The 115,343-nt window shown below is 67.4% G+C and carries 92 protein-coding genes (2 of these 92 cut by a window edge); 32 read left to right on the forward strand and 60 right to left on the reverse strand.

What is annotated here, in order from left to right; translation table 11 throughout:
- The 6 genes from ACJMKX_RS13220 to ACJMKX_RS13245 all read right to left on the reverse strand — a co-directional run.
- Window positions 1–911: the 5' portion of a glycosyl hydrolase family 17 protein gene (locus ACJMKX_RS13220; protein ID WP_405226165.1), read on the reverse strand. 91 nt of this gene lie to the left of the window's left edge; the window shows 911 of its 1,002 coding nt (coding positions 1–911); the start codon lies at window positions 909–911; its stop codon lies beyond the left edge, outside the window.
- Complete coding sequence (locus ACJMKX_RS13225) at window positions 904–1,791, reverse strand: glycoside hydrolase family 17 protein (RefSeq protein ID WP_405226168.1); 888 nt, start codon at window positions 1,789–1,791, stop codon at window positions 904–906. The genes ACJMKX_RS13220 and ACJMKX_RS13225 overlap by 8 nt, the downstream gene beginning before the upstream one ends.
- Window positions 1,792–1,808: 17 nt before the next feature.
- The gene (locus ACJMKX_RS13230; protein WP_405226171.1) at window positions 1,809–5,270 is read right to left on the reverse strand and encodes a hypothetical protein; all 3,462 of its coding nucleotides are present in this window, start codon (window positions 5,268–5,270) and stop codon (window positions 1,809–1,811) included.
- A 14-nt stretch (window positions 5,271–5,284) separates the two neighbouring features.
- The gene (locus tag ACJMKX_RS13235; protein ID WP_405226174.1) at window positions 5,285–6,043 is read right to left on the reverse strand and encodes a CBM9 family sugar-binding protein; all 759 of its coding nucleotides are present in this window, start codon (window positions 6,041–6,043) and stop codon (window positions 5,285–5,287) included.
- Window positions 6,044–6,292: 249 nt separating this feature from the next.
- A complete protein-coding gene (locus tag ACJMKX_RS13240; protein ID WP_405226177.1) occupies window positions 6,293–6,736 on the reverse strand; it encodes an SHOCT domain-containing protein in 444 nt (147 codons plus the stop codon).
- 73 nt (window positions 6,737–6,809) lie between these two features.
- On the reverse strand, window positions 6,810–7,718 hold the full coding sequence (locus ACJMKX_RS13245; protein WP_405226180.1) for a pirin family protein: 909 nt from the start codon (window positions 7,716–7,718) through the stop codon (window positions 6,810–6,812).
- 166 nt (window positions 7,719–7,884) lie between these two features.
- Here ACJMKX_RS13245 and ACJMKX_RS13250 point away from each other — a divergent pair, with 166 nt between their 5' ends.
- Together ACJMKX_RS13250 and ACJMKX_RS13255 are read left to right on the forward strand one after the other, a co-directional pair.
- Entirely contained in the window at window positions 7,885–8,241 is a 357-nt protein-coding gene (locus ACJMKX_RS13250; RefSeq protein ID WP_405226182.1) for a hypothetical protein, read from the forward strand.
- 126 nt (window positions 8,242–8,367) lie between these two features.
- A complete protein-coding gene (locus tag ACJMKX_RS13255; protein ID WP_405226185.1) occupies window positions 8,368–8,658 on the forward strand; it encodes a hypothetical protein in 291 nt (96 codons plus the stop codon).
- A 51-nt stretch (window positions 8,659–8,709) separates the two neighbouring features.
- On the opposite strand, the gene ACJMKX_RS13260 is transcribed toward ACJMKX_RS13255, so the two are convergent.
- The 3 genes from ACJMKX_RS13260 to ACJMKX_RS13270 form a co-directional block, all read right to left on the reverse strand.
- Complete coding sequence (locus tag ACJMKX_RS13260; RefSeq protein ID WP_405226188.1) at window positions 8,710–10,566, reverse strand: hypothetical protein; 1,857 nt, start codon at window positions 10,564–10,566, stop codon at window positions 8,710–8,712.
- 73 nt (window positions 10,567–10,639) lie between these two features.
- Entirely contained in the window at window positions 10,640–11,224 is a 585-nt protein-coding gene (locus tag ACJMKX_RS13265) for an ECF-type sigma factor (protein ID WP_405226189.1), read from the reverse strand.
- 18 nt (window positions 11,225–11,242) lie between these two features.
- A complete protein-coding gene (locus ACJMKX_RS13270) occupies window positions 11,243–12,250 on the reverse strand; it encodes a Vgb family protein (protein WP_405226191.1) in 1,008 nt (335 codons plus the stop codon).
- A gap of 52 nt (window positions 12,251–12,302) precedes the next feature.
- Between ACJMKX_RS13270 and mrtJ the strand changes: the two genes are divergently transcribed.
- Window positions 12,303–12,752, forward strand: coding sequence for a JDVT-CTERM system glutamic-type intramembrane protease MrtJ (gene mrtJ / locus ACJMKX_RS13275; RefSeq protein WP_405226192.1), 450 nt, complete (start codon window positions 12,303–12,305; stop codon window positions 12,750–12,752).
- Window positions 12,753–12,833: 81 nt separating this feature from the next.
- Here mrtJ and ACJMKX_RS13280 read toward each other — a convergent pair whose 3' ends face one another.
- The 3 genes from ACJMKX_RS13280 to hemG form a co-directional block, all read right to left on the reverse strand.
- Window positions 12,834–15,479, reverse strand: coding sequence for a choice-of-anchor O protein (locus tag ACJMKX_RS13280; RefSeq protein WP_405226194.1), 2,646 nt, complete (start codon window positions 15,477–15,479; stop codon window positions 12,834–12,836).
- Between the two features lie 164 nt (window positions 15,480–15,643).
- Window positions 15,644–16,360, reverse strand: coding sequence for a Crp/Fnr family transcriptional regulator (locus ACJMKX_RS13285; protein ID WP_405226197.1), 717 nt, complete (start codon window positions 16,358–16,360; stop codon window positions 15,644–15,646).
- 102 nt (window positions 16,361–16,462) lie between these two features.
- Window positions 16,463–17,011 (reverse strand): menaquinone-dependent protoporphyrinogen IX dehydrogenase, encoded by a 549-nt coding sequence (hemG, locus tag ACJMKX_RS13290; RefSeq protein WP_405226200.1) that lies wholly within the window; start codon window positions 17,009–17,011, stop codon window positions 16,463–16,465.
- Between the two features lie 208 nt (window positions 17,012–17,219).
- Here hemG and msrB point away from each other — a divergent pair, with 208 nt between their 5' ends.
- Entirely contained in the window at window positions 17,220–17,762 is a 543-nt protein-coding gene (gene msrB, locus ACJMKX_RS13295; RefSeq protein ID WP_405226203.1) for a peptide-methionine (R)-S-oxide reductase MsrB, read from the forward strand.
- The gene (msrA, locus tag ACJMKX_RS13300; RefSeq protein WP_405226206.1) at window positions 17,759–18,358 is read left to right on the forward strand and encodes a peptide-methionine (S)-S-oxide reductase MsrA; all 600 of its coding nucleotides are present in this window, start codon (window positions 17,759–17,761) and stop codon (window positions 18,356–18,358) included. The genes msrB and msrA overlap by 4 nt, the downstream gene beginning before the upstream one ends.
- Window positions 18,359–18,370: 12 nt before the next feature.
- Here msrA and ACJMKX_RS13305 read toward each other — a convergent pair whose 3' ends face one another.
- Both ACJMKX_RS13305 and ACJMKX_RS13310 read right to left on the reverse strand, forming a co-directional pair.
- On the reverse strand, window positions 18,371–19,045 hold the full coding sequence (locus ACJMKX_RS13305) for a hypothetical protein (RefSeq protein ID WP_405226208.1): 675 nt from the start codon (window positions 19,043–19,045) through the stop codon (window positions 18,371–18,373).
- A gap of 21 nt (window positions 19,046–19,066) precedes the next feature.
- Window positions 19,067–24,556: a VWA domain-containing protein gene (locus ACJMKX_RS13310; RefSeq protein ID WP_405226211.1), complete on the reverse strand. Its 5,490-nt coding sequence runs from the start codon at window positions 24,554–24,556 to the stop codon at window positions 19,067–19,069.
- Here ACJMKX_RS13310 and ACJMKX_RS13315 point away from each other — a divergent pair.
- Window positions 24,497–26,791, forward strand: a complete 2,295-nt coding sequence (locus ACJMKX_RS13315; RefSeq protein ID WP_405226214.1) for a hypothetical protein — start codon at window positions 24,497–24,499, stop codon at window positions 26,789–26,791. The two genes, ACJMKX_RS13310 and ACJMKX_RS13315, sit on opposite strands and share 60 nt — an antisense overlap.
- Window positions 26,792–26,842: 51 nt before the next feature.
- Here the strand turns inward: ACJMKX_RS13315 and ACJMKX_RS13320 are convergent, their stop codons facing one another.
- The 12 genes from ACJMKX_RS13320 to ACJMKX_RS13375 all read right to left on the reverse strand — a co-directional run bounded on the left by ACJMKX_RS13320 (window position 26,843) and on the right by ACJMKX_RS13375 (window position 39,305).
- Complete coding sequence (locus tag ACJMKX_RS13320; RefSeq protein WP_405226216.1) at window positions 26,843–28,057, reverse strand: iron-containing alcohol dehydrogenase; 1,215 nt, start codon at window positions 28,055–28,057, stop codon at window positions 26,843–26,845.
- 78 nt (window positions 28,058–28,135) lie between these two features.
- Window positions 28,136–29,872 (reverse strand): complex I subunit 5 family protein, encoded by a 1,737-nt coding sequence (locus ACJMKX_RS13325; RefSeq protein ID WP_405226219.1) that lies wholly within the window; start codon window positions 29,870–29,872, stop codon window positions 28,136–28,138.
- Entirely contained in the window at window positions 29,869–31,488 is a 1,620-nt protein-coding gene (locus tag ACJMKX_RS13330) for a proton-conducting transporter transmembrane domain-containing protein (protein ID WP_405226221.1), read from the reverse strand. Before ACJMKX_RS13330 ends, ACJMKX_RS13325 begins: the two co-directional genes overlap by 4 nt.
- The gene (locus ACJMKX_RS13335) at window positions 31,485–32,978 is read right to left on the reverse strand and encodes a complex I subunit 5 family protein (RefSeq protein WP_405226224.1); all 1,494 of its coding nucleotides are present in this window, start codon (window positions 32,976–32,978) and stop codon (window positions 31,485–31,487) included. Before ACJMKX_RS13335 ends, ACJMKX_RS13330 begins: the two co-directional genes overlap by 4 nt.
- On the reverse strand, window positions 32,975–34,414 hold the full coding sequence (locus tag ACJMKX_RS13340; RefSeq protein ID WP_405226227.1) for a complex I subunit 5 family protein: 1,440 nt from the start codon (window positions 34,412–34,414) through the stop codon (window positions 32,975–32,977). Before ACJMKX_RS13340 ends, ACJMKX_RS13335 begins: the two co-directional genes overlap by 4 nt.
- 6 nt (window positions 34,415–34,420) lie before the next feature.
- Window positions 34,421–34,750: a sodium:proton antiporter gene (locus tag ACJMKX_RS13345; protein WP_405226230.1), complete on the reverse strand. Its 330-nt coding sequence runs from the start codon at window positions 34,748–34,750 to the stop codon at window positions 34,421–34,423.
- Window positions 34,743–35,420 carry a hydrogen gas-evolving membrane-bound hydrogenase subunit E gene (gene mbhE, locus ACJMKX_RS13350; RefSeq protein ID WP_405226233.1) on the reverse strand — a complete coding sequence of 226 codons (678 nt, stop codon included), beginning with the start codon at window positions 35,418–35,420 and terminating at the stop codon, window positions 34,743–34,745. The genes ACJMKX_RS13345 and mbhE overlap by 8 nt, the downstream gene beginning before the upstream one ends.
- A complete protein-coding gene (locus tag ACJMKX_RS13355) occupies window positions 35,410–35,739 on the reverse strand; it encodes a Na(+)/H(+) antiporter subunit B (RefSeq protein ID WP_405226236.1) in 330 nt (109 codons plus the stop codon). The genes mbhE and ACJMKX_RS13355 overlap by 11 nt, the downstream gene beginning before the upstream one ends.
- A complete protein-coding gene (gene mnhG, locus ACJMKX_RS13360) occupies window positions 35,736–36,062 on the reverse strand; it encodes a monovalent cation/H(+) antiporter subunit G (RefSeq protein ID WP_405226239.1) in 327 nt (108 codons plus the stop codon). The genes ACJMKX_RS13355 and mnhG overlap by 4 nt, the downstream gene beginning before the upstream one ends.
- Complete coding sequence (locus tag ACJMKX_RS13365; RefSeq protein WP_405226242.1) at window positions 36,049–36,321, reverse strand: monovalent cation/H+ antiporter complex subunit F; 273 nt, start codon at window positions 36,319–36,321, stop codon at window positions 36,049–36,051. The genes mnhG and ACJMKX_RS13365 overlap by 14 nt, the downstream gene beginning before the upstream one ends.
- The gene (locus tag ACJMKX_RS13370) at window positions 36,318–36,839 is read right to left on the reverse strand and encodes a Na+/H+ antiporter subunit E (RefSeq protein WP_405226245.1); all 522 of its coding nucleotides are present in this window, start codon (window positions 36,837–36,839) and stop codon (window positions 36,318–36,320) included. The genes ACJMKX_RS13365 and ACJMKX_RS13370 overlap by 4 nt, the downstream gene beginning before the upstream one ends.
- Window positions 36,840–36,944: 105 nt before the next feature.
- Window positions 36,945–39,305, reverse strand: a complete 2,361-nt coding sequence (locus ACJMKX_RS13375; RefSeq protein WP_405226247.1) for a patatin-like phospholipase family protein — start codon at window positions 39,303–39,305, stop codon at window positions 36,945–36,947.
- Between the two features lie 142 nt (window positions 39,306–39,447).
- Between ACJMKX_RS13375 and ACJMKX_RS13380 the strand changes: the two genes are divergently transcribed.
- Window positions 39,448–40,530, forward strand: a complete 1,083-nt coding sequence (locus ACJMKX_RS13380) for an NAD/NADP-dependent octopine/nopaline dehydrogenase family protein (RefSeq protein ID WP_405226250.1) — start codon at window positions 39,448–39,450, stop codon at window positions 40,528–40,530.
- 64 nt (window positions 40,531–40,594) lie between these two features.
- On the opposite strand, the gene ACJMKX_RS13385 is transcribed toward ACJMKX_RS13380, so the two are convergent.
- Together ACJMKX_RS13385 and ACJMKX_RS13390 are read right to left on the reverse strand one after the other, a co-directional pair.
- Window positions 40,595–43,882: a WD40/YVTN/BNR-like repeat-containing protein gene (locus ACJMKX_RS13385; protein WP_405226253.1), complete on the reverse strand. Its 3,288-nt coding sequence runs from the start codon at window positions 43,880–43,882 to the stop codon at window positions 40,595–40,597.
- Between the two features lie 87 nt (window positions 43,883–43,969).
- A complete protein-coding gene (locus tag ACJMKX_RS13390) occupies window positions 43,970–44,398 on the reverse strand; it encodes a nitrous oxide-stimulated promoter family protein (RefSeq protein WP_405226256.1) in 429 nt (142 codons plus the stop codon).
- Between the two features lie 226 nt (window positions 44,399–44,624).
- On the opposite strand from ACJMKX_RS13390, the gene ACJMKX_RS13395 reads away from it, so the two are divergent.
- Window positions 44,625–45,362, forward strand: coding sequence for a DUF748 domain-containing protein (locus ACJMKX_RS13395; RefSeq protein ID WP_405226259.1), 738 nt, complete (start codon window positions 44,625–44,627; stop codon window positions 45,360–45,362).
- A gap of 39 nt (window positions 45,363–45,401) precedes the next feature.
- Here the strand turns inward: ACJMKX_RS13395 and trhA are convergent, their stop codons facing one another.
- Both trhA and ACJMKX_RS13405 read right to left on the reverse strand, forming a co-directional pair.
- Window positions 45,402–46,049: a PAQR family membrane homeostasis protein TrhA gene (gene trhA, locus ACJMKX_RS13400; RefSeq protein WP_405226262.1), complete on the reverse strand. Its 648-nt coding sequence runs from the start codon at window positions 46,047–46,049 to the stop codon at window positions 45,402–45,404.
- A 93-nt stretch (window positions 46,050–46,142) separates the two neighbouring features.
- Window positions 46,143–47,426, reverse strand: a complete 1,284-nt coding sequence (locus ACJMKX_RS13405; RefSeq protein WP_405226265.1) for a thioredoxin family protein — start codon at window positions 47,424–47,426, stop codon at window positions 46,143–46,145.
- 147 nt (window positions 47,427–47,573) lie between these two features.
- Between ACJMKX_RS13405 and ACJMKX_RS13410 the strand changes: the two genes are divergently transcribed.
- Entirely contained in the window at window positions 47,574–49,034 is a 1,461-nt protein-coding gene (locus ACJMKX_RS13410) for a protein adenylyltransferase SelO (RefSeq protein ID WP_405226268.1), read from the forward strand.
- A 38-nt stretch (window positions 49,035–49,072) separates the two neighbouring features.
- Complete coding sequence (locus ACJMKX_RS13415) at window positions 49,073–50,293, forward strand: mechanosensitive ion channel family protein (protein WP_405226271.1); 1,221 nt, start codon at window positions 49,073–49,075, stop codon at window positions 50,291–50,293.
- Between the two features lie 30 nt (window positions 50,294–50,323).
- On the opposite strand, the gene ACJMKX_RS13420 is transcribed toward ACJMKX_RS13415, so the two are convergent.
- The 3 genes from ACJMKX_RS13420 to ACJMKX_RS13430 form a co-directional block, all read right to left on the reverse strand.
- Entirely contained in the window at window positions 50,324–50,821 is a 498-nt protein-coding gene (locus ACJMKX_RS13420) for a DUF4920 domain-containing protein (RefSeq protein ID WP_405226274.1), read from the reverse strand.
- A gap of 26 nt (window positions 50,822–50,847) precedes the next feature.
- Complete coding sequence (locus tag ACJMKX_RS13425) at window positions 50,848–51,993, reverse strand: META domain-containing protein (protein WP_405226277.1); 1,146 nt, start codon at window positions 51,991–51,993, stop codon at window positions 50,848–50,850.
- Window positions 51,994–52,081: 88 nt separating this feature from the next.
- On the reverse strand, window positions 52,082–52,492 hold the full coding sequence (locus ACJMKX_RS13430; RefSeq protein WP_405226280.1) for an ectoine synthase: 411 nt from the start codon (window positions 52,490–52,492) through the stop codon (window positions 52,082–52,084).
- Window positions 52,493–52,689: 197 nt separating this feature from the next.
- Here ACJMKX_RS13430 and ACJMKX_RS13435 point away from each other — a divergent pair, with 197 nt between their 5' ends.
- The gene (locus ACJMKX_RS13435; protein WP_405226282.1) at window positions 52,690–53,913 is read left to right on the forward strand and encodes an ATP-grasp domain-containing protein; all 1,224 of its coding nucleotides are present in this window, start codon (window positions 52,690–52,692) and stop codon (window positions 53,911–53,913) included.
- A gap of 9 nt (window positions 53,914–53,922) precedes the next feature.
- Here ACJMKX_RS13435 and ACJMKX_RS13440 read toward each other — a convergent pair whose 3' ends face one another.
- A complete protein-coding gene (locus tag ACJMKX_RS13440; protein ID WP_405226285.1) occupies window positions 53,923–55,047 on the reverse strand; it encodes a histone deacetylase family protein in 1,125 nt (374 codons plus the stop codon).
- Window positions 55,034–57,046, reverse strand: coding sequence for a hypothetical protein (locus tag ACJMKX_RS13445; protein ID WP_405226288.1), 2,013 nt, complete (start codon window positions 57,044–57,046; stop codon window positions 55,034–55,036). The genes ACJMKX_RS13440 and ACJMKX_RS13445 overlap by 14 nt, the downstream gene beginning before the upstream one ends.
- 153 nt (window positions 57,047–57,199) lie before the next feature.
- Here ACJMKX_RS13445 and ACJMKX_RS13450 point away from each other — a divergent pair, with 153 nt between their 5' ends.
- Window positions 57,200–57,958 carry a hypothetical protein gene (locus ACJMKX_RS13450; protein ID WP_405226290.1) on the forward strand — a complete coding sequence of 253 codons (759 nt, stop codon included), beginning with the start codon at window positions 57,200–57,202 and terminating at the stop codon, window positions 57,956–57,958.
- Window positions 57,959–58,033: 75 nt separating this feature from the next.
- Here the strand turns inward: ACJMKX_RS13450 and ACJMKX_RS13455 are convergent, their stop codons facing one another.
- Complete coding sequence (locus ACJMKX_RS13455) at window positions 58,034–59,560, reverse strand: mechanosensitive ion channel family protein (protein WP_405226293.1); 1,527 nt, start codon at window positions 59,558–59,560, stop codon at window positions 58,034–58,036.
- A gap of 440 nt (window positions 59,561–60,000) precedes the next feature.
- Between ACJMKX_RS13455 and ACJMKX_RS13460 the strand changes: the two genes are divergently transcribed.
- Together ACJMKX_RS13460 and ACJMKX_RS13465 are read left to right on the forward strand one after the other, a co-directional pair.
- On the forward strand, window positions 60,001–61,635 hold the full coding sequence (locus ACJMKX_RS13460) for a tetrathionate reductase family octaheme c-type cytochrome (RefSeq protein WP_405226296.1): 1,635 nt from the start codon (window positions 60,001–60,003) through the stop codon (window positions 61,633–61,635).
- Window positions 61,636–61,851: 216 nt separating this feature from the next.
- On the forward strand, window positions 61,852–63,135 hold the full coding sequence (locus ACJMKX_RS13465; protein WP_405226299.1) for an alkaline phosphatase family protein: 1,284 nt from the start codon (window positions 61,852–61,854) through the stop codon (window positions 63,133–63,135).
- Window positions 63,136–63,159: 24 nt separating this feature from the next.
- On the opposite strand, the gene ACJMKX_RS13470 is transcribed toward ACJMKX_RS13465, so the two are convergent.
- Window positions 63,160–64,464 (reverse strand): hypothetical protein, encoded by a 1,305-nt coding sequence (locus ACJMKX_RS13470; protein WP_405226302.1) that lies wholly within the window; start codon window positions 64,462–64,464, stop codon window positions 63,160–63,162.
- Between the two features lie 177 nt (window positions 64,465–64,641).
- Between ACJMKX_RS13470 and ACJMKX_RS13475 the strand changes: the two genes are divergently transcribed.
- Together ACJMKX_RS13475 and ACJMKX_RS13480 are read left to right on the forward strand one after the other, a co-directional pair.
- Window positions 64,642–65,445: a DUF4412 domain-containing protein gene (locus ACJMKX_RS13475; protein WP_405226305.1), complete on the forward strand. Its 804-nt coding sequence runs from the start codon at window positions 64,642–64,644 to the stop codon at window positions 65,443–65,445.
- Window positions 65,446–65,698: 253 nt separating this feature from the next.
- On the forward strand, window positions 65,699–67,933 hold the full coding sequence (locus ACJMKX_RS13480) for a cyclic nucleotide-binding domain-containing protein (RefSeq protein WP_405226308.1): 2,235 nt from the start codon (window positions 65,699–65,701) through the stop codon (window positions 67,931–67,933).
- An 87-nt stretch (window positions 67,934–68,020) separates the two neighbouring features.
- On the opposite strand, the gene ACJMKX_RS13485 is transcribed toward ACJMKX_RS13480, so the two are convergent.
- From ACJMKX_RS13485 to ACJMKX_RS13500, 4 genes are read right to left on the reverse strand one after another with little or no spacing between them, the layout of a single operon-like run.
- Window positions 68,021–69,262, reverse strand: coding sequence for an NAD(P)/FAD-dependent oxidoreductase (locus ACJMKX_RS13485; protein WP_405226311.1), 1,242 nt, complete (start codon window positions 69,260–69,262; stop codon window positions 68,021–68,023).
- The gene (locus ACJMKX_RS13490; RefSeq protein ID WP_405226314.1) at window positions 69,250–70,200 is read right to left on the reverse strand and encodes an ATP-binding protein; all 951 of its coding nucleotides are present in this window, start codon (window positions 70,198–70,200) and stop codon (window positions 69,250–69,252) included. The genes ACJMKX_RS13485 and ACJMKX_RS13490 overlap by 13 nt, the downstream gene beginning before the upstream one ends.
- Window positions 70,201–70,210: 10 nt before the next feature.
- Window positions 70,211–72,124, reverse strand: coding sequence for an anaerobic carbon-monoxide dehydrogenase catalytic subunit (cooS, locus tag ACJMKX_RS13495; RefSeq protein ID WP_405226317.1), 1,914 nt, complete (start codon window positions 72,122–72,124; stop codon window positions 70,211–70,213).
- Window positions 72,111–72,740, reverse strand: a complete 630-nt coding sequence (locus ACJMKX_RS13500) for a 4Fe-4S dicluster domain-containing protein (protein WP_405226320.1) — start codon at window positions 72,738–72,740, stop codon at window positions 72,111–72,113. The genes cooS and ACJMKX_RS13500 overlap by 14 nt, the downstream gene beginning before the upstream one ends.
- 198 nt (window positions 72,741–72,938) lie before the next feature.
- On the opposite strand from ACJMKX_RS13500, the gene nqrA reads away from it, so the two are divergent.
- From nqrA to ACJMKX_RS13535, 7 genes are read left to right on the forward strand one after another with little or no spacing between them, the layout of a single operon-like run.
- Complete coding sequence (gene nqrA, locus ACJMKX_RS13505; protein ID WP_405226323.1) at window positions 72,939–74,285, forward strand: NADH:ubiquinone reductase (Na(+)-transporting) subunit A; 1,347 nt, start codon at window positions 72,939–72,941, stop codon at window positions 74,283–74,285.
- Complete coding sequence (locus tag ACJMKX_RS13510; protein WP_405226326.1) at window positions 74,285–75,430, forward strand: RnfABCDGE type electron transport complex subunit D; 1,146 nt, start codon at window positions 74,285–74,287, stop codon at window positions 75,428–75,430. Before nqrA ends, ACJMKX_RS13510 begins: the two co-directional genes overlap by 1 nt.
- Window positions 75,427–76,218, forward strand: coding sequence for a Na(+)-translocating NADH-quinone reductase subunit C (locus ACJMKX_RS13515; RefSeq protein ID WP_405226329.1), 792 nt, complete (start codon window positions 75,427–75,429; stop codon window positions 76,216–76,218). The genes ACJMKX_RS13510 and ACJMKX_RS13515 overlap by 4 nt, the downstream gene beginning before the upstream one ends.
- The gene (locus ACJMKX_RS13520) at window positions 76,215–76,871 is read left to right on the forward strand and encodes an NADH:ubiquinone reductase (Na(+)-transporting) subunit D (RefSeq protein ID WP_405226332.1); all 657 of its coding nucleotides are present in this window, start codon (window positions 76,215–76,217) and stop codon (window positions 76,869–76,871) included. The genes ACJMKX_RS13515 and ACJMKX_RS13520 overlap by 4 nt, the downstream gene beginning before the upstream one ends.
- The gene (gene nqrE, locus ACJMKX_RS13525) at window positions 76,871–77,479 is read left to right on the forward strand and encodes an NADH:ubiquinone reductase (Na(+)-transporting) subunit E (protein ID WP_405226334.1); all 609 of its coding nucleotides are present in this window, start codon (window positions 76,871–76,873) and stop codon (window positions 77,477–77,479) included. Before ACJMKX_RS13520 ends, nqrE begins: the two co-directional genes overlap by 1 nt.
- A complete protein-coding gene (gene nqrF / locus ACJMKX_RS13530; protein WP_405226337.1) occupies window positions 77,479–78,708 on the forward strand; it encodes an NADH:ubiquinone reductase (Na(+)-transporting) subunit F in 1,230 nt (409 codons plus the stop codon). The genes nqrE and nqrF overlap by 1 nt, the downstream gene beginning before the upstream one ends.
- A 14-nt stretch (window positions 78,709–78,722) precedes the next feature.
- A complete protein-coding gene (locus tag ACJMKX_RS13535) occupies window positions 78,723–79,127 on the forward strand; it encodes a CBS domain-containing protein (protein ID WP_405226340.1) in 405 nt (134 codons plus the stop codon).
- A gap of 19 nt (window positions 79,128–79,146) precedes the next feature.
- On the opposite strand, the gene ACJMKX_RS13540 is transcribed toward ACJMKX_RS13535, so the two are convergent.
- Both ACJMKX_RS13540 and ACJMKX_RS13545 read right to left on the reverse strand, forming a co-directional pair.
- Entirely contained in the window at window positions 79,147–79,704 is a 558-nt protein-coding gene (locus tag ACJMKX_RS13540; protein WP_405226343.1) for a glutathione peroxidase, read from the reverse strand.
- 43 nt (window positions 79,705–79,747) lie between these two features.
- Entirely contained in the window at window positions 79,748–80,185 is a 438-nt protein-coding gene (locus ACJMKX_RS13545) for a DUF4149 domain-containing protein (protein ID WP_405226346.1), read from the reverse strand.
- Window positions 80,186–80,366: 181 nt separating this feature from the next.
- Between ACJMKX_RS13545 and ACJMKX_RS13550 the strand changes: the two genes are divergently transcribed.
- From ACJMKX_RS13550 to ACJMKX_RS13560, 3 genes are all read left to right on the forward strand, one after another.
- Window positions 80,367–82,586 (forward strand): phospholipase D-like domain-containing protein, encoded by a 2,220-nt coding sequence (locus ACJMKX_RS13550; protein ID WP_405226349.1) that lies wholly within the window; start codon window positions 80,367–80,369, stop codon window positions 82,584–82,586.
- On the forward strand, window positions 82,583–83,287 hold the full coding sequence (locus tag ACJMKX_RS13555; RefSeq protein ID WP_405226352.1) for an endonuclease/exonuclease/phosphatase family protein: 705 nt from the start codon (window positions 82,583–82,585) through the stop codon (window positions 83,285–83,287). Before ACJMKX_RS13550 ends, ACJMKX_RS13555 begins: the two co-directional genes overlap by 4 nt.
- A gap of 79 nt (window positions 83,288–83,366) precedes the next feature.
- Complete coding sequence (locus ACJMKX_RS13560) at window positions 83,367–83,561, forward strand: twin transmembrane helix small protein (RefSeq protein ID WP_405226354.1); 195 nt, start codon at window positions 83,367–83,369, stop codon at window positions 83,559–83,561.
- A gap of 15 nt (window positions 83,562–83,576) precedes the next feature.
- Here the strand turns inward: ACJMKX_RS13560 and ACJMKX_RS13565 are convergent, their stop codons facing one another.
- Genes ACJMKX_RS13565 through acsA form a run of 6 tightly spaced genes read right to left on the reverse strand, consistent with a single transcriptional unit; the run spans window position 83,577 to window position 89,225 of the window.
- The gene (locus ACJMKX_RS13565) at window positions 83,577–84,014 is read right to left on the reverse strand and encodes a CBS domain-containing protein (RefSeq protein WP_405226357.1); all 438 of its coding nucleotides are present in this window, start codon (window positions 84,012–84,014) and stop codon (window positions 83,577–83,579) included.
- A 44-nt stretch (window positions 84,015–84,058) separates the two neighbouring features.
- Window positions 84,059–84,307 (reverse strand): acyl carrier protein, encoded by a 249-nt coding sequence (locus tag ACJMKX_RS13570; protein WP_405226360.1) that lies wholly within the window; start codon window positions 84,305–84,307, stop codon window positions 84,059–84,061.
- Complete coding sequence (locus ACJMKX_RS13575) at window positions 84,304–85,479, reverse strand: dihydrolipoamide acetyltransferase family protein (RefSeq protein WP_405226363.1); 1,176 nt, start codon at window positions 85,477–85,479, stop codon at window positions 84,304–84,306. The genes ACJMKX_RS13570 and ACJMKX_RS13575 overlap by 4 nt, the downstream gene beginning before the upstream one ends.
- Entirely contained in the window at window positions 85,472–86,461 is a 990-nt protein-coding gene (locus tag ACJMKX_RS13580; RefSeq protein ID WP_405226366.1) for an alpha-ketoacid dehydrogenase subunit beta, read from the reverse strand. The genes ACJMKX_RS13575 and ACJMKX_RS13580 overlap by 8 nt, the downstream gene beginning before the upstream one ends.
- A gap of 24 nt (window positions 86,462–86,485) precedes the next feature.
- Complete coding sequence (gene pdhA, locus ACJMKX_RS13585) at window positions 86,486–87,475, reverse strand: pyruvate dehydrogenase (acetyl-transferring) E1 component subunit alpha (RefSeq protein WP_405226369.1); 990 nt, start codon at window positions 87,473–87,475, stop codon at window positions 86,486–86,488.
- Window positions 87,468–89,225, reverse strand: coding sequence for an acetate--CoA ligase (acsA, locus tag ACJMKX_RS13590; protein WP_405226372.1), 1,758 nt, complete (start codon window positions 89,223–89,225; stop codon window positions 87,468–87,470). The genes pdhA and acsA overlap by 8 nt, the downstream gene beginning before the upstream one ends.
- Window positions 89,226–89,370: 145 nt before the next feature.
- Between acsA and ACJMKX_RS13595 the strand changes: the two genes are divergently transcribed.
- Window positions 89,371–92,049, forward strand: coding sequence for a bifunctional acetate--CoA ligase family protein/GNAT family N-acetyltransferase (locus ACJMKX_RS13595; RefSeq protein ID WP_405226375.1), 2,679 nt, complete (start codon window positions 89,371–89,373; stop codon window positions 92,047–92,049).
- A 72-nt stretch (window positions 92,050–92,121) separates the two neighbouring features.
- Here ACJMKX_RS13595 and bchE read toward each other — a convergent pair whose 3' ends face one another.
- The 5 genes from bchE to ACJMKX_RS13620 all read right to left on the reverse strand — a co-directional run bounded on the left by bchE (window position 92,122) and on the right by ACJMKX_RS13620 (window position 97,960).
- On the reverse strand, window positions 92,122–93,876 hold the full coding sequence (bchE, locus tag ACJMKX_RS13600; RefSeq protein WP_405226378.1) for a magnesium-protoporphyrin IX monomethyl ester anaerobic oxidative cyclase: 1,755 nt from the start codon (window positions 93,874–93,876) through the stop codon (window positions 92,122–92,124).
- Window positions 93,877–93,878: 2 nt separating this feature from the next.
- Window positions 93,879–94,463, reverse strand: coding sequence for a bacteriochlorophyll 4-vinyl reductase (bchJ, locus tag ACJMKX_RS13605; protein WP_405226381.1), 585 nt, complete (start codon window positions 94,461–94,463; stop codon window positions 93,879–93,881).
- A 227-nt stretch (window positions 94,464–94,690) separates the two neighbouring features.
- Window positions 94,691–95,557 carry a transposase gene (locus ACJMKX_RS13610; protein WP_405226384.1) on the reverse strand — a complete coding sequence of 289 codons (867 nt, stop codon included), beginning with the start codon at window positions 95,555–95,557 and terminating at the stop codon, window positions 94,691–94,693.
- Between the two features lie 126 nt (window positions 95,558–95,683).
- Window positions 95,684–97,189: a BCCT family transporter gene (locus ACJMKX_RS13615; protein WP_405226387.1), complete on the reverse strand. Its 1,506-nt coding sequence runs from the start codon at window positions 97,187–97,189 to the stop codon at window positions 95,684–95,686.
- Between the two features lie 75 nt (window positions 97,190–97,264).
- Complete coding sequence (locus ACJMKX_RS13620) at window positions 97,265–97,960, reverse strand: hypothetical protein (protein WP_405226389.1); 696 nt, start codon at window positions 97,958–97,960, stop codon at window positions 97,265–97,267.
- A gap of 143 nt (window positions 97,961–98,103) precedes the next feature.
- On the opposite strand from ACJMKX_RS13620, the gene ACJMKX_RS13625 reads away from it, so the two are divergent.
- From ACJMKX_RS13625 to ACJMKX_RS13635, 3 genes are all read left to right on the forward strand, one after another.
- Window positions 98,104–99,681, forward strand: coding sequence for a long-chain-fatty-acid--CoA ligase (locus ACJMKX_RS13625; RefSeq protein ID WP_405226392.1), 1,578 nt, complete (start codon window positions 98,104–98,106; stop codon window positions 99,679–99,681).
- A 204-nt stretch (window positions 99,682–99,885) separates the two neighbouring features.
- Entirely contained in the window at window positions 99,886–103,272 is a 3,387-nt protein-coding gene (locus tag ACJMKX_RS13630; protein ID WP_405226394.1) for an outer membrane beta-barrel protein, read from the forward strand.
- Window positions 103,273–103,417: 145 nt separating this feature from the next.
- Window positions 103,418–104,068 carry a class I SAM-dependent methyltransferase gene (locus ACJMKX_RS13635; protein ID WP_405226397.1) on the forward strand — a complete coding sequence of 217 codons (651 nt, stop codon included), beginning with the start codon at window positions 103,418–103,420 and terminating at the stop codon, window positions 104,066–104,068.
- A gap of 59 nt (window positions 104,069–104,127) precedes the next feature.
- On the opposite strand, the gene ACJMKX_RS13640 is transcribed toward ACJMKX_RS13635, so the two are convergent.
- From ACJMKX_RS13640 to ACJMKX_RS13650, 3 genes are all read right to left on the reverse strand, one after another.
- On the reverse strand, window positions 104,128–104,808 hold the full coding sequence (locus ACJMKX_RS13640) for a superoxide dismutase family protein (RefSeq protein ID WP_405226399.1): 681 nt from the start codon (window positions 104,806–104,808) through the stop codon (window positions 104,128–104,130).
- 307 nt (window positions 104,809–105,115) lie between these two features.
- Window positions 105,116–106,192, reverse strand: a complete 1,077-nt coding sequence (locus ACJMKX_RS13645; protein ID WP_405226402.1) for an SMP-30/gluconolactonase/LRE family protein — start codon at window positions 106,190–106,192, stop codon at window positions 105,116–105,118.
- A gap of 101 nt (window positions 106,193–106,293) precedes the next feature.
- Window positions 106,294–108,294, reverse strand: a complete 2,001-nt coding sequence (locus tag ACJMKX_RS13650; protein WP_405226404.1) for a tetratricopeptide repeat protein — start codon at window positions 108,292–108,294, stop codon at window positions 106,294–106,296.
- Window positions 108,295–108,434: 140 nt separating this feature from the next.
- Here ACJMKX_RS13650 and ACJMKX_RS13655 point away from each other — a divergent pair, with 140 nt between their 5' ends.
- Together ACJMKX_RS13655 and ACJMKX_RS13660 are read left to right on the forward strand one after the other, a co-directional pair.
- A complete protein-coding gene (locus tag ACJMKX_RS13655; protein ID WP_405226407.1) occupies window positions 108,435–108,725 on the forward strand; it encodes a DUF5640 domain-containing protein in 291 nt (96 codons plus the stop codon).
- A gap of 22 nt (window positions 108,726–108,747) precedes the next feature.
- A complete protein-coding gene (locus ACJMKX_RS13660; RefSeq protein ID WP_405226410.1) occupies window positions 108,748–109,383 on the forward strand; it encodes a hypothetical protein in 636 nt (211 codons plus the stop codon).
- 68 nt (window positions 109,384–109,451) lie between these two features.
- Here the strand turns inward: ACJMKX_RS13660 and ACJMKX_RS13665 are convergent, their stop codons facing one another.
- The 3 genes from ACJMKX_RS13665 to ACJMKX_RS13675 all read right to left on the reverse strand — a co-directional run.
- Window positions 109,452–111,341: a hypothetical protein gene (locus ACJMKX_RS13665; protein WP_405226412.1), complete on the reverse strand. Its 1,890-nt coding sequence runs from the start codon at window positions 111,339–111,341 to the stop codon at window positions 109,452–109,454.
- Between the two features lie 193 nt (window positions 111,342–111,534).
- On the reverse strand, window positions 111,535–113,118 hold the full coding sequence (locus ACJMKX_RS13670; RefSeq protein ID WP_405226414.1) for a hypothetical protein: 1,584 nt from the start codon (window positions 113,116–113,118) through the stop codon (window positions 111,535–111,537).
- 255 nt (window positions 113,119–113,373) lie between these two features.
- A protein-coding gene (locus ACJMKX_RS13675; RefSeq protein ID WP_405226417.1) for an ATP-binding protein crosses the window boundary here: on the reverse strand, window positions 113,374–115,343 show its 3' portion. The gene runs 205 nt beyond the window's last position; 1,970 of the gene's 2,175 nt are visible here — the last part of the coding sequence; its start codon lies beyond the right edge, outside the window; its stop codon occupies window positions 113,374–113,376.

Raw genomic sequence — 115,343 nt, forward strand, 5'->3', positions numbered from 1 at the left:
ACGGTGAACAGACCCCAGTGCTTCTCCGGCTCCAGCGGATCCGGCGAGCCTTTCCACGGTTCGTCGAAAGCCTCGAAGACGAAGGCGAGGATCTCCTCTTCGGTCGTCCACTCGATCAGCTGCTCGTAGTAGCTGGCCTGGAGTTCCTCGGAGGCGTTGTGCGGATCGATCCCCCGCCCGTTGGCCGCCGTCGGCCAGCCCGCCTCGGTGATCACCACCGGCTTGCCCGGGTAATGGTCGGCTACGGAGTAGTAGTTCTGCTTCGTGTATTCCAGAGCATCGTGGATGGACCGGTACTCCCAGGCGGGGTAGGTGTGCACGGCGATGAAGTCCAGGGCCTCCGCCAGTGGCTCGAGCTTGTAGGTCCACGGCACGTAGTTCTCGCAGAACGTCACCGGCTGCTCGATGCGGCTGCCCACCGCCGTGGCGTACTCGACGAGGCGGTCGACCGGCACCATGTGATCCGTCCACTCCACGCTGGCCTCGTTGCCGACGGAGACCGCGAGGACGCTGTCGCGATACTCTCTGGAAAGTGCGACCAGCCGCTCCAGTTCCTGCTCGTTGGCGCTGCAGTTTGCTGCGAGCGTCTCGTCGTCGAATTCCGCTCCCCAGGGGCAATGGGGGTTACTCATCTCCGCGGCCATGTCCAGCCCGAGCATGACGTGGAAGTCGAGGCCTTCGTCACGGATGACCTGCAGCACGGTCTCCGCGTGGGGGCTGCAGTCGTAGAGGCGGAGGAATCTCCAGTTGCGCTGCAGTATCAGCAGGTCCTCGCGGATCTGCTCGCAGGACGGATAGATCCGCTCGATGGGGCTCTGACCTTCCCGGTAGCCGGAATAGCAGATCGCATTGCCATGGGCCAGCCGATGTCCCGAGGGATCGGCCATGAGCGTCTTCAGTCTGTCAAACATACTTGGGATTCCCGTCCTTGTCCCACAGGCCCCAGTAGGCGCCGACGTCGCCTTCCGAGTCCACTTTCCAGGCCTCGTCGAAACTGGAGAACCAGAAGACTTCGATGCCTTCTTCCTCCGCCCAGCGGCAGGTATCGATGAAGTATTTGATGGCGTTCTCCCGGGAGGGCACGGAGCCGCCGGTCGCCGTGCCGATGTTGGGCCAGCCGGTCTCGCTGACGATCACCCGCTTGCCGCCGCCCGCGTGCATCGCACGCCGGTACATTTCCTTCATGTACAGCAGCGCGTATTCGGCCGGGCAGCCTTCCCAGAACGGGTAGCAGTTCGCCAGTATCACGTCGCAGGCGGCTGCCAGCCGGGGATGATCCTCGAACTCGAAGTAGGCGTCGACATAGCCCACGTCGATCTCCGGCACCGCGGCCTTCACCCGCTCGAGATAGGCGATGAGCTGGTCCTCGGTCAGTTCGCCCCGCAGCAGCACCTCGTTGCCTATCCCGAGGATGTCGGCATGGCCTGCGCCGGCGATGCCGATCGCATTGGCCAGCTCGACCTCGTTCTTCTCGAGGTCACCGTCGAGCCACGCGCCCACCATGGTGCGCAGGCCGAACTCCCGCGCGATCTCCGGTATCCGTTCGTTGCCGTCGGTGCAGGAGAACGTCCGGATCCATTTCGTATACGGTGCAATGATCGCGAGCCGCTCGCGGATCTGATCTTCGCCGACCTTCGTGCCGGGGCCCTGCCCTTCGACATAGGGGCTGAACGACAGGCCGTGGATCTTCTGCGCGAGGATGCCGCGCACGAGCTCCTGCAGTTCGGCCTCTGACCAGTTCGCTACGTTGATTCCGGCCAGAGACAGTTTTCTCTGATACAGGTTCGACATCGGGTGACCTCTTGGCGCTACAGAGCGAGCAGGGTGTTCGGATTCACGGTAACCGTCAGCCGGCGGATCCGGCCGTCGCGACGGAACAGGGATGCACTGTCCTCGGCAGACAGGCCGTTGGTCTCGCGCGACTGCTCGGTGCCGTCCCGGTAGGTAACGGTCAGGAGCGAAGCCGGCCCGTCCGCCAGGCGGTAGACCACCGGCACCTGGCACCAGGTGTAAGCCAGGCCGGCCTCGGGTATCGGCACGCTCGACCATGTGCCGTCGACGTCCAGGTAGCGAAGCGCGGGCAACGAGTCGGCGAACTCGCGCCGGCGCAGCAGTCGCGGCTCGAATCGGGCGCAGCCCTCGGCGACACGAACGCCCAGTTCACCGAAGCGCGCCAGTATCCCTTCCTTGACCTGCCCGGTCATACCCGGCTGGCGTGCACCGCCGTAACGCGGCGTGTGCGAGTAGGGGTCGGCCGGGAACGCACCGTAGGCCGCCGGCGTCTTGTTGAAGCCGAGCCCCGCCCGCACGCGATAGTACTCGCTGCCCAGGCGCAGCAGAGCCGCCTCTTCCGCGTCGCCGTCAAGGGCGGAGAAGAAACTCTCCTGCACAGCCAGGAGCAGCTTGGACACCATGTGCCAGTAGATGCAGCCGAGACCTTCGAAACCGAACATCGTGCCGGAGCGCCCGGTGAAGAACTGATGGCCGAAGGTCCTTTCGAACAGCGCCCGCAGTGGCTCACGGGCATCCTGCACGTCGCCGCCCCGCGTGCGGGCCAGTTCGTCCAGCTCCGCGAGCAGGTCGCCCTCGTTCGCGAACTCGGCGCTGAAGCGGTAGCAGCCGTCGGCATCCTTCAGGACGATGCGCCGGTTGCCCTCGGCCAGCAGCCGGCCGAGCAGCGGGATGCGCTCGATCTCCTGCGCCGGTATGCGGTTCTTCTCGAGGAAACCGGGCAGCGGACGGTCCGGATACAGCATGAAGCTGTCCTGGTCCGGCCGATAGACGTCGCTGGCGAACAGCGACTCCAGTATGTGGCAGGCCTCGTCGGGCCCTATCGCCCCCGAACTCAGGGCGGCGACCTGTCCTTCGAGCATCGGATAGAGGGTTTCGATACGGATCCCGTCCGTATCCTGCTCGAGAAGGTTGTAGGCGTGGTAGAGGCCGTCCTCGCGACGGTTGTTGCCGATGCTGTGATCGGCCACGGCGAGCACGTCGGCCAGCAATTGCTCCACCTGGCTCATGGGCCGCGTGGCGCTGCCGGACAGGCCGTCCTTCGCGTAGACGGCCTCACGATAGCGGCTGGCCGCCTGTCCGAGTTCGGTCAGGGCCTCGAGGCGCGCTCCGGCGTCGATGGCGCCATCGCGCAGTGCCTGGCGCAGCCGGCCGAGCGCGGCCGCAGTCTCGTCCAGCCAGGTGCAGACCTCTGCAGACAGTTCGCAGCCGCCGTCCTCGTCGCCGAGAAATTCCTGCAGGAAACGGACGTAGCGGCGCAGGTAATACAGCGTCACCATGGAGAGCCCCTGGCCCACCAGCGCGTTGTTGGCGTCGTTCCATTCCGGCCGCTGGGTGTTCATCCAGATGCCACCGTCCACGACCAGGTTGCCGAGTTTGGCCAGCAGCGGCACGATGAGTTTCTCGAGCAGCGTGACCAGTCTGACTTCGCCGTCCGGGTCGAACACGAGCCGCGCGTCCGCCCCGATCTCCGCCTCGAGCCGCTCGATCTCCGCGGCGAGGCGCTCGTCATAGTCGATGGTGTTCTTGGGGTCCTGCAGCAGCGCCTCGAACGGCCGGATTCGGTAGGGCACATTGGCATAGGCGAATACGGGCTCGTGCAGCAGCCGCGCCAGGCGCGCCGGATGGAAGCGGCTGGAGATCTCCAGAAGCTTCAGCAGGTAGATGATCTGGTGGTCGCCCCAGTAGCCGATGTAGCTCCAGGGGTCGTCGGGATCTTCCACCTCCCAGTCGATGCCGCCTTTGGTGATGCGGTACGGGTTGTACCCGTCCATGGTGGAGGCGTTCACGAACTTCGCGATCATGTTCTCCACGAATTCCGGATAACTGACCGCGAGCGCCTCCCAGTTCTGGAAGATGTCCCGCCAGTTCCCTTCGTACCACAGCACCGGATAACCGTGCCGGTCCTTCAGGCGGATGGAGAAGTGGTTCCACGGCCGGCTGGGATCGCCGTGGCGACGGCCGAAAGTGATCGGGAGGTACTCGTGGCACAGCCGCTCGAGCTGACGGTCGTCCCGGTCTCGCACGGCGTCCAGCAGCTCGTGGAACGGCAGCTTGTCGGACAGTCCGTCCAGCAGCGCGGCATTGCGCTCGTACACGCGGATATTGAAACTCCGTACCGTCTCCCGGAAGTCGCGGCCCACCACCTGGTACTGATGCGGGAAGTAGCCGCCGCGCAGCACATTGAACAGGACGTTGGCGTAGTGATACTCGGTGACGGTCTCTTCCGCGGTCGCCTGGAAGCCGTCGCAGCTGGACATGATGCGGGCCAGCTCGTCCGAACCGCGCCGCACCGAGGCGTCGATCGAGGCGGCGAGCCCGGGCCTGTGACCCAGCTGCCGCGAGAGTTCGACCACCTCAGCCTGGCTCTTCTCGACGTCGGCGACGATCTGCCAGGAGCGCGTCGCCCCGGGAGCCAGCTCCAGGGTCTGGTTGACGAGAAACGCCCCGCGTATCCCGCGCCTGTGTTCCTCCGGACGTACCGCGCCTCCGTGGCGGAAGGTCTCCACCTGTTCGGAGGAGACGAGGATGGTCGGGTCGTCCAGGCCGAGACAGAAGGCGACGTTGGCCTTCAGTGACTCGCAGGGTTCCGCCCGGTCGGTGATGCCGGAGTACAGGGTAAACAGCCCGAGGCCGGTCTCCCTGTCGAGTTCCGTCCACTTGTACGCGTCGACGAGGTTGCTGGAGTTCGTCTGCGCAAAGCGGGGAGTGCCTGCCGGGAGGAGGTTCTGCAGACCGTCCAGCAGTTCCACGGAGAGTTCGCGGCGGCCCCGGTTCGCGAGTTCGCAGCGGCGGACGAAGCCGTGGGTGTCGCTCGTCTCCCAGGTGTAGCGGAAGGCAAGCTCCAGGTCGTGGTTGATCTCCTCGAAGCACAGCCGGTTGCCGAGCACGTTCTTGTACAGGTTGCGGCTGACGGCGAACTTCTCGTCCTGCTCGCGGTTGAAGGGCTCCCACTGGTGCAGCCGCCCCTCGGTCTCCATGCGCAGAAAGGTCCTGGGGCCCGTGTGCAGCGTGCTCTCGTGGATCTTGTCCACGGTGACATAGGGGAACAGCGCCGTGTCCGGCGATACCCGGCCCGCGGTGACGCCGCCCGTGGAGGAGGCGAACAGCCAGTGATCCACGTTCGAGACGACGGTGATGAAAAACGGCGGCATCCGGTCGACGTTGCGGATGGCGTAATGGCGCTCATTGTCGAAGTCGACGAATTCGCCCTCGGCTTCGAGGCAATCGGTCGGCTCCATCTGCCAGGCGGTACTCAACAGTCTCTCTCCCCTCATTCCACGAGCAGCAGCGATCCGAACAGCCCGGCGTCGATCCAGCCGCGGTCCTTCGGTCCGGTGGGCACCGACTCGGAGCCGATGAAGTTCTCCCGGAGTTCGCTGCCGTCGTTGTCGCAATAAGCCAGCATCAGGCCCATCTGCTTGCCTGTCTCCAGCTCCACTGCGCGGTTGTCGTCGGCCCCGTCCACGTAGTCGTCGCCGTAGATGCGGATGGCGACCTCCCAGACGACACCCTCGGCCGTCTGTCTCCAGCGGCTCTCGACGTGGTGGGAATAGTCGCGCGGCTTGCGGTCCGTGCCGATGTCGATGGCCCGGTTATCCAGCGACAGGTGATAGGCGAACGCGTTGTGGTTGTACTGATGCTCGCCGCCGGAGTAGTCCTCGTCGATGAAGATCTCCAGGCAGTCGTCGTCCCAGTACTGCTCGAGCGGGTCACGGTGCGCGTCGAACAGCACGTCGTCGACGATCTCGGCGAGGATGTACAGGTGATCCGCCGTCCACACCACCTTGTATCGCCCGCGGAAGTCCTCGGGCGTGTACTCGTCTCCCAGCCACCGGTATTTCAGCTCCTGCCACCGCGCGCGATCCCAGATCGCCTCGTCCCCGACGCCATCGATAGCCGGAGCCACCGCCGCGCGGGGCGCCCGGTACTCGGTCCTGTCCGCGTAATGGGATGCCTCGGCGGCCGCCGTCGTGGCCGCGAGGCATGCGACGGCGATTGTCATGCCACGCATGATTAGCGTGTTGATCATCTCGATCTCCGCGCGCTTGCGAGCGATCCGGCGTCGGTACGCTATTCTGTCGTTCTTTCCGGTGCTGCTCGTTCTGCCCGGCCCGTTGGGCCTGACACTCCCCCGGAGACCCGGGCGCTGCCCGGATTTACCCCGCTGGAGCGCAGTATAGTCGATTTTGACAGCGCTGTCAGTACTGTCGGTGCCATGGCTGCCACGTCCGGCAGGTGCGGATACGGGTCAGTCGGGGGTCGGTCGGGAGGAGAGGCGCTAGAACCGGCTGTCGAGGATCCGGGTTTTGATCCGTTCGAATTCCTCGTCGGTGACGTAGCCGGCGTCACGGAGCTCGCCGAGTTCTCTCAGTTGCTCGAGGGTGCGGGATATCCGGTCGTCGTCAGCCGGCGGCGGAGGGGTCGCCGACGGCGCCGTCGCGTTTTTGCTGGCGGGCGACGCAGCACGGGGCCGGGGCTGCTGATCCGCCCGGGCTGGCGCCGGCTGGGCGCCCTGCATCGGCGTCTCCGACTCGGCGGCCTCACGCTCCTGGCGTCGGCGTTCCTCCTCGGCCCGGCGCTGCGCCTCCAGCTGAATCCGCTCGTTCGCCAAGCGCGCTCTCTCGGCTGCCGTGTCGGTGGTCTGGGCGTAGGCCGGCAGCGCAGCCAGCATGGTCACCAGCGCGCTCGCCAGGGCCAGTGTGTATATCCGCGAGATTCTCATGCCCGAATCCTACTCCGAGACGCCCGTTCCTGACCACCGGGCGCCATACCGGGTCGGCTGGCTGTACCGCTCGCTAGGACGAGTCCGGCAGCGGAATGAACTCGTCGTCGCCCTCGATCCGGTCGAAACGGCCTTCGCGCCAGTCGCGTTTGGCCTGCTCGATACGCTCCTTCGAACTCGAGACGAAGTTCCACCAGATGGTGCGCTCGCCCACCGGTTCACCGCCGATCAGCATCAGCCGGGTATCGGCCGCCGCCACGAGCTCGACGGGCGCCCCCGTCCGGAACACGGCCATGAGGCCGGTCCCGTATTCCTCGCCGTCGACGGTGACGCTGCCGGAGACCACGTAGACGGCGCGGTCGGTGATCTCCAGCGGCAGCTCCAGCCGCTCGCCGGCGGGTATCAGGGCCTCGACGTAGAGCGTCTTCGAATACGTGTGCACCGGCGATACCGCGCCGAAGGCTTCGCCCAGTATCAGCCGCAGTGTCACGCCGCCCGCGGCGACTTCCGGCAGCTGGTCCGCCGGAATGTGGGCGAAGGCGGGGGCGATCTCCTCCATCCCGTCCGGCAGGGCAATCCAGGACTGGATACCGTGCATCGAGGCCTCGACGTCCCGGTCGGAGCCGGCACGCTCGGAATGCACGATGCCCCGGCCGGCGGTCATGAGATTGACGGCGCCGGGCCGGATCGGTTGCGCATAGCCCAGGCTGTCCCGGTGCATGATCTCGCCGTCGAACAGATAGGTGATGGTGGCGATGCCGATGTGCGGATGAGGCCGGACGTCGATGCCCTCGCCGGCCGGGAAGACCGCTGGGCCCATCTCGTCGAAGAAGATGAACGGGCCCACCATGTGCCGCTCCGGGGCCGGCAGGACACGCCGGACGCTGAAGCCGCCCAGATCCCGGGGGCGCGGTGCGATGACGACCTCGACCCGGCCTCGGGTCTCGGTGCAGACGGGCTCGAAACAGGGCTGAGTACTCATGTCGGCGTCCCGGTGGCAGAGGCTCCGCGTATGGTGCCACGGTCGGAGCGAAGGGGGTGATAGTCTGCCTCCGTTTCGACGTGACGGGTCGGGATTTTCGAAGCCTCGGGACAGGCCTTTCCGCTAGACTGCCGAACGATTCCGTGGTTTCCGTGAAGGACAAGCAATGAAGAATACTACCCGTCTGCTCCCGTCTCCCCTGGCCGCCGTCGCGATCGTGGCCTGTGGCCTGTTCGCGTTTTCCGGTCCTGCCTGGACGGCGGCCGGCGCCGAGGACGACAAGGCCTTCCACGATCATCATCACGGCGAGGATGGCCACTCGGGCGAGCATGAACACCACCACGGCGACGACGGCCACGCCGACGAGCACGCGCACCACCACGGCGACGACGGCCACGCCGATGAGCACGAGCACCACCACGGCGACGACGGCCACGCCGATGAGCACGAGCATCACCACGGCGATGCGGCAGACGGCGGTGCGGAGCACCACCACGCCGACGAGCATCATCCGGCCGACTGACCCCGGCCGACTGGCTCAGGCCGACCAAGCCCGGCCGCCAGGCGGCCGGGCCGTCCGCAAAGGCCCGTATTAGCGCGGGCCGTGCCCCGTGCTACGGTCCGTGAAAAGCGAGACGGAGGGCACGCCGTGACAGAACCCAAACTGCCGGAAGCGCTGCAGGCCATCAAGGACCGGGGCTACGTTGTCTGGAAGACAGACCCGCCGGCGGCGCTCGCCGCCAAGTTCATGAACAGCCCCATCGAGGTGGCCGAGATCCGCCATGTGCGCGTCTGGGGCCTGCAGGTGGACGACGAGCGGGAGCTGCCCGGCCACGAACGAACGTCCATACCGGACGAGGAACTGTGGCAGGTGGAGCTGGTCGCCGACGACGGCTCCAAATACGAGGTGAGCGCGGCCACGGTGGAACCCGCGCCGTGAATAGCAGACGGTCGACCCGCGTGTAGAGCGCGTCGACCGTCTGCGGAATACTTAGTAGACGTTCGTCACCGCCTGGTTGTAGTTCACGGTATCGATGCCGATACCCCCGCTCGCCGAGAACGTCAGGCCCGTGAAGCCGAGCGGGTAGTAGCTGAACCAGGCGCCGTAGCCGACGTCGCCGACGCCGACAGGGAAGGACACGCTGGCCCCGCGGGCGTAGCCGCCGATACCGCCCGCCGGCGCGTTCCACACACCGAGGGTGCCCGTGAATCCGACCGACACCGAGGCGCCGGTGGAGACGACGGTCGACATGTAGAAGCGATAGTCGCCGTCCCAGTCCATGGCCAGTCCGGCCTCCTGCGCTGCGCCCGCGATCGCCTTGACCTCCGGGGCGCCGCCGAAGGTCAGGGTCTCGAAGCCGGACGCCCGGGACTGGTCGCGCAGGCGGACGAAGCCCGGCGTCTGCATGATGATTCTGACGGCCCTCGGCCCGTCCTGGTCGAGGATCGCCCGCCGCAGGTCCCGGTTGCCGGCGAGTTCCAGCAGGAACTGACCGGCGACGATCTGCAGTGCCTGGTGCGCCTCCCTGCGCTCGCTCGAGAGCCGCATGACGTCGTCCTTGCCGGCGCCCGCCCCGCACACTCTGTCGTACGGCGGTCCCACCTGCTGCAGCGCCTTCGGCGGCGCGGGCTGCAGACTCAGGCCCGCGTCGCAGTAGAACTCCGTCTTGCAGCTCTGACCCGGGTTGAACGCGCCGAGGAAGGCGATCTTGTTAGAGCCCTCGGGGCAGGCGTAGCACTTGCCCTTGCTCTCGAAGGTGTCGGCCGGGCAGCCATAGGCCGAACGGACGAAGGTGGCGCTCACCTCCCGCTTGTCGAAGCCGAGCCCGCGCTCCTTGCAGGCCTTCGGCTTGTGGATCGGCGTCAGGGTGCGCTTGTAGCCGTTCGGGCAGCGCCAGCACTCGCCGCCATTGTGGGGCGTGAAGTACAGCTGCTTGCCCTTGCAGCCCCAGTTCTCGGCGTCCTCGACGAAGACGGCGTCGACCTTCTTCTCCTCGCCGCAGGGCTCCGCGCCGTCTTCACCGCACATGAGGTCCGGCGGCCCGAAGGAGTCGTTCATCGTGCTGTTGCGGCTGCGGGCCCAGGCGTGAGTGCTCGCCGTCTGTGCGGTGCCGGCAGGCGCGGGAGGCGGTTGATAGGGTTGCCCCTGCAGTTGATACGGCTGCTGTTGCTGAGCAGGCGGGGGCTGGTAGGCGGGTGGCTGCTGGGCCGGCGGCTGATAAGCCTGCTGGGGAGGGGCAGGCTGGTAGGCAGGGGGCGCCGGCTGGTACGCGGGGGGCGCGGGCTGATAGGCGCCGGGGGCGGGACTCTGCGGAGCCGCGATGCCCGCCGCGGTCATCTCCTGGGCATACCACTGCGGGTTGTCGAGCTGCAGCGGGATCAGCTTGTACTGGACCGGCATCAGCGCCGTCTGCACGGACACAGCGAGGCTCCGGTCCGGCTGCACGGTCGCCGTCAGCTGTCCCATCAACGGCAAATCGCTGCCCGTGTACCTGCCTGGCGCGGCCGGCGCGATGTCGCGCAGCACCACCATGCCCGGCTCCACTTTCAGCACGAACATGTGCAGCCACGGGTCGACGGCGTAGGCGCGGCCGCCCTCGATGCGGATCTTCTTGCGGATGGTATTCACCAGCCAGGTGCCGTCCAGCGGCATGGGCTGCGTGGCCGGTACCTGATCCGCGCTGGGCAGGAACGCCGGTATCTGCGGGATCTGGGGCGTCTGCGCCAGCGCCGGCGCCGCCAGGACGGCGAACAGCACGGCGGCGCACAGGCCGGAACTGCGAGCCATCCGGGGCGGGCGGCGGAGCGTCCGGTCTCCGCGAGGCGGCAGGAACGCCATTGTTGCCATGGTCTCTCTCCGTTTCATGGATCTCATGCCCCTAAGCAGGGGATGGTCGGAGAAACGATAAAGAGACCGGCTGTCAGTCGGGTTTTTTCTTTTCGCTCATGTACTTGCGCAGCCAGGCCCGAGCCAGACGCAGGTCCCGCCGGCTAGTCGGCTCGGAGACCCCCACCACCCGGGCGGCCTGCTCGTGGGTCAGGCCGCCGAAGTAGTGGAGTTCGAGTATGCGGGCCATGCGTTCGTCGAAGCCGGCGAGCTTCGACAGGGCTTCGTCCAGGTCCAGCAGATCCTCGTCCGCGTCGCTGCCCACCGCGGACTCGTCCAGGGTCACCCGCAACGCATCGCCGCCGCGCTTCGCGGCCTTGCGGGCATTCGCGTGATTGACCAGCAGGCGGCGCATCATGCGTGCCGCCAGCGCGTAGAAGTGCGTCCGGTCCTGCCAGTCGGTATCCACGCCGATCAGCTTCTCATAGGCCTCGTGCACGAGGGCCGTCGGCTGCAGCGTGTGTCCCGGCGATTCGCTGCCGAACAGGCGCTGGGCTATCCGCCGCAGTTCCCCGTAGACCAGCGGCGTCAGCGACTCCAGGGCGGCCGCGTCACCGTCGGCCCAGTCACGCAGCAGTCGCGTGATCTCTCCGGCATCGGGTGGCGAAGGCTCGGACACGACGCGATCCGGGCTGCGTCAGGGCGAGAGGACGACGCCGAGGGCGTCGGGTTCGCGGTCGGTGGACCAGCGTCCCAGGATCTCCCACGACGCCGTATCGATGACCGCGACCTCGTCGCCGCCGCTCACTGCCACCCAGGCGCGATCGCCATCCGGATGGATCTCCACGCCGATCGGCAGCGCCGCCTTTCCGAGCAGTGTCTCCTTATACTCCGCATCGTCCTCGGCCACCGGGATCGTGTGTACGAGTTGCCGCTCTGTCACGTCGAAAACGGATACGGTCGCCGCGCGGGCATTCGTTACCAGCGCGTGCGTGCCGTCCGGGGTGAAGGCGATGCGGATGGGCACGCCCGCCGAATCCAGTGTCGCCAGGACCTCCAGCGTGCCCGTATCGATAACGCTGACGGTATCCGCGGCCCGGTTCGTGACCCAGACCTCGCCGCCGTCTCTGGTGACGCCCACCCCTTCGGCACCGTCACCGGTGGCGAGCGAACCCGTCACCTCGCCGGCGCGGACGTCCACCCGCTCCAGCGTACCGGCGGCGATGTTCGTGACCCAGGCGTGGGCGCCATCCGGCGATGCGGCCACCATGTGCGCCGTCCCGGACCCGACCGGGATGCGTGAAACGACCTCTCCAGCGCCGATATCCACGATCAGCAGGCTGTCGATGCCCTCGGCGGTAACGGCCAGCCGCCCGTCCGGCAGGAAGGCCATGCCGTGGGGGCGGGCGTTCTCGCCGAGATCGATGACCCGCGCGACCTCACCCGCCGCCCAGTCGATCACCGTCAGGCTGCCGCCCGGAGCGTCGCGCCTGCCGTAATTGCTGACCACGGTGTGACGCCCGTCCGGCGAGACCTCGATCTCGTGGGGCCCGGCGCCGGTATCGAACCAGGCGCGTCTTTCTCCGGTCGCGGCATCCAGTGCCCAGACTGTGTCGGCGCTTTTGTTGCCGACCAGCAGCACGTCGGCATCGGCGACAGCGGCCAGCAGGGGGATCGCGGCGAGGAATGTGAAGGCTGCTCTCATCGGTCGTCTTCCCGCAGGTGCACGGAGGAGGTGCCGAGATTATGCTTGCCCCGTGCCCGATGCAAAGTCCGTCCTGCCCTTCCTCCGCGATCCGGCCTTCCTGCTCGCGGTCGCCGCCGGCCCCGCGGGCTGGCTGGCGCTTGCTTTCATCCTGCCCGCGGCGGCCGAGCTGGGCTGGCCGCTGGCCGAGCCGGCGAAGTTCATCATCGTTGCTGTCGTGTATCCGCTCGTGGAAGAAGTGGTCTTCCGCGGCCTGCTCCAGGGCAGCCTGCTGCGCACCGGCTGGGGCGCGAAACGATTCGGGGTGCTGACTGCCGCGAACGTCCTCGCGGCGATCGCCTTCGCCGCTGCCCACCTGGTACGAACGACGCCGCCCTGGGCGGCAGCGGTACTTCTCCCGGGCCTCGTCTTCGGCTTCTTCCGCGAGCGTCATGGCCTGCATGCGGCCATTCTGCTGCACGTCGTCTACAACGCCGGCTTCGTGTGGCTGTACTGGGGCTGAGCCGTTCGGTGCCGCGCAATAAGGAAGGGGCGCTCCTTCCGGGAGCGCCCCTTCGGGCCGCTCGGCATCATGCCGAGTGGGTCACGCCTTCTTCAACTCCCTGTGCCGCATGACGTAGATCAGGCTGAGTGCGATCAGCAGCATCAGCGTCGGGTCCGGTTCGCCGCCGCCGATGGTGCATCCGCCGCCCGATCCGCCGCCATCCGTGGCAGGCGTGGTCACAGGCGCCGGCGAGTAGACCGCGGGAGCCGCCGGGTCGACGATCGTGCCGTTGACCAGCAGGTCGTTGTCGCCGTTCTCGCCGTCTGTGACGCTGTAGGTGATGGTGTTGCCTTCGATCGTCGCCGGCACGGAGTACCAGTGGTCGGTCGGGTCTTCATGGGTCGGCCCGAACTTCCAGTAGCTCGTGCCCGCCGGCAGCGGCTCTTCGAAGGTCAGCGTCACCTGGATGGTTCCGCCGAGGTAGACGTCGGTGACGGTGAAGTCCAGCACGCCGTGCGGGAAGTCGTAGTCCGCGGGCACGTCGGGATAACCGTCCAGCGTGTGCCAGGTCGTCGCGGCGAGGGTCGCTTCAGACTGCTCGTCCGGAACCACCGTCACGCGGGACTTCGTACCGTGCGCCGTGTCGACTTCGCGGGTGTCTCCGCGCACGAATCCGTGGCGGTACATCGCGTGCTTGGCGATCCCGTCATCTCCGGACCAGACCGTGTAGCTCTCACGCCCGTCCGGACGGATCTTGATCTGGGTCTCGAAGTCGCCGAAGTCGTCCGGCATGCCGAACAGCGCATCGCCGGCGGTGATCGCCTGCGGTGCGGAGAAGCTCAGCCCTGCGTCGAGGGTAACCTGCATGTAGATGTCGACGTCGCCGGCATCCTCATAGTGGTCGTAGACGTTCTCCTGGAGACCGTAGGCGACGTAGATCACGTTCGAGTCCTGGCAGTCGGTCGGGTCGGTGGCGCACTTCGGCCCGCTGCCGGGCGTCGGCACGATCCGCGGTTCCTTCACGGTGTAGCCGGATTCCGCCGTGACCAGCGGCGTGAGGTTGCGGGCGTCCGTCCAGGTGGCTCCGCCGTCGCTGGAGCGGCGCACCATGAAGTTATAGGGCGCCTCGCTGTCGAGGTCGAGGAACTGGACCAGGTCCGGCACATAGCTGTAGCCCAGCAGCACGGTGCTGCCGCGCATCACACCGCGGTGTGCCAGCGCGTTCTCCAACGGGTTGGCGCCGGTGGCGATCGCCTCGCCCATCTGTCCGGTACCCGGCTCACCGCCGACTGTCCGCGACCCGCTGAAGTTCATCGCGGCTTCGTGGACTTCTTCGCGGATCGCATAGAGCGGATCCTCGTCGTCCATGATGCTCACGCGGCAGTTCTCGACGTCCACCGCCGGTTGCAGGTTCTCGGGCAGGAAGCCGCCGACGGTGCGGCGGAGCATGATGTCCGAGGGTCCGCCCTGGGTGTAGTCGCCCTGCTTGTAGATGAACAGCAGGGGTACTTCCTGGCTGGCGGACTGCACGAGGGAGCGGACGCGCCGTGCGTTCTCCCACGGGTTGCTGATGATGCAGCCGTGCTCGCCCCCGACCGGCGGAGCGTCGAAGCGAAACGCGTGGTAGCGGACATACTTGCCCTCTTCCCAGCCTTCCGTGCCCTTGGTCTCCTCGTAAGCGATGATCGTGTTGTCGTCGACCAGGCCGATATTCGAACGGGAGGATCCCACTTTGCCCCGGTCGTACTCGCCCGGCGGATGGGTGTCTATCTCACGGCCCTCCAGCGGACCCTGCATGAACACGTTGCGCGTGATCCGCACGGGCTCGCTCCAGGATTCGTTGACGAAGCGGGCCGGGTCCGGGCCGGTGCCAGCCGCATTGAGCATGGGCAGGTAGGTGTACCAGATGTCGGTGCCGTGGTTTACGTTGGCGCCGGAGGCGCCAGCCCCGGGACCCTCGGCCTCACCCAGTTTCAGACCCATCGGGTCTTCCTGCCAGTTGATGACGTAGGCGAACTTGTTACCCCGAGTCGCATCCTGTTTGGCATCCCGTATGCCGCTCGTCAGCTGGTCGGTCTTGTAGGGCAGACCGCCCCATGCCTCGTAGGTATTGAACGACTTGGACTGCGGATTCCAGACCAGCCGCGATACGTACTGACAGCTGTAGGGCACCGCGATACCGAACAGTTCCGGGTACACGACGAAGCGCTGTTCGCCGCCGGGGCAGTACTTGCTGTTGAAGCTGACGAGGAGCAGGTTGCCGACGTTGCGGTGATTCGGCTTATCGGAATCGCCCGGGTAGTCCACCGCGCGGGGGTCATTGATGAGATCCGGCGTCCCCGTCAGCGGATCGATCATCGGCATGCCGTCCTGCACCAGGATGCCCCGTGCGGAGGAAAGGGCTGCGGTGTTGTCGATGTTCAGCGCCTCGCTCCAGCTGGCGCCCTCGTCCGTGGAGTACTTGATGACGATGTCATTCGGTTTCTGCGTCTTGGCGCCCTTGGCGTTCCAGGCCAGGCTATTGCCGTTGATGTCCACGTCCTGGGCCTCTCCGTAGATGGCGAATAGCGTGCCATCCGGCGTGCGGAGTATCTTCACCTTGTTGGTGGATGCGCCGTCGGAGACCATGCTGGGACCTTCGGCCGGCTCGAATTCCAGGATGTCGCCTCCCGCGACGTCAGCGACCGCCTGGATGCTGAACACGGCCGATGCAACCGTCAGCGCGGTGAGTATCGAACGTTTCATGATTGCACCTCTCGGGGCGCTCCGGAGCCGACAGACCTGTCGGCTTTTTCGGGTCCAAACCGGAGCGTCTGGAGATCACGTTAGTCGCGCGGACCGCGGACGCGAACTCGAGACTGACGGTCGTCAGTGCCAACCGTGGGGCCGGACGAAAAATGTGACGCAGTTCACACTTTTCGGGCGAGGTCGGAGAGGGTCTCGGGGTCGAAGTAGAGGTGCTCGGCCGTCTCGTCGAGCAGGGAGGACTCCTTCAGGTCGGCCATCACCCGGGCTGCGGTCTCGCTGGCCACGCCGGTCATGGCCGCCATGTCGGCCCGGTTCATGCGCGGGCACGAGTCGCCGTCGCCGAACTCGCCCAGGTGGCGCAACAGCTTGATTATTCGGGATCTCGCCGGGCCGCTGGCGATATCGAACAGCAGGTTCTCGGTGTGCACCATCTGCCGGTACATGCGGCTTTCCAGTTCGCCGTAGAGGGCGGACTCCCGGGTCTTCAGCTGGTCCATCACGCTGACCGGAATGCGGCACAGGCTGGCGGCGGTCACGGAGGTCGCCGTGTTGTCGTAGCGCGGCTGGAACATCGCATCCATGCCCACCAGGTCACCGGGACCGAGCAATCTGAGTATGCGCGCGCGGCCCTCGCCATCCGGGTGCCAGACTTTCACAAAGCCCTCGCGGAGGGTGAACAGAGCGTCGGCCTCCTCGCCGGCGGTGACGAGGTCGACGCCGGGGTCCACGTGGTAACCCTGTATCCGGAAGAGCGTCCCCGCATAGCGGCGGGACTCGAGCCGTCCGAACGGCACGGGTGCACGGGACTGGCAATGCCGGCAATCCGCACGTCCGACCCGGAACTGATCGAGGCAGGATGCGACTTTCTGGCCAGGCATGGTTGCTCCGGTGGACGGCCCGCGAGACTGGTATTTGCATGCTACCGTGCTGCCGTCGCCGCGTACGGGTCTGGATCACAGACGCGGTTGTGATGTCGGGCGCTACGTCGGCCCGCCGGCGAGTCCCAGCAGGTGCCGCCCGTAAGCCGCCACGTCGTCCCAGTCGGTGTAGTCGATGACCGCCGTCCGGTCGGTGGGGCCGCCGGTGAACTTCATGATCATCTGGATGGCGATGGTGTCCAGCGCGCCCCAGGAGGGGTAGTCCACCTTGCCGGCCAGCACCTTCAGGTCCCGCGGCTGCCACGGCGAGCGCTCGAGGAACTTCTGCATGTAGCGATTACCCTCGATCGTCGCCTTCTCCGGCGTACGGGCCGTGACCGAGACGTTGAAGAAGCTGTGGGGCTTAGCCTCGAGCTTGCCTCTGTGCGTGGCGATGAACTCGAATACCTCGTCGTCGTAGGTGCCGTAGTAGACGGGGGCTCCCAGCGCCAGCACGTCGGGTGAGTCCAGATCGACGCCCTCGTAGATCGCTTCGACCACGTCCATCATTTCGCTCTCGCCGCCCGCCTCATCGATCGTCTCGCAGAGCCGCCGGGCGATGCGCGCGGTATGGCCGCTGCGACTGCGGTAAAGCACCAGTACTGACGTCATGGGTCCACTCGCTGCAGTGATACTCCACATGCTGCAACAGCCGTAACGGCGCGGACAATAGGTATTTGGCGCCCGCTGGCTGCTGCATCGGCCGGGGCAGGGCCCGCGAATAAGACCACAGTAACGGCTACCTCGAAATATACCGCGGTGCCGGCCGGTCCTATTTAACGTAGGAGACGAATCCGGCTCGCTGCCGGCAAGAGGACCCATGAACCGACGCACGCTGTTGACACGCCTGCTGGCTGCTGCCGGCGCCCTCGCCATGGGACCGATGCTCGCTGGCCGGGAAGCCCGTGCCGCGGACGACGACGGGCAGGGCGCTCACGAGTTTCCGCCCGTGAACATCACCCGCGAGCAGTGGCAGGAGATACTGCCGGCGGACCGCTACCGCATCCTCTTCCGCGAGGGCACGGAGCCGGCGGGTTCGAGCCCGCTGGACAAGATCTACGCTCCCGGCATCTACATATGCGCGGCGTGCCATCTGCCGCTGTTCGCGAGCGAGGACAAGTTCGACAGCGGCACGGGCTGGCCCAGCTTCACCCAGCCCATCGAGGGCCGGGTCGGCACCAAACTGGACTTCAAGCTGATCCTGCCGCGTACCGAGTACCACTGCATACGCTGCGGTGGGCACCAGGGCCACGTCTTCGACGACGGTCCGCCGCCTACCGGTCAGCGCTGGTGCAACAATGGGCTGGCACTCCGCTTCGTGCCTGAAGGCGAGGAACTGCCCGAGTTGAGGACATCCGCATGAGGAATCGCATCGCCGCATTCGCGCTGGCGCTGGCGCTCGGCTCGATGCCGGCCGGGCCGCTGGCCGCGGCAGAGGCCGTCGCCACTTTCGCCGGCGGCTGTTTCTGGTGCATGGAGCCGCCCTACGACAAGCTGGAGGGCGTGAAATCGACCGTGTCCGGTTTCATGGGCGGCCACGTGAAGGACCCGAGTTACGAACAGGTGGTGCGTGGCGGCACCGGCCACGCCGAGGTGGTGCAGGTCACCTACGATCCCGGGGTGGTGAGCTACGAGACGCTGCTCGCGGTGTACTGGCGCAACGTCGATCCGTTCGACGGTGGCGGGCAGTTCTGTGACCGCGGCGCGTCCTACCGGCCGGAGATCTTCTGGCACACGGCGGCGCAGAGAGAGGCGGCGGCAGCATCGAAGTCCGATCTGCAGGAGCGCTTCGACCAGGACATCGCCGTCGCGGTGACCGAGGCCGGAGCATTCTACCCGGCCGAGGACTACCATCAGGACTACTACGAGAAGAATCCCGTCCGCTACAAGTTCTACCGCTGGAACTGCGGCCGCGACGCGCGGCTGCAGGAAGTCTGGGGAGAGGAGGCCGGAGCCTAGCTCCGGACACGGCTACCGCGTGCCGTAGACCCACACGGTGTCCTCCGGCAGTGCCTCGATCGTCCGGTAGCGAGTGAGTGTGGCGATGGTCCGGTCCATGGAGACCGGCTTCGCGACCTCCGCGATCTCGACAGCCATGAGATTCCAGCCGGCATCGAATTCGGCGTCGTAGACGACCCGGCGGGAGATGGAGGCTCCGCTCTCCGTCTCGTAGGTCGTTGCGGTCACGCATTCTCCGTCCAGTGCCGCCGGCGCTGAAAAATACATCCACTGATAGAGAGTGCCGGTCGGTGTGTCACCCGTGAACATGTCCGGCGCGGCACGCGCTGTCTCTTCACTGTCGGCCGGCGTAAGCGGAGCGAGCATTTTCTTGGCCGCGAGATCGGCGATGACCAGGGAATTCGGAGTCGCAACGTAGGTCGCTTCCGGATTCGTGATCTGTACGGTGCCGGCGCTGCAGGAGAAGATCTGCCCGAAGGGCTGCGTGGGCGTGAACTTCGCGGGCAGGGCGAGCTCGATCGTGCCGTCCTCGCTGATGCTGCCGATCGCCACCGGTTCGCGCTGAATGATGATGATATCCGCGGCACCCTGATCCCAGTCGTCCATCGAGCCCACCACCTCACCTTGTGCCGACGGCGTGGCGGTCAGAAGAAGCGTTATCGAAATCAGAGTCGAACGGGCAATCATGTTGTTCTCCTTGTGGCTGATTTATCGTTCCGAGAGATTCAGAACTCTGGCTGCGCTACCGGCAATCGTCACGTCCTCGTAGACGGTCGGCGGCGAGGTGTTGACGACGATGCGATAATTGCCCGCAGGGACCTGGCTTGCCGGGTCGTCGACAACGCCCTCGTGAACCAGCGTTCCGGACTCGTCGTAGACCCGATAGCCGGTTCGAAGTCCGTTGCTCACCGACCGTCTGAGTTCCGCGCTGTCCGTCGCGGCAAAATAGGCGCCGCCGCCGAGCTCGGCCCACTGGCGGAACATTTGTGCGGTCCCGGTATCCTGGATGGCCAAGCCGACAATGTTGAGCGTGAACTCGATTCCCTGCTCCTCGAGTTTAGCAATGACGGCAGCCGGGTCGCCATCGCAGGTTTCTTCGCCATCGGTGATCAGCACCACAACCCTGCGTCCCGTCACGCCGGAGAGATCCGAACGGACCTTGCTCAGTGAATCCGCGATTGGCGTCCGGGCGAGATTTTTCGCGGTGATGCCGGCCAGCGTATCGCGGACGGCCTCCGGATCCAGTGGCTGCAGCGGCATCACCAGATCGGTGCGGCAGGTACCCGGTTCCCTGTGGCCGAAAACGCGCAGGGCCACGGGCATGCCGGCCGGGAGTGTATCGGCGACTGCTTCCGTGAGGACGTCACGGGCCACATCGATGCGCCGGCGACCCTCGAGACGCTGCAGCATGGAGCCCGACGCGTCGAGTATCAGGAGTGCGGCGTTGTCGGGGGAAGTCGAGGCGCTCTCCCCGGTGATCACCCGTATCTCTCCCGGGCCAGTCCGCGGTTCGTTGCGTATGTCCACCCTGAGGCTGAACAGCGCCGGACGGCGCAGCAGCGAGCTGGCGCGTCTCCAGGCCACTTCCACTTCCCGTGCGGAGGCCCCGTACGCGTAGTAGCCGCCGTTGACGAGTGACCAGTCCTGCATGAGATCTTCCTCGCTGGCGGTAAAGGTCGCGCCGCTCTCCTCGCCGACACGGATCGTGAATATCCGCGGCCTCACGGTATCCATCCAGGACCACATCTCCGGGTGGCGGCTGGTCGCCGCATCGGTGAGGAGTACGATCGCCCGGACCCCATCCCGCGGCTCCAGGGCGCGGGCGGCCGTTGCGAGTGTCCACTCTGCGGCGCTAGATGACTCCGCGCGCGGGTACTCGTTGAGCACGGTCTCCAGGATGTACGGCTCGCTGTACCAGTCGCGCAGCAGTGGCTGGGAACCGAATGGCAGCAGATTGGCTGCATCGCGTCCGGGTTCGATTCCCGCAGCGTAGCGACCGAGGGCGCTGTAGATGAGCGGCAGCTGAGCGGCCACGCTGCCGCTGGTATCCCAGGCGAAGACAACGTTGCGCTGCGGTTCGGTGACACGCAACCAGTAGCTGCTATCGGGCGCCACCGTGGCCTCCTGGAAGATTTCCGTCGGCGAGCGCTCCACGGTCTCCAGGTCCACGGGTTTTCCATCGGCGTCTTCCAGCTGCGCCACGACGCGCAGCGCGGGTTCGCCCCGGAGCGTCAGCGAGAGGCGATTCTCGTTTGGCCCGGTCTGCAGCCGGAACCAGGATTCCGAGGCTCCGAGCTGGGCAGAATCCGTAACCCATTCCCGCCGTCCGGGTTCATGGGCCGTCGCGCGCCTGGAATTGTCCGGCACCGTCTGCATCGGGCCGCGGCTGCCGGCCTGCGTTTCGAACGATGCACGCATTTCGTCCGCGCCCCATTCGGCGAGGATGGACCGATAGTCCGCCGAATGGGGCCGCTCGTAGATACGAAGAGTCTCGGGTGGCCAGACCTCACTTGCGGACGCGGGCGCGCGGCCGGTAATCCGCAGGAATCTGGCCCACACCGGTTTATCGAGAGCAAGCTTCGGCATCACCGCCGGGTCCCACTTGGCGAGTGGCTGCCACGGCCCGAGTGGGCTGTCGGTGCTGTAGCTCACGCGCACGCCCTGCAACGTCTCATCGCCGGCCGCCCTCTCCGAATTCGTCCACTCGAGGGCGGCGAGCTGGGCAGCCCGGTCATGGTGGAAGGCCACGACGAACTCCAGTCGTTCACCGTCATCCAGCTGCAGAGACGACACATCCTGCTCGGCCGTCAGGATTCCGCGATCCCAGTCCGGCCCGACCGGCGGGTTGGATCGTACGATATGGCCGCCCAGCTCCGGATCCGCCAGATTCGCGATGGCGTCGGGCAGCGGCCCTCCCGGCGTACCGATCACCTTCCATTCGCCGAGACCGACCCGCCCGTCGCCGACCCAGTTGTCGGTGAGACGGAGTCGGGCGTAACTCGCCTCGACCGGGGCGTCGAGAACGACATACTGTTCCCGACGCACGGGACTGAGCTCTGTGTCCCCGACTGTCGTCCAGTCGCTGCCATCCCGGGAAATGGCCAGTTCGACCCGCCGGGGATGCTGGCCGACCCGGGTACGGCCCGTCGTGTCCAGTGCGAAGCCGTAGATCGTTGCCGGTGCACCGGCGAGGCGTACCGGCACATCCACCGGAGCGCGGTCGGAGCGGCGCTCCAGGAGCAGGCCGGCGCCGCGGAGAGCGAGGCCATCGAAGAGATCATCGAAGCCGATGCCGACGTCGGGGATCCGACCCCGGTCGTCCGGATTCTCCTGCGCGAGGGTCAGCCTTTCCGCTCCGAGCTGTTCGGCGGCGAGGTTCCAGCGGCCGCGGAGTGCCGAGGGGATCGACCAGCCGGGCGCGATGCCCACCGGGTCGGCATCGTCTTGCACCTGAATCGATAAAGCGGATTCGTTCCAGGTGGCTCCGTTCTCCGAGACGCCTGCGTAAAGCGTAACCGCCGTGTCCGCATGCGCGTCGGCAGGGACGTCGACGGTGACCGGGATCGAGCGGGTGCCGCCGGCAGGCAATGAAATCTCGGCGGATTCGGCCCTCACGGCCCAGCGCGCGTCGCTGGCCGCCGTCGCGAGCGTCACACGCCGTTCCGCTCCGCCCGGATTCGCCACCTCGACACTCGCCTGAAACTGCTGACCGAAGGACCGGAAGGCCGCGACCGCGCGGGTCGGCGATTCCAGCGTTACGTCGAGTGCTGCATCGTTTAGGGTCGCTGGTTTCAGCGCCCCCTCGAAATCAAACTGCAGATCGTACGGTCCGCGGCTCTTCAGCCTCGCATACAAGCGTTGCCCGGCCGGTACGGATCCTCGCGAGGAATTGTCCGGCTGGCGCTCCAGTTGCGCCTTCTCGTCCGCTGCGTCGACCAGGTCCAGGTTCACGCTGCCCTGAGTCTGGATGGTTACCGGCGTCGCTTCAGCAAATACGGGCAACTCGTAGTAGTCGTAGTCACCCCAGTCCCCGCTGTAGCCGCTGACCCTGAGATCCGCCGGCAGCGGCGAGGCAAGGCCGATATGGTCATTCGGTTCGCAGTCTTCGGCGCAGCCGAACCGGGGCAAGGCTTCGAGGCGCAGGGTGTATTCGCCATCGCTGGGAGTCGTCGCCGTCAGCGCCACCTGATAGTCGCCGGGCGGGAACAGGCCCTCACGCTCGATCGAAGTCGATCGCCCGCGGCCCGTCGAGCGTCCGATTTCGAAGTCGTCCCAGAAAAACCTGGCGGCGATCCCGCCACCGGGCGGAGGTGTCACGCTCAGGCGGATGCGCTGCCAGTCGGCCAGATGGAAGCGGTAATAGTCGATATCCTCCTGATCCGCGAGCAATCCGATGCGCTTACCGCCGATCTCCAGAGGCTGCATGCGTTGCCGGTCGTCGTTCGGTTCTCTCTCGAGGGTCGGGTCGGGCGGCCCCAGGGAGCGGGCGATCAGGCGGTAATCGCCGTCCACACCACTCACCGAGACGTAGTGCGTACCGGGCAGCAGATAGAGGTTGTCGAGCCGGAGTATCCGGTCGCCCCGTCGGGCCTGTTTCCTCTGATTCTGGATCCCGGCGCCGTCGTGATAACGGATCTCCGCCAGGCCATCACCCATCGCCTGGATCCGCCAGAGCTGCGCCTCGCCTTCCACCACCAGCCGATGGAAGTCCGTGTCCTCGCCGGCAAAGGCGGCAGCGACCGGGCGCGGCGGAACCAGCGCCGAGGCACGGCCGATCGTGTCGTTGGGTTCCGTCTCCCGTCCGCGTTGCGGCGGGCCCGTGTCCGTCAGCGAAAGCTCGTACTCGACGCCTTCCTTCCCGCCCTGGACCCTGACGACGTACTCGCCGGCCCCGAGTACCAGGTCCTCCAGAGAGATCTCGGCATCGCCTTCGCGGCACTGAAGTTCGCTACCCTCCGGGTCCAGCAGGCAGAGCTCGAGGGTATCCGACTCCGGTGCCACCAGCCGGAGGCGCTTCTTCTCTTCCGTGTCTTCTGCGGCCAGCCTGAAAAGGAAATGATCCCGGTCCCGCCGCGTGCCGATCCGAGCCTGCAAAGGCGCGGACAGATCGACGCGATTCGCCAGATCGTGCCCATCGTTCGGTTCGCTCTCCCGATTCCCGGTGACGCGCCCTCCACTCGACGTCCGGATTGCAAGTATCGAGCCCTCATTGTTGTCTCGCTCTATCTCGAGGAGATAGTCAGTTGTGTCCAGATCGAGATCATAAAATGTGAGTTGCCCGTACCGATCCGTCTCCGCTTCGGCAAGTACGGCCCCATTCGCGTCCGTCAGCTTTGCGCGTGCCCGATGACCGACCGGCACCTGGATGGCAACGTTCCAGTACTCACGCGCCTCCCCTCCACCGACGTCGAGCCGGTACCAGGACCGCGCGTGAGTGGAATAGGTGGCGAACTCATGCCTGAACCGCAGATCATGGGGGGTCTCGCGCGAGCCGTTATCCGGTTCCGCGGTGAGATAGAGGTCTTCGCTGTCTGCGACGGTCAATCGGTAGCTTCCGGATGTGCCAGTGGGGCTGACATCTTTCGACGACTCTGTCTCGTCGAAACCGACCGTCTCCATTTGTGGACGGTATCGGTCATTGCCGGCGGAGAAAGCGATACCCAGAAGATAATCACCGGGCGAGAAGATCAGCCGCCCTGCCTCGCCGGGTACGCTGCCGTCACGGCTGCCCATCGTAAACAGCTCCTGGGGGTCGAGACCGGGTTTACCGGAGGAGAGATTGAGCCGATAGACATCCACAACCGTGAGGGCAAGAGGTACCCCGTCGAGTCGCAAATCCCAGCGGCGATGTGCATCGACATCCGAGACGTTCCAGCGATACCCGTCCTGGTCTGAACCGGAAAGCGTACCCGCTCCCCTGAACGCACCGCTAACGTCCTCATAGGAATCAGGTTGGTCGTTAGGTTCGGATTCAAAAATTATCGATTCGGCTGAGAGCAATGCCGGCGTCAGAAATAGCGCTGACACGGCAAGCCACCATTGGCGGGCGCTGCCTGCCAGCGATGAACCGGTACGATAGCCGAATGCGCGTCGCATGACGATGTAGTATAACCAGCGAAAAGACCCTGGGCCCAAGCGGTGCGTTGGCGACTGATCTACCTGAAATCCCCACCAAAATTGAGGCTTGAAATGCTGCATTGGAATCCCGGCGTTCGTTGGGCGTTGCTGCTCTCGCTTTTTATACCTTACCCGGTCACATCGTTTGCAAACGATCGCATCGATTTCGCTCTGCCGGGTAGTGAGCCGCGTGCGGTTGAGCTCGGAGAGCTTCCTGGGGCGCTATCCCCGGACGATGCGGCCGAGATGCTGGCGCGAGGAGTCCCGGACCCAGCGAAATTCCTCGATGCAAGCAAGTATCACGTCACGGAGCTGGCAGCCGCACTCGAATACGACCCCGTGGCCGCGTTTGAGTATGTGCGCGATCAGGTCCGGCTCGATCCTTACAATGGCTTGCTTAGAGGATCGCAAGGCGTGCTAGCGGCTTCGGCCGGCGGACCGCTGGATCGCTCGCTGCTACTCATGGATCTCCTCGAGCAGATGGCAATCGATGCACGTCTGGTCTTCGGGCCCTTGCCTGATGCTGCGGCAACGCGACTCTTGGAGGGGGCCATGCCGGCCCGTGGACAACAGGCAACCTCCCACTTCCTGCCGGACCGCGTGGGCAAGCGTGTTTCGGAGAGAGCCCGGCGTGATTATTCGTGGCTGGTGGAGGGCTTGAGCGAGACGGATCTCGGTGGTGAGGATCCGCGACTGCGACGTGCCGACGTTCGTGACCACGTGTGGGTCCAGGCCCGTCTCGAATCAGACTGGACAGATTTCGATACCTCGTTCGCGGAGGCACAGCCTGGTGAATCATTCGCTGTGGTCGACCGGATTGCAGTCGGGCCAGCCCCCGAGCAGACCCATCGGGTCACTCTTAGCGTCAAAGCAGAAAAGCTGGAAAATGGAGATGTGAGCGAAGTCGAATTGCTCACCCACACTCTCGAGGCACATTCTGCCCAGCACGACCGCATCTTTCTGGTGTTTGTGTCCGCAGGTGCGGGGTTGGGCGCAACCCTCGGCGGCAAGCTCAGTCCGGAATCGCTGATGGCGCCGGCGTTCCTCATCGATGAAGACGTAATCAGAGGTCGCGCTGTTCCCGGCGTGTCCGTTGAGATGTCGGAGACACAACAGTTCTTCTTTGGCAGCAGTGCGTCGCCCTCGACGGCTCTGTATCTCGATGTGCACATAGATTCGCCCGGAAAAGGCGTGATTTCACGCCGGCGCGTTCTCTATGATCGCGTGGACCCGAGGCAGCGTATCTCAGGCGAAGTTGCAGCCGATACTCTGGCGCCAATGGCCATGTTTGGTGGAGCGCCCGCTCCGTTTCAGTCCATTCATCAGATTCTTGTTTCCACGGGGGGACTTAGTCCCCATGCGGTGCTGGCAGAAACGGAAGAAGCGCTTGATGACGCTGTCGCAACATTGGCGACTGATAAAGAGATTCCCCCAACTTCGACTGGCCGATCACTGGCCCCTCTCGCGGCGGGGCGCGCCAACTGGCAGTTAACGGTAGAGGAGGTTCATCGTCTGGCAGGCCTTGCGAACGCCGATGTCCGCCTGTTTGTGGGTGAGCCGCAGGTTGCCATCATGAGTGTCATGCTCAATGCGATAGATAACGAAGCCGTATTCAGTCATGTAATCGATTTGCTCCATGACCGTAAAAGCGTGCTGGCAGATGACGGAATTGACGGCAAATTTGTCGCTCACCATTTTTTGTGGCACGGCGCTCTTCAGTCGGCCCTGGAAACAGTAGCTAGCGAGTTCATGGGAGCGTTTTCCGAGAGCGGCAACCCGGATATACAGAGTGGCAGCCGGGTGACAGATACCAACGCAGCTCGTTTGCAAACAATTGCGGAGGCGCTCAAACGGGAGCGAACATCGCATGCGTTGCTACAGGATATCGAAGCGGGTCGGGTTGTGCTGGTCCCGGCGGATGGGCAAGCCGCCGACCTTTGGTGGGCGGTAGATCCGGCTACTGGAGTCACGGTCTCCCGGGGAAGCAACGGACTGGGGTATTCGCTGCTGCCCGTCTGGTTCAAGAAGCGTCTTACTACCATTGCGAAAACGAAAGTCTTTCATGTCGATATCGACGAACTCGACGCGTATGCACGCAGGGTCTCCCAGAAGACCAATCTGGCGAGAAAAAAGGCTGGAAAGCAGCCGGCGCGGTCGACCAGGAGTCGGGGTGGCGGAGGTGAGTATCCGCTGACTTTGGAGATATCCTCCACCTTTGCGACCACCAGCGGCGAAATCCTGGGCTACGCAATCGGCCTGCAGATGCTTTCTATTATTACGATGCTCTCTTACGGTGTTGCGATGGACAGGTATTGAGCCGACCGGGCTGCTTGCGGCGTCCAGTCCAATTGAAGAAGTGGCGTTCGATCATTTCGCGGGTGCGCTGATAGCGCTGAGGATCCGGAGCGTAGACTCCCGATCCAGCATCCGCGGCACCGGATAGCCCTCGCATTCCTTCAACGCCAGTTCGCAGAGATAGTCGTAGTCCTCGGACCGGATCTTCTCCGATTTCTCGGGCAGGGCGACCGCCTTCTTCAGGTCCCGAACGGCGGCGATGAAGGCGCGCGCATTCGCTTCCTCACCGGCGCCGGCGTCTGCGACGCCCGCCAGCTCCGCCAGCTCGGCTAGCTGCGGCCGCGTCTCCTCGAACGTGAATTCGAGCACGTGGGGCAGCACCAGAGAATTGGCCAGCCCATGCGGGATGCCGTATTTGCCGCCGAGCTGATGGGCGATGGCATGGACATTGCCCACGTTCACCTGGTTGATGGCGATGCCGGCATAGTAGGCGGCCAACGACATGCTCTCTCGCGCCTCCCGGTTGCTGCCGTCCCGGTACGCCGTCTCCAGATGACGGAAGATCAGCCTCACCGCGGCCGCAGCATTCCGACGGGCCGTGCCGCGGTCCCAGGTGCAGATATAGGCTTCGACGGCGTGGGTGAGCGCATCCAGCCCCGTGGCGGCGGTGATCGGGCCGGGCAGGCCCATGAGCAGATCCGGGTCCAGTGCCACAGCGGCCGGCAGCAGTTGCCGGGCACTGATCACGCCTTTCTCGTGGGTCTGGTCGTCGGAGAGCACCGAACCGATCGTGGCCTCGGACCCCGTGCCCGAGGTGGTGGGGATGGCGTAGATCGGCGGCACCTCGTGCTTGATCTTTGCGAAGCCCACCCATTCATGCGGATCCTGGTCGCTGGACGCAGCCGCCGCGATGATTTTTGCGGCATCCATGGATGAACCGCCGCCGACGGCCAGGACTGCCTCCGCATTGTGCTTGCGCCAGGCGGCGACGCCGGCCGCCACCTGTCCGAAGGTGGGATCGGGTTCCACACCGTCGAACACGGCATGCTCGACGCCGGCATCGGTGAGCGCGGTTGTGGCCTGATCCACCAGTCCGAGTTCCCGCAGCGGCTTGTCAGTCACCACGAGAACCCGGCGGATACCCATCTGGCCGATGTAGCGGCAGAGTTGACCGGCGCTGCCGCTGCCGGTGAACGCCATGTAGCTCGCGCCCGGCAGGAAGGTCGCGACGGTCTTCATCAGCCTGAGGATCAGAGCGTGTCTGGCTTTGCGCGGTAGTAACGGCACGGCGGCGTCCCTCCTGTTGCGTCCTGTGTCAGATTATCGCACTGCCGGCGTCCGCCGTGTCCCCGTGGAATCCGCAGCTCATATCAGCAGCCAGGCCGCCGCCACGCCTAGCCCCGCGAGGAGGGTGCCCGTGACGGACCAGGCCATGAGCCGGTCCTCGGCCGCAGCCGTGAGCGACTCCCAGCCCGTGTTGGTCCGTCGGGCCGCTCGGGGCACGCGTTCTCTCGCCAGGGCGGCCGTTGCGCCGAGGCGCAGCAATGCGCTGCGCAGGCGCTGACCGCCTGCGAGCAGCAGACGTTCGAGCGCGATGCCCAGGTCGCCCGGCGGCAGGGCTGGCAGCGCGGCGAGCCGGCCGGTCCGCTGCAGGTAGTGTGCCGCGGCGGCCAGCAGCGCCGTGACCAGCAGGGGCTGCACCGCGCTCCACTGGGCATGCCGGGCCAGGGCGGCGAGGCGCAGATCCGCGTCACCGACCAGCCAGGGCAGGCTCAGGGCGGCGGCGAACAGCAGCAGCCAGGGCGCCAGTACCCCGGCGGCCGGTCTGCCTCCGGCACCAGCCGGCCAGGCGAGCCTGAGGAAGCGCAGCATGAGGAGCGCGGTGAGGACGGAACTCAGCGCCAGTAGCCAGGAAAGGTGGTCGTGCCACGGACCGATGATGCCCGCTGCGCCCAGTTTGATGCCGGTCTTGGCGAGCAGTCCGGCGGTGAGCGGGGCGGCGCTGAGGGAGAGGGCGGCCGTGGTGAGGACGATCCGGCCGAGGACCGCAACGCGCCCGCTCGCCGCCTTCATCACGGCGATCCCGAGGAACAGCGTCCCCTTGGCGAGGCAGTGGTGGACCATGAAGACCAGCAGCGCGGTCCGCAGCAGGGGCCACTGCGCGGGCGCACCCAGGCCGAGGCCCACCGGCACCATCATGAGCCCCATCTGGCTCATGCTGGAGTAGGCGAGGACCGTCTTCGCTTCGCGCTGGGGCAGGCCCGCGAAGACGCCCCAGGCGGCGGTGAGCAGGCCGGCCGCAGCCAGGGCGGAACCCCAGACGGGCAGCGTCGCCTCGCCGAGCGGCAGCAGCCTGATCCAGGCGAGCAGGCCCGCCTTTATCATCGCGCCGGAGAGGACGGCGCTCGCCGGGGCCGGCGCGACAGGGTGCGCCAGTGGCAGCCAGTAGTGCACGCCGACCAGTCCGGCCTTCACACCGAAACCGGCGATCAGCAGGCCGAGGGCCGTTGCCTCCTCGCCGGCCGCGAGCGTCTCGCGCAGCGTGGCGAAACCGGTATCGCCCAGGCCGGCCGTGCGCATGAGCCCGACGATGACGCAGACTTCGCCGAGCACCGCGAGCGCGATGTAGTAACGACCCGCGTGGCGGGCCCGGTCGCTGCCGTCGTGAACGATCAGCCCGTAGGCGCCGAAGGTCATGACCGTGAAGCCGAGATAGAAGGCGATGGCGTCCAGCGCCAGCAGCAACAGGAAGTTGCCTGCCATGGTCACCAGGAAGAAGGCGAAGAAGGAATCCCGCCGGGAATCGTCCGCCAGCATGGACGATGCAGCCAGTCCCGCCGCGAGCCAGAGGCCGGTCATCGCGGGCAGCAGTACCGTGCCGACTGCGTCGATGCCGAGCATGCCGCCGAACAGCAGCCATCGGTATTCTGTGACACTGCTTTCGCCGAGCAGCGTGGCCACAAGCAGCGGCAAAGGTGCCCAGGGAGCCAGCCGCCGGGCCAGCGGCCGGGTGACCGCCGGTGCCAGCGCCAGGCTGTTGACGAGCGGCCAGCAGACGCCCGTGAGGATGGCGAGCACGGTGATCAGGACCGCTCCGGTCATGAGGCCAGCAGGGCCGCCGCGGCGATGGCGACGAGCAGCATCAGAAGCCCCGTCGCAGGCCATTGACGCAGCATGAGCTCCAGTCGGGCGATCCGTTCCGCCCAGGCTTCGCCCCGCCACAGCGCGATCACGGCCGTCTGCAGCCGGTCGCGCTCACGGGGCAGGCGGCCGAGGCAGAACTCCCGGAGCGCCGGCGCGGCGCCGCGGCCCGCCGCAACGATTCGTTCTCTCGTCCGTTGCCGCCTGTCCGCCCCGGCGGTCCGGCCCTGCCCGCGGACCAGCAGCAGGCCGAGCGTGATGCCGGCCGGAGCCGGCCAGAACGAGTCGAATCCCACCTCGCCCGCGCGCCACAGGAACCAGAGTCCGGCCGCGGCCAGACCACCGAGGGCCAGCGCCACCGCAGCGGCTTCGGCGGAATCCGGGCCCGGATCGCGCTCGCCGGTTCGCCGCAGTGCCATGGCGAGCAGCATCGTGGACGAGCCGGCAACGAGTGCGGTCAGGAAGCCGATGACGGACGGCTGGCCTGCCGTCGCCAGCACCGCCGCGTGGGCGGCGGCAAGGCCTTGGCTGGCGAGCACGAGTGTTATCGATGCACTCCGCGCCCAGCCGTCGTGCTGCAGGCCGATCACCGGTACCGCGGCGCAGCAGGCCGCCAGCGATACGACGGCCCATGCCGAGACAGTGGTATCGGCGATCGCCGGCGTAGCGACGAGCAGCAGCGCCGCCGTCATGGCTGCCGCGTAACCGAGCGTACTGTGTGACCCGGAGGTCCGGACGGCGGCGAACGCCGACCAGAGCGCGCCGGCCAGTGCGAGCCCGACGATTGCCACATTGATTTCGGTGCCGATGGCGGTGCCGGCCGGGTGCAGCAATTGCCGCCCCCCGATGAAGGCGGCGCCCGCGGGGATGCCTGCCAGCAGGATCGCGGCGGGCGCGCTGGCACCGGAGAGCGCCGCCGGCAGCCAGGTGTGCGCCGGGGGCATGCCGCTGCGCAACAGCAGGGCGAGTGCGACGAGCAGTGCAAGGCCGCTGGTCATCCCGTCGGTCATCCCGTCGGTCATCCCATGGGTCATCCCCTGCGTCACACCCTGGGCAAGGTCCCCGCCGGGGTGCGCCGTGCCATGCAGCAGCGCCTCGAATATCAACAGATCGCTCGCGACCAGCAGCGTCACCAGCAGCCGCCCGCGCCACTGGCGGTCTTCCTCGCTGGCGACGATGCCGTAGAGCCCGAAGCCCGTCGCCAGCATGGCGGCGAACACCAGCGGTCCGCCGCGGGCGACCGCCAGCGTTACCGCGGCAGATAGCCCGAGCAACAGCATGATCGGCGCGGGGCCGTCGGACCGGCCGCGTGCGAGCAGCGCGGCTGCGAGCCACAGCGCGCCGAACAGCAGCAGGGCGGCCCGGGCGGCGTTGTCCAGCGCGAATGCCGTGCGGCCGCGCACGAGTAGATGCGTGGCCTCGATATCCTGGGAAGTCGCCAGCAGCGCGACGGCGATGGTGAAGAAGGCAGCCAGCGCGACCACCCAGGACTCGGCCCGCCGGTCGCCGCGGCGGGTCACGGCGAACCACAGGGCGCCGAGCAGGGGCAGCAGCGGCAATGCGACGAGGATGTTCATTCGCCGTACTTCCTCGAAGCGATGAACTGTACCCAGTCCAGGGGCGTGCCCGGCATGGTGGCGAACAGGCCCCAGACCAGCGCCGCGGCCACGGTGGCCAGCGGCGGCAGCAGCAGCATCAGCGGCGACTCCAGGCTGCCCGGCCCCGCGGAGCGAATACGCTCGTCCCGCGGCTCGTCGAACCAGGCCGTGCGCACGATGGGCAGGAAATACGCCGCGTTCAGGATGCTGCTGCCGGCGAGCACGAGCAGCACCCAGTCCTGCCCCACCTCGAGGCCGCCCAGCCCGAGGTACCACTTGCTGACGAACCCGGCCATGGGCGGCATGCCGATCATCCCGAACGCGGCCAGCGTGAACGCGGCCGTGGTCCACGGCATGCGCCGGCCGATGCCGGCCAGCTCGCTCACCTGGTGCAGTCCGGCCGATTCCGCGTAGTTGCCGGCGCAGAAGAACAGGGTGATCTTCATGAAGCCCTGGTGCACGAGATGCACCAGGCCGCCGATGGTGGCGATGGGGCCGGCGATGGCGACGCCGAGGGTGATGTAGGAAACCTGGCTCACCGTGGAGAAGGCCAGCCGGCGCTTCAGGTTGTCCTGGAACAGCGCGCGCACCGAGCCGTAGAGGATGGTAAACGCGGCCAATACCGCCAGCGGCAGGGTGACGCCGAGCTCGGCGGCGTACTCGACACCGAAGACGTCGTAGACGATGCGCACGATGCCGAAGGCGCCGGCCTTGACCACGGCGACCGCGTGCAGCAGTGCGCTCACCGGCGCAGGCGCCACCATCGCCCGGGGCAGCCAGGCATGCAGCGGCACCAGCGCGGCCTTCACGCCGACGCCGAGGATGAGCACGGCGAACACGACGCGCAGCACGGCCGGGTCGATGCCGAGGCCGGAGACGAAGCCGCGGTCCACGAACTCGAGTGTCCCGGTCAGGGCATAGAGCCACACCGTACCGGTCAGCAGCAGCACGCCGCCGAGCAGCGTGTAGGCGAGGTAGATGCGACCGGCCCGGCGTGCCACCTCCGTCTCGCGGTGGACCACCAGCGGATAGGTCGTGAGCGTGAGCGCCTCGTAGAACACCAGGAAGGTGAGCAGGTTGCCCGCCATGGCGAGGCCCACGGTGGCGGTGACGCAGAGGCTGAAATAGCCGAAGAAGCGGCTGCGGTGCGGCGAACCCTCCAGGTAGCCGATGGCATAGATCGTGGTCGCCAGCCAGAGCACCGCGGAGAGGTTCACGAACAGCAGCGACAGGGCGTCGGCATGCAGGACGAAGTCGAGCCCGGGTACCAGCGGGATGCGCACCTCGAACACGACGCCGTGGAAGACGCCCACCATCATCAGGACCAGCAGCAGGATTTTCACTACCGCGCCGCCCAGGTTCAGCGTGGTGCGCAGCGCCACTGCCCGCTCCGGCAGCGTGAAGATGATGAGGCCCGGGATCAGCGAGCTGGCCAGGATGGCGAGGGGCAGCCAGGCGTTCACCGTCACGGCAGCACCCCCTCCAGCAGCGACAGCGCCCAGGGGGCGATGAAACCCAGCGAGACGGCGGCGAGGGCAAGCGCCAGCGCGGTCCATTCCATGGTGCGCGGGACGGCGTGTTCCTCACGGGCATGGGAGGATTCCGTGAAGGCGTAACCGAGCACGCGGAAGACGTAGGCCGCAGTCAGCAGGCCGCCGCCGACGATGACCAGCGCCCAGTGCCACAGGCCCTGTTCCAGCGCCGCCTGCAGCAACATCCACTTGCCCACGAAGCCGCCCGTGGGAGGCAGGCCGGCGAGGCTGATGCCGGCCAGCGCAAAGGCGGCAGTGGTCAGCGGCATGCGGTCCACTACCCTGTCCAGTCCGTCGATGTCGTCGTGGCCCTGCTCCGTCATGATGCTGCCGGCGGCGAGAAACATCGCGCCCTTCGCGCAGGCGTGGGAGATGGCCAGATAGATCGAGCCGCCCCAGGCGAGCGCCGGGTCCGAGGCCGCCAGCGGGAAGGCGAGGAACAGGTAGCCGAGCTGCGCCGCCGTGGAGTAGGCCACCAGCAGCTTCAGCCGGCGCTGCCTCAGCGCCTGGAACGAACCCCAGAACACGGCGACGGCGCCGAGCCCGCCCAGCAGCAGCGCCAGGCCCTCGTCGGCGGGCTGGAAAGTGAACCAGAGGCGGAGCAGCACGTAGAACGACGCCTTGACCACCAGGGCCGAGAGCAGCGCACTGACCGGTGCCCTGGCGCTGCCGTGAGCCGGCGGCAGCCAGACGTGGAACGGGAACAGGCCCGTCTTCAGCAGCATGCCGGCCACCATCGCGCCGAGCGGGATGCCGAGCTGGAGGCCGCCGTCGGCACGGGCCGCCAGCAGCGTGAGATCGAGCGTGCCGTAGGCGCGGTACAGGAGCGCGATACCGACCAGGAAGGCCATCGAGCCGCACAGGCTCACCAGCAGGTAGCGCATGGCGCCGAGCAGCGCCGGGCCGCTGCCGGCCAGGGCCACCAACGCCACGGCCGATAGCCCCAGCAGCTCCAGGGTGACGTAGAGATTGAAGATATCGTTGGTCTGGAACAGCGCGTTAAGCGCCGCCCACAGGAACAGCCACAGCGGCCAGAAACCGCGTGCCTTGTCCGGCGTGGCCGCCAGATAGGGCCGGGCGTAGACGCTCACCGCCGTGCCCACGACGGCCGCCATGGTCAGCATGATCGCCGACAGTCCGTCGGTGTGGAGATCCACGCCGATCGGCGCGCCCCAGCCGCCCATGGCATAGGTGCGGGGGCCGGCCCCCGCCACCTGCCACAGCAGCGCCAGCGAGGCGGCGGCGGTGGCGAGGCCGAACACAAATCCCGTCGCCACCGCCCGCTGCGGCCACAGGAAGGCGAGCAGTGCGCCGATCAGCGGCACGGCCACCACCCAGATCGTCCACGGTGTGTCGACGATGAAGGTCTGCATGCCGGTCTACCGCAGCGGCCCGTCGGTGGGCGCCCGCTCCCGGTCTTCCGGCAGCAGGGCGCGGCCGGTCGTCTTGGCGATCCGCAACACGATAGCGAGACCCAGAGCCGTGGCCGAGATACTGACCACGATCCCCGTGATCACCATCGCCTGGGGGACCGGGTCGACGCCGGCGTGTCCGATGGCGCCGGCGCCCACGAGCAGCAGGAATGCACCGCTGCTCATCAGGTTCAGTGCCAGGATCTTGCGGATGAGGTGGGCGCGCAGCACCACGGCCCAGCTGCCGATCAGGAATACCCCCAGCCCGCCGACCGCGAACAGCAGGCCGCTATCCATCGCTGCCCCCCGGACGTCCGCCGATGAACAGTCCTGCCAGTATCAGCGCGATGGCCACGGCCGCCGCCGTCTCGATGAGCAGCAGCAGTGCGCCGCCGAGCGGCGCCGGATACTCGAGGAAACGGCCGCCTCCCGCCATCACGCCGAGCGCGACGGCGAGGAACACCCCCAGTCCGGCGACGGCGCCCGCCCGCATGGGCTGTTCCGGCAGGCGCGGGCCGGGGCGCCGCTCCGAAAGCACGTAGAGCACGGCAGCCGTTGCCAGCACCGCGCCCGCCTGGAAGGCGCCGCCCGGCCCGTCCGCGCCCACCCACAACAGGTAGCCACAGATCATGGGGAACAGCGGCGCGATGACCCGGGTCAGGCCGATCAGCACCGGACTCGGGTTGGTAGGCCGCGTGCGATGCGCCCGCCCGAGTGACCAGACGCCGGCCAGCGCTGCCGTCAGTACGGCCATCTCGAGCAGTGTGTCGTAGCCGCGGAAGTCGAGCAGCACGGCGGTCACCGGATTCGCTGCCGCGGCTCCGGGCAGCGCCCCGCGGATGGCGTCGCCGAGACCGGGAGCGACCGGTGGGGTCATGAGCGCGAGGCTCACGCCGGCCGCCACCGCGAGCAGCGCGAGCCCGAGCACCGCGCGCAGCAGACGGCGTTGCCACCGGTCACGGCGCATCGGATCCTCCCGTCGCTGTCTCTCCGGCGTCCTGTTCCGGCTCTTCTTCAGGCTCGTCCTCACCGTCGGGCGTGCCGGACCCGTGCGGCAGGGCGCCCCAGGTGGCGAGCAGCAGGGCGCCGGTCAGGCCCGCACCTATCGCCGCCTCGGCGAGCCCCACGTCCGGCGCCCCGAGGCGGATCCAGACGAGGGCCAGCACCATGCCGAAGGCGATGAACAGCACGATGCCGCGGAACAGGTCCCGGCTCCACAGAGCGGCCCAGCCCACCCAGAGCAGCACCAGGACGAGCACGAAGTCCAGCACCAGCGCCGCGTTCATGGCGCCGTCCAGGGGCGGATGCCCCGGCGCAGGCCGGAGCGCGCGATCAGGTGGGAGGCGGTGGCGCCGGCGAGCAGCACGAGCGCCCAGATCACCAGCAGCTTGCCGACGGTGGCCAGCGAGTCGGCGCGCAGCGCCAGCCCGAGCACGGTCAGACCCAGGCCGACGTTGTCCGCTTTGGTCAGGGCGTGGAGCCGGCTGTAGAAATCGGGGAACCGCAGCATGCCCACGGTGCCGGCGAAAAAGAAGACCGCGCCCGCCGCGAGCAGCAGGATGCTGACGAACTCGATGACCCATTCAATGGCCAGGTCAGTCGGGGACATCCTCGGCCCTCCGGCTCCAGACGCGTTGGACGAAAGCGACGGCTGCCACGGCCGCCAGCAGGGCGAAGACCAGCGCCACGTCGTGCAGCGCCGGTTGCTGCGTGCCCTCGGCGAGCAGCAGCAGGGTCGCCACCGCCGTGGTGCCGAACAGCTGAGCGGCGAGCATGCGGTCCGCCGCGGTGGGCCCCCGCATCACCCGCCACAGACCGGCTGCCAGGTTCAGCAGCAGGAAGGCGGCGATGGCGAGCGGCACGTTCACGCCGAGGGCTCCAGCGGCACGCCGAACACCGCGGCGATGCGCGGCTCCAGGTCGGCCACCATGCGGTGCAGGTCCTTGCGGGCGTCCAGCGCGTGAACCACCAGCCCGTTGCCGTCGAGATCGGCACTGAGGGTGCCGGGCAGCATGCTGATCACGTTGGCGAGCGCGATGCGCGACGCCCCCTCCGGCAGCCGCAGTTCGTGCCGGACCGTGCCGGGGTAGAGCGGCATGGCCGGATGCAGGGCGCGCACCGCCACGTCCACTGCCCCGGCGAGGGACTGGTGGGCGAACCAGGGCAGGAACCGGAGCAGCCCGCTCAGGGACAGCAGCGGGCCCTGCCAGAGCCGCAGGCTCAGCAGCGTGGCTGCGGCAACCGCCGGCGCGCCCACCGTCCAGCTGGCGGCGCTGCCGCCGCCGAGCAGGACCCACAGCAGGCAGAAGAAAGCCGCGCGCCGAGCCCCGCGCAGCCAGCGGTTGCCGCCGGCGATGCGCACTGCGGGACTCGGACGCTCGGGCATCGGTATTCCCTCGTATCCCCCGAAAAGTCTATCGTCCGCCCGGTGCCCCGGACAGCGCGGTTTACCGCAAGTTTCTAGGGCCTGTTAGCGGGCTAAAAGACCAGCTCAGTGAGTCTCGTCGAGCAGGGAGCCTTCGGAGACGGGACGGCCCAGGCTGAACTGCAGCTGCCAGCGGCCGTCGTCCGTCAAGCCGAGCGACAACAGCACGGGACCGACGGGCGTGCGTCCGGCCAGGGAGCCGGCCAGGCCGTACAGCGTCTCCTCGTCGACGCCGTCCACGCGGCCCTCCGGACGCCCGGCGTGCAGCCGCAGACCGGCGTACAGCGCCTGACCGAAAACGGGCGAGATCTCGGCGACTCGCCAGTAGTAGCTCGCGCCGGCGAACCAGTAGCCGTTGCCCCGCAGCTCCCCCGGCCGCAGGCCCGGGAAGGTGCGGATGCCGCCGAGCCGGAACTGGCGGTTCGGCGGCAGCTCGCCGGACAGGCCGGCGCCACCGCCGAGCGTCAGGCTGAGCGAGTCGCCGCGCCAGTCGAAGGCCCGGCTGTAGACGCCCTCCACCAGTTCGTAGTCCTGTTCGCCGCCGAGCCAGTCGCCGGAATGCAGGTAGCGCAGGTTGACGTAGGTGCCCCGGGTGGGCAGTGCCACTGCGTCCCGGGTGTCGTAGATGCCGCCGAGCACGATCGCCGAATCGCCGAGATCGTCGATTTCCGGCAGGAACGAGAGGCCCGTGTCGATGTCCACGTCCAGCTGGCCGCGGTGCAGCCCGGCGCGCAGCTGCGCGCGGGTACCGAGGTTCACGCCGAAGTCGAGCTGGCCCCATGTCTCCGTCAGCTGGTAGGTGGCGATGCGGTCCTCGCCCAGGAACACGTCCTGCAGGTCGCTCTCGATGCGGGCGATGGCCTGGAGGAAGAAACGCTGCCGGATGTCCAGCGGCTGATGGAAGTCCGTCTGCAGCAGACTCTGCTGGCCCACCTGCAGCGCGCTGTGCCACTCGCCGCCCCGCCGGTTCAGCCAGGTGCGGGTATAGTCGGCCCGCACCAGACCCTGCAGTTCGTCCAGCTCGTTGGCGGTCAGACCCAGATCGAGCCGCAGGTAATCCGGGCCCCAGGATTTCTCCACCGGGCTGATTGTGAGTATCCGGGCGCCGGGCGGCCCGTTGACTTCGTAGCTCACCCGCTCGAAGTCATCGAGCGCGAATATCCTGTCGGTGTCCTCGACGATCTGGTCCATCGTCACCTTCGCGCCGGGAGTGACATGCCGCAGCTGCGCGTGGACGTAGCGCTCGTTCACGCGCTCCAGTCCATCGATCCGGACCTCTGCCAGTTGCAGCGTCCGGCTGCCGCCGTGGCTGATCGATGCCCGCCAGCGCGCGTACTGCGCCTCCGTAACGGCGTAGCGCCGCAACGACTCCCGCATGTCCGCGGCGGCGGCCCGACCCAGATCGATGGCTTCCGGCACCCGGTGGAAATCGGCGGCCGTGATGTCTCCGATCGGCACCTCGATGCCGACGTCCTGCTGCGTGAGGGTCGCGATCTGCCGGTTCTGGTTGGCCACCACCGCCACGTCCACGGCGCGTCCCAGCAGGGAGATCGCCGAGCCGAGCTCGTCCGGTTCCGGCCGGGGCGTCGACAGCCAGGCGGCGATCACCACGTCTGCGCAGACGTCGCGGGCGATGTCTACCGGCAGGTTGCGCATCATGCCGCCGTCGGCCAGCACCTGGCCGTCCCGGGCGACGGGCGCGAAGACCCCCGGCACCGCCATGCTGGCGCGCAACGCCAGCGACAGGTCGCCGCTGCCGAGCACCACCATCTCGCCCGCCACCATGTCGGTGGCGATGGCACGGAAGGGGATGGCGAGGTCGTCGAAGTCCGTGGTGAGCCTGCCGGAGGAGACCAGGGCCCGGATCATGTCTTCGATGTTCTGTGTGCGCAGCAGGCCGCCGGGTGTCGTCAGGCCGCGGCGGCTGACGCCCAGTTCCACCAGATTGGTGTAGCTGCGCGTCGCGAGCTTCTCCTGGATGGGCGTGCGCCGGCGCAGCCCCTTGCCGCCCACGGTCTGCGACCAGTCGGTGCCCCGCACGATGCTCTCGATGCGCTCCGGCGGCATGCCGGCGGCGAGCGGCGCCCCCACCAGCGCGCCCATGCTGGTGCCGACAATGCAGTCCACCGGGATGCGCAGTTCGTCGAGCATCCGCAGCACGCCGATGTGGGCCGCGCCCTTCGCGCCGCCGCCGCCGAGTACCAGCCCGATGCGGGGGCGCCCGGCCGGCAGCGCGTCGTCGGCCGCGGCCGACGGCTCCGCCGCGGACGCGACCGACGGCAGCGCCGCGACGCTGAACATCGCCATTGCCGTGACGACTGCCGTGACGATTGGCGCGACAATGGTCACCGTTGCCACGACCGCCGCCGCGACCGTTGCCGGCAGGGCGCGCAATACGCGCAACAGGCTGTGATTCGGCTTCCTCATCGCTACCGGGACAGGGGCCACGCAGGGCAATCCGGTATCGTAGCATCGGCCCGGGGCGGTCAGAGCGGACCGCGTGATATGCGGATACCGGCCGCCGGCCGGAGCCGGCAGAATGGGCGCCGATACGGATCGGGAGTCCAGGATGAGAATTGCGGTACTCGGCTCGGGCGCCGGCGGCACGGCCGTCGCCTTCGATTGCGCCTCCCACGGTCACGAGGTGCGACTGTTCGACTTCCCCCGCTTTGCGGAGAACATCGACCCCATCGCGGGCGCGGGCACCATCACGGCGGACGGCGATATCGCCGGAACCGCGCCAGTGGCTTATTCGGGTCACGACATCGGCGAGGCGCTGGACGGCGCCGATCTCGTCTACGTCGTCGGCCCGGCCTATTCCACCGAGCCCTTCGGCGAGGCGGTGCGCGGCAGGCTCACGGCCGGCCAGACGGTGATCGTCTCACCGAGTTCCTGCGGCGGTGCGCTCGCCTTCCGCCGGGCGGCGCGCCTCGGCCGCGGGCGTGATGCCGTGCGTCTCGCCGAGACGTCGACGCTGCCGTATGCGGTGCGCGTCGTGAAACCCGGCAGCATCCGGGTATTCCTGAAACTGCGCGCGGGCAATCTGCTGGCGGCGCTGCCGGGTTCCGAGACGGCCTCCGTGCTGGAGAGCATCGCCGACGTCTATCCGGGCATGGAACCCGCCCGCAACGTGCTGCAGACGAGCCTGCAGAACGCCAACCCGGTCATCCATCCGGCCGTGACGCTGGCCAATGCGGCGCGCATCGAGGGCACCGGCGGCGATTTCCTGTTTTACGAGGAAGGCGTCACCGACTCGGTCGGCCGGCTGATCGAGGCGCTGGACGGCGAGCGCATCGCCATCGGCCGCGCGCTGGGGCTGGACATCAGACCGGATCCGGAGATGGGCGTACGCCAGGGCTACATGCGGGAGGCCAACTACGGCTCGGGCTACCGCGAGGCGCCGGGCTTCCGCGGCATCGGCGCGCAGCCCGCACTGAACCACCGCTACCTGAACGAGGACGTGGGCTACGGGCTGGTGTTCATGGCTCGCCTGGGCGACCAGGCAGGCGTTGCGACACCGATGATGGACGCCGTCATCCGGCTCGCCTCCGTACTGATGGCCCACGACTATACGGCCGAGGGCCGGCGCACGCCGGAGACGCTCGGCATAGGCGCGCTCGGCCCCGACGATCTGGAGAAGAAGCTGGGCTAGGCGGGCGTCCCGCGCCGGCATCGGGTTTGCCCCCGACGCCGGCACGGATCACCCGCGGGATCACTTAGGGCGCCTGCCAGTCCGGCAGCCGGCCCGGCGTCCAGGGCGCGCCCAGGCCTTCCAGCCGGCTCTCGATCGCCTGCAGCTCGTCCCGCACGGCCTCGAGTTCCGACAGGGCAGCCGAGAACTCCCGTGCTGCGATGTCGTACGACGTCTCGTACTGCGCCGGCACCGGGAACTGGGTCCACACCTGGGAGGTGTAGATGGTGTTCACCCGGCTCGCCACCGGCATGGCCACCGGCTCGTTGCGCGAAGCCACGGTGGTGTCGCCGGTCAGCGCGATCGCGACGTCGGCCAGCTGGTTGGACAGCTTTACCAGTGCCTCGAAGTCGGCTGGCGAGCGTTCGGGCGTCTGCAGCAATGCCGCCTGCAGATGGTCGATGCGCGAGCGGTACTCCTCCACCGCCTTCACGGCGCCCTGCACGGCACGCTGCAGCCCGGCGGCCTTCAGCTGGAAGGCCTGCAGGGCGCGGCGGTCGTCGGTGATCTCGGGGCTGTTCTCCAGCGGCTTCACCGTGAACGCCTCGGGCAGGCCGACCGTGGTCAGCTCGCCGTTGACCAGCCGCGCCAGCTGCACGCTGTACTGGCCGGGCAGAGCCAGCGGACCCACGGGGTCTCGTTCCCAGTACATGCGCTGCTCCGGCTCGCCGAGTACGATCGGGTCCGGCGGCGGCAGGCGCAGGTCCCAGGCCGCGCGGTGGAAACCCTCCTCCGTCTCGCCGCTGACCTGGCGCACCAGCCGGCCCTCGGCGTCGCGCACCAGCAGCAGCAGCTGCGGCTCCTCCTGGCGGTCTTCGGCGCGCAGCACCTCCCAGTTCGGGTAAGGCGTGTCGCCGCCCTCGATCTCCACCTCGATCTCCCGGCGCCGGCGCTCCTTGCGCGCAGGCAGCAGGGGCTCTTCCAGGTAATAGCTGAACATGGCGCCGTACGGCGGGTTCTTCGCGGTGTAGAAGCTGCTGCCCATGGAGCCCTTGTCCCGGTCGTCCCAGATGTATCCCTCGATGTAGAGCCAGGGATCGCGCACCGGGAACAGCTCCGCCTCGCCCAGCGCTTCCGCCTTCGTCCGGAGCGGCGTGTAGTCGTCCAGGATCCAGATGCCGCGGCCGAAGGTGCCCACCACCAGGTCGTTCTCCCGGCGCTGGATCTCGAGATCGCGCACGGCGATGGTGGGGAAGTCGCCGCCGGCGAGCTCGTGCCAGTTCTCGCCGCCGTCCTGGGTGAAGTACAGGCCGAACTCGGTGCCGACGAACAGCAGGTCCGGGTTCACGTGGTCCTCGGCGATGGTGTGGGCGGAGCCCCGGGCCGGCAGGTCGCCGGTGATCGGCCGCCAGCTGCGGCCGCGGTCCGCGGTCTTCAGGACGTAGGGCTTGTAGTCGCCGCGCTTGTGGTTGTCGAAAACGGCATAGGCCACGTCCGGGTCGTGCACCGAGGCCACCACGTCCTCGATCAGGGACATGTCCGGCACGCCCGGGAAGCTGGTGGTGCGCCGCCAGGTCTCGCCGCCGTCGCTGGTGACGTTCATGACGCCGTCGTCCGTGCCCACGTAGATGATGCCCTCCAGCACCGGACTCTCGCTGAGGCCGATGGCGGCGCCGTAGATGGAGGTGGAATCGTTCTTGGCGATGGTGTCCACGCTCCAGACCCGGCCCATCACCTCCAGCTGGTTGCGGTCGAGCTGGCGGGTGAGATCCGGGCTCACCTTCTCCCAGCTGTCGCCCCTGTCATCCGAGCGGAACAGGTACTCCGCCGCGTAGTACAGCCGGTGCGGGTCGTGGGGGCTCACCAGCAGCGGCGTGTTCCAGTTCCACTTGTAGTTCTTCTCGCCGCTATCCGGCAGGGGCGTGATCGCGATGCGCTCGCGAGTGCGGCGGTCGTAGCGCACCAGGCCGCCGTACTGGTACTGGGCGTAGATGATTTTGGGGTCGTTGGGATCGAACTGGGGCTTGTAGCCGTCGCCGCCGAGCACGAAGGTCCAGTCGGAGTTGGTGATGCCGTGAAGCACTGTCGTGCGCGACGGCGCGCACAGCGAATTGTTGTCCTGGGTGCCACCGCAGACGTTGTAGAAGGGTTCGGCGTTGTCCGGGTGGATGCGGTAGAACTGGGTCACGGGCAGGTTGCGCACGTGGCGCCAGGTGGTGCCACCGTCCCAGGTCTCGTAGATGCCGCCGTCGCCGCCGATGTAGAGGTGGTCGGTGTTCTCCGGGTCGATCCACAGGGCGTGGTCGTCGACGTGGCGGGCCTCCATGCCGAGCTGGCGCCAGGTGGCGCCGCCGTCCTCGGAGACGTGGGTGACGGTGTCCAGCGCGTACACCTTGTCGGCGGCCAGCGGGTCGATCACCAGCTCGTTGTAGTACTGGGGGCTGGTGGTCATGTGGTCCGAGCGTTTCTCCCAGCTGTTGCCGAAGTCGGTGGAGCGGTAGACGCCCTTCTCCTCGTCGTTCGCCTCGATGATCGCGTATAGGACGTCCGGGGCCGACGGTGCCATGGAGACGCCGATCTTGCCCATGTTGTCCTCGGGCAGGCCGGCGGTGATCTCCGTCCAGGTCTCGCCGCCGTCGGTGGTCTTGTGGATGCCGCTGCCCGGCCCGCCGTTTATCAGGGTCCAGACGTGGCGGCGGCGCTGGTAGCTCGCGGCCACGATCGTGTCGGAGTCCGCCGGGTCCACCACGAATTCGTTGATGCCCGTGTGCTCGTCGATGTGGAGGATGCGGGTCCACGTCCCGCCGCCGTCCGTGCTGCGGTACAGGCCCCGGTCACCGCCGTCGCTCCACAACGGCCCGTGGGCGGCCACCAGGACAAAGTCACTGTCCTCCGGGTGGATCCAGATGTGGCCGATGTGGCCGGAGTCCTTCAGGCCCATGTGGGTCCAGCTGTTGCCGCCGTCGATGGATTTGTAGACGCCGTCGCCGTAGCCGACGCTGCGCTGGGCCTTGTTCTCGCCGGTGCCCACCCAGATGGTGTCCGGGTCCTGCGGGTCGCGGGTCACCACGCCGATGGCGTAGGCGCCCTGGTCGTCGAAGACCGGCGTCCAGGTGATGGTGTCGTCGGTGGTCTTCCAGAGATTGCCGGAGGCGACCGCCACCAGGAACTCCTGAGGCTTGTCCGGGTGGAAAGACAGATCCGAGATGCGGCCCGAGCTGATGGCGGGGCCGATGGTCCTCAGCGGGATGGAAGCCAGCGGATGCGCTTGCTCCTCGGCGGCCTGCGTGCCCGGCGGCACGGCGAGAGCGGCGGTGAGGGCCAGGACGAATACGGTAGCGGATCGGCGTGAGCGGGAGATTCGGAAATGCATCGGGGTTTTACTCCTTTGCGAACGCGGCGTGCGGCGGCCGCGGCGGGACCGCCGCTCGAGAAGGCAGGAGTATAACTGCCGCGCCGCTCAGCGGCCGGCGGAACGCTTGCGGCGGAGTTCCAGCGGATGGGGGACGCGGCGGCGCCCGTCCACCAGGTGCATCAGCGCCAGCCACGGGTGGCGCCACATCATGCGCGGCCCCGAATAGCGCATCACCGTGCGGGCGAACTCCCGGGGCTCGCGCTTGTAGCAGTGGATCGGACAGTTGGCACAGGTGGGCTTGTCCTCGCCGTAGGGACATTTCTGCAGCCGCCGTGCTGCGTAGGCGAGGAAGTCCGTGCATTCGGCGCAGGGCGTGCCGCTCTCCGGGCGGCCTGCCGTATCGCTGCTCCGCTGACTCCCCGACTGGCTGTCCGACTGATGACGGTCGCGGCAGTACAGCGCCACCATGTGGCGCATGGTTTTCTGCTCCCGGCCGAGGCGGCCGTGGAGCGGTGTCTCTCGACCCTGTGTCATGGCAGTCGCTTCCCCACGGCATGTAATGATGACAGCCGCGGCGGCTATGCCCGATCCGTAGTTGCCACTATCGTCCGACACAGCCCGACACAGCTCCCCGGCACAGCCGGTCGTGACACGTCGGTTGCACGAGGCGCACGTCGGTGTGGCAGCTTGAGTGGGATGCCGCCGGCGCGTAGCCTGCGGTGACAGATCAAGACACAGGAATACCGACAAGGGGACCGATATGAGCAGCGGAGCAAGGAAGACCCTGATCGCCGTCGCCGCCATCGTGATCGTGATCGCGGCGGGGCTCGTCTATGTCTACACGCAGCTGGACACGATTGTGGCCGGCCTGATCGAGGAGCAGGGTTCGGCGGCGACGGAGACGCCCGTGCGGGTGAGCGGCGTGTCCATCGATCTCGGCGAGGCACGCGCGGAAATCGCCGGGCTCACCGTCGGCAACCCGGACGGCTACGGCGGCAACGCGATGTCGCTGGGCCGGTTCGTGATCCGCATCGACCCGGCCACCGTCACCGAGGACACCATCGTGCTGAAGGAGGTGACGGTCTCCGGCGCCACGGTGAACCTGATCCAGCGGGCGACCGGCAGCAACCTGCGCGAGCTGATGAACAACCTGGAATCCGCCGGCGGGGATCAGCAGCCGGACGACGAGGCAGGCCCGGGCCGCAAGCTGATCATCGAGCGATTCGTGCTGGAGGATGCCAGCGCCTCCGTGTCGCTGCCGGATCTCGACGAACAACGCTCCGTCGACATACCGCGCATACAGCTCACCGACATCGGCCGTGCGTCCGGCGGCGCCACCGGCACGGAGGTCGCGCGCCAGGTGCTGGAGCCGGTGATAGAGCGTGTGCTGCAGTCGGCCGCGACGGAATCCCTGAAGGACCGGGCCAAAGAGAAGCTGGATCAGTTCAAGGAGGGGCTGATGAATAAATTCGGCGGCGACGACGAGGAATCCGGCTGACTCTGCCGGCTCGGCCGACGTTCCCGGCCGCAGACAGGATCAGGCGGTGCTGACTTCCGGCAGTACGTACAGCGCCACCGCCAGGAAGTGGCAAACCCCGCCGGCGAGCACGAACAGGTGCCAGATGGCGTGATGGTAGGGGATGCGTTTGGCGGCATAGAAGGCGGCACCCAGCGTATAACTGAGACCGCCGGCGACCAGCCAGGCGATGCCGCCGACCGCTACCGCATCGAGCACCGCGGGCGTGGCGAGCAGCACCAGCCAGCCCATCGCCAGGTAACCGGCGAGTGACAGCCGCGGGAAACGGTCGCGGAACCAGAGCTTGGTGATGATCCCCGCTGTCGCCAGCGTCCAGATCGTGCCGAACAGCCACCAGCCCACACTGTCGCGCATCGCTACCAGCAGGAACGGCGTGTAGGTGCCCGCGATCAGCAGGTAGATCGCGCAGTGGTCGAGCGTGCGGAACAGATTGCGGGCCCGCGTCGCGTACAGGGCGTGATATAGGGTGGAGGCCAGGAACAGGGCCACCAGGCTGGTGCCGTAGACGGCGCTGGCGAGGATCCGCCACGGGTCCGCGATCACCGCCGAGACGTAGAGCATCCAGGTCAGACCCGCGATGCTGAGCAGCGCGCCCACGCCGTGGGTGACCGCGTGGGCGATCTCCTCGGCGAGGGTGTATCGGTGCACGGCGGCATCCATGTCAGGCGTCCGGGTCATACGGCCATGCACGGTGACACAGGCGGACCGTCGGCGCCAGAGCGACGAGCGCTCGGGCCGCGGTCAGATCAGGCCCCGCCTCTTCATGACGGCGTGTATGAGGGAGGTGACGAGCACGGCGGCGGCCAGCAGACCGATGGCGATGCCGGCGTTGTTCAGCGACATCGGTGCGAACAGCATGACGGCGCCCAGCCCGAGCATCATCATGCCGGACATCAGCTTCAGCAGCCGTCCCTCGCTCTCGCCCAGCTTGCGCGAGCCGAACTTCATCACGAACAGCCCCACGATGGCGAGCAGCGGGATCACGTACACCACGTTGTAGAACACGAGATACATGTAGAACACGAAGCTGTCCGCCTCGCGCAGCGTGAGGATGCGGGTGTAGACCATCGGCAGCCCGGCGGTGCACAGGAGTTCGTAGCTGTTGACGACGATGGCCAGTACGGCCGTGCCCGCCAGCATCGCCAGCACGCTCGGGGCGGCGACCAGGTTGCGCATCCGCTGATACATGCCCGGCTTCTTCGAATCCGGGATGGACAGCGAGGGGCCCGACTTGAACCAGAAGTAGTCCTTGATGTTGACGGCCGCCAGCGTCACGGCGACGAGGCCGGCAATCATCGTCACGATCCGCAGCTCGCCGATCCAGAGGAACACGTTCAGCCACGCCGCCATGAACACGAAGTAGATGAGGCCGGAGAAGAGCACGAACGTGCCGCCCACCAGCAGCATGCGCGCGCGGCTGCGTGCGTGGACCATCAGGCTCAGCAGAAACAGCAGCACGAAGAAGGCGCAGGGATTGAAGGCGTCGAGGCCGGCGATGACCGCGGTCAGTATGGGCAGGCCCCAGTTGGAGGGGTCGATGGTGCCTATGAGGGGTAGCTGCAGGCCGCTCACCTCCGCGGGCTGCGGCGTCGCCGCCTCCTCGGCCGGCGCGAGGTAGCTGTCCGGATCCGCCCGGCAGGCGCGCAGCTGCTCGAGCAGGCGGGCGCCGGTGGTCTCGGCCTTGTCATAACCCGTCTCCAGGGTCCCGCAGAACAGGAACCCGGGAACGCTGCGGGCCTTCTCGCCGATGCTGGCGGCGATGTCCCGGTAGAGCAGGCCGTTCTCCCGGCTCTTTGAGATCTCGTACTGGCGCAGGTCTATCCACTCCATCTCGCCCAGGCCCGCGACGAAGGGCTTCGCCTCCTGGCAGTGGGGGCAGCTGTCCGAATAGAAATAATAGAGCACGAGGCCCGGCTGGCCGTCCGGGCCGTCCGTGAGCCATTGCACCTCCGTCGAGGCCGACGCGGGCGCGCAGAACAGAGCTGTGAGCAGCGCGACGGCGCGCGCCAGACGGACTGGGGACATGGAACCTCCGGAGGGTCAGACCGCGAGAATTTACTGTCGGTTCCCCATGGAGGCAATCGTGGTAATCCCCAGCACCGGCGGTGTGCGGCATGCGGCCATAACACCGGCCTTCTGGACTCCCCCGCCCCATCAGGTACCCTTCGCCGGATGAAACCGGTCCCCGCCGATTGCCGGCTCGAGAGTTCCTACGCCCGTCTGCCCGGGCACTTCTACGCCCGGGTGGAACCGACCCCGGTGCCCGCGCCCGTGCTGCTGGCCTGGAACGGGCCGCTGGCAGCCGAACTGGGGCTGGAGGAGCTCAGCGGCGACGAGGAGCGCCTGGCGAGACTGTTCGGCGGCAACGAGCTGCCGCCGGACGCAGTACCGATCGCGCTGGCCTATGCCGGCCACCAGTTCGGCCAGTTCGTACCGCAGCTGGGCGACGGCCGCGCGGTGCTGCTGGGCGAACGCGTGGATTCCTCGGGCCGGCGCCGGGATATCCAGCTGAAGGGTTCAGGCCGCACTCCGTTCTCCCGCATGGGCGACGGCAAGTCGTCGCTGGGGCCGGTGATCCGGGAGTACCTGGTCAGCGAGGCGATGCATGCCCTCGGCGTACCCACCACCCGATCGCTCGCTGCCGTCGCTACCGGCGAGCGCGTGTTCCGTGAGGAGGCGCTGCCCGGCGGCGTTTTCACCCGGGTCGCGGCCAGCCACGTCCGCGTGGGCACGTTCGAGTACTTCGCCGCCCGCGGCGACGCCGACGCGGTGCGCGCCCTCGCTGACTACGCGATCGACCGCCACTACCCGGATGCCCGGGAACACGACGAGCCCCTGAGCGCGTTCTACCGCGGCGTGGTCGAGGCCCAGGCGCGGCTCGTGGCTCACTGGATGGCGCTCGGCTTCATCCACGGCGTCATGAACACCGACAACACCGCCGTGTCCGGCGAGACGCTGGACTACGGCCCCTGCGCCTTCATGGACGAGTTCCATTACGACAAGGTCTTCAGCTCCATCGACCACTACGGGCGCTATGCCTATGGCCAGCAGGCGTCCATGGCGCAGTGGAACCTGGCGCGCCTGGCGGACTGCCTGCTGAGCGCGGGCGGCGACAAGGCGGCGCTCGAGGAGGAACTGGGCCGCTTCCCCGGGCTGTTCGAGGAAGAGTGGCTGGGCCGGATGGCCCGCAAGCTCGGCCTCAGCACGGATGGGCCCGACGATGCCGACCCGAGTGCCGATTTGATTGCCGACCTGGTAAGCGACTGGCTCGCCCATCTGCAGCGCGAGGGACTCGACTACACGCTGAGCTTCCGCGAGCTGGCTACCCGTGCGGGAGCGAGCGACGAGCCCCGGTTCGGGGAGTTCGAGCTGCGCTGGCGGGAGCGGCTGGCGCGCCAGCCCGGGACGGCAGACGAGGTGCGGGCCTCGATGGAGGCGGAGAACCCGCTCTACATTCCCCGCAACCACCAGGTGGAGCGGGCCATACGAGCCGCCATCGACGGCGATCTGTCCGTTTTCCACGAATTGCGGGAGGTGCTGGAGCGACCTTTCCAGGAACAGCCCGGCCGTTCCGGCTATGCCGAGCCGCCGGCCCCGGAGGAGCGTGTGGTCCGCACTTTCTGCGGCACCTGAGCCAAAAAGGATGAGCGAGACGCGATGAGCGGGAAACCATGTTAGAGCGGCTCGAATCCGTCCATCCCCTGGCGCCGCCGGCCCTCGGGCTCGTCCTGCTCCTGGTCGTCGCGGTGACGGTCGACCTCGTGGCCAAGCGCGTGCTGGTCAACGCGGCGCGGCGCGTCGCCGCCCGCTCGCGGGTCACCTGGGACGACGCGCTGGTGGCGCACAACGTCTTCGGCCGGCTGGCCCAGGTGCTGCCGGCACTGGTCGTCTTCCTGGCCATCTCCTTCATCCCGGGCCTGCCCGAGACGCTGGTGCGCCTCGCACGAAACGTGGCCACCGGCTACATGGTGCTGATGCTCACCATGACGCTGACGTCGCTGCTGAGCGCCGGCAACACCATTTACTCGGCGCTGCCGGTTGCGAAAGAACGTCCGCTGAAGGGCTTCGTGCAGCTGGTGCAGATCGTGGTCTGGGTGCTCGGCGGCGTGCTGATCGTCGCCGCCGTGCTCGACCGTTCGCCGCTGCTGCTGATCAGCGGCTTCGGCGCCATGACCGCCATCCTGCTGCTGGTCTTCAAGGACACCATTCTCTCGCTGGTGGCGAGCGTCCAGCTCACCGCCCAGGACATGGTGCGGGTGGGCGACTGGATCACCATGCCCCAGTTCGGCGCCGACGGCGACGTCATCGACGTGCAGCTGCACACCGTGAAGGTGCAGAACTTCGACAAGACCATCACCACCATACCCACCCATCGGCTGATCACCGATTCGTTCCAGAACTGGCGGGGCATGAGCGAGTCCGGCGGGCGGCGGATCAAACGCGCGCTGTACTTCGATGTGTCCTCAATCCGCTTCCAGAGCGATGAGGAGATCGCGCACTTCAGGCGCTTCGTGCTGCTTACCGACTACGTCGACACCAAGCGCCGCGAGCTCGAGGAGTACAACGCGCGGCTGCAGGGCGAGGTGGCCGCGGACGTGAACCGGAGGCGGCTGACCAACATCGGCACCTTCCGGGCGTATGCGTTCAACTACCTGAAGAACCACCCCCGCATCCGTCAGGACCTGACGCTGATCGTGCGCCAGCTGCCCGCCGGGCCCGACGGTCTGCCGCTGGAGATCTACTGCTTCACGGACACGACGGCCTGGGCGGAATACGAAGGCATCCAGTCGGACATATTCGATCACCTCATCGCCATCGTGCCCGAGTTCGGGCTGCGGCTGTTCCAGCAGCCGGCGGGTGCCGACCTGGCGGCGCTGCGCTCGCACGACTGACGGCCCTCGGGGCCGGGCGCAGCGGTCGCCTCAGCCTCTCGGGATGCGGACCGCCGTCGCCACGATGTGGTATTCGCGGCCGGCGGCCGGCCCCCCGCGCGCCGGCTCGCCCAGATCCTTGCGGTAGTGCTCCGCCTGGGCCTTCGTGATCTCGCGCCGCTCGAAGGTGCCGTTCAGCAGCACCTCCTTGCCGACCGAGTCGGTCGGGATGAAGAAGCCGTAGTCCTTGAAGGTGATGCGCGCGGTCGCGTCGCCGTCACGGGCGATGAAGAAGCAGCCCTTCTTACGACAGACCTTGGCGATGCGGGTGGTCAGGGTAATCTCGCGGCCGAGGTACTCCTCGCCGGCACCCACGAGTTCACCCAGTGGAATCGCTGCCTCGGCGGAGACGACCGGGGCGCCGAACTCCTCGTAGTCGTCCGTCACGGTGACGGGCTCCGACAGGCGCACGGCGCCTTCGTCGCCGGCTGTCGCGAGCGCTAGCGGAGCGAAGGCAAGGCAGAGCAGGAATCGGGCAAGTCGGGTCATGGTTGGTCTCCTTCCGTCGGTGGCGTTCAGGGCAGGTAGACGGCCTCGAAGACCGCGATGCTCGTCCCTGTCCGGTCGAATAATTCGAGCACCTGCCCGTTGATACGCCAGGAATACGTGTCGGACAGTACTCTCTTCAGCCGCGTCTCCCGGGCATCCAGCGGCGGCGGGCAGGCCATCAGTGTGGAGGCGCCGCCGGTGAAGGTCAGCCGGTCTCCCTCCACGTCCCAGGTGCCGATGAGCCGATTGCAGCCGACGGTGGTGGCGTAACGGCTCTCGCCGCCGCGCAGGATCAGGTGGGGTTCGCGCCGGCCGTCGATCACCGGCACGGGCTCGCCATCCAGCTTCACGATGCGCCAGTAGGTATTCGGCAGGCTGGCCTCGCTCATGGCTCTCTCGCAGGTCTGTGACGGAAACAGGCCGATGAAGCGCCTTACCACCACGGTGGGTATCAGGTGTTCGCCCTCCATCGCCGGCCGCTCCGTGATCGCCCCCTCGAGCGCTGCCAGGATCGGAGCGCCCGGGCCCGGCTTGTCCGCCGCCAGATAGGCGCGCTCGAGCTCGATGTAGGCACCCTCCATGGCCACGGGGTAGGAGCGTCCCGTGAGGCATTCCTCGAAGCGCGGCGCGTCCGCCAGGTAGGTGAACATGCCGCGTAGAGCCAACTCGAGTTCGAGGCGCTCGAGCTTGCCCTCGCTCGTGAGCTCGTAGGGCAGGTCGGATTCGATGGGGCGGCCCTCGACGTCGAGCTGACGCAGCGTACGCGGGCCCTCCACCGAGAACTGCAGCGGCATCTCGTGGCCACCGTAGAGCAGGACCGCGTTCCTGGCGGGATCCTTGCGCCAGCGGCCGATATCGGACTCCTCGAGGTCCCGGTCGAGCCACTCCCGCTGCAGGTGGAAGACGCCGTCCGGCCAGAGGTTCAGCCGGTAGCGGATGCCCGGGCAGTCGGCGCAGGGCAGGGTGCCGGCGAAGGTGGCCGGCAGCTCGAGCCCGGCTGCGAGTTCACCCGCCGGGGTTGCCGTGCGCGCTGAGTCCGGCATGTCCGCCGCGGTGGCCCCGTCCGTCGATGTGGGCAGGCCGGCCTCCGGTCCGCCGGTCCGGGTCGTACAAGCCGCCGCGGCGAAGGCGAAAAACGCGACTACGATGATCCTCGTGACGATCCGTGTCATGGCGGTCTCCCGCATTGTCTGCATGTTGTTCACACGGCCGGATCCCTGGAAGCTGCCGTCCGCCTGCCGAGCTTCCGTTCCGCTCCGGTCAGTCCTGCGGTTCGATCGCGTCCTGTGGATTGAGGATGTAGGCGCCTTCCTCATCGTGGATCTCACGACCGGTTACCGGCGGGTTGAATGCGCACACGAGCTTGAGTTCCTCGATGGCCTTCAGCGTGTGCTTGTCGTGCTTGTCCAGAGCGTACAGCGTACCGGGCTCGATCGTGAACTTCTCGCCGGTATCCCGGTTCGTCAGCTCTCCCTTGCCCTTGTAGCAGTAAACGGCCTCCAGGTGGTGCTTGTACCACATGTCGAACTCGAGCCCCGGCGGGAAGGTGGTCTCGTGGAAGGAGAAGCCCATGCCGTCCTTCGCCAGGAGGAAGCGCACGCTGGTCCACCCGGCGGGGCTCTTCACTTCCTGATCGGTACCTTCGAGGTCTTTCAGACGCACGATTTTCATGTTGTCTCCTATTATTTTTGAGCGGTTTCCGCGCCGGCAGATCGCCGTCATGGTGGCGCGAAGCGGCTTTCTATCCTGTCACACGGGAGTCCGGTCTTCAAAAAATCTTGCCGGGATCGGTCGCAATCTGGACGCCAAAATCAGCCATTTAGCGGATATGTTAGGGTAATGGCTCCGTTTGGCAGCATGGAGGATTCGTGGAAAAGAACCCGGAAAAAGGCTACGTGGCCCTGCTCGGCTGGAGCCTGGGCGCCGTCGAGGCCGCAGACCGCTTCGACCGCCGTTATGTGGTCGTCGCGCCCGACTGGGCCGAGGACTACTGCAAGAAAAACGACATCCCCTACATCCCCTGGAATTTCGAGCGGCTGAACGATCGCTCGCTGGAGATCGCCGAGCGCCTGAAGGAGGAGGGCGTGGACGTGGCCATCCCTCTGTTCGAGGAGACAGTGGAGTGGGCCGGCGCCATCAACTCGGTGCTGATGGGCAATCCGCGGCTGCATGGCCAGGCCGTGCTGTTCCGGGACAAGGCGCTGATGAAGCGACGCGCCCAGCTCGGCGGAATCCGCGTGGGCATATTCGAAGAAGCCCACGATAAGGACGACGTCGTGCGTTTCCTGCGCCGGGTGAATCAGACGCTGCTGAAGCTCGACGGCGACCCCGACGACCCCATCCACCTGAAGGCCTTCGACAAGGCGGGCTGTCTGGGACACCGGGTCATCCGGACACCGGAGGAAGTGGACGCCATCCCGGAAACCGAGTTCCCCCTGTTGATGGAGAGCCATCTGGACGGCTGGGAGTTCGCGGTGGAGGCATGGGTACACGACGGCAAGATCCGCTTCCTGAACATCTCCGAGTACGTGACGCTCGGCTACTCCGTGTTCGTGCCGGCGACACCGGAACTCGAGAGCTGGCGCGCCGCCATCACCGAGCAGATCGAGAAGCTGATCAAGACCTTCGATATCAAGTTCGGCCAGATCCATCCGGAGTACTTCGTGACCAGCGACGGCACCATGTACTTCGGCGAGGTCGCCTACCGGCCGCCGGGGTTCAAGGCCTTCGAGCTGATCGAGCGGGCCTACGGTTTCAACGCCTACCAGGCCTCCATCCTGGTCTTCGACCCGAAGTCCACCGAGGAAGAGATCCAGGCGTTCTTCCCGAAACCGGTCGAGGACGCGAAGGGCTATGCCGGCTGTTTCGGTGTCTATCCGCGCCGCCGTGTCGTGAGCACGCTCGAGATCCCGCGGGAGACCGAGGAGCATCCCTACTTCGACTATCACGAGCTGACGCAGCCGATGGAGGAGACGGTCACGAAGCGGACCGCATTCGGCACCCACTGGGGACTGGTGTTCTTCTTCGGCGACGACCCGCACAAACTGCGGGATCTGCTGAAACACCAGGAGGAGCTCGACTTCTACGTCTGAGCGTCCCCGTCAGCGTCCGGCAGCTTGCCGGTGGAAGGCCGCGGCGGCGTCGACCGCGGCGATGCCGGGGTCCTCTTCCAGCGTTTTCAGCGTGTCGGGCAGCGACCCGGCCAGGGCCGCGACGGTGGCGTGAGCGCTCATGGCCAGCGCGTCGGCGTTGTAACCGCCTTCCAGGCACAGGATCAGGCGCCCGCCCGCGTGCCGGTCGGCGATGCCGCAGAGCCCGGCCGTGATCGCGGCGAAACCGCCCTCGTCCATCGCGAAGGTCTGATCGTGCCAGTGCGCGTCGAAGCCGGCCGAGACCAGCACCAGGTCCGGGCGGAAGGCCTCGGCCGCCGGCACGATGATCGTCTCCATCGCCCGCAGCATCGCGGCATTGCCGCTGCCGGGGGGTAGCGGGACATTGACGGTGGCGGCCCGGCCGGCGCCCTCTCCGGTTTCCTCCAGGGCGCCGGTACCGGGGTAGAAGGGCGCCGCGCAGTGGGTGTCGACGAACAGGACGTCGCCTTCCGGATAGAAGATGTCCTGGGTGCCGTTGCCGTGGTGCAGATCCCAGTCGAATATCAGGACGCGCTGCATCCCCAGCGCGCGGGCATGGGCGGCCGCGACCGCGACATTGTTGTAGAGACAGAACCCCATGGCGCGGGCCGCGCTCGCGTGATGGCCAGGCGGCCGCGTGAGGCAGAAGGCGCGCGTCGCCTCGCCCCGGGCCACACATTCGACGGCCGTGATGCCGGCGCCGGCGGCCAGCTTGGCCGCCATGACGCTGCCCGGCGAGACGGCGGTGGTGTCCCGGTCCAGCCAGCAGGCGCGGCCGATCAGGCTCTCGATGAATGCGACGTGTTCGGCGGTGTGCACGCGTTCCAGTTCCGGCGGTTCCGCGGGCTCGGTAGCCAGCCAGCGGGTGCCGGGCACGGGCTGCTCGCTGAGCCGCCCGGCGACGGCGGTGATCCGTTGCGGGCGCTCCGGATGCACGTAGCCCTCGTCGAAGTCCTTGTCCGGGTACTGCGCGGCGAGCAGCGCCTTGACGGAACTCGTCCAGTCCGGGCGCTCCGGGTCCCACCCTGTCGGGTCGTGGGCCAGCATGCGCTCGTCGTAGACGAGCAACACGTCCCCCGCCTCAGCCGTGGGCACGGCTGATCCAGTCCCGCTCCCCGGCCCAGCTTTCGGCGATGCCGTCCAGTATTGCCGCCACCGTCTGCGCCGGCACGCTGTCCTCGTCGCCGAGTTCGCTGCGCTTGTAGTGGAACACGTAGAGGCGCATCAGGAACTGCTCGAAGGGCAGTGACGACTCGCCCTCCCATTCGCCGTTGTTGGACGTGGACGTCACGATGCCGTGGCCCCAGTTCTGGCCCTTGTCCCGATTCGGGTTGAAGAAGTAGACGCGCCAGGCGCCGGCGGGATCCCTCGCCACCCGCTGGATGGACACCGCATGCCAGCCGACGAACTCGCCGCTGGCGCTCACCGAGACCACGCCGCAGGGCTGCGCGTACACCAGATCCCTGCCGCCGTTGTACTCGGGGTGGTAGGCGGCGTGGAAACGGCGGACGAAGCCCTCGGCATCCTGGATGGCTTCGGTCGCCGGGTCCACCAGTGAGGCGAAGCCGCGGTAGACCCACCAGCCGTGAAACTCCGGGTTGACCCACTTGTGCCCGTCTCCCGGCCGGCCGATCGTGCGCCGGCTCATCTCCATGTAGATCCGGTCCAGATGCGGCGTCAGCACCAGCGAGACGGCGTCGAGCTCCGTGTGCAGCTCCCCGGCCAGGCCGGCGGGCAGGTCGGCGGACCGGATCGTGCCGCCCTCGAAGTGCATCACCACTTCGTTCTCGCCGGCGGCGCGCGCGATCATCTCCAGCAGGTAGCCGACGTCGTTCAGCGACCAGAGGCTGATGGCCCGCGCCGCCTGGCAGGTGGGATTGTGGCCCTGGTCCACGCCCCGGGGCTGGCCGATCACGCTCAGCGTCGCCGCGAGCAGGAGCGCGTTCGCGGGAGGGGGATCGGCCAGCTGGCTCGCCGAGTGCAGCAGCTCTGCCACTTCCGGGTCTATCGTGAGGACGGTCAGGTGTTGCAGCCCCGGCGCCACGGGCTGGAAGAACAGGATGCCCCGGTTCAGCAGTCGCGACAGCCCGTAGATGCACCGCGCCGTATCCGGCAACACCGCGTGCTCGATGACGAGGGCGATCAGCTGCCGGTACTCGGCGAGGCTGGTCCGGCCGATGGGGTTCAGCGCCAGAGCGTCCGCGAGGAGATCGTCGCTGCTGCCCGCCAGGTGGCGCAGCAGCACCGCATGATGCCGGCTCACGAGGCCGGTGCGGTTCATCCGTTCGCCGAAGGCGCCGGCCTCGGCCGCCAGCGACCCCTCGTCCAGGCCGTCGAGGGCGAGCGCATACTCCGTCGGGTCGGGATGCCGGCGGGCCAGTTCCGACGGACCTCGCAGCGCCTCGATCAGCCAGCGGGTGAACCGGATCGACGGCGACTCGTCCTCTGCCGCCGGCTCCGGCAGGACGTGCTCCGCGGTATGCAGCATCTCCTCGGCGCGCTGCACCATGATGGGCCGCTGCAGAAGTATGCGCTCGCACTCGCCCACCAGCGCATCCAGGATGCCGTCCATACCCAGATGCTCGAGCAGGAATCCGTAGAACCGCTGCAGGCGCTCCGTCATCAGGCTGTCCTGGCGGGTGAACTCCGTCGCCTCCGGGAACGGGAAATCCAGGTTGCGCGCCAGCACGTCCTCCAGGAAGGCGCGCGCGTCCGCCGGGCCGAGCGCCGGATGCGCCACCCGGCCGGTGGCGATGGCAAGAAAGCGCAGCTCGCTGAGGCACTCCAGCGCCGGGAAGTCGCCGCTGGCCATCAGCGTATCGCGCACCAGGGACGGCTGGAGCTTCTCCGGCTCGTCCCAGTCGCCCCCCATGAACAACCCCGCGCTGTCGAAGCGCGGCGCGTAGCCGTACAGCGCCTCGATGCCCTCTGTGGTGTTCAGGAGCTTGCGGGCGATGGACAAGAGTCGCTGCTGGTGCAGTGCCTTGCCGAAGGGGCGGGCCTGCTCGAGTTTCTCCAGCGTGCGCTCGAATTCCTCCGCCGCCGGAGCATAAAGCGCCGGATCTGCCGGAGTCTGTGGCGAGGATGTGCTCAAACTGTGTTCAGACCTTTCGATTTCCAGTAGGAGACCCTAACATGCGGGGCGGAAAGCGGCGCTGTGCCTCCGAGTCCCTGGCACCCCGGGGGCGGCCGGCAATCTCTCGTCGGTACGTCGTCAATGTCCCGTCAATCTCCCAGGAGCGAATCGATGCGCTTGCCCGGCTTCATCCCCGAAGAACTCCGCCAGCTGGCCCGCTTCGTGCCCACCACGGGCTGGGACGCCATCGAGTGGCGGCCCATGCTCTCCGCCATGCGCCAGGTGAGCTGGCAATTCATGACCGGGCGGGGCGTGCGCAAACTGCGCCGCGCCACCGCCGAGACGGTCTCCGCGGTAACCCTGACGGATGACCTCTACGACGCCGAGCCCCTCCAGGACATTCAGGACCCGGACCGGCTGCAGGCGCTGGGCGACGACATCCTGCATCTGTACTTCGGACAGTGGCTGGTGGACGACGGCCTGTTCCTGGATCTGCGCCCGGCGCGCTTCGGCGCTAGCGACGACGAGCTGCTGTACGAGCCCAACGGCCTGTGGATACGGCTGCGGCCCGAGTTCCGCGAAGGCATGGTGGCGCTGTACCGTTCCTTCTACAGCGACGACGATTCCGCCTTCGAAGATGCGCTCAGGCAGATGGGCATGCTGAAACCGGGGCTGTCCGAGTCCGCGGAATCCGAGCTGAAGGAGCTGCTGCATGCGCACTTCGGCGTCGACCAGAGCGCCCAGGTCTTCCGCATCGACGACTTCAAGGAGTCCTTCGACGAGTTGTTCGCGTTCTTCATCGCCAACGACTACAAGCTGCACAGCGACTTCGTCTTCGTCGGCTTCTACCTGATCACGCTCTATCTCACGCTGGAGCAGGGCGGCCAGCCCCACGATACCCAGCGCATCTGCTCCGACGTGATGCTCTAGGCGCCGCGGGGGGGGGCCGGTCCTGCCGGCCCTCGGCGAGCGCCCGTCGTCAGTCGCCGGCGGCTTGCCTCGCCGTCACTCGCCGGCCGCCTCGCCCGCCGGCTCGTCCCGAGCGACGTGCAGAGGCGGCGGCGTGCCCTGCTTGGGCTCGCCGAAGTACAGCGTGGTGTGCGGGAACGGGATTTCGATGTTGCGCTCGTCGAAGCGTTTCTTCATGCGCCGGTTGAACTCCCGACCGACGGCCCACTGGCGGATCGGCTTCGTCTTCATGCGCGCCTTGATGATCACCGCGCTGTCGGCGAATTGGTCGACGCCCAGAATCTGAAGCGGCTCCATGATGTCGGGGCCGAACTCGCCGTCGTTCTCCATCTCGTCACTGAGTTCCCTGAGCACCTCGCAGACCTCGTCGGTGTCTTCCCGGTAGGCCACGCCGATCTCGAACAGGTAATAGGAGAACTCCTTGGTGAAGTTCTTGATGGTGGTGACGTCGCTGTAGGGCACAAGATGGACGTTGCCGGCGAGGTCGCGCAGCTGGATCACACGGATGCGCATCTCCTCCACCACCCCGGCATGCCCGGCTACCTCGACGACGTCGCCTACGGTGGCGCCGTCCTCCAGCAGGATGGTCACGCCGGTGATCAGATCCTTCACCAGCGTCTGGGCGCCGAAGCCGATGGCGAGACCGAGGATGCCCGCGCCGGCCAGCAGCGGGCCGATGTTGACGCCCAGTTCGGAGAGCAGCAGCAGCGCGGCCAGCACGCCGATGGTGGCCTGCAGCACGCTGCGCAGCAGCGGCACCAGGGTGTCGAGCCTGCGCGTCGTCCGCTCCCGGTCGAGGCTGCGGGTGGCGACCCGCAGCAGCCGCTGGATCACCAGGTCGGCGGCATTCCAGAGCACGGCGGTGACGATCAGGATCAGCCCGATGGCGACCGCCGTCTCGGCGAGGCGCGAGCCGATATTGGTGGCCAGCAGTCCGCCGATGCCGGCGCCCCAGCTCTCCGCAATCAGGATTACCGCGACGACGGCGATGATCAGTGTCAGCAGGCGGCTGATCGTGCCGGGCAGCTCGATCCGTTCCCGCTCCTCGGCTTCCCGGCGGCTCTCGTCGCCGGCCCGTTCCGTGTCCGCTTCCTCCCCGGTGGCCGAGGACGATGCGGTTTCCTCGTCCGGCCGTCGGCGGGGGCCGGTGAGTCTGGCGTAGAGCTTGCGCATGAGGACGAGCAGCAGCCAGCGCAGCAGGAACGCACCGATCAGGATCGCGGCGCTCACGGTGCCGGCAATCAGTGCATGACGTGGCTCGATGGCCAGCACCCGGTCGCGGAGGTCAGCGAATATCTCGCCTGCGAGGTCGACGATGCTCGCGGGCTCGGGCAGCGGCCCTTCCGACTGCGCCTTCTGTGCCTCGAGCAGGACTTTCAGCTGACTGACGAGTTCTTCGCGCGCCTGCGGATCCTCCAGCGTCCTGACCAGCTCCTCGATGTCCTCGGTGCCGACCGAGGCCTCGTCCACGGCGGCCTCCGCTGCCGGAGCCGACTGCGCCGCGGCTGGGGCGCCCGCGAGGAGGCACCAGGCGATGACGGGTACTGGCAGGAATCGGGACATTCGCTCTCTCCGGTGACAGGCATTCACCCTTAGCCGGAGAGCGGGCACCGTGTCAAACGGCGTCCTGACACGTTCTGGTATACCAGACAGTGCATAAGAGGTTGCGAATATGCATAAACACTGATTTAGTAGAAAGGTCTGGTATACCAAATAAGAATGCAAAGACTGTCCATAGACAATATTAAAAATAGGATATTTACCTACTTTATCCGTGTTCCTAACGTATATATTTTCTTGCGGCAATGCACAACACTCTCCCCTGAAGAAACCGGAATCCGATCGATGCGGGGGCGACCGATGACAGTCTCGATTTTCGACAGCGCGGCTCGTCCACATCGCCGGCCTCCGCGGCCGACGGCTCCGGTTCTTCGCGAGGAGGGTCCGGCTGCTTCGCGCCGATTCAGCCGCCCGGGTGATTATCCGATCAAGAGGCACAGAAGATGAACGCACCGACGCACGGGAAAGCCCGGCTATTGGCGGTTCTCTCCATGTTCATGCTGGCGTTCGCGATGGCGGGCTGTGAGGGCGACGATGGAGCCCCCGGCACCGATGGCGCGGACGGCGCTGACGGAGCGGACGGCATCAGCTGCTGGGATCTCAACGAGAACGGCATCGCGGATCCGGAAGAGGATCTGAACGGCGACGGCACGGTGGATGCCGCCGACTGCAATGCGCTGGCGAGCGACGCCTACGCGCCGGTGCAGCTGCACAAGGGCTATTTCGCCGAGAACCCGTACGAGGGTACCGAGTCGTGCCTGAACTGCCACGGCACGATCGGCGACGACATGATCGATAGCGCCCACTTCAAGTGGGAAGGCCTGGCGACGAATCTCGTCGGCTTCGAAGCGGAGATCCACGGCAAGAACGACATCATCAACAACTTCTGTGTGGCCGTGCCGAGTAACGAGGGCCGCTGCACGCAGTGCCATACCGGCTATGGCTACGCGGACAACACCTACGACTTCGGCAACCCCGAGAACGTGGACTGCCTGGTCTGCCATGACCAGACCGGTACGTACTCCAAGGCGCCGACCACCGCGGGTCTCCCGGCCGCTGGCGTTGACCTCAACCTGGTCGCGCAGAGCGTCGCAGAAAACGGCGGTGTGCCCACGATCGACAACTGCATCGACTGCCATGCGGGTGCCGGCGGCGGCGACAACGTGAAGCACGGTGATCTCTCGCTCTCCCTGGCGAACACCACCCGGGAGTACGACGTGCACATGGGCACCGACGGCGCCGACTTCGAATGCACGGCCTGCCATACCGTGAAGAAGAACGTCGAGGGCGAGGCCATCGACCACGGCATCGGCGGCATGCCCTATCACTCGGTGGACGAGGGCACGCTGAGAGCCTGCACCGACTGCCACGGCGACCGTTTCAATATCCACGTGGGAACGGATGTGCAGAACATCGTCGAGACCCACACCACGCTCGCCTGCCAGGTCTGCCACATCCCGACCTTCGCGCGTAACCAGTCGACCAAGACCGAGTGGTACTGGGAGGACGCGGGTCAGGATGTCGATCCCATCCCGATCGATCCGGCGACGGGCCGCGCGACCTACGACAAGAAGAAGGGCACCTTCGTCTGGGCCAACAACGTCCGGCCGACGCTGCGCTACTACGACGGCAAGTGGAACAAGGTACTGATCAACGAGAACGACCAGTACACCTCGCTGCCGGCCGTGCTTGCCGAACCGGTCGCCGACCATACGACCCAGGGCGCGATGATCTATCCGTTCAAGAAGATGATCGCCAACCAGCCTGCGGATGCGAACAACAACACCATCCTGGTGCCGCATCTGTTCGGCCCGAATGGCGGCCCGAACGCCTTCTGGAAGGAGTACGACTGGAACCTGGCGCTGGCGGAAGGCGCGGCCTACGCTGGCCAGACCTACACGGGTGACTACGAGTTCGTCGACACGGTGATGTACCTGACGGTGAACCACGAGATCGCCCCCGGCGAAGCCTCGCTCGGCTATGACGGCAACTGCGTGGACTGCCACGGCGGCAACAAGTACGACTGGACCGAACTCGGCTGGACCGCCGACCCGGTCGAAGGCGGAACCCGCCCGTAGGAGGTGCCGGACCGAACTTTCGCAACTTTCGCAACTTAGGGCGTATCGCCGGGACACTCCCCCCGCCCCGGCACCCGGCGCCCGCAGGCGAGTCCTGCGGGCGCCTTTTCTTATCCGCGCCGCTCTGGCATAACCTGACCCCCATCAGGGAGGCGGTCCGCTGCCGGCGCTCGCGGCCGTTCTGATCGGCATCCACCCGTGCAGGAGGCTACCGACTTGAGATTCTGCCCAACCCGCTGCATGGCCAGCTTCATGCTGGTTCTTGCGGCCTCGCTGGTCCATGCCGGGACCTTCAATGCGCCGGAGCATGCGGACAAGCCCTACGTGGTACTCGTGTCCATCGATGGCTTCGGTCACGATTTTCGTGACAAAGCCGAAACCCCGGCGCTGGACGAGCTTGTCGCCACCGGCATCAGCGCCACGTCGCTGGTGCCCGTCTACCCCACGCTGACCTTCCCCAATCACTATTCGATGGCCACCGGGCTGTATCCCGCCGATCACGGCCTCGTCGCCAATCACTTCCCTGCAGCCGATGGCGGCAGCTGGTACCGCATGTACGACCGGGACGCGGTTCGAGACGGCCGCTGGTACGGTGGCGATCCGCTCTGGGTGGTGGCCGAGCAGAACGACATGCTGACGGCCGCCTTCTTCTTCGTGGGCACGGAAGCCGACATCCAGGGCATCCGGCCCACCTACTGGTATCCCTATGACGGCACCGTCCCCGGCGAGGCGCGGGTGGATCAGGTGCTCGACTGGCTGGCACTGCCGGCACCCGGCCGGCCGCACCTGGTCACCCTCTACTTCGACGACGTGGACCTGGCGGCGCATCGCGCAGGCCCGGACTCAGCCGAGACGCGCGCGGCGATACGGCGGGTGGACGGGCACCTCGGCCGGCTGCTCGAGGGTATCCGCAGACTCCCCATCGCCGAGCGGGTCAACGTGATCATCGTCTCCGACCACGGCCAGCAGACAACAGGCGAGGCCGGGCCCTACGTGCTCTCGGAGCACGTCGACCTGGACGGCCTGACTCTCCACAACGGCAGCAGCTATCTGAATATCTGGCTGGACAGCCCCGATCCGTCCCGGGCCGCTTCTATCCGCGACCGCGTGAACGCCAGCTGGAAACACGGCCGGGCCTGGCTCAGGGAGGAGTCGCCGTCTCACTGGCGCGTACCGGACGCAGATTCCCGCTTCGCCGATATCGTGTTGATGGCCGAGCCCGGCAGAACGGTGGTGTCCCGCCCCGAGCGGATCGCGAGGATCAAGGCCGGCAACCACGGCTGGGACCCGTCCGCACCGGCTATGCACGGCATCTTCATGGCCCGGGGGCGCGGACTGCCGAGGGGCGTGGTGATCGGCGAACGGCACGTGACCGACGTGTACCCGCTGGTACTGGCCATCCTCCGCCTGCCCGATGGTCGTGGCGAGCTGCCCGTCGTCCGGGACCCGCGGATCGTGGTTCAGCGCTGGCGGGAGGAAGCGGCTGACGGTACGGAGTAGCCGCCGGCTCACCCCGGAGGCTGATCAGAAGCCGAGTTCGTCCTCCAGCGCGTCGGCTTCTTCCTTGAAGGCTTCCTTCTCTTCCTCGGTCTTCTCCATGTCCTCGATGGCCTGTTCCATTTCGGCCGCCATTCCCCTGCCTTCCTCCGCGGCCTTCTTCAGTGCCGCCTCCCGTTTCTCGCGATAGGCGTCGAGCTCCGGCTGCAGAGCGACCTGCTTCTGGTAGGCGAGGTCGGTGCGCTCCCGGTTATCGGCGATCGCATAGTAGTCCTGCGCGTCGCCGTAGGCGTCGGCGCGCGCCGTCAACGGGACGCTGGTGTCGTCGCCGATCGCCATCAGCTCATCGGCACGCTTCGTGGCAACCTCGAGGACGGGCACCGCGACAGCCCGCCGTATGCGGGTTTCACCGTCGACGCGGACGCGGATCGTCAGGGTTTCGTACCACTCTTTGGCCTCCCGCAGGAGTTTCTGCGAATCGCTGGCCCGCCACAGCCGGAGCTGCACCTCCGGATCGGGCGGCTCCTCCGCTTCCACGCCCGCGACGGCCGCGGCCATGGCTTCCCAGTCACCCGAGGAGGCCTGCTTCTCCATGTCCGTCATCGGGCGGTCGTAGAGCGCCTGCTCTTCGGTCATCAGCTCGTCCGCCTCCTGCTGCATGCGGCCGATGATCGCCGGGATGACCTCTTCTTCGAATCGTCGTTGTATCGCCATCTCTTCCGGGAGCGGGGCATACTGGCCGCGGAGTGGCTCGTGGCCGATGGAGACGCCGGAGCCGGCCCGGCCTACGCCGTACTCGAGTTCGCCTTCGTCGTTCGTCGAGATGCTGCCGAGCATCCGCAGGAGTATCTGACGATCGGCCGGTGCGGTGCGGGCCAGCCGGATGAGCGCATCCGCGTCCGGGGCCCCCTTGTACCAGCCCAGTGCATCCCGATAGTCCCATTCCCAGGGTTTGCCGCGATCGTGTGCACCAGGCCGGCCGTAGACGAGTCCCTGTGCCTCCGCCTCGCGACCCAGTCGGGTCCGGATGCTCTTGCGCAGCTGATAGATGCGGCCGTACAGCTCGTCCCCGAGCGCGCGAGCGGAGACGATGGCGAGACCACGGCCGTGGAACTCGGTGGGCGCATCCGCCGCGGCCTCGGTGGCCCTCCACGCGGTCTCCATGTCGCCTCTTTGCAGAGCCGCTTCCGCGGTATCGAGCTTCTCGGCAGCCCACGCCCGGGTGTCAGCCGAGACGATATCATCCGCGGCGTCGGCCGCCGGTGCCGCCGTGATCAGGATCATGAGCAGCAGAGCCATGGCTGTGGTCGTGTAGCGCAGCGAATGGGTCATGGCATTTATCCCCCTGTGATGCCGCTGCCCGTCGATCGTCGGGCGCAGGCGTTCGTTATCGTTCTGCGGAATACTAATGGGCTCGGCCGGTGGTTGAAAGCGCGGCAGGGAATTTGACGGGCGCTCGGGCGCCGGCGTAAGTTCTAGGCTGGGAATCCGGCCTCCATGGGGGAGAAAATGAGAAAAACAGCACTGGTTCTAGCCGCCTCGTTCTCCACGTTGCTCGCGGCCGAAGCCGCGCTCGCTTTCGGCGGCATGATTGCCGTCGGTATGAATGAAGCCGCGCAGGTCGGCCAGGTGGAGACGCCGTTCCGCGCCGAGGCGCGACTCGAGACCGAAGAGCAGAACATCGATACGGTCATCTATTACAAACCCGGACACATCCGCGACGAGATGAAGATGGGCGGTCAGGATATGGTGGTGCTGCAGGATCTGGAGGCGCAGAAGACCTACATGCTCATGCCTCAGGGCATGTACATGGAAATGGACATGGGCCAGTCCAATGATCAGATGAAGGAGTACCGCCTCGTAGAGCGGGAAGTCGTTGGCCAGGAGAAGGTCAACGGGTTCGATACGACGAAGTACAAGGTGATCTACGAAGGGCCGGAGGGGAAGTACGGCGGTTTTACGTGGTTCACCGACGACAATATCGCGGTGAAGAGTTTCGCCGTGTCGGAGACTAATGGCGAGCGCAGCCGTTTCCGGTATGAAGTCAAGAAGCTGGAGCGCGGCAGTCAGCCGGACTCCCTGTTCGTGATCCCGGACGGCTACCGGAAATTCAGCATGGCCGGCATGGGCTCCATGATGCAGGGTATGCCGGGCATGGGCGGTGATCAGCAGGGCGGTGAACAGCCCGGCCTTGCCGAGGAGCTGGCCGACTCCGCGAAGGAGGGCGCCGAGGAAGCCGCGAAGCAGGAAACGGAGCGAAGCGCCAAGGAGAAGGTCACGAAAGGCCTGCGGAAGCTGTTCGGCGGCGATTGAGGTGCCGGACCGAACTTAACCAACTTTTCCAACTTATTGAGTTTTGAAAGCCCGGTGACGCAGTTCTGGCGCACCGGGTTCTTCTGCTGCCGGCCGGTCCGTCCTGCTGCATGGCGGAACGAAAAGTCGAAAAACCTGTAAGACTTCGGTCCGGCACCTGAGGGTTTGGGGGATATGCATGCAGCATCGGTTGTTCTTGCTTCGTGAGAGGGGCGGGCCACTTTCTGCCCTGAGCGAGCGCGAGATAGTCGACTTGGCGGATGGCGCAGAAGAGTTGCGCTGCACCGCCGGAGAGCTCCTCATGCGGGCCGGCGAGCAGGGCAATGAAGCCTGTCTGGTGCTCGAAGGCCGGCTCGCGGCCACGCAGTCTGCCGCGGACGGCGCAATCCGCGTCCTGAACGAGATCGGACCGGGCGAATTCGCCGGCGAGACCGAGCTGGTCGTCGGCGGCACCAGGATCGCCGACGTGCGCGCGCTGGACGACTCGTGGGTTGCGGTCCTGTCACGCTCGCGTTTCGAGGCTCTGCTGGACAGCAGTCCCGACACCTGGGAGCGTGTCACTCGGATCGTCGAGGGACGGCTCCGTCGCCTGCAGCTCGCCCGTCACCTCAGCCGGCTGTTCGGACCCTTCGAGACTTCGGAAGGCAGTATCCCGGAAGCGCTGCAGGAGTCGATCGAGTTCCTGACACTCGGCAGCGGCGAAGATCTCTTTCGAGAGGGCGAAGAGGCCGATTGCGCCTATATTGTTTTGAGTGGCCTGCTGCGCGTTACTGTCGCGGAGCCGGACGGAGGCGAACAGGCAATCAACACGGTCCACACCGGCGAGACCGTCGGCGAGATGGCGCTGCTGTCCGGGGAACCCCGTTCCGCCACCGTCTACGCGGTGAGAAGCAGTGTACTCGCGCGTATACCGCGAGAAGATTTCGACCGCCTCATCGAAGTCTATCCGGGCGCGATGAAGAGCCTCACGCAGATCATCATCGAGCGACTCAAGCGGCGCAGCACTGTCGGAGCCCGCCGGGAAACCCTGAGCACCAGCCTCGTCCTTCTGCCCGCCGACCCCTCCGTAGACGTGCAGGATATGGCGAGGACGCTGGCGGACCGCATGTCTCGATACGGGGCGACCATCCCGATGGACGCGGCGACGGTTGATCGCGAACTCGGTCAGCCGGGTATCAGCCGCGTTGCCGACTCGGCGCCCTCCTATCCGCGCCTGGCCGAATGGTTGCATGAGCTGGGGGACCGTCACCGGTATGTCCTGTACATCGCGGAAGCGGAGTGGTCACCGTGGACCGAGCGTTGCGTCCACCAGGCCGATCACGTCGTGGTCGTTGCGGATGGCACGGCTGATCCGCGTCCCGGCGACATCGACGCGCGACTGACAGATCACTGGCGCGCAGGCCGCGAACCCCGGCGCAGCCTTTTGCTTCGGCATCCGGCCGATCTCGATCGGCCCCGGGGCACTGGTGCGTGGCTGGAAGATCGTCAGCTCGACGCCGTGTATCACCTGCGTGACGGCCATGACGGCGATATCAACCGGCTGGCCCGCACATTCGCCGGGCAGGCGGTCGGACTCGTGCTCGGAGGGGGCGGCGCCCGCGGGTTCGCACACCTCGGCGTCATCCGGGCGCTGGAAGAGCTTGGTATCCCCATCGACATGATCGGAGGTACGAGCATCGGCGCCCCGGTTGCCGTTCCTGCGGCCTGGGGCCGCAGCGCCGCCGAGGGCGTGGAACTTGTTCGTGAGAGCTTCTCGTCGTTGCTGGATTACACGTTGCCCGTTGCATCGCTGCTGGCGGGGCGACGGATCACGCGCAGCATCGAGGAGTGGATGGGCGATTGGGATATCGAGGACCTGTGGTTGCCCTTTTATTGCGTCTCGACGAATCTGACGACTGCTCGGAGCGTCGTCCACCGCCGTGGAAATCTCGCGCGGGCCGTGCGCGCCAGCGTGTCGATCCCCGGCGTGCTGCCGCCCGTGCGCGAAGCGGGCGATCTGCTGGTGGACGGCGGTGTGCTCAATAACGTGCCCGTCGACGTAATGCGGGACCTGAACGCGACTGGGCCGGTGATCGCCATCGATGTCGCGCCGCCCAGGGGGCCCACGGGAAAGAACGACTTCGGTCTCGCCGTGTCGGGGCTGCAGCAGGCCGTGGCACGGCTGCTGCCATGGCAGCGGGCGCGCCGCGCGCCGGGAATCGCCACGGTCATCATGAATGCAATGGTCGTAGGCTCCGGCCGCGCGCGTCGGGCCATGTTGGAGGACGGGCTGGCGGACTTCTATCGGAACATCCACGTCCGAGGTGTGGGGATGCTCGACTTCGACGAAGTCGAAAGAGTGGCGCGTATCGGCTATGAGGAGTCCGTCGGCCCACTCCGAAGCTGGCTCGAATCGGGTGCCGGACCGAACTTATCCAACTTATCCAACTTATCCAACTTTTCTACGAGCAAAGGCGGGCAGGCCGAATCCGCTGCGCGTCAGCACTGAGTCGGAACGACCGATTGCAACAAGTCAAAAACCTTGCAATAGTTCGGTCCGGCACCTACTTCTCGGCACCTACTTCTCACCTACTTCTCAGGCGGCGGTTTGGAGGAAGGGGTCGGCCAGCCGATGGGCGATGAAGGCCGGGTCGGCCAGCCCCTCTCCGTAGGCGCCGACGTCGATGCGGCGCAGCATGAGGGAACGATAGACGCCGGCGCCCCGGATATCTCCTGCGAGCCTGAAGCCGACGATGCAGCCGTCGCGCAGCACGATGCGGCGCACCGAGTCCGCCGTCGAGAGCACGGCTTCCCCGTCGCCGGTGAGCTCGCCCACGGCCATCACCGGCACGCCCAGGTGCCTCAGGCTGTTCATGGTCTCGGCACCTTCGTACAGGGTCTCTAAACCCATGAGCTGCTCGGCCACCACGCGCCCCTGATTGATCGCGTTCGGGAAGATCGCGTGCACGAACCGCTCTCCGGTCATCCGGTCACGCGTCTCCGCGCAGTCCCCGGCGGCCCAGACGTCGGCGACGCCGGTGTACAGCCGATCGTCCACCCGCACGCCCCAGCCCACGTCGAAGCCAACGCCGTCGACGTAGTCGGTGTTCGGCTTCACGCCGGTTGCCGCGATGCAGGCGTCCGCGGTGATCACGTCGCCGCTGGCCAGCACCACCGCCCGCGCGCGGCTGTTGCCGGCGAAGGCGCTCGCCTCGGTATCGGTAAGGACGCGGACGCCGCGCGCGACCAGCGCCCGGCGTACGATCTGCGCCGTCTCCTCGTCCAGCATCCGCGGCATCACCCCCTCGGCCTGCTCAACCAGTGTGACCTCCAGTCCGAGGTCGGCCAGCACCAGCGCCACTTCCACGCCGATGAATCCGGCGCCGACGATGGCCGCCTTCTGAACCTCGCCACGGCGGGCGTGTTCGACCAGCTCCCGCGCCGCCGACAGCGACTTGAAGTTGTAGACGCCCGGCATCGTCGCGCCCTCGACGGGGGCATGCAGTCGGCTGCCGGTGGCGATCACCAGCCGGTCGTAGGCGAGCGGTCCGCCCTCGGCGAGGCTGACGCGATGAGCCTCCGCGTCGATCCCGGTCACGATGCTGCGCGGGTGGTATTCGACCTCCAGCCGCTCGCAGACATCGCTTCCCTTCCAGTACAGCCGCGACTCGTCACCGGTCAGCAAGTGGTCCGCCATGGCAGGCGGCGAGTAGGGCGGGAAGGGTTCCGCCGAGACCATCGCTATCTCCGGCGCGGAGCCTGCGAGGTCCTGGATGTCACGGAGGTTCTCCGCCACGGAAATGCCGGCCGGTCCGGCACCCAGTATCAGGATGCGCATGTTGCCAGTCCTCGTCTCGTCGTCGGCTCGTCACTGACCAGCGCCTGCAGCAGGCCGTCCACGGCCGCGGCGAGCGCGGGCTCGGTTGCCTCGTCCAGCGCCGGCGCCACGCGGGGTTCGGAGCGCCGCAATGTCTCGTCCCACGGCAGCCGGTGGCTGCTCGCGAAGTCGAATCCACCCGCCTCGTCGATCCGCTCCAGCGTGCATCGGTATTCGTCGTCGTCGCGCACGCCGTTCACCACAAGGTGGACCGCGCCGATGTCCAGTTCGCGGGCCAGTCGGGCCGCGTGCAGGGCGGCCTGCACGCCGTTGAAGGTGGGATCGGCCACCACCACCGCGTGGCGGAAGCCCCGCGCGAGCGCGCGGCCGAAGTGCTCGAAGCCGGCCTGGGTGTCCATCAGGATGGCCTCGCCCGCGCGAAGTCCGATCGCGTTCACCACGGCGGCCAGCAGCGCATTCTCCGGGCACAGGCAGCCCGCGGCAGGCTGCACCGTGTTGCCCATTACCAGCAGCCGTATCCCGTCCGGCGTCACCGTGCCGTATCGGTCCACCACGTCGTCCACCTTCGGGTTCAGGCGGAAGAAAAGGCCCCAGCCATCGCCGGGGCGCGCACCGGTGGTCTCCTCCACGTAGTCTGCGTTCTCGGACAGCGGCGTCAGAGACAGCGCTTCCTCCGCGGGCAGGCCCAGTGCCCAGGGCAGGTTCACCTGGGGATCCGCGTCCAGCGAGAGGACGCGCATGCCGCGGTGCGCCAGGCGCAGCGCGAGCAGGGCGGTGAGGCTGGTCTTGCCCACGCCGCCCTTGCCCGTCACCACGACACGGAAGTCCTCGGCCTTCGCGTTCGCCGGCAGCTGCGGGTGGCCGTGCTCATGGCCATGAGAGTGGCTATGAGAGTGGCCGTCCGAAAGGGCATGCGCGTGTCCGCATATCTCGCACATGGCTGCCCCCTCAGGCCGCGGCGCCGATCTCGGCATCCTCGAGATGCGGCAGGCCGAGCCCGGCCCGCTTATGCTCGATGTGCCGGCGGATCAGCAGCGCCGCTTCTTCGGGGTCCGCCTCGACGGCGAACTTCGCCCCGACCACGTCCTCCAGGCCGTCGGCCAGCAGGTTCACGACGTTCGGGCTGCCGAAGATCGCCGGCTGCACGCCGAGCACCGTGTAGATGCCGCTCGCCACCACGTAGGCGCCGATGGACACGGCCTTCTCGGAGTACCACTCCGGCGCCGCACCGGCCAGCGGCAGCTGCGCGATGTCCACGCCCAGGTAGTTGCCCAACGCGGCCGCCAGCGCGAGCACCCGCGTGTTGTCCACGCAGGAACCCATGTGCAGCACCGGCGGGATGCCGAGCGCCTGGCAGACGGCCTTCAGACCCGGCCCGGCCATCTCGGCCGCCTCCGGCATCATCTGGCCCGCCTTGCCGTTGGCAACGGCGGAGCAGCCGGTGACCAGCACCAGGATGTCATTCTCGATCAGCCGCTTGGCCAGCGTCACGTGACCGTGATCCTGTTTGATCTTCGGGTTGTTGCAGCCCACCACCGCCGCGGCGCCGCGGATGCGCCCGTCCTTGATGGCCTCGACCAGGGGCTCCGGCGTACCGCCGAGCGCGCCCAGGATCGCTTCCACCGAGAAGCCGGCCATCATCTCCACCGTGCCCTCCGGGATACGTACCCGTTCCGGGTTACGATTACCGTAGGCCTCGATGCCGCGGCCGATGATCTCCTTCGCGATCTCGAGACCGCGCTTCGGATCGAACGAGATGTGGGTGGCGCCGGTGAACTTCGCCTTGTCCGCGGTGGAGATGACCTCCGTGTGGAAGCACTTCGCCACGTCGGTGACCGACGGCATGATGCACTGGTAGTCCACCACCATCGCGTCGAGCGCGCCGGTGAGCAGCACCAGTTCCTGCATCAGGTGGTTGCCCGCCATCGGGATGCCCTTGCGCATCTGCAGCTCGTTACCGGTGCAGCACAGGCCGACCAGGTTGATGCCCGCGGCGCCTTTCTCCTTCGCCAGCGCGACCAGTTCGGGGTCGTCGGCCGCCTGCAGGATCACGTCGGAGAGCACCGGGTTGTGGCCGTGCAGGGCAATGTTCACGCACTCTTCCTTCAGCGTGCCGAGATTGATGCGCGAGGCAGTCGGTTTCGGTGTGCCGAACATCACGTCCGAGAGTTCCGTGGCCACCATCGAGCCGCCCCAGCCGTCGGACAGGCTGGTGCGCAAGCCGTGCAGGAGCGTATTCACGTAATCGTTGTCCACGCCCATGTGGGTGCGGTGCAGCATCTCCACGTTCTCGCGGTCGATGCCGCGGGGAGCGATGCCGAGCTTCTTCCACAGCTCGCTGCGGGCCTCGGGCACCCGATCGGCGAAGCTGAGATGTCCCTTCGCCGTGCCGTACTCCTCCATCATGGCAGCGGCAAGATCCCGGGCCACCTCGTCGAGCGGACGGTCGTCCGCCTCGATGCCCCATTCCCCGGCCAGGCTGCGGAGCTTGGTCTCGTCGCGCAGCTCGTAACCGGAGCTCTCGCCTTTCGCCAGCTCGGCGAACACTTCGAGGATGTCGCGGCCGTGGTCGGAGTGGGCCGATGCCCCGGCGGCGATGGTGCGACCGAGGTTGCGGGCCACGATGATGTCGGCATCCGCGCCGCAGACGCCTTTCTGCGGACCGTCGCCGAACGGGTCCACCCGGCAGGGACCCATGGAGCAGTTGCGGCAGCTCACGCCCATGGCGCAATAGCCGCACTGGGGTTGCTGGGCGGCGAGCCGGTCCCATACGGTCTCGATGCCTTCTTCCCGCGCCCTGGCGATCATGGCGAGCGCGTCGTTGTTGATGCTGAATTGCTTCACATTGTCATGAGCGGCCATGACCCACCTCCCGGTTTACGTGTGCCGCCTCCCGGCCCCAGGCACGCCAGCCGGTCACGCCGGCGGGCGCAGGCAGGGTCCCGGCGGAAGCGGCGGCGGAGAGCATCGCGCTCGCCTGCGTGGCGCGGCCCGCCGCGATCAGATCGTTCAGTTCGCCGTAGACCAGTGCGCCGACCTTGCAGGCCTCGACGCAGGCCGGCTGCCTGCCCTCCCTCACCCGGTCTATGCAGCCGTCGCACTTGGTGGCGACGAGCCGCGCCGGCGCCCCGTTGCCCTGCACGTGGAAGTCCACGGCATCGAAGGGGCAGACCATGGCGCACATGGCGCAGGTGATGCAGCGCTCCGGATCGACAAGCACCACTCCCTCGGCCTCGTCGCGGCCCATGGCGCCGGTCGGGCAGACGCCCACGCAGGGCGCCGGATCACAGTGCCGGCAGCGCGACGGGAAGGAAGTGTTGAATGCAGGGCCGGGCAGTACGTGGATGCGGGTATGGGGTGCGGGCTGTTCGCCTATGGCTGTGGCCGGATCGTGGCTTCTCGAGTGCGCCACGGCACATGCGAACTCACATTGCCGACAACCGATACACCGCTCGGGGTTGATGAAGACCGTCTTCATGCGACGCCTCCCCCGGGTATCCCGGATTGTCTGTAAGATCGGGGCTGAAGCCCCTCCTACGTGTCATTGGGAATCGTCGCCGCATCCGGCCGCTGTGACAATTCTGGGATGTACCTAAAGGGCGGGGTAGAGGCGCGATCGTGGAAGCTGCGTATCGATCGCCGGTGAGTCCCCCATAGAATCTGGATAATGTCAGGCGTGCCAAGAGAAATAAGGATACGACGGGGTTACGACCTGCCGATCGCCGGCGCCGCAGGTGATCGGCTGGAGCGCGGCCCTGCGGTGCGACGCGTCGCGGTGCTCGGCACGGATTTCCCCGGTGTGCGGCCGTCGCTGGCGGTGTCGGAAGGAGACACGGTGGCGATCGGCGAGCCGGTGTTCGTGGATCGCAAGCGCGAGAGCATCCGCTTCTGCTCGCCGGGCAACGGGCGGGTGACCGCGATCCGGCGGGGTCGTCGTCGCGTGCTGCTCGCCGTGGTGATCGAACTGGAAGACTCGGTGACCACCCGCTACGTGGACGTCCCCGGCGGGGCCATCGAGGCGAAGCGCCCGCAGGCCATCCGTGAGACGCTCCTGCGCTACGGTCTCTGGCCCGCCTTCCGCACCCGGCCCTACGGCCGCATACCGGACCCGGACGCCGAGCCTCACGCCCTGTTCGTCACCGCCATCGATACCGAGCCGCTGTCTGCGGAGCCCGCCGTGCTGATCGAGCCGCGGGCGGAATCGTTCCGCGCGGGCCTGCGGGTTCTCGCGCAGCTGCACGGCGGCCCGCTGTACGTGTGCACGTCGCCCGAGTTCTACATCGATCTGCCCGATGCGGCGGGTCTGCAGCAGGTCCGCTTCCGCGGGCCGCACCCGGCCGGCCTCGCCGGCACCCACATCCACCATCTCTCGCCGGCTTCCGAAGCGCGGCCCGTCTGGCATATCGGTTATCAGGACGTGGTCGCCATCGGCCGCCTGTTCGTCGACCGGCTCATCGACACCGGGACCACCATCGCCGTTGCCGGCTCGGCGCTGGGCCGGCCGGGCCTGATAGAGACCCGTCTGGGCGCGAGCCTCGACGCACTGGTGCGGGATCGGGGGCTTGCCGCCGATGCTCGCGTCATCTCCGGCTCGCCGCTGTCGGGCCGCGAGTGGTCGACCGACCAGCCGTTTCTCGGCCGCTATCACCGTCAGGTCAGCGCGCTGATGGAGGCGACCGCGCCGGCCGAGGGTAACGGCGAGGCGGGCGAGGGTTTTTCGGTGACCAGTCCGGTCACGAAACTGCTCGCAAAGCGGTTGCGCCGTCTCGACACCCGCCGGGTGGGGCGGCCTGCGGGTCTGATGCCGTTCGAGGTCTACGAGCGCGTCTTCCCCTACGACCTGCCGGTGATCCCGCTGCTGCGTTCCCTGGTGGCGAGCGACGCCGAACGCGCTATCGAGCTCGGTGCGCTCGAACTCGAGGCCGAGGATCTCGCGCTGCTGAGCGCCGTCTGTCCGGCGCGATACGACTACGCCGACGCCTGGCGGGTCTTCGCGGCCGGCGAGCAGCGGGGCGGCGGATAATGGCCCGCTGGACGCCTTTGCTGCAGAGGTATGGCCCTCGTTTCGGACTGCTACCGCCGCTGGCGGCTACCCGCGTCACGACCCGGGCGCCGTACGTGCGGGATGCGATGTCGGTGCCGGCAGCGCTGCTGCTGATCGTGATCGCCACGCTGCCGGCCTGGGCGGTTGGCCTCTGGTTCACGGGCACGCAGATCGTCTCTGCCGCCGGGCCGGACCTGGCCGCGGCCGTCGGGCCGTGGCGGGCTGCATTCATCGCCGCTGTGCCGCAGGGCGCACTGCCCGCCGCCGTTGGCCTCGCCTACTTCGTCCCATTGCTTTTCGTGGCGCTGGCCGCCGGCCTGCTCTGGGAGACGCTGTTCGCCCGGTTGCGGAAGCGGCCCGTCGACTGCGGGATTTTCCATACGGCGTGGCTGCTCGTGCTGCTCCTGCCGGCCGGCGCCTCGTCCGCAACGGTGGCCGTCGGTGCGAGCTTCGCGTTCGTGGTCGGCAAACTGCTGTTCGGAGGCACCGGGCGCTACCTGGTGAGTCCGGCGCTGCTGGGGCTGGTCTTCCTTCATTTCGCCTATCCCGGCACGCCCGAACCGACGCTCGCCTTCCCGGTAGCGGTCGCGGACGTTGAGACCGCGCTCAACGTGGCGCTCGACGGCGGTACCGAAGCCCTTGCTTCCGCCGGCCACAGTCTCATGGCCGTGGCAATCGGTCACGACCTCGGTGCCTTCGGCACGACGTCGGCGCTCGCCTGCGCAGTCGGGGCCGTGCTCCTGATGCTCGGCGGTCTGGTTTCCTGGCGCATCGTCGCGGCGGCTCTGGTCGGCAGTCTCGCGATGACGCTCGCGCTGAACACCTGGGGTCCGGACGACCCCGCCTTCGACCTGCCCTGGCGCTGGCACCTGGTCACCGGCAGCTTCGCCTTCCTGATCGCCTTCATCGCCACGGATCCGGTCGGTGCGTCGGTCACCCGTCCCGGGCGCTGGACCTACGGGTTCGTGATAGGAGCGGCGGCCATACTCTTTCGGGTGGCGAATTCGAGCCATCCGGAAGGCACCATCTATGCGGTGCTGCTGATCAGCCTCGCGGCGCCCGCCATCGACCACGCGGTGGTCGCCTGGCAGATGCGCCGGCACCGCAGGAGGCTCGCCTCATGAGCCGCAACACCATCACCCACACCACGGTATTCACGCTGAGCATCGCCATTGCGTGCTCGCTGATGGTGTCGGCGGCCGTGGCCTGGCTGCGGCCGGTCCAGGAGCGTTACGCCTCCATCGACCGCGACCGCCGCGTGCTCGTGGCTGCAGGGCTGCTCGAGGGCGACGCGGACGCGCCCGCCCGCGAGGTGGCCGAGCGGTTCGAGGCGATCGAAGTGCGTCTTGTGGACCTCGACACCGGCGCTTATACCGACGCGGCCGACCCTCGGGAGTACGACTACCAGGCGGCCGCCGAGTCGGAGACGGAGAGCGTCGAGATACCCCGTGCCGAGAACATGGCACGGCTTGGCCGCCGCGCTCCCTACATGCCCGTGTACGTGTATCGGGACGAAGGGAGCCTGGAGCGCATCGTGCTGCCGGTCTACGGCCGCGGCATGTGGTCGACGCTGAAAGGCTACCTGGCGCTGGAGAGCGATCTGGAGACCGTCGCCGCGCTGAGCTTCTACGAACACGGTGAGACGCCGGGCATCGGCGACTTCGTGGAACAGAAGGACTGGCAGGCCCGCTGGCCCGGCAAGCAGGCCTACGATGAACGGGGCCGGCCGGCGCTCGGCATCGCCCGGGAAGCTCTGGCCGAGGACGATCCGGCCCGCCGCTACCAGACCGACGCCATGAGCGGCGCCACCAAGACGGCACGGGGCGTCACCGGCCTGCTGCAGTACTGGCTGGGCGACGACGGCTACGGGCCGCTGCTCGAGCGCCTGCGCGAAGAGGGAGACGCATCATGAGTGACGGACGCACGCTCGTCGATCCCATCGTGGACAACAACCCGATCACCATGCAGATCCTCGGCATCTGCTCGGCACTGGCCGTCACCCGGACGCTGTTCCCCGCGCTGGTCATGAGTGCCGCGGTGATCGCCGTGCTCGCGTTCAGCAATGTCGCGGTGAGCATGCTGCGCCGGCAGATGCCCCATTCGGTGCGCATCATCATCGAGGTCACCATCATCGCCAGCGGCGTGATCGTAGTGGACGAGTTCCTGCGCGCCTATCTGCCGGACGTTTCGCGCATACTCTCCGTGTTCGTGGGCCTCATCATCACCAACTGCATCATCCTCGGCCGTACCGAGACCTTCGCGATGGGCCACGGCCCGTGGCAGAGCCTGCTGGACGGCATCGGCAACGGCCTCGGCTACAGCGTGGTGCTGATCGCCGTCGCCTCGGCGCGGGAACTGCTGGGCGCCGGCACGCTGCTCGGCTACCCGATCATCACGGTCTCCGCAGAAGGCGGCTGGTACCTGCCGAACGAGCTCATGCTGCTGCCTCCGAGCGCCTTCTTCCTCATCGCGGCCATCGTCTGGTGGATACGGGTCGTGCGGCCGATGCAGCGCGAGCATACGGTCATGTCGGCGCCTCCCTCCAAATTCCAGGAGGGCGACTGATGAGTGAGCTCGCCGGCATCTTCCTGAGCGCGGTCTTCGTCGATAACCTGGCGCTGGCCTTCCTGCTCGGCATGTGCACTTTCCTGGCGGTGTCCAAGCGCGTCAGCACGGCGGTCGGCCTCGGCATCGCCGTCGTCGTGGTTCAGACCATCACCGTGCCGATCAACCACCTGATCTTCGACAACCTGCTGAAGCCGGGCGCGCTCGCCTGGCTGGGTATGCCCGACACCGATCTCACCCATCTCAGGCTGATCAGCTTCATCGGCGTGATCGCGGCGCTCATCCAGATCCTGGAAATGACGCTGGACCGCTTCGTGCCGGCGCTCCATCAGGCACTCGGCATCTTCCTGCCGCTGCTCACCGTCAACTGCGCGGTGCTTGGCGCGTCGCTGTTCATGGTGGAGCGCGAGTACGGCCTGGCCGAGAGCACGGCCTACGGTGCCGGTGCCGGCGTCGGCTGGGCCGTGGCCATCATCCTGTTCGCCGCCATCCGCGAACGCCTGCACTACAGCGACATACCGGAGGGCCTGCAGGGACTCGGTCTCGCTTTCGTGGTCACCGGCCTGCTCTCGCTGGGATTCGCCGGACTCTCGGGGCTCGCGTTCTGATGGGGAGCGTGCTGCTCAGCGTCGTGACCTTCACCCTGCTGGTGATGACGATGATGTACATCGTCCTGCTGGCCCGCCGGTGGCTGGCGCCAGGGGGCAGTGCGGAGATCACTATCAACGGACAGCGGACCATCGAGGTGCCGGTCGGCACCCATCTGCTGACCGATCTGGGCAACAACGGCCTCTATCTGCCGGCGGCTTGCGGCGGGCGCGGTACCTGCGGCCAGTGCAAGCTGAAGGTGCTGGAGGGCGGCGGCGACCTGCTGCCGACCGAGCAGAACCACATCGACCGGCACGAGGCGGAGGAAGGCTACCGGCTGGCCTGTCAGGTCAAGGTACGCGGCGACATGAGCGTACGGGTGCCGGATCAGCTGTTCGGCGTAAAGCGCTGGACCAGTACGGTGCGCTCGGCACGCCACGTGGGCACGTTCCTGAAGGAGATGGTGTTCGCCATGCCGGACGGGGAACGGCTCGATTTCGAGGCCGGCGGCTATATCGTCCTGGAGGCACCGCCCTACGATGTGAAATTCGCCGACTTCGACATCCCGGAGCAATACCGCGCCGACTGGGAGCGCTATGGCCTGCTGCAGCTCGAGTCACATGCGGATTCGACCACGACCCGCGCCTATTCGCTGGCCAACCATCCGGGCGAGGACGACATCGCCATGCTGGTAGTACGCATAGCCGTGCCGCCCCCGGATGCGCCGGAGGGCACGCCGCCGGGCAAGGCATCGTCCTGGATTTTCAGCCTGGCGGCCGGCGACGAGGTGGTGCTGTCCGGCCCATTCGGCGAGTTCCGTGCCAACGAGTCCGACCGCGAGATGGTGCTGATCGGCGGCGGCGCGGGCATGGCGCCGATGCGCTCGATCATCTTCGACCAGCTCCTGAACCGGGCGAGCGGCCGCAGGATCCGCTTCTGGTACGGCGCGCGCAGCCTGCGGGAGCTCTGCTACAAGGACGACTTCGACCGCCTCGCGGCCGAACACGACAATTTCGACTGGCAGGTGGCGCTCTCCGATCCGCTGCCCGAAGACGACTGGGACGGTCCGGTCGGCTTCGTGCATCGGGTCGTCTATGAGCAGTACCTGAATGAGCACCCGGCTCCCGAGGAGCTGGAATATTATCTCTGCGGACCACCGGTCATGACCGCGGCCGTCATTCAGATGCTCGACGAGCTGGGTGTCGATCGAGAGAGCATCTTCCTGGACGACTTCGGCTCCGGTCGCTGAGGAGGGGGAATGCGATGGAGACGATGAAGGTACAGGACTACATGACCCGGAATGTCCTCACGCTGCGCCCGGACATGGAGATTCTGCGGGCACTGGCGATTTTCGTGGACAACGACGTCGCTGGCGCGCCGGTCACGGACCGCAGCGGCCGGCTCGTCGGCATCCTCACCGAGGGTGATTTCATGAAGGTAGCGCTGCACGGCGCCTACCACGGCGAGCCGGGCGGTCGCGTCGAGGAATACATGCACAGGAATGTGGAAACCGTCCGCCCGCGCGACAGCATCATGTCACTGGCGGAGCACTTCCTGGAGTCGCCCTACCGCCGCTATCCGGTGGTGGATCGCAGCGGCCGGCTGATCGGCATCATCGCCTGGCGCGATGTGCTTCGGGCGCTGAAGAACCAGATGGGCCAGTACTGACCGGCACCGCCAGCGCGTTTCAGCTCGCCGGCTCGGCCAGCGCGGATTCCAGCGCCGATACCACGCTCTCGTCATAGGGCTTCGTGCGCGGGCTGAACTCGGCGATCAGCTTGCCGTCGCGGCCAATCAGGTACTTGTGGAAGTTCCACTGGGGATAGGTGCCTGCCTCCGCCGCCAGCGCGCGGTAGAAGGGATGGGCGTTCTCCTCGCGCACCGTAATCTTCTCGAACATCGGGAATTTCACACCGTAGGTGGAGCGGCAGAACTCCTGGATCTCCTCCTCCGTGCCGGGTTCCTGGCCCATGAAGTCGTTCGAAGGGAAACCCAGCACCACCAGGCCCTCTCCTCCGAATTCCTCGTAGAGCCCTTCCAGGCCCTCGTACTGGGGCGTATTGCCGCATTTCGATGCCGTGTTCACGACCAGGACGACCTTGCCCTGGTAGGCCTCGCAGAGGTTCACCGACTCGTCGGCGGCGAGCCGGCGGAAGTCCTGGTTCAGCAGGGAGCCGTCGCAGGCCAGTGCCGGCGCGGCGAAAGCGGCCAGCAGGAAGAATACGGGGGTCAGCAGTGCACGCATGGTCTCTCTCCGTGGCATGGAACCGATTATTCGGCTGATCATTTCAGATGGATGCGGGCAGCGCCAGCAGGATGCCGGTGCCGAGGACGAGCGCGACCAGGGTCAGGAGCACGCTCAGCCGGTGCAGTCTGGCGAAGCGCGCGTGCTGAGCCTCGCCGGCGTCGCGCGCGGCGTTGATGAGCGGTGTCAGCCGCAGCGAGGCCACCTCCAGGATAATGATGAGGATCGCCGCAGCCAGGCAGGCCTGGATAAAGACCGATCCCGTCCCGAAAGCGGCAACGCTGAGGGCGACCGTAGCAATGACCCCGCAGCACAGTCCCAGCCAGTAGAAGCGGGGAAAGATCGTGCGCAGGAAGCGCCGCGCGGACACCTCGTCCAGCTGCCGGAACACGGTTGGTGCGACGACCGCCGAGTGGAAGACGATGGCCCCCACCAGCACGGCCACCGCGAGATTGGCAAGAGATACGGCTGTTTCTGTCATAGGTTTGCTTCCCTCCGTGGCTGCCCGGATTACACAGTGGTGCCCCGCTGTCAGGCAAGCGCGCGAGGTTAGACGGCGACGTTGCACCAGCGCCGGCGGCACCGCATGGTCAAGCTGCTCGGCGCTTACCGGGTCTGTCCGGTCCGGCCCGGCGCCCCCGGCTCTGCGCTATAGTTGTCGGATGACCGAGGGAGATGATCGCGTCGACGAGAGCGACGCCGGGAGCCTTTTCGCCCCCGGCGAGAACGTCTGGCGTGCCGCTCGTGCCGAACGCTTCGGCTGGCTGATCGACGGCGAGGATTACTTCCGGGCCGTCCGTGAGAGCATGGAAGCGGCCGAGCGCGAGATACTGATCGTCGGCTGGGACATCGACAGCCGACTGGAGCTGATCCGCGACGAGGACCATCCGCTTTACCCGAGTCCGCTCGCCGAGACGTTGCAGGACCTGGCGGGGCGCCGGGACGGGCTGCAGGTCTATGTGCTGTCCTGGGACTTCGCCATGGTCTACGTCCTGGAGCGCGAACTGCTGCCGGCGGCCCAGTTCGGCTGGCAGGACCAGGACCGGCTGCATTTCCAGCTGGACGGCGAGCACGCCACCGGCGCGAGCCAGCACCAGAAGTTCATCGTCATCGACGGCCAGCTCGCCTATACCGGCGGGTTCGACCTCACCAAGAGCCGCTGGGACACGAGGGCGCATGCGCCGGACGATCCGCGCCGGGTCAACGAGGCCGGCGGCAGCTACCGGCCTTTCCACGACGTGCAGGCGCTGGTCACCGGCGAGCCGGCCCGCCACCTGCGCGACCTCGCCTCCTTCCGCTGGAAGAACGCCACGGGCGATGCGCTGCCGGCGCTGGATGCCCCGGACGTCGATAGCGCGGAGGCGCTGTGGCCCCGGGACGTCCCGGTGCGGGCGAGCGATGCTCCGGTGGCCCTGGCACGCACCTGGGCGGAGAAGGACGGCAGCGATCTCGTCCGGGAAGTGGAGCAGCTGTTCCTCGACATGATCGCGGCCGCGGAATCCTCCATCTACATCGAAAACCAGTACTACACCTCGGACACGGTCACGCGCGCCCTGTGCGATCGGCTGGCGGAGTCCGACGGGCCGGAAATCGTCATCGTCCTGCCGGGGGAGACCTCCGGCTGGCTCGAGCAGGCCACCATGGACGTGCTGCGCAACCAGGCGCTCCAGCGCCTGCGGGAGAACGACGGGCACGGTCGCCTGCGTATCGTCTCGCCGGTCTCCGACGAGCTGGGCGATACCTGCATCAACGTCCACGGCAAGGTGATGGTGTTGGACGAGCGCTGGGCACGCATCGGTTCCGCCAACCTCAGCCGCCGCTCCATGGGGCTCGACAGCGAATGCGACCTGGTGATCGAGGACGCCGAGGCGGCCGCCGGCCTGCGCGCTGACCTGCTCGCCGAGCACCTGGGGGCGGACGTGCGCGAGGTGGCTGCCGGCATCGCGGAGCACGGTCTGATCGCCACGCTGGACCGGCTGGGCGGCGGGCCACGCCGGCTGGAGCGGCTGGCCAGCGACGGCAGCGATATCGATGGCATGCTGGAGCCCATCGCCCGGATCGCCGATCTGGAGCGGCCCGTGGAGCAGGCCTGGGACGAGCTGATCGGGGGCATGACGGGATCGGGCGCCCATGACGCCGGCACCGGCGGGGCCGATGCGGACGAGGAGGCCGAACCGGAACCCGGCACGGCGCGGCGGCGTTATCTGCAGGTGCTCACCCATCCCTCGGTGGGCTGGGGTTTCCTGGCGGTCCTGATACTCCTCGTCGGCGGCCTGGCCATCTGGCAGGCGCGGACCGCCGGCGCCGACTTCGACCCGATGGCGCTGCTCGCCACGCTGCGCGAGAGCGCGGCACATCCGCTGGCGCCACTGGCGGTGATCCCCGCTTTCATCGCCGGCAGTCTCGTGGTGGCGCCCGTCACCGGCATGATCGCCCTCTGCGCGCTGCTGTTCGGCCCATGGGTGGCGTCGGTGTCGGCCATCGCCGGTACGCTCGCGGCCACCGTGGTGAACCACGCCATCGGCCGGCGTCTCGGCCGGGCGGTGGAGGGCCGTGCGCCCCGTGCGGTCACCGTGCGGATGAAGGCGCTCGGACGGTCCTCCGATCCCTGGTCCCTGGCCGGCCTGCGGCTCATCCCCATCGCGCCGTTCACGGTGATCAACCTGCTGGCAGGTGCCTCCCGGGTGAAGCTGAGGGACTTCCTGCTCGGCACCATACTCGGCATGGGCCCGGGCACGGTGCTCATCTGCTTCAGTGTCGACCGGGCCCGCGCGGCGCTGGCCGGCGAGCCTGTGTTCGAGCCCTGGGTACTCGCAGTCATCGCCGCCGCCGGCATTACGCTGATCGCCCTGCGGGTGCTGCAGCAACGCAGGAAGCGATGACGGATCGGTCGATCCGTATGGTCAGCTATAACGTGCATGCCTGCGTCGGCCGCGACCGGCGCTTCGCGCCCGATCGCATCGCGGCGGTGCTCGAAGACGTGGATGCCGACTTCGTCGCCCTGCAGGAGGTGGAGGACCGGCCCTACCGGGATACGACCGTCACCGACTATCTGGCCGGGCGACTCGGCATGCACGCCCATCGCGGGGCCACGCTGTACCGCGGCGATGCCCGTTACGGCAACCTGCTGCTCGCGCGGGAGGCCGCCGTCGCCCACCGGTTGCACGACCTCTCCGTCGGCTCCCGGGAGCCGCGCGGCGCCATCGAGGCGGACTTCTTCGTCGGCGGGCGCACCCTCAGGATCTTCGTCACCCATCTCGGCCTGAGCGCGAGGGAGCGCCAGCGGCAGGTCCGCCGTCTGTTGTCGGCAGTGGATCGCGACGATGCGGACATCCGGGTGCTCGCCGGTGACATCAACGAGTGGCGGCCGGGGGCCGCAGCGAGCCGGTTGCTCACCCGGAGCCTCGGCCGGGCGCCGTGGCCACGCACCTTCCCGGCCGCTGCCCCGGTCTTCGCCCTGGATCGCTTCTACGTGACCCCTCGGGACGTCGTCGCCCGCGTGCGTGCCTTCAGGTCGCCGGTGTCGCGGCAGGCCTCCGATCACCTGCCGCTGGTCGCGGACCTGAAGATACCGGCAGTCTGATCCGTAGTTGCCGCCATTGCCTCCCGGCCGGCTCGCTTCTAATCTGGATGCGACCATTCCGCAGACGCAGGAGGGGTCGATGAGTCTTGTGAACCTGATCGTGTTCGTCGCGCTATTCGCCGTGGTCGTTACGCTGGTGCTGGGACTGCGCTCGATGGGTCGCGGCGGCGAATACGACGACACTCACGCCGAAAAATTCATGTGGGAGCGAGTGGGCCTGCAGGGACTGGCCGTCGTGCTGCTCCTCGCGGCGTTGCTGTTGATGAACGCCTGACCCCGCGCCGGGTCCTCAGGCCTTGTCGCCGGACTCCTTCACCCGCTCGTGGAGTCCGACGAGCAGATCGGTGCGCGCGACAATGCCGACGACCCGGTCGCCGTCCACCACCGGCACGGCCTTCAACCGCCGGGGTACCATCTTCTCCAGCACGTGACTGAGCGGCTCGTCCGGGGCGACGCTCACGCAGTTCTTCGTCATGACGGCGCTCACCGGCATGGCCAGGATTTCGTCGAAGTGGGGGATCATGGAGGTCGGCCGCAGCAGGCAGGCCTCCAGCAGGTCGAACTCGCTGACCATGCCCACGAGCACGTCGTTGGCCACCACGGGGAACGAGCCGAAGTGGGTCTCCTCGAAGCGCTCACGCAGTTCGGCGAGGGTGAGCGAAGGGTCGACGGTGACCGGGTCCGGGCTCATGACGTCGCGTGCACACAGGGAAAGGAAAGGGACCATGCGGGGCTCCTGGTTTGCCGGGCAGAGTATATCGGGCGGGGCGGCTATTCGCCCACACGCGTCTGCAGGTACTTGACGGCGCTGGCGAGCGTGGCCAGCCGCGGATAGTCACGGGGCGGGATGTCCACGCCCAGGGTCTCGTGCAGGCCGATGGCGAAGTTCAGGAAATCCATGGAGTCGAAGTCGAGCTGATCGCGGAAGCTCACCAGCGGGTCCAGTTCCACCTCGGCCGCCTCCGGTGCGATGCCGGTCAGCACCTCCAGAACGGTTCTGCTGAGTTCCTGCTCGTTCATAGCTGCTCCGGTGACTGCAGGCATTCGGCCAGCTTCTCCAGGAATAATGCGCCCCGGCGGCCGTCGCTGACGCGGTGATCGCCCGCCAGCGTCGCGGTGATGGTCCGGCGTGCCACCACGGCGTCGCCGTCGATCCGGGGGCGCTTCGTCAGCTGACCGAAGCCTACCATGGCTGCCTGGGGCGGCTGGATAATCGGGTAGACCCAGTCGACGGCCCGGTCCCCGAGGCTCGTGACGGTGAGGGTGCCGGCGGTGATCTCGGAGCTGCGCAGCCGCCCGGTGCGAGCCCGCATCACGAGCTCGCGGAAATGGCGCATGAGCTCGCCGAGCGGCAGGGTCTCCGCGGCTGCGATGGCAGGCGCCACCAGGCCGCCGCCGTGGCGCAGTGCGATGGCGACGCCGAGGTCCACCGATGCGGCCGGGCGGAACTCGCCGGCTTTCCAGCGTCCGTTCAGCTCCGGTACTGCCAGCACCGAGACGGCGACCGCCTTCAGCAGCAGGGCCGGTGCGATCAGTTGTCGGTCCGGCGGCCGGTCCCGGTTGTATTCGTCCAGCCACTGCGCCGCAGCCTCGAAGTCGATGGTGCTGCCGAGGTAGTAATGGGGAATCTCCCGGTTGGCCCGGCTCATGGCGCTCGCGATGGCGCGCCGCATGGGTTCGGGGCCCTCTTCCTCATCGCCGGCCGGCGATGCGCCCGCTGCCTGCTCGACGTCCTCCACCGTCACGCTGTCCTGCACGCCGGTGCCATGGACCGTGGTCGGGTCGATGCCCAGTTCTCCGGCGCGCCGGCGCGCAGCCGGGGAGACGGGTACACGCCGATGCACCTCGTCGGCGCCCGAAGAGGAGGCCGCGCCCACTTCGGCCGAGGGTGCGGACGGCGTTACCCGCGGCCCGGTGACCGGTTCGCCCGAGTCGCCGGGTTCGCCCGGCTCTTCACCCGCCACGTCGATGACCGCCAGAGGCGTGCCGACGGCGGTCTCCGTCCCGGGCTCCACCAGGAACTCCCGCACGGTTCCGGTCTCGTGGGACTCGACGTCGATGGCACCCTTGTCGGTCTCCACCACAGCGATGACGTCGCCGCGCCCGATGGGATCGCCGGCCGACACCTCCCAGGAGACCAGCGTGCCTTTCTCCATGTCCGCGCCGAGCGACGGCATCCGAAACTTACCCATTGCCCATCAACCTCCGTGCTGCTGCGACGATCTTTTCCGGCTGGGGGATGGCGGCATCCTCCAGGTGTTTCGGATAGGGGATCGGGGCCTCCGCGGAGCAGACCCGCGCGACAGGCGCATCCAGTTCGAAAAATGCCTGCTCCATGATCCGCGTGCCCACCTCGGCGGCCAGGCTGCCGCTGCGCCAGCCCTCGTCGACGATGACCGCCCGGCGGGTGCGCCGCACGGCCGTCATTATGGTCTCGTCGTCCAGCGGCCGCAGGGTGCGCAGGTCGATCACCGTCGCCTCGATGCCCTCGCCCGCCAGCGTGTCCGCCGCCTCCAGGGTCTTGTGCAGGCTGCCGCCGTAGGTGATGAGCGTGATGCTGTCGCCTTCACGGCGCAACGCTGCCCGGTCGATGTCCGTAGCTCCCGCGTCCGCCGCCAGCTCGCCTTCCCGGTGGTAGAGATTGGCGTTCTCGAAGATCAGCACCGGATCCGGGCACGCCAGTGCGGTGGCCAGCATGCCGCGCGCATCCTCCAGCGTGGCCGGGGTGACGGTGCGCAGGCCGGGGATGTGGGCGTACCAGCCCTCCAGGCTGTGGGAATGCTGGGCGGCGAGCTGGCGGCCGGCCCCGGTGGCCATGCGGATCACCAGCGGTATCTCGAACTGGCCGCCGGACATGTGCCGTATGGTCGCGGCGTTGTTCATGATCTGGTCCAGCGCCAGCAGGCTGAAGTTCACGGTCATGATCTCGACGATGGGCCGCATGCCGCCGAGCGCGGCACCGATGCCCGCGCCGACGAACGCCGACTCCGACAGCGGCGTGTCGCGGATGCGCTCCTCGCCGAATTCCTCCAGCAGTCCCTTGCTCACCGCGTAGCAGCCGCCGTAGCGGCCCACGTCCTCGCCCATGAGGAAGACCCGCTCGTCGGCGATCAGCGCTTCCCGTATGGCCTCGCGGACGGCCTCCCGGTAGGTGATCTTCCTCGTCCCGTTCATCGCTTCTCGCCCATTGTCTTTGGCTCAGAGGCTCGCGTAGACGTGATCGGCCAGCTGCTCCACCGGCTCCAGGGTGCCCTGATCCGCGAAGGCCACGGCCGCCTCCACCTCGGCGGCCGCCTCGCGCTTGATGCGTTCCAGCGTCGCGTCGTCCAGGTGTCCGCGCTCATGCAGGCTCGCGGTGTAGGTGGCGATGGGGCAGCGCTCCCGCCAGCGCTCCACCTCGGCCTTGTCCCGGTAGAGCTGGGCATCGAACATCGAGTGGGCGCGGAAGCGGTAGGTCCGGCATTCGAGGAAGGACGGCCCGGCCCCGGAACGAACGAGCGCGGCGGCCTCGCCCGCGGCTGCCAGCACGGCCTCCACGTCCATACCGTCGACCGCGCGGGCGGGTACGCCGTAGCAGGCGGCCTTGGCGGCGATGTCCTGCACGGACTCCGAGCGCTCGAGTGCCGTGCCCATGGCGTAGAGGTTGTTCTCGCAGACGAACAGCACGGGCAGCTTCCACAGCGCGGCCAGGTTCATGGACTCGTGGAATTCGCCTTCGGCCACCGCGCCCTCGCCGAAGAAGCACGCGGTGATGGAGTTGCGCTTGCGCATGCGATCGGCGAGGCCGAGACCGACGGCCAGCGGCAGGCCGCCGCCGACGATGGCGTTACCGCCGTACAACCGTTTGTCGGCGCTGTAGAGGTGCATGGAACCGCCGCGGCCCCGGCTCACACCCTCCCGGCAGCCGTAGAGCTCGGCCATCACCTCGCCCATGGAGATGCCGCGGGCGATGGCGTGGCCGTGTTCCCGATAGGTGGCTACGATGGCGTCCTCGGCCCGCAGGTTCGGCATCACGCCCGCCGCTACGGCCTCCTCGCCGTCGTAGAGGTGCAGGAAACCGCGGATCTTCATCTGCGTGTACAGCTCCGCGGCCCGCTCCTCGAAGCGGCGGATGCGGATCATCTCCCTGAGCAGGGCCAGCGCTTCGTGCCGGCCGGGTGTCTCCGGCTGTGTCTTCGGCTCAGTCATCGGCTTCCAGCGTGGAGGTGTCGCCCTCCGGCAGGCCGAGTTCCCGCGCCTTCAGCAACCGGCGCATGATCTTGCCGCTGCGGGTCTTCGGGACGGTGCCCACCACGTCGATGGCGCGCGGCGCCACCGCGGCGCCGAGCCGCTTGCGGGCAAAGCCGAGCAGTTCGCGCATCAGGGCGTCGTCGGCCGCGCGGCCCGGTGCCAGTCGCACGAAGGCCTTCACCACCTCCATGGCGATCTCGTCCGGAACGCCAATGACCGCTGCCTCGGACACGGCATCGTGTTCCATGAGTACGCTCTCCACCTCGAACGGGCTGATGAGATGACCTGCCGACTTGATCACGTCGTCGCCGCGACCGACGAACCAGAAGTAGCCATCGGCATCCTGGCGGGCCAGGTCGCCGCTGAGATACCAGCTGTCGGCAAAGCAGCGCTCGTAGCGCTCCCGCTGGCCGAGATAGCCGCGGAACATGGACGGCCAGCCCTTGCGCAATGCGAGCTCGCCCTCGGTGTCGGGTTCGTCAATTACGGTGACACTGCCTTCGTCGTCGCGCCTCACGATGGTGGCTTCGATGCCGGGCAGCGGCTTGCCCATGGAGCCGGGGCGGATGTCCAGGGAGGGCAGGTTGGCGATCATGATGCCGCCGGTCTCCGTCTGCCACCAGTTGTCGTGAAACGGCGTGCCGAAGGCACGCCGGCTCCAGACCACCGCCTCCGGATTGAGGGGCTCGCCCACGCTAGCGAGATGGCGCAGCGACGAGAGGTCCCGGCCCGCCATCGGCTCTTCGCCGTAGCGCATGAGGATGCGGATGGCGGTGGGTGCCGTGTACCAGACGGCCACCTTCTCCTCCTCGATGATGCGGTACCAGCGGGCCGGCTCCAGCTCTTCTTCGTCCACGACGACGGTCACGCCGTTGGTGAGCGGCGAGATCACGCCGTAGGAGATGCCGGTCACCCAGCCCGGGTCCGCGGTGCACCAGTAGACGTCGCCGTCATGGAAGTCCAGGGCGTAGCGGCCCGTGACGTGATGCGCGGCCACGGCGCCGTGCACGTGCAGCGCGCCCTTCGGCGGGCCGGTGGTGCCGCTGGTGAAGTGCAGCAGGGCCACCTCGTCCGCATCGGTGAGTTCGGTGCGGTGGTCGGCGGCAGCCGCGGGCATGAATGCGGCGAGGCTCGTGGTGCCTTCCGGGGGATGCTCGCCGCCGTCGATCAGGATGACGTGCGCGAGGCCGGGCAGTTCGCCGCGGATGGGCGCGACCTTGCGCCGGTACAGCCGCTCTGTGGTGACCAGCACTCTGCCGCCGCCGCGGCTGAGCCGCGACTGCACCGGCTCCGGGCCGAAGGCCGAGAACAGCGGACAGAACACGCGCCCGCCCTGCAGGGTGCCGAGGACGGTCACGTAGAGTTCCGGGCAGCGCCCCAGCAGTGAGAACACCGCGTCGCCGCGTGCCACGCCGAGGGCGTCCAGTCCCGCTGCGAAGCGGTGACTCAGGTCGCGGAGATCGCGGTAGCTGTAGTCCCGGCGCTGCCAGTCCCGGCCGACGAAGCGCAGTGCCGTCCGCTCGCCGTGCCCTTCCAGCACGTGCCGGTCCAGACACTCGTAGGCGATGTTGACCCCGCCGCCGGGCAGGCCGTGCAACGCGTCACAGGCCTCGCACCAGGAGAAAGCGTGCCGCTCTGCATCGTAGTCCGTGACGATCGGCGGTGGCTGCCGCCCTTCGAGCCGCTTGTGGATGACGGGCCAGGGCATGCGTCATCTCCCTTGACCGTTTCATCGTCCGTCGGCGGTGCGGCAACATCAATACGCAGTTGCGCCTATCCGGCTCACCGGCATCGGATTTCCTTCCGTGCAGCGGTTACCATTGGCAGCAGGCCCATGGCTTCAGGAAGTAGCCGTGACCATCCGCAACCTCGACTACCTGTTCGAGCCGCGTTCCGTCGCGCTGATCGGCGCCAGCGGCGAGGAAGGCAAGATCGGACATGTCATCGCCCGCAATCTCCTCGACTCGGGTTTCGAGGGGCCGGTGCATTTCGTCAATCCCAACCGGGATCGGGTGCTGGAGCAGAAGGCGTGGGCGAGCGTCGGCGACCTCCCCGAGGCACCGGATCTTGCGGTGATTGCCACACCGCCGGACACCGTGCCGGGGATCGTCGAGGAGCTCGGCAGCGCCGGCACCCGGGCGGCCATCGTGATCACGGCCGGGTTCGGCGAGCTGGGCGAGGAAGGACGCGAGCTGCAACAGCGGATGCTGGACGCCGCACGGCCCCACCTGCTGCGCGTGCTCGGACCCAATTGCCTGGGTGCGGTCGTGCCTGGCCATGGCCTGAACGCGAGCTTCGCCCACCTGCGGCCGGAGCCCGGCAAGCTCGCCTTCGTTACCCAGTCCGGGGCAGTGGTGACGTCCGTGATCGACTGGGCCCAGGCCCGGGGCATCGGCTTCTCCCACCTGGTGTCGCTGGGCGGCGCGGCGGACGTCGACTTCGGCGACATGCTGGACTACCTCGCCAACCAGAAAGACACCAGCGCCATCCTCCTCTACATCGAGGCCATCACCCACGCCCGCAAGTTCATGTCGGCGGCGCGGGCCGCGGCGCGCATGAAACCGGTCATCGTCGTGAAGGCGGGGCGCTACGAGGCCAGCGCGAAGGCGGCAGCCAGTCACACCGGCGCGCTGGCGGGATCCGACGACGTCTACGATGCCGCTTTCCGCCGCGCGGGTCTGCTGCGGGTGGACGAGCTCAGCGAGCTGTTCGGTGCCACCGAGATCCTGAGCCGGGTGCAGCGGGTGCGCGGCGAGAGACTCTGCATCGTGACCAACGGTGGCGGGGTCGGGGTGATGGCGACCGACGAGCTGATCGGGCAGGGCGGCGAGCTGGCCGAGTTGTCCGAGGAGTCGCTGACAGCGCTGGACGAGGTGCTGCCCGCCACCTGGTCGCGGGGCAACCCGGTGGACGTGATCGGCGATGCGGACGGTGAGCGCTACAGCCGGACACTGGATATCGTGCTGAAGGATCCCGGCGTGGACGCGACCCTGGTGCTGAACTGTCCCACGGCCGTCATCTCGGGCCGGGACGTCGCGGAACGGGTGGCCTCGACCTGGGAAGCGCACGACCGACCGCTGCTCCTGACCAGCTTCGTGGGCGAAGTCTCGGCGGGGGAGCCGCGGGAGATCTGCTCCGAGGCCGGTATCCCGACGTTCTCGACGCCCGAGCGGGCGGTGAAGGGCTTCATGTACCTCGTCAACTACGACCGCAACCAGCGCTCGCTGATGGAGACGCCGCCGAGCGTGCCGCGGCGCTTCACCCAGGATACGGAGAAAGCGCGCGAGCTTATCGATGCGGCCCTCGCCGAGGGCCGGGAGTGGTTGCCGGAGGTCGAAGCAAAGGCGCTGCTACGCGCCTACGACATTCCGGTGGTGGAATCCGTGAGTGTGGAGACGCCCGAGGACGCGGCCGCCCGGGCGGCCGAACTGGACGGTGCGGTGGTGCTGAAGATCCAGTCGCGGGACATCGTACACAAGAGCGACGTGGACGGCGTCGTGCTGGACCTGGAAGGGGAGGCGACGGTGCTGGAGGCTGCGCGCTCGATGCTGCGGCGGGTGAAGTCGCAGCGGCCGGACGCGCGGGTGGACGGATTTGTGGTGGAACCGATGGTGTCGCGGCCCGACGCCTTCGAGCTGCTGGTGGGCGCGACGGAGGACGAGCAGTTCGGGCCGGTGATCCTGTTCGGCCATGGCGGGGTCGCTGCCGAGACCATTGCCGATACGGCCATCGGTCTGCCGCCGATGAACATGCGGCTGGCCAAACGCGTGATGGAGCGCACTCGGGTCTGGCGGCTGCTGTGCGGGTATCGCAACCACGCGGCCGCCGATCTGGAAGCGATCGGTACGGTGATCCTGCAGGTGGCCCAGCTGGTGGCGGAGTTCGCGGAGATCGCGGAGCTGGACATCAATCCGCTGCTGGCCGATGCCGACGGCGTGGTGGCGCTGGATGCCCGGGTGCGCCTGCAGCGCGAGGAGCGCGATGCGCGGGATCGCCTGGCCATCCTGCCGTATCCGAAGTCGCTGGAGGAGGAGGTGGAACTCTCGGACGGCCGCAAGCTGCTGCTGCGCCCCATCATGCCCGAGGACGAGCCGTCACTGCACCGGGTGTTCGAGACCCTGAACGCCGAGGAACTCCGCCTGCGGTTCCACGCCCCGATCAAGGTGCTCACCCACATGATGGCCGCGCGCTTCACCCAGCTGGACTACGACCGGGAGATGGCGCTCGTGCTGACGGAACCGGGCATCGCCGGGAAGACGCAAATACACGGGGTGGCCCGGCTGTTCGCCGACCCGGATCGGGAGCACGCGGACTTCGCCATCATCGTGCACCATGAGATGACCGGTCAGGGACTCGGCGTGTACCTGATGCAGCGGCTGATCGACTACGCCCGCAGTGTCGGCATCCGGCAGCTCGGCGGCGATGTGCTGAACGACAACAAGGTCATGCTGCACATCTGCGAGGCTCTCGGCTTTCGTATTGCGCCGAAGCTGGAGGAGCGGGGCGTGAAGCGGGTGACGTTGGAGTTGTAGTCAGCCGCTACCCCGGTAGTCGGCGCCCGGGCTTCAACAAGTTGCGAAAGTTGCAAAAGTTCGGTCCGGCACCTATTTCACGGCCGAGAGGCGCTTCGCCCTGGAACGCTGCTTGGCGAAGCCGCGGGGGTCGAAGAACTCGTCGATGGGCGCCTCGCCCAGCAGGGCCGCAGGATCGACGATCTCGTCTTCCTTCGGTGAATAGGTGAGCACGTCGGCCGTCAGCGGCTCCGCACCTTTGCCGTTCTTGCCATTCGTCGCCGGGCCGCCGCCGCAGGCCAGTGCCGCTGCACCCTTCGTCTGATAGCTGCTGCCCACCCGCTGGCGGCTGCTCTCGGCCAGCGCCAGCTCCTCCTTCGTGAGCACCCGGGACTGGTCGAACTTGAAGTCGATCTCTTTCTGACCCCGGTAGTTGATGCGGCCGAGGTCGTAGAAGCGGCGCTCGAAGCCGGACTTCATCGCGGCCTTCAGGCAGCCGAGCATGTACTTCCGCTTGTACTTGTCCTTCAGCCACGGATAGCTGAACAGGCTCTTTCGCATGTAGAAGCGCCGGTAGTTCTTCATGACGCCGTTGAAGACCTCACTGCGGGTCATGGCCTCCGGCTTCATGATGGGGGTGACGAAGTTGTAGCGGGCGTAGTCGCGCACCTCCACCTTGTCGCCGAGTTCCTCGAACAGATCCGAGAACGGCCAGGGCGTGTACATGATCCAGTTGGCCATGTCGCAGTCCCAGTCCATGGCCCATTTGAAGGTGTCCTCGATGCTCTCGGCGGTCTCGTTCTCCAGCCCGATGATGAACTGGGCTTCGGCCACCATGCCGTTGTCGCGCAGCAGCTTGATGGCGCGCTTGTTCTCGGCGACGGTGGTCTCCTTGCGGAAGCGCTCCAGGTTCAGCTGGGCGGAGGCCTCGGTGCCGAGAGATACGTGCACCAGGCCTGCGCGCCGGTACATCGGCAGCATGTCCTCGTCGCGCAGAATGTCCGTGACGCGGGTGTTGATGCCCCACTCGATGCCGAGGTCCCGGTCGATCAGCTCCTGGCAGAGGTCGATGAACTTCTGCCGGTTGATGGTGGGCTCCTCGTCGGCGAGGATGAAGAAGCCGATGTCGTGGTCGCGCACCAGTGTCTCGATCTCGTCGACGAAATTCTTCGGCGAACGCATGCGGTATGAGCGCCAGAACTTCCACTGCGAGCAGAACGAGCAGGTGAACGGGCAGCCGCGGGCGAAGTTGGGGATGGCCACCCGCTTGTTGAGCGGCAGGTAGATGTAGTCGTCCCACTCTAGCAGGCTCCAGTCCGGCTCCAGGTCGTCGAGCTTCTTGATCGGCGGGTGGGCCGGCGTGGCCACGATCTCGTCGCCGTCGGCGAAGGCGATGCCGCGGATGCTGCGGCGGTCGCGTTCCAGGGAGCCGTTCTCGACGGCCTGCACCAGGTTCACCAGCACCTCCTCGCCCTCGCCGCGGGCGATGACGTCGATGTGCGGTGCCTCCTTCAGCACCTGCTCGTACATGAAGGTGGCGTGGATGCCGCCGAGCACCGTGACGGCGTCGGGGAAGACGGATCGGGCGATCTCGAGGGTTTTTTCGGCCTGATAGATGCTCGGGGTTATACAGGTACAACCGACGAGATCGGCCGATCCGATCTGTGCCAGACGCGCACGCAGGGCCTCGTCGTCGAGGTGCCCGGTCATGGCGTCGATGAAGTGGATATCCGTGTAGCCGTGCTTCTTCAGCGCCCCGGCCAGGTAGGCGACCCACGCGGGCGGCCAGTTGCCGGCGATCTCGGCGCCGCCGGAATGGTAGTTGGGGTGGATCAGCACGATACGCATGGTTACTCTCCGCGGGCGCTGGCGCCCTCGATCTCGATGGAAAAGCGGCAGCAGGGGTCGCCGCAGGCCTCGCACGCCGTCTCGTGTACCCGGACCCGGTCGGCCGCGAGCCGCAGCAGGCCCTGGAAGGCCGCTTCGTAATACGCGCCGGCCGCCGTCGCCTCAGGGGCGGTGCGGCAGGTGGGGCAGCTCTTGAGGATGATGTCGGCGGGGTAGCCGCCGGCGGTGTCGAAGCGGCCGCCGCCCGCGAACGTCCAGGCGTGGCGGCGGAACGCGGTCAGCAGCAGCGGCACGGCCAGCCGGGGCGGCAGTGCGTGCAGCAGCCGCCGGAAGAAGCGCGGGATGCGGTTGGCGGCGACGTAGTCGGCGGTGTATTCGCCGGCCAGTCGCAGCACGGCTTCAGAGCGCGCCCAGGGCAGCGTGCGGCGCAGGCTCTCGACCAGCCGGACAAACAGGGCCTCCGGGATCATGTGGTCGGGGTCGGTGGCCGGCAGTGCGGCGCCGCGCGCGACGGACTCGTAGCAGGCCGTGCCTTCCAGCTCGGCGATGGCGCGCAGGGTCTGCAGCACCGCGTTCGGTCCGATCATGGCCCCGGGCGCCGTTGTGTCCGCGCGCGGCTCGGCCGGGCGGGAGAGTGGAATGCTCAGCATCCGTTTGCCTGTTTACCCCGAATGTCAGTTAATCATGACAATAGCTATGCCAACTCAAGTTGACACACTAGAGGATAACGGGAGGTCTGACGATTGCGGCAAACCGAAACGCTTTGAGGTGCCGGACCGAACTTTTGCAACTTTTCCAACTTGTTGGCAGGCCCCTAGCTTCTCAGCAGTCGAGCGACGGCCGAATCCGACCGATTGAGGCGCCGGGCGATCTCCGCCACGCTCGCGACACCGCGGTCGCGCGCCTGCCGCGCGATCTCCCGCCGTACTCGCACCAGGCGCCGCTCCCGGCTGGGCCCGGTTATTGCGGCGACTTCGCAGCCATGACGCTGCGCGGCGGCTGCGATCAACCCGTCGAGATCCTGGTCGGCGGGCCTGGCGTCGAGGGGGTCGTTCGGCTCCGACAGCAGCCGATCCGCGCCGGTCACCCGTTCGTCTTCGGGGTCGCCCGCCAGGAATTCCGGGGGCAACTCCGCGTCGGGGTCGTCCCCGACGAAGCGCCGATAGGCGGCGCGGGCGGCGATCCGGCGGTTGCCGAACATCGCGAGTATCCAGTCGGTTCGCAGCCAGGGTGGTGCATCCCCGCCGAGGTAGTAACGGTGGCTGCTCCAGGGATAGTCCGCGGGATTCCGGATGAGGCCGGCCTTGACCGGGTTCAGGTGGATATAGCGGACCAGCTGCAGCGCGTAGGCATCCACGTCCACCAGCAGGGCACGGTAGCGGCGCTCGAAGAGATGGCCGGTCGCCTCGCGCTGACGGTTGACGCGGAAGGCGTAGCGCGACGCGATCCACTGCATGAGCCGGCCGAGCGGCGCCTCGCCTACCCGGATCGCCATGTGGATGTGGTTGGGCATCCAGCAATAGGCGTGCACCTCCGCTTTGAGGCTCGCGGTCGCTCGCCCGACCAGTTGGTCGAGATAGACGCGATCGGCAACCGAGAAAAAGATCTCCTGCCGGTTATTGCCTCGCAGGATGACGTGGTACAGGCTGCCGGGCACATGGAGTCGCCGTGGTCGGGTCATCGGGCATCCTCGGTCGCTGCCCGTGAAAGCTAGCGCGTCGGCGCCCGTCCTGCCTGCTCGAAAACTCCCTTTTACCGATCAAAACCCCAAACAACTTCATAAAGTTGCAAAAGTTCGGTCCGGCACCTACTCCTCCGCCCGCAGCGCCCGCTGCAATCCGTACGCCGCCACCAGCAGAAAGATGGCGATGGGAATGCCGGTAGTGAGTGACGCCGTGCGCAGCGCCGTCAGCCCGCCGGCGTAGAGCAGTACCGCCGCAACCGTGCCTTCCGAGACCGCCCAGAACACCCGCTGGGCCTTCGGCGGATTCGGGTGGCCGCCGGAGGTCACCATGTCGTCCACGAAGGAACCGGAGTCCGACGAGGTGACGAAGAACACGATCACCAGCAGCGTCGCCGCGGCCCAGGTGACCTGGTGCCAGGGCAGCGCCTCAAGCACGGCGAACAGCGCGAAGGCCTCGTTCTCCTGCACCGCCTCGGTGATGCCGCCGCTACCGAATATCTCCATGTGCAGCGCGGTTCCGCCCAGCGCGGAGAACCACAGGAAGCTGCCCAGGCTCGGCACCAGCAGCGCGGTGAGGATGAATTCCCGCAGCGTGCGGCCCTTCGAGATGCGGGCGACGAAGATGCCGACGAACGGCGACCAGGAAATCCACCAGCTCCAGTAGAACAGCGTCCACTGCTCGTGCCAGCCGTCCGTCGACCCCGGCTCGGTGTGGAAGCTCGTCGCCGGCAGCTTCTGCAGGTAATAACCCAGCCCCTCCAGGAACAGCTCCAGGATGTACACCGTGGGTCCGGCCAGCAGCACGAAAGCGAAGATCGCCGCCGACAGCCCGATGTTGAACTGGCTCAGGAAGCGGATTCCCCGATTCAGGCCGGAGACCACGCTGATGGTGGCCACCAGCGTGATCCCGCCGATCAGCGCGAGCTGGGAACCGATGCCCTGGGGCAGCCCGAACAACCGCTCGAGCCCTGCGTTGACCTGGATGGCCCCCAGGCCGAGCGAGGTCGCTACGCCGAACAGCGTCCCCACCGTGCACAGCACGTCCACCGCATGGCCGATGCCGCCGTAGATGCGGTCGCCGATCAGCGGGTAGAGCAGCGAGCGCGGCGCCAGCGGCAGGTTGTGGCGGAAGTGGAAATAGGCGAGCGGCAGGGCAAGCGTCGTGTAGATAGCCCAGGGGTGCAGGCCCCAGTGATAGAAGGTGAAGCGCATCGCCTCGCGCAGTGCCTCCGGCGTGCCGCCTTCCATGCCCGGCGGGTCCAGATAATGAAGTACGGGCTCGGCGGCACCGAAGAACACGATGCCGATACCCATCCCCGCGGCGAGCAGCATGCTGAACCAGGCGAGATAGCCGAATTCCGGCTTCGCCTCGTCGCCGCCGAGACGGACCCGGCCGTACGGGCTGACCAGGAGCCAGAGCACGAAGCCGAGCAGCGTCGTGGCCGAAAGGATGTAGAACCAGCCGAGCTTCTCGACGATGGTGTTCTGTAGCGCGCCGAAGAGGTCGCGGGTGGTGTCGGTCCACACTGCCCCCAGAACAACGAACAGGATGACCACGGCCGCGGCCGGCAGGAACACCCAGGGCTCCATGCCCTGGACGAAGCGTTGCAGAAATGTCTTTCTGCTCACCCGTTTCGCCGGTGCCTATCGGCCTGGTCGGGCCGCAGCACAAGTTTCAAAAGTTGCAAAAGTTCGGTCCGGCACCTACTTAAGGGTGGTGTGGCAGGCGGCGCAGTTGGCCAGGAACTCGGCGTAGAGTTCCGCCTTCTCGTTGCCGTCGCTGGCCATCATGCCGTTGCCGGCCAGCTGGTGGACCCGCCGTGCCATCCTCTTGACGTCCTCCGGCTGATCGGCACCGCCCTTCAGTTCGTGGGGCGTGAGCGGGGCCTCCAGCATCGCGTCGATGCCCCTGGCCCAGGACGGCTCGGACGGTCCGACGATGCCTTCCCACATGCGGTCGGCCGCCCACTGGTGGCGGGCCATATGGGAGACCGTGTCCATCTCGAAACCCGGCGGGTCGGAGATATCGAAGCGCACCTCGATGCCGTTGTCCATGTGGCAGCTGCCGCAGGTGTTGCCCATGAGGCTCGTCGCCGTGGCCGCGGCGGCGAAGCTCTTCGCCTCAAGGGCGGCCCGTGCCGCCGCACGCATGGAGTCCACGTACCCCTCCCACTGTCCGGGAAGCGCTGCCGGCGTGGGATGCGCGGCCAGGTATTCCGCCGGTTCGCGTACGGCGGCCAGATCGCCACGGATGAGCGCGGCCTGGATCTGCGTGATGCGCTCCCAGTGCTCGTGCATGTGCTCGGAAAGGTTACCGTCGCGCTGGTCCGCCCCTGCGGTGCCGGCGAAGGTAATGACGAGGGAGGCGGCGAGGAGTCCGATAAGTTTTCCCGATTTCATCTTAAGGAGTCTCCGTGGCTGGCCGTGATTCGAAAAACCCGATTTTGCGGTAAGGTCTCGTGACGCCTGATAGTCGAAGGTGTCGATCCCGCCGACGGCGGTATCGGTATACTCTGCGTCCGGATTCCAACGGGGGAGAAACTGTGAAGGAACTCGTCTACCACCAGCAATTCCTGCCGGCGCTGCGCCTGTACGGCGACCGGCACGTGATCGCCGACGGTGCCTACAGCGCGACGCTGGAGACACATGCCGACCGGGTGTTCCGGCTCGGCCACGGACTGCGCAATCGCCTCGGCATCGGCAAGGGCGACCGCTACGCCGTCATGTCGATGAATTCCCATCAGTTCATAGAACTTTACCATGCCGCCTTCCTCGGTACCGGCGTGATCAACCCCCTGAACCTGCGCCTCGCCGGCAAAGAGCTGGACTACATCCTGCGCGACTCGGGCACCCGGGTGGTGTTCGTGGACGCCACCTTCGCGCCGCTGCTGGCCCAGGCCCGCCAGATCGGCGGCGCCGACTGCCCCGTGGAGCAGGTGGTGCTGGTGGGCGAGCCCGGTGCGACCGAGGCGCCCTACGACCTCACCTACGACGAACTGCTGGAGGCCTCCGAGCCGGAGCTGCCATCCGAACCCGAGGAGACGGACCCCGTCGTCCTCATGTACACCGGCGGCACCACCGGCGTGCCGAAGGGCGTCGTGTGCTCGCAGCGGGCGGAGATGCTGAACACCTACCACGTGGCCATGGTGATGGGTCGGCGCCCCGACGAGGTGAATCTGATGCAGACGCCCGTCTTTCACGCCGCCTCCATCGTCGGTTGCCTGGCGACGATCACTGCGGGCAGCAAACTGGTGACCATGCCCATGTTCGAGCCCGGTGCGGTGCTGAAACTGATCGAGGCACACCAGGTCACCCAGACCACCATGGTTCCGACCATGGTCGGCATGATGCTGCAGCATCCGGAGTTCCGCCCCGAGGCGCTGAAGAGCCTGCGACAGCTCACCTACGGCGCCTCGCCGATGCCGGCTGCCATCCTGGACACACTCCTTAAAATACTGCCGGAGCTGGAGATCCAGCAGGGCTACGGCATGACCGAGTGCTCCTCGGTCCTGTGCATGCTGACCACCGACGACCACCTGAAGGGCGGGCCGCGGCTGCGCTCTGTCGGCCGGGCCGTGCCCGGCGTGGATCTGTGCGTGCAGGACGCCGAGGGCAACGTGCTGCCGCCGAACGAGGTGGGCGAGGTCTGCGCCCGCGGCGGCAACTTCATGGAAGGCTACTGGAACAAGCCCGACGCGACGGAAGAGGCGTTCCGCGACGGCTGGTACCACACCGGCGACGCCGGTTACCTGGACGAGGAGGGCTATCTCTTCCTGGTGGACCGGGTGAAGGACATGATCGTGACCGGCGGCGAGAACGTCTACTCGGCCGAGGTGGAGAACGCCATCTCCACCCATCCGGCCGTGGCCCAGGTGGCGGTCATCGGCATCCCCCACGACCTGTGGGGCGAGCAGGTGCATGCCATCGTAGTGCCCAGGGAAGGGGCCGAGGTCACCGAGGACGACATCATCGCCCACGCAAGGGATTCCATCGCCGGTTACAAGGCGCCGAAGTCGGTGGAGTTCCGCGCCGAGCCGCTGCCGCTGTCCGGCGCCATGAAGGTGCTGAAGCGCGAGCTGCGCGAGCCTTATTGGGAGGGACACGAGAAGCGTATTCAGTAGCGGCTGTTGCGACCGGGCGCGTGAATTGAGCCCTGTCTGTCGGGGTTTTCCGGAATTGCCAGCCCGCCCGATCTGTGGGCTAATCGTCGTACAGGAGCGGGGAGCCGCTCCACAGCTCGGCGCTGGATTTCTGGTGTCATCGACAACAGGATCCACACCAGCCGCGGGCGACTTCCCGAGCATGCAAATGCAAGGGAGTGAGCCATGCGAAATATCAGTACACTGCTGGCTCTGGCAGTTACCTGCCTGGGCCTGGCTGCAGCAGTCGATGCAGCCGAATTCAACGTCACTAACCCCGGAGAATTCCAGAGCGCGCTGACCAGTGCGCAGGCGAACGGGGAAAACGACATCATCAACGTGGGCGTCTGTTCGGGCGCGGGTTGCACCGGCAACGTCTATAACATCACCACGCCGCTGACCTACACGGCGGCCGCCAGCGAGGGTTTCTCGCTGACAATCGACGGATTCGATTCCGACACTCGTATACTCGATGGCGGGACAACGGTCTCGATCCTGCGGATCGACACCACGGCCGCATCAGACGGAGCGGTGCTCGTCTCTGTCCGCAACCTGACCTTCCGGCAGGGTAATGCGCTCGGTACACCGGGTGACGGCGGCGCCGTCGCGGTGCTGGTCGAATCGGCCGGCGTCGAGATCCTCGGCAGCGTGTACGAGGGTAATTCCGCCGCCAACAATGGTGGCGCGCTCTACATAAAGGCAGAGGGCGTCAGCGAGTTCCAGATCACGATCCGGGACGTCATCTTCGACGCCAATGGCGCTTCCGGCGACGGCGGCGCAGCCTACGTCGGCTACGCGGGCGGTGTCCTCGTGGATGACGTGGATTTCCTGAACAGTGATGCCCCGAGCGGCAAGGGCGGCTGCCTGGTCGTGGAGGGCATCGATCCGGGTGACATCGCCTTCCGCCTGGCAAGCGCCGTCAACATCCTCGATGTGCTGTTCCAGAGCTGTTCGGCCGGCGAGGGAGGTGGCGCCTGGCTGGCAGCCGGCTCCGTGGAATTCGCCGTGACGGGTTTCATCCAGAACGTTGCATCGGCCGGCGAGGGTGGCGGGCTTCACCTGGCAGACGGCTGGAGCGGCCTGTTCATGGTGAACACCGGCTTCGCCGGCAACGAGGCCCTGACCGGGGGCGGCTTCTACACCGGCACCAACGAGGGTTTCGCAACGATCACCAACAATACCCTCGTCGACAACAATGCGACGAGCGGCGAGGGCGGGAACGCCTATGTGATGATCGGCGGGAGTAGCGGGATCGCGCGGATCTACAACAACATCATCCATGGCGGCACGGCGGCCGGGCAGGGTGACGACATCTACATCAACAACGATCCGTTTACGGACATCCCCGCCAGCGTCGAGTTCTTCAATAACGACATTACCACGCTGCCGTCTGGCGGCTTCCCGAATACCAACGATGCATTCTTCGTCGTCTCGGGTGCCGAGCTCACGGCGGGGGGGAACATCGACGATGCACCGGTTCTGATCGACCCGCTGGGTGGCGATCCGGGGCAGGGCGAGTTCTCGCCGACGATCGATGCCGGCGATAACAACGCCACTGGCCGTCCCGACTTCGACTGGGAAGGTGACGCCCGACCGATCGATGGCGACCTGGACGGACTCGCGAGGGTAGACATCGGGATGGACGAATACGCCCCCGGGGCGGTGCCGCAGGCGGACCTGGCGATCACGAAGACCGACAGCCCGGATCCGGTGACCGCGGGCAATGACGTGACCTACACGGTCCGTGTGACCAACAACGGACCCGACGGGGCGACCGGCGTCGTCGTCTCGGACACGCTGGATCCCGACGTGACGCTGGTGTCGGCGACGTTCGAGCAGGGTACGCCGTGCACTTCGGGCGGCAGCCCGGTCGTCGTCAGCTGTGAGCTCGGGGCGCTCGCCTCGGCTAACACGGCCACCGGGACCATCGTGGTCACCAGCCCGATCGTGGAGGTGACGGAGACCATCGACAACACGGTGAGTGTGACCGCCGACCAGGCGGACCCCGATGGGACCGATAACACCGCGGCAGCCCAGACGACTGTCGTGGCGCCCGGGCCAGCTCAGGCCGATCTGGCAGTCACGAAGGTCGCCAGCCCGGATCCGGTTTTCTCCGATGCCGGTGATCTGGTCTACACCGTTACCGTGGACAACAACGGTCCCGACGGTGCGACAGCTGTGACCCTCACCGACACCCTGCCGGCCGGTGTGACCTTCGTCTCGGCCGAGACGGGCAGCGGCAGCTGCGGTGACCCGGATACCGGTGGAACCCTCGATTGCAGCCTCGGCTCGCTGGCCGACGGTTCGAACGCGACGGTGACCATTACCGTTACCCCCGATCCCGTTACCGAGCCCACGGAGCTGAGCAATACGGCAGTCGTGGCGGCGGCGGAGGAGGATCCTGTGCCCGGCAACAACACTGCGACCGTGCTCACCGACCTGAATCCGCCGTCCGCGGATATGGCGGTCGATGTGACCTCCGACCCGCCGGCCCCGTCGATCGGGGACACGGTCACCTACACCATCACGGTGGACAACGACGGCCCCAGCACGAACACCGGTGTGACGGTGATCGTGATACTGCCGTCTGGTGCCACCTTCGGCTCGGCCACCATCGATCAGGGCGACTGCGAGATCGTGAAAGGCGCACTGATCTGCAGCATCGGCCAGATGGCGGCAGGGACGACGGTGACGGCGGAAGTGACCATCACCGCGCCGGACGAGTCGGGAACGCTCACGCTCAACGTCGAGGTGAGCGGCGACGCCGACGACCCGGCGGCGGCCAATGACACCGACGAGGAGGTGACCGACGTGATCGGCACGGTAGATCTTCGCATCCGCGGCGTTGGCGGCTCGGGTGCGTCCGGCTGGCCGGAGTTTCTGCTCCTGGCCTTCACGGCTCTGCTGGTCGGGGCCCGGCGCAGCAGCGCCGGCCTGGGGGCTCTTGCCTGCCTCGCCGCGCTGATCGCGCTGGCACCGACAGGCGAACTCCAGGCGCAGACCGGCTGGTACGCCGGCGGCAGCATCGGCTATGCGGATGCTGACTACGACGAGCCCGACCTGGTGAGCGATCTCGCCGCCCGCGGATGGGCCATCAACACGCCCGAAGTGGATGATTCCGATACGGCCTGGAAACTCTACGGCGGCTTCGCTTTCAACCCGGTGCTGGCCGTGGAAGCGGGTTACGTAGAGCTCGGGGAAGTGGTGACCGAATTCGGCGCGACGGTGTCTCCGTCGGAGATCGACGCTCTGCTCGGCGACACTTACGCCGTGCATCCGGCCCTCGGTAAAGGCTGGTTCGCCGCCGGCGTACTGAGCTGGCCGGTGGTGCCGGAACGCTTCTCCCTGTACGCCCGCGCCGGGGCCTTCGACTGGGAGGCGGACATCGACGTCCGTGTCATCAGCGGCGGCACCGGACGCGTCTCCGGTAACGAGAGTGGCACCGACTGGATGTACGGTGTCGGTTTCGACTGGCGTATCGGTGCCGCGTGGTCGATCACGGCAGAGTGGGAGCGCTACCGTCTGAACGACTGGGTGAGTGTACCGTCGGTTGGACTCCGGTTCCGCTTCTGAGTGCTGGCGGAGTCTCGTCCACGCGAACGCAGGCGGCGGCCAGGATCGCCGCCTGCTCTCCTCCGGAAGCCGCGTCTCCGCGTCCCGGTTTAGTGCTAGAGTGCGGTACCCGCCGCGGCTTCCCCGGGGCCGACCCGGAGGCGCCATGTCCCTGATCCGCTACCGCTACCAGACGCTGGAGTTCGGCGAGCGGGATATCCACGTCCGCACCCTGCGCGACGTGCAGCAGTTCCACGACGAGGGCGGCGAGGCCGAGAAGCTCGGTATCTCTTCGGCGCTATGGCCGTTGTTCGGCATCGTCTGGATCTCCAGCGAGGTGCTGGCGATGCTCATGCAGGACTACGATGTCGAGGGCAGGCGCATCCTCGAGGCAGGCTGCGGCATCGGGCTGGCCAGCCTGATGCTGGGCTACCGCCATGCCGACGTCACCGCCACGGACTACCATCCGGCTGCCGAGCACTTCCTGAAGGAGAACGAGCGACTGAACGGGCTCGATCCCATCCCGTTCCATCGCGCGAGCTGGTACGACGGGGAGACGGGGCTCGGCACCTTCGACCTCGTCATCGGCAGCGATCTGCTCTACGAGCGCCAGCACATCGATGCGCTGGCGGGCTTCATCGACCGCCACGCCCGGGAGCATTGCGAGGTGATCGTCGTGGACCCCGGTCGGGGCAATGCCTCTCGCTTCACCCGTGCCATGCAGGAGCGGGGCTACACGCATCACCCGTCGCCCAAGATTGCGCAGGAGTGCCCGAGCGGCCCGTTCGTGGGCTACGTGCTGCGCTACACCCGTTGATTGAGTGTAGGAGGGCCTTCAGGCCCGATTCGTTTAATGAATCGGGGATAAATCCCCTCCTACTGCGTTTCGGGCGGGTCCGTGCGCGGCACCTCGGTAATCACCCCGCAGGCGAGTCGGGCGCCCGCAGCGCCGGTGGGTTGTGTCTCGAAGTCGTCGGCGCCCGCGTGCACGATGACGGCACGGCCGAGCACGCTCTTCGGGCCGTCGTCCAGGGTCATTTCCGCGTCCACCACGTTCACCAGGGCGTAGCCTTGCTCGTTGGCCTCGATGTTGCCGAGGTCGCCCACGTGGTGCTGTGTGGGCGGGCTGTCCGGCGAGCCGTGCGGATCGCCGTCGGGCGCGAAGTGGCCGCCGGCGGAGGTGGCGTCAGGCGCGGAGCAGTCGCCCTTCTCGTGGATGTGCAGGCCGTGGAGTCCCTGCGGCAGGCCCATCAGCTCGCCATCGATGACCACGGCACCCGCGGCTCTGGAGAAGGTCATCGTGCCGCGGGCCTCGTTGCCCTCGGTGGGTTCGAGTTCGGCCCGGGCGACCAGCAGTGGTTCGCCGGCATCGTCTTCGGTCATGCCGGGCGCCATGGTCGGCACGGCTCTCTGTTCGTCGGCCTCGGTATCGTCAGGTGTAGGCACGTCCACCGTCTGGTCGCCCTGTCCGCAGCCGGCGACCAGCAGGATGGCTGCCGCCAGCGCGGTCGTCGGCAGGCGTGAACGAGCGTGTGTTCTGATCAGGTTAGTCTGCATGGCTGACTCCGGCGGTTCCTCCTCTGTGTCAGAAAGTATCCGGACAACGGCTGTGAATGCTGATGGGGCGGGGATGGGCGCAGGGTCACAGCCGCCGTCCGGTTACATGGACTAGCATGCAACTGTGATGCCAGGATGCCCGCGCCGCCGTGGCGGGTTTGTGGGAGCGGCGGCGGGCCCCGGCGTGCAACCCTTACACGGCGGATGGAAAATCCTGCATGTAGGAGGACCATGTAGGAGGGCCATGTAGGAGGGGCTTCAGCCCCGATTCCGATCCGTCGAAAATGAATCGGGGATAAATCCCCTCCTACCAGTCTCGTTTGATCCTGCCCAGCGCCGTGCCGAACAGCGACGTGAGGTAGAGCGCATCCGGCGTTTCCAGGGCGCCGGTGACGGCCTGCAGTTCCGTGCCATCGCCCTGCAGGTTGGCTAGCACGTTACCCTCGGCGTCGATGGCGAAGACGTGGGTGGACGGCTCGGCGGCCGGGCGCATGGCCTCGGGCAGGCGCTGCACTACCTTGCGCAGGAATGGCTTGTCGGAGAGCGAGTCCAGCTGGGCGCTGCGCGGCGAGACGAGCCCCACCCAGAAGCGGCCGTCCAGCCCGGGATTGACGTTGTCGGGGAAGCCGGGGAGGTTGTCGACGAGGATCTCCGTCTCGCCGGCGCTTGGCCCTGCCAGCCAGTGCTTCAGCACCCGATAGGTGCCGGTCTCGGCCACCAGCAGGAAGCGGCCGGCGGGGTCCACCGCCACGCCGTTGGCGAAGTCGAGCCCCGCCATTACGGTGCCGGTCTCCCCGGTGGTGGGGTCGTAGACCAGCACGCGGCCGTGGCTGCCGTGCTCCAGGATGTCGAGCAGGCTCGCGCCGTAGGTGCTGTCGTAGTCAGCCGCGCCGAATTTCGTGCTGGCATCCGAGAAGTAGATACGCCCGTCCGGCGCCGCGTCCACGTCGTCGGCATAGCGGATGGGAGAGCCGTCAACCTCGTTGGTGAGCAGCGTGACGGCGCCGCCGGCATCCACGCTCTGCAGGCCCAGGTAGGCGTTGGCCACCAGCAGGTTGCCGTCGGCGTCGAACTCCAGGCCGAGCGGGCGCCCGCCGGTCTCGGCGAAGACGGATATCGAACCGTCCGCGGCGGCGATGCGCAGTATCCTGCCGTCCTCGGTGCCGGTGTAGAGATTGCCGACCCGGTCGATCACCGCGTCCTCGGGCCCGTGGTACGGCGCGATCTCCAGTCGCTCGAGATCGGCCAGCGCATCGTTGGCCGCGAAGTCGCCGCTGTAGCCGGCGTCCTCGGGCGCGTCCCAGGCGACGGGATCCACCGGGACCGGCCAGGTCAGCAGGTAGAGCACGGCGGCTGCGAGCAGCACGAGCAGTAATCGGAGCATGGGATCCCCCTTCCCGTAAGGCCGCGGCCAGTATAACGCCGTTGATGTAGGAGGGCCTTCAGGCCCGATTTGTGTGTAATGGATCGGGGCTAAAGCCCCTCCTACAGATCCGCGAAATCGGGGAAGCGGGCGTAGCCCGGGCAGGTGGCGGTCGCCTTCGACAGCGCCTGCCGTGCCCGTTCCTTCTCGCCCCGCGCGAGCCATACCTGCGTCAGGCGGCGGTAGGCGGTGGCGTCGTTCAGCTCGTCCGTCATGGCCTCGAGGCTGGCGTCGATCTCGTCCATGACGGTATCCGGCACGGCGTCGGGATCCAGCCGGCCGAGCATCGTGTAGTAGTATGCCCGCGCGGCCTGGTCAGCCGCCGGGGCGGTGCCTCGCAAGTGGTCGCGTTCCAGGATTTCGGCGGCGCGCAGATAGGCCTCCCGCGCCTTTGCGTTTTCCCCCGAGTGTCGATAGGAATCCGCGAGCGCACCCCACATCTGGTGGATCTCGGGCTCGCCGGTGGCAATAGCGTCGATGGCCCGCTGCCTCAGCTCCGCGGAGCGCTCGTAGTCGCCGAGCACGTAGTAGACCAGGCCGAGGAACTCGTCGCCGACGTAGGACTGGGGCGCGAGTTCGCGGGCGCGGAGATAGGCGTCGCGACCGCGCTCGAAGTCGCCGCGGCAGACGTACCAGGTGCCCAGGTTGCCCAGCACGTATTCGTTCTCGTCCCGCGCGATCGCCTCTTCGCTGGCCGCGATGGCGCCGTCCAGGTCACCGGCGAACCAGCGCATGGTGGCCAGCGAGAACAGGGGCTTCCAAACGGTGGGATCGCTGTCGCCGGCTGCGCGCGCGGCGGCCATCGCGCTCTCCAGCATGGCCTCCTTTCCGTCCTGCCGATAGGCCTGCAGGCGGCTGGCGGCCAGGCCGGCCAGCGCGTCCGTGTAGCTCGGTCGATCGGTCAGGATCTCCTCGTACAATGCCATGGCCTGATCGTTGCGTCCGGTGCGGCTGAGGAAGTGGGCATGAGCGGTCCGCACGGCCGGGTCTTCCGGTGCGAGCTGCAGCGCCTGGCCGCAGGTGCGGGCCGCATCCTCCAGCGCCCGTTCCTCATTACCCATCCAGTGTTCGGTCAGCAGCGCCTGGCACAGTCCGGCGTGGGCACGGGCGTAGTTCGCGTCCTGGCGCAGCGCGGCCTCGAAGTGGCTGCGGGCGCGCTTTACGTTGAGTTCGTTGGCGGGGCGATCCAGGAAGTACCGGCCCTGGAGGTAGTCGTCCTGCACCGGCGCCAGGGGGAAGTGCGGGCCGGCCCGTTCTCCGTCATCCACTCCGCCGACCGCCCGACGTACGGCCGCGGTCACGCGCTCCGCCACCGCGGGCAGGGATGTTTCCAGCTGCGCCGCCGGCAGGCTCTCCGCCCAAAGCTGATGGCGCACGCCGTCGTCGGCCACGATCCCGAAGCGCAGTCCGGCCAGGCGGCCGACGCGGACGAACTCGCCGTCGATGGCAGCATCGGTGCGCAGGCGTTCGGCGGCCTCCGCCGGGTCGAGGGCGCGGACCAGCACCGTGGCGCTGCCCTCGGCGACGGCGAAGTATTCGCTCAGAAGCTCACGCAGCAGGTTCGCCAGCCGGGCATCCGTATCGCCCCCGATGGGCATCACCACAAGGCTCGCGGCGCCCAGCGTCAGCGGGGGCGGCGCTGACGCGGACGGCGCATCGGCGGGCGCGGACTCGCGCTGCATCAGCAGCCAGCCGACGCCGGCCAGCGCCGCCATGGAAAGGATCACCGAGAGCGCGAGCCAGGCCGGCCGCGGAGCGGCCCGGGCATCGGCGGCCGCCGACGGTTTCGGCAGCGCCTCCTCGTCGGCGCTGCGGTACAGCGTCCATGCCTCCACCTCCAGCGCGCGGGCGATGCGCTCCAGGGTCTGGAGCTCGACGGGGAGTTCGCGGAACGCGCGGCTGACCATGTCCTTCGGCGCGGAATCGAGCCCTTCCAGGTCCGCGATCCGCTCCGCCAGCGCCGCCTGGGTGCGCAGCCCGGCATCGGTCAGCGCCCGGGTCAGCCTGGCCCGGGAGGCGCGTATGCCCCGCCTGCGCTGGTTTTCCTGTCCGGATGAAGTCACCGCTCTCGTTCTTCGTTATGGCGCGGTTTCGGGCTTATCCGCCCTCAATCGCCTCTATTTGACCCAAAAACCCGTTAGCTGTCGATGCGGCGGCGAGGGTGCCGGGGCCACGATCCATGCTGGTTCCGTGGGGGAGTGTGATGAAGCGAGCCCTGACGACGCTTTGCCTGCTGCTGTCGCTGGGGACCGGCGGCTGCCGGGATGCCGCCATCAGCGGTACCTGGCAGGACCGCCAGGCGGAGACCACCTATCAGTTCCGCGACGACGGCCGCGTCACTGTCTCGGTGCTCGATGCCAGCGTCCCCGCGGAATACACCGTGGACGGCGACCGGGTGCTGGTCACCAGTCCCCAGGGAACCGTCGTGCTGAAGAAGCGAGAAGACCGGCTGTACGGCCCTATGGGCCAGGAACTCGTACGGCAGGCGGACTAGACCGAGGAGAGGAGGAGACGATATGTCGAAACAGGTAGCACAAGGCCAGACCCTGGGGGCGTCCTGGGAGATACGCGTGCGCACCGGCACGGTGGACAGCACGGATACCCGCTCCGAAACGGAGGTCAGCGGGTCGTTCGGCGGCGGCGGTGGCATGACCGTGGGCGGAACCGGCGGCAACATGCCGGTCTCGGGCCAGGTGCAGTCGAAGACCACACGGTACCAGAACATCTATCTCACGGACGAAGAGGGGAAGGAGCATGCCATCGAGCTCGTCGACTTCCTCGTGCCGTGCAAGCAGGGCCACAAGCTGAGCCTGTACCTGCTGTTCACCGGCGGCTCCGACTGGGGCTCCTACTGGCGCGCCTACAACCACAATACCGGGCAGCACTACGAGCACACGAAAGCCGCCAGGGACGAGTTGTTCCCCAAGCGGTTGTTCCTGATCGCCAGTGGCGCTCTGGCGCTGCTGTATTTCTTCCTCGCTTACGGCGAGGACGGCACCGGCTTCGGCGAGGCGCTGTTCACGGCGGCGATAGCCGGCGGCCTCACCGCCGGCGTGTTCTGGGTCATCTGCAAGATCATTGCGTATGCCCGTTCGTTACCCGTACGAAAGAACCCGACCTTCACGCGCCATCTCGCGGAAATGAGCCGCTAGGAGGGCATGTAGGAGGGCGTTCAGGCCCGATATGCCGATCGGGCCTGAAGGCCCTCCTACAGTTTCCTCTAGCGGGCAGGGCGGCGGCCGCGGAGATCGGCCAGGTAGATGCCGGCCCAGCCGGCCTCCTCCGTGCCCATGCTCGCGGTCACGGCGAGCCAGCCGTTGCGGTAGGCCTCGCGTTCCAGCGCGAGACCGGTGATCGGCAGGATTTCAGCGGAGTCCGGGTCCACGGCCTGCGGATCCAGCAGCGTGCCTGCCCATCCGGTCTCGAGCAGGGTGACGGTGTTCGCCCGTGACGCGCCGAGTGCCTCCGCGAGGTAGATGCCGTCCACCGGTGTCGACCCTGCGCGGCGGCCCTGGAACGCGACGCGGAACGTCGCGCCGGCCCGCTCGGACACGGACACGAACGCGGCGGAACGGAAGCGCGGCGGTTTGCCGCAGCCCTCGCTCTCGCCGGCACCCGGCGGGGCGCCCGAGTAATTCCAGTAGATGAAGTCCTCGTAGTCTTCGCCGGCACCGGCCCGGGCCATCAGCCGCAGCCGCCGGGTGCGGGTGTCGTAGACGAAGATGCCCTGATTAACGGACACCTCTTTCTGCTGGTAGCAGCGCGGGTACAGCGGATCGTCGATATCGTCGCACACGCTGTGCACGTCGCCGTTGATCTCGCCGTCCGGGCCGTCCGCGAAGTCGCCGGCATGGTTGCAGTAGTCGCGCCGGATGCGGTTGCCTTCCTCGGGGCAGTACAGCCGCAGCGTCCGGGTCTCGTCGCCCCAGGCGCCCCAGAAGCCGACGAAGCGGCCGTCGAAGGACAGGCCTTCGCCGATGCGGGTGAATCGGCCTGCGCCGCGTACCGGCACCTTGTCGTCGAGCCCGACGAGCGTGCGCAGCGGCGCCGCCGGCCGGCCCAGCTCGGACTGGTAGATGCCGCCGCAGCTGGGGTCGTCCTCGTTGTCGTAGCCCACGAAGACGACGCGGCCCCGGGCCGCGCTCGGCGGCGCGGTGGAGTCGAAGGTGATGTCGCCGCGGCAGTAGCGGTGATTCGGGATGAGCGTATCGGAGTTCGCGATCAGTGCGATCGGCTCCAGGCCGCCGGCATAGTCGTCCGCCACCTTGCGGTAGAACACGCCGGTCTTGTCTTCGCCGTCCGACGGATCGGTGTAGTTGCCCTTGAAGGCGATGTAGCCCTCGTCCGTGACGGCGGGCGAGCCCGGGAACACCTCGAAGCGGGTGGTGGCGGCCAGATCCGGCACGGCGAACAGATACGTGAGGTCCACGTAGTCGGATGGGCCGACCTCGCCGAGCAGGCTGGCGCCGGTGCGCAGTGCGCTTGCCGGGTCGCCGGCGGCCGGATTGAAGTACACGCCGGTGGTGCCGGCGCGGGACTCGTCCTCTTCCTCGCCGTACGTCCACACGGGCGGATGGTTGCCGCGGGTGGCCACGGCGTCGCGGTGCAGCGCGATGCGGGGGATCGACGGGAACTCGTTGAAGGTGGCCAGGAGCCAGTCCGGGCCGCCTCCGCCGCCGCCGCCGTGTCCGCCGCCGCCGCCATGGGTGTCACCCGCGCCGCCGTGGCTGCCGCCATCGTCGCCGTGGCTCCCGCCGCCGCCCGCCGGATATTCGGTGTTGTTCGGGTCCGGCACCGCGGTGTCGCGGTCGGCGATCCGGCGTATTGCCGAGCCTGCCGTGCCCATGTCGCGGACGTAGATGCCGCTGATCGGCCCGCGCTGCCTTCCGGTGCTGCGGGCGCGGAACACCACCATGGCGTTGCTGTTCACCGAAGGCGGGTTGTAGCTGTTGTAGGTACGGTTCGGATGGCCGGGGATGGCGTCGCCGTTGTTGACCACGACCTGCCAGGACGGGTCGGAGCGGTCGCCCGCCAGGCCGGTGCCCGCGAGGGCGGTCAGCACGGTGACGGCTCCGGCCAGCATCATTATGTAAAGCTTGTGTGTTCTCATTGTGGGATACCCCTTGCCGGCATCATTGCGGCGTAGACCGGCCGGGGAGGGTCTGTGACCGCTCCCCGGCCGTCGGTGAGGTCAGCTGCAGGGCTCCTCCCTGGCCCGGCTGACCCTCACCTGGAGCCCCGTCCCTGGAGCCGCCTTCCCTGGCCGTGCCGTCCCTGGCGGTTCCGTTCCCGGGAGAGGCCGATCAGCGGTTGCGGCCTCCGCCGCTGCCGCCGCCACCGCCGCCACCACCGGCCTTTACGGCCGTCACGACGGTGGTTTCCTTGACCACGTCGTTCATCCCGTTGACGTCATCCTCGGCGATCACCTCGGCCCTCCATTCGATGGTCGTGGCGTAATCCATGCTGAAGAAGAACGTCCAGCTGGTGGAGTAACCGGCCGCCAGAGTGAACGGTTCGGTGTACTCGGTTCCGGCGAACACTTCGGTCTCGGTGACGATCCCGCCGTCTATCAGGTACAGCGGTCCTACCACCGCGCCGTCGCTGTCGATGCCGGTCAGCTTCACGAAGCCGGTCGCGTCAGCGGGTCCCGCGTTGGCGACCGTCAGCGTGCCTTCCCGGCCTTCGGTGTCGGCCACCATCCGCTTCGGCACCTGCAGCCCGGAGTCGGCGCTGATCGAGACGTCGTAGTAGACGTCCGCGCTCGCCTCACAGGGCACCGGCGTGGCGTAGTCGCCCGGCACCGGCCAGGTGTGGAAGAAGTCGATCACTGCCCGGCTGTCATCGGCGGCGGTTGCGAATGCGCCGATGTTCGAGCCGTCGTAGCTGTCCGTCAGTTCGGGGACGGCCGCGAGGATCGGGCCGGTCTCGATCATGAAGTACGGCGTCGGGTCGTATTCCCAGAGGTACTCGAACCAGCCGTCCTGCGGATCGCCCGCCGGTATGTAGGCGGGATACGGCAGGTCGCCGAACGTTGCCAACCGGTTGTAGGTGTAGGCGGAGAAATCCAGGAAGCACTTGCGCACGTGCTGGATCACGCCCATCACTTCTTCCTTCACGTCGATGCAGCGTGTGTCGAGCATGGCGTTCGCAGATTCCTCGGTCAGCCCGAGGATCTCGTTGAGGTAGACCACGAGGTCCACGCCGACGAATCCGGACTTGTCCGCCGCTGCGCCGAGGCTCGTCGCAGCCGCGGCCATCCAGTCGCCGCGCGGCAGCATGATGTTGTCGCCGAGCGAACCTTCAAGCATCAGCGCCCGGTACATGGCCAGGTGCTGCAGCGGCGAGTCGATGGTGGAAGTCGCCACGTACTCGTCGCCCTCGACGGTCGGGTCCGGATCGATCACGCTGGACGCCACCGGCCGGCCGGCCGGATCCAGGCTGAGGCAACCCGCAGTCGCCAGCGTCAGCCTTGCTTCTTCGAGCTGCGACTCGAACACGGTGTCCGGCGATCTCGCCTCGTTGATGCGGCCGAAATCGACTTCCTGCGTGTAGATGGAATAAGGACCTTCCGCCGAGCAGGTAGTCGGATCGACCGGGACGATGCGGCAGTCCGCTTCGTCGGTCGTGCCGGGGATCTGGATGCAGCCCTCGAAAGTCTCGGCTGCCAGCGGCTGCTGGCAATCGCCGGCCGTCAGGATCGGCACGCCCCACTCATCCCGATACAGGATGAACAGGTCGCCGTAGTCCGGCGGCTCGTTGCCGCTGTCGTGACCTCCGCCGTTGCCGCCGCCGACGCCAGGTGGCCGTTCGGCCATGACGCCACTGCTGAATGCGAACAATCCGACGAGGATCGCTGTCAGCACGTAACAGATTCCTTGTTTCTTCATGACAGGCTCCTCCTGCCCCCAATGCCTGCCGCGGGCGGATGCTGCGGGGCGCTGCAGCTGGCGTCCCCCGAAGGGGTCGGAGCACCGCGGCCGGAGGTGAAGCGAGGAAGTGGTCGTGTCGCGCCGTCTTGTTCGATTTTCGCGCATGGCACCTTCTCCTTGCCTCCTGGGTTCCATGCTAGGGCCGGCGTTTAAAGGGCGGCGCCACCGTGAGTAAAGGGTGCGTAATTCCGTTGTAAACTTTTGTAAGCGCCGTCAACCGGGCGCGGCGACGGAATGCGAATCGCTCAGAGCCTGCCGGACGGCGGCGAGGAGGTCGGTTTCGCCGTAAGGCTTCGAAAGGATGGAGTAGCCGCCGTCGACGGCGCGGGCGGCCTGGTCGCTGTAGCCCGTGGTGAGCAGGATGCCGGTGCCCGGGTAATGACGGCCGACCCAGTCGGCAAGCTCGAGGCCGCTCGTACCGCCGGGCATGACGATGTCGGTGAACAGCAGCGCGACTTCCGTCTGCTTCATCAGCAGCTCCCGAGCCGCGACGATTCCGGATGCTTCCAGTACCCGGTAGCCGGCAGCGGACAGCGTGCGCGCCGCGTAGCGTCGCAGCCTGGCCTCGTCCTCAACCACCAGGATCGTCTCGGCGGGAGCCGCCTGCGGCCCCGCCGGCCGCACGGTGTCGTCATGCGGCTGCGCTTCCGCCGCTTCCGGGAAATACAGGGTGACGGTCGTGCCGCCGCCAGGCTCGCTGTCCATGCGCAGGTCGCCGCCGGACTGGCGGACGAAGCCGTAGACCATGCTGAGGCCGAGTCCGCTGCCCTTGCCGGGGCCCTTGGTCGTGAAAAACGGCTCGATCGCTCTGGCCAGCACTTCGGCACTCATGCCTTCGCCCGTATCGGTGATGCTCAGCGTCACGCAGGGACCACTGGCCATGTCGAGGCTGCTGCCGGCGCGGATCTCTTCCCGCCGCGCCGCGATACGGAGTCCGCCGCCGCCCGGCATCGCGTCGCTGGCGTTGATGGTCAGGTTCAGCAGCGCGCTCTGCAGCTGCTGGATATCCGCCTGCACGGGCAGCGATCCGGTGTCGGTGTCGAGTGTGATTTCCACTCCGTCTGCGGCCACGCGCTCGAGGAAGCGCCGGTTGTCGCGCAGGAAGACACCGAGGTCGATGGTCTCCGGCTTCAGGGTCTGCTTGCGCGAGAAGGCCAGCAGCTGCTGGATGAGGCCGCTGCCGTCCTCTGCCGCCGAAACCGCATCGTCGATCAGCTCGGCCGCTTCGGTATCGCCGGAGCGCACACGACGCTTAAGCAGCCGCAGGTTGCCGAGTATGACGGTGAGCAGGTTGTTGAAATCATGCGCGATACCGCCTGTGAGCCTGCCCAGTACCTCCATCTTCCGTGCGTGTGCGAGTTCCAGTTCCCGCTCCCGGCGCTCGGTCGTGTCCACGAAGCTGACCACCGCACCGATGATCTCGCCGTCGCGGCGCATGGGCCGCGTGCGGTACTCCGCCGGGAAGCCGGTGCCGTCGTTGCGCCACAGCATCTCGTCGTCGAGCTGCAGCGATTCGCCGTGGGAGATGGCGCGGGCCGCAGGGCATTCGTCCCTGGGGTGGGGACTGCCGTCGGGGTGGGTGTGGTGGATCAGCTCGTGGATGTCGCGGCCCAGGAGTTCGGCCTCGCCGCCGTAACCCAGCTGGTGCACGGCGGCCCGGTTGGCGAAGGTGCAGCGGCCATCCAGATCCATGCCGAAGATGCCTTCGCCGGTTGAGGCAAGGATCAGACGCAGCCGCTCCTCCCGCTCGTGCAGCGCGCGCACCATCGGATTGCCCAGGCGCAGGAACAGAAGGGTGGCGGCCCCGATCAGCGCCAGCGCGACGGTGAGGACGAGGGCGCCGGCACGGAAGAACGGGGCGCGGATCTCGGCCAGATCGATCTTGGCGACGACGCCCAGCCCCAGGACATCCACCGCATCGTAGGCGGCCAGAACGCGGGTGCCGTGATAGTCGCTGCCGATCATCGTGCCTCTCTCCCCGGACAACGCGCGATGCATGGGCTGCGAGAAGGACGAGCCCCAGGGCACCGGGGCCGGCGGGCCGCCCACGGCGTGGTGGTGGCGCATCAGGAACACGATGTCGTCGCCTTCGCGCCGCCCGAGGGTCACCTCGGCGGAGCCGCGTATGGTGTGCTCGTGGGTGAAGGCCTGTCGGATCTGGGCCAGGGTGGCCTCCGCCGCGG

The sequence above is a fragment of the Lentisalinibacter sediminis genome (assembly GCF_040706615.1).
Classification (GTDB): Bacteria; Pseudomonadota; Gammaproteobacteria; order Steroidobacterales; family Woeseiaceae; genus Lentisalinibacter; species Lentisalinibacter sediminis.

Coding starts and splice junctions, on each gene's coding strand:
- ACJMKX_RS13225 (WP_405226168.1), bottom strand. CDS start 1,791: ATGTCGAACCTGTATCAGAGAAAACTGTCTCTGGCCGGAATCAACGTA.
- ACJMKX_RS13235 (WP_405226174.1), bottom strand. CDS start 6,043: ATGATCAACACGCTAATCATGCGTGGCATGACAATCGCCGTCGCATGC.
- ACJMKX_RS13240 (WP_405226177.1), bottom strand. CDS start 6,736: ATGAGAATCTCGCGGATATACACACTGGCCCTGGCGAGCGCGCTGGTG.
- ACJMKX_RS13245 (WP_405226180.1), bottom strand. CDS start 7,718: ATGAGTACTCAGCCCTGTTTCGAGCCCGTCTGCACCGAGACCCGAGGC.
- ACJMKX_RS13250 (WP_405226182.1), top strand. CDS start 7,885: ATGAAGAATACTACCCGTCTGCTCCCGTCTCCCCTGGCCGCCGTCGCG.
- ACJMKX_RS13260 (WP_405226188.1), bottom strand. CDS start 10,566: ATGGCAACAATGGCGTTCCTGCCGCCTCGCGGAGACCGGACGCTCCGC.
- ACJMKX_RS13270 (WP_405226191.1), bottom strand. CDS start 12,250: ATGAGAGCAGCCTTCACATTCCTCGCCGCGATCCCCCTGCTGGCCGCT.
- ACJMKX_RS13280 (WP_405226194.1), bottom strand. CDS start 15,479: ATGAAACGTTCGATACTCACCGCGCTGACGGTTGCATCGGCCGTGTTC.
- ACJMKX_RS13285 (WP_405226197.1), bottom strand. CDS start 16,360: ATGCCTGGCCAGAAAGTCGCATCCTGCCTCGATCAGTTCCGGGTCGGA.
- hemG (WP_405226200.1), bottom strand. CDS start 17,011: ATGACGTCAGTACTGGTGCTTTACCGCAGTCGCAGCGGCCATACCGCG.
- msrB (WP_405226203.1), top strand. CDS start 17,220: ATGAACCGACGCACGCTGTTGACACGCCTGCTGGCTGCTGCCGGCGCC.
- msrA (WP_405226206.1), top strand. CDS start 17,759: ATGAGGAATCGCATCGCCGCATTCGCGCTGGCGCTGGCGCTCGGCTCG.
- ACJMKX_RS13305 (WP_405226208.1), bottom strand. CDS start 19,045: ATGATTGCCCGTTCGACTCTGATTTCGATAACGCTTCTTCTGACCGCC.
- ACJMKX_RS13310 (WP_405226211.1), bottom strand. CDS start 24,556: ATGCAGCATTTCAAGCCTCAATTTTGGTGGGGATTTCAGGTAGATCAG.
- ACJMKX_RS13325 (WP_405226219.1), bottom strand. CDS start 29,872: ATGACCGGAGCGGTCCTGATCACCGTGCTCGCCATCCTCACGGGCGTC.
- ACJMKX_RS13330 (WP_405226221.1), bottom strand. CDS start 31,488: ATGAACATCCTCGTCGCATTGCCGCTGCTGCCCCTGCTCGGCGCCCTG.
- ACJMKX_RS13340 (WP_405226227.1), bottom strand. CDS start 34,414: ATGCAGACCTTCATCGTCGACACACCGTGGACGATCTGGGTGGTGGCC.
- ACJMKX_RS13345 (WP_405226230.1), bottom strand. CDS start 34,750: ATGGATAGCGGCCTGCTGTTCGCGGTCGGCGGGCTGGGGGTATTCCTG.
- mbhE (WP_405226233.1), bottom strand. CDS start 35,420: ATGCGCCGTGACCGGTGGCAACGCCGTCTGCTGCGCGCGGTGCTCGGG.
- ACJMKX_RS13355 (WP_405226236.1), bottom strand. CDS start 35,739: ATGAACGCGGCGCTGGTGCTGGACTTCGTGCTCGTCCTGGTGCTGCTC.
- mnhG (WP_405226239.1), bottom strand. CDS start 36,062: ATGTCCCCGACTGACCTGGCCATTGAATGGGTCATCGAGTTCGTCAGC.
- ACJMKX_RS13370 (WP_405226245.1), bottom strand. CDS start 36,839: ATGCCCGAGCGTCCGAGTCCCGCAGTGCGCATCGCCGGCGGCAACCGC.
- ACJMKX_RS13375 (WP_405226247.1), bottom strand. CDS start 39,305: ATGAGGAAGCCGAATCACAGCCTGTTGCGCGTATTGCGCGCCCTGCCG.
- ACJMKX_RS13380 (WP_405226250.1), top strand. CDS start 39,448: ATGAGAATTGCGGTACTCGGCTCGGGCGCCGGCGGCACGGCCGTCGCC.
- ACJMKX_RS13385 (WP_405226253.1), bottom strand. CDS start 43,882: ATGCATTTCCGAATCTCCCGCTCACGCCGATCCGCTACCGTATTCGTC.
- ACJMKX_RS13390 (WP_405226256.1), bottom strand. CDS start 44,398: ATGACACAGGGTCGAGAGACACCGCTCCACGGCCGCCTCGGCCGGGAG.
- ACJMKX_RS13395 (WP_405226259.1), top strand. CDS start 44,625: ATGAGCAGCGGAGCAAGGAAGACCCTGATCGCCGTCGCCGCCATCGTG.
- ACJMKX_RS13405 (WP_405226265.1), bottom strand. CDS start 47,426: ATGTCCCCAGTCCGTCTGGCGCGCGCCGTCGCGCTGCTCACAGCTCTG.
- ACJMKX_RS13410 (WP_405226268.1), top strand. CDS start 47,574: ATGAAACCGGTCCCCGCCGATTGCCGGCTCGAGAGTTCCTACGCCCGT.
- ACJMKX_RS13415 (WP_405226271.1), top strand. CDS start 49,073: ATGTTAGAGCGGCTCGAATCCGTCCATCCCCTGGCGCCGCCGGCCCTC.
- ACJMKX_RS13420 (WP_405226274.1), bottom strand. CDS start 50,821: ATGACCCGACTTGCCCGATTCCTGCTCTGCCTTGCCTTCGCTCCGCTA.
- ACJMKX_RS13425 (WP_405226277.1), bottom strand. CDS start 51,993: ATGACACGGATCGTCACGAGGATCATCGTAGTCGCGTTTTTCGCCTTC.
- ACJMKX_RS13430 (WP_405226280.1), bottom strand. CDS start 52,492: ATGAAAATCGTGCGTCTGAAAGACCTCGAAGGTACCGATCAGGAAGTG.
- ACJMKX_RS13450 (WP_405226290.1), top strand. CDS start 57,200: ATGCGCTTGCCCGGCTTCATCCCCGAAGAACTCCGCCAGCTGGCCCGC.
- ACJMKX_RS13455 (WP_405226293.1), bottom strand. CDS start 59,560: ATGTCCCGATTCCTGCCAGTACCCGTCATCGCCTGGTGCCTCCTCGCG.
- ACJMKX_RS13460 (WP_405226296.1), top strand. CDS start 60,001: ATGAACGCACCGACGCACGGGAAAGCCCGGCTATTGGCGGTTCTCTCC.
- ACJMKX_RS13470 (WP_405226302.1), bottom strand. CDS start 64,464: ATGACCCATTCGCTGCGCTACACGACCACAGCCATGGCTCTGCTGCTC.
- ACJMKX_RS13475 (WP_405226305.1), top strand. CDS start 64,642: ATGAGAAAAACAGCACTGGTTCTAGCCGCCTCGTTCTCCACGTTGCTC.
- ACJMKX_RS13485 (WP_405226311.1), bottom strand. CDS start 69,262: ATGCGCATCCTGATACTGGGTGCCGGACCGGCCGGCATTTCCGTGGCG.
- ACJMKX_RS13490 (WP_405226314.1), bottom strand. CDS start 70,200: ATGTGCGAGATATGCGGACACGCGCATGCCCTTTCGGACGGCCACTCT.
- cooS (WP_405226317.1), bottom strand. CDS start 72,124: ATGGCCGCTCATGACAATGTGAAGCAATTCAGCATCAACAACGACGCG.
- ACJMKX_RS13500 (WP_405226320.1), bottom strand. CDS start 72,740: ATGAAGACGGTCTTCATCAACCCCGAGCGGTGTATCGGTTGTCGGCAA.
- ACJMKX_RS13510 (WP_405226326.1), top strand. CDS start 74,285: ATGGCCCGCTGGACGCCTTTGCTGCAGAGGTATGGCCCTCGTTTCGGA.
- ACJMKX_RS13515 (WP_405226329.1), top strand. CDS start 75,427: ATGAGCCGCAACACCATCACCCACACCACGGTATTCACGCTGAGCATC.
- ACJMKX_RS13520 (WP_405226332.1), top strand. CDS start 76,215: ATGAGTGACGGACGCACGCTCGTCGATCCCATCGTGGACAACAACCCG.
- nqrE (WP_405226334.1), top strand. CDS start 76,871: ATGAGTGAGCTCGCCGGCATCTTCCTGAGCGCGGTCTTCGTCGATAAC.
- nqrF (WP_405226337.1), top strand. CDS start 77,479: ATGGGGAGCGTGCTGCTCAGCGTCGTGACCTTCACCCTGCTGGTGATG.
- ACJMKX_RS13535 (WP_405226340.1), top strand. CDS start 78,723: ATGGAGACGATGAAGGTACAGGACTACATGACCCGGAATGTCCTCACG.
- ACJMKX_RS13540 (WP_405226343.1), bottom strand. CDS start 79,704: ATGCGTGCACTGCTGACCCCCGTATTCTTCCTGCTGGCCGCTTTCGCC.
- ACJMKX_RS13545 (WP_405226346.1), bottom strand. CDS start 80,185: ATGACAGAAACAGCCGTATCTCTTGCCAATCTCGCGGTGGCCGTGCTG.
- ACJMKX_RS13550 (WP_405226349.1), top strand. CDS start 80,367: ATGACCGAGGGAGATGATCGCGTCGACGAGAGCGACGCCGGGAGCCTT.
- ACJMKX_RS13555 (WP_405226352.1), top strand. CDS start 82,583: ATGACGGATCGGTCGATCCGTATGGTCAGCTATAACGTGCATGCCTGC.
- ACJMKX_RS13560 (WP_405226354.1), top strand. CDS start 83,367: ATGAGTCTTGTGAACCTGATCGTGTTCGTCGCGCTATTCGCCGTGGTC.
- ACJMKX_RS13565 (WP_405226357.1), bottom strand. CDS start 84,014: ATGGTCCCTTTCCTTTCCCTGTGTGCACGCGACGTCATGAGCCCGGAC.
- ACJMKX_RS13570 (WP_405226360.1), bottom strand. CDS start 84,307: ATGAACGAGCAGGAACTCAGCAGAACCGTTCTGGAGGTGCTGACCGGC.
- ACJMKX_RS13575 (WP_405226363.1), bottom strand. CDS start 85,479: ATGGGTAAGTTTCGGATGCCGTCGCTCGGCGCGGACATGGAGAAAGGC.
- ACJMKX_RS13580 (WP_405226366.1), bottom strand. CDS start 86,461: ATGAACGGGACGAGGAAGATCACCTACCGGGAGGCCGTCCGCGAGGCC.
- pdhA (WP_405226369.1), bottom strand. CDS start 87,475: ATGACTGAGCCGAAGACACAGCCGGAGACACCCGGCCGGCACGAAGCG.
- acsA (WP_405226372.1), bottom strand. CDS start 89,225: ATGCCCTGGCCCGTCATCCACAAGCGGCTCGAAGGGCGGCAGCCACCG.
- bchE (WP_405226378.1), bottom strand. CDS start 93,876: ATGCGTATCGTGCTGATCCACCCCAACTACCATTCCGGCGGCGCCGAG.
- bchJ (WP_405226381.1), bottom strand. CDS start 94,463: ATGATCGGACCGAACGCGGTGCTGCAGACCCTGCGCGCCATCGCCGAG.
- ACJMKX_RS13610 (WP_405226384.1), bottom strand. CDS start 95,557: ATGACCCGACCACGGCGACTCCATGTGCCCGGCAGCCTGTACCACGTC.
- ACJMKX_RS13620 (WP_405226389.1), bottom strand. CDS start 97,960: ATGAAATCGGGAAAACTTATCGGACTCCTCGCCGCCTCCCTCGTCATT.
- ACJMKX_RS13630 (WP_405226394.1), top strand. CDS start 99,886: ATGCGAAATATCAGTACACTGCTGGCTCTGGCAGTTACCTGCCTGGGC.
- ACJMKX_RS13635 (WP_405226397.1), top strand. CDS start 103,418: ATGTCCCTGATCCGCTACCGCTACCAGACGCTGGAGTTCGGCGAGCGG.
- ACJMKX_RS13640 (WP_405226399.1), bottom strand. CDS start 104,808: ATGCAGACTAACCTGATCAGAACACACGCTCGTTCACGCCTGCCGACG.
- ACJMKX_RS13645 (WP_405226402.1), bottom strand. CDS start 106,192: ATGCTCCGATTACTGCTCGTGCTGCTCGCAGCCGCCGTGCTCTACCTG.
- ACJMKX_RS13655 (WP_405226407.1), top strand. CDS start 108,435: ATGAAGCGAGCCCTGACGACGCTTTGCCTGCTGCTGTCGCTGGGGACC.
- ACJMKX_RS13660 (WP_405226410.1), top strand. CDS start 108,748: ATGTCGAAACAGGTAGCACAAGGCCAGACCCTGGGGGCGTCCTGGGAG.
- ACJMKX_RS13665 (WP_405226412.1), bottom strand. CDS start 111,341: ATGAGAACACACAAGCTTTACATAATGATGCTGGCCGGAGCCGTCACC.
- ACJMKX_RS13670 (WP_405226414.1), bottom strand. CDS start 113,118: ATGAAGAAACAAGGAATCTGTTACGTGCTGACAGCGATCCTCGTCGGA.